Genomic DNA, 115343 nt, shown 5'->3' on the forward strand with positions numbered 1-115343 from the left:
TCCCCCGCCAGACCCACCCTGGCCAACAGCCGCTGCCCGAGCCAGCGCAGCATGCGCCCGTAGGGGGGCTGCTCCGGATTGTCCCAGCGCCCCGCCAGCGCCGCCGACCAGAGCTCGCTCACCTTCTCCACATAACGCCGGACAGTGAACAGCTGGTTAGCCCGCGTCTGCCCTGCCCGCCCCAACCGGCTGCGCAGGGCGGGATCGCCCAATCGCTGCCAATGAGCCGCCATCTGGCGCCAGTCGCCGGGGTCGGCCAGAAGGCCCGTCACCGTGTGTTCCACTACCTCGGGGATCCCCCCCACCCGATAGGCGCTGACCGGCAGCCCCAGCATACCCGCCTCGGCCAGGGTCAACCCGAACACCTCCTCGCGGGCGCCGGAAACCAGCAGATCCACCCCGCCGCGCAGGATGGCGGCGCTGTCAGGCCGCTCCCCGAGAAAGTGCACCCGCCCGGCCACTCCCAGCTCAGCGGCCAATGCAGTTAGCGCTGCCAGCTCGGGGCCGCTGCCAATCACCAGCAGCTGTGCCTCCTCCCCCTGTCGGGTCAGCTCGGCCAGGGAGCGGATCAGCAGATCCACCCCCTTGCGCTTGATCAGCGACCCTATGGTGGCCAGGATCAGCTCCCCCGGCGGCAAATCCAGCATGCCGAGCACGGGCCAGTGGCGCCCCTCGCTCAGGCGCGCGCTGTCCACCCCGTTGGCGATATGAACGAGACGGCCATGCTCGCAGCCATCCTCCCGCCAGGGGGCCAGCACCGGCTGGCTCACCCCGATCAGCACGTTGGCCTGATGCACCCGCAGGCTGAACCTGTCTCTGGGCTGATAACGGGCGTGCAGATGGCACACCAGCGGCACCTTCATCTTGCGGCACACCCCGGCCAGCCACTGGCAGGGGGCGGCGCTGTTGGCGTGCACCAGAGTGATGCCATGCTCCTCGATCAGCGCCTGCGCCCGCTGGCACAGGGCCCGATGGGCGGCCAGATCGAAGCGGGGGGCCTGCCACCCCAGCAGCAGAGAGAAGGGCTCAACCACCGCCTTCACCCCGAGCAGGGCGGCCTCCTCTGCCAACTGCTGGCTGTTGCACCAGAGCAGGGGGGCAAAGCGGCTGCGATCCAGGTGGGCCAGCAGATCCAGCAGGCAGCGCTCGCTGCCGCGGATCCAGTTCTCGCCGTAATGCACCAGCAAAATGGGGGTTGCGCTCATGACTCAGCTCCCTTGTTTGGTTTATCCCGCTCCGCCCCGGCCATGGCCATTTCCGTTTCTCTGGCCTGCCGGACATATTTGATGGCTGCCACCGCCAGCGACAGCTCCAGATAGATGGGCCAGGTAAAGCCCTGGGTCAGGAAGGATCCCGAGATGACGAACCCCACCATGCTCGCCATCACCCCCTGCATGGCAGTCACTACTGCAGGAGGCATGCCATCCAGTGAGCAGCGCCAGGTCCGGTAGAGGGTGACCACCACCATGCCGATGAAGATGAACAGCCCCACGAAGCCGGTTTCCGCCAGCACCCCGAACCAGGTGGAGTGCACCGCGTGGTTGAGGCCGTCCCAGTGGGGGCTGAAGAAGAAGTAGTTGTAGTAGAAGTTGGAGAGCCCCACCCCGATGAGCGGATGGGCCAGCGCCATGCCCCAGGCGGCCTGCCAGGCATAAAGCCGCCCCATGGCCGAGGCGTCCACCCCGCTCTCTGCCGCCCCGCCGGAGGCCCGATCGCTTATCCCGGCGGCGGCAAAGAGCACCAGCAGCGCCAGCGAGCCGCACAGGATCAACACGGTTTTCGACTGCACCCGCTGCCAGGCAAAAATGCCGCTCACCGCGCAGATCCCGAGCAGACCGCCGCGACTCTGGGTGGCGATGATGGCGGCAGCCACCAGCACGAACCCCACCGCCCCCAGGATGCGCCCTCCCAGGCCATTACCCCGGTTGAGCAGCAGACTCAGGGAGAAGCCGGCGGGAAACAGCAGCACCAGCGCCAGATCGTTGGGATCCCCCAGCACCGAACCGAGCTCGCGCCCTATGGTGACCCGGGTCCCCTCCACCAGCCCGATGCCGCTGCTCTTGTTGTAGAGCGCCACCAGGGCCACCATGCAGCCGGCCACCACGAAGGCCCGCACCGCCAGGGCGAAGTCCTCTGGCCTGCGCACCAGCCAGGCGGTGGCCAGCGTCATCAGGTAGATCTTGCTGTAGCTGCCGGTCCAGGTGGCGATCGCCTCCCCCCGGTTGCTGGCAAACAGCACCCCGATGGAGACGACGATGAAAAAAGCGGTCAACCAGCTGAGGGGCTGGCTCCAGTAGGGCTTGATGCGACCGGTCAGCAGGGTGTGCCAAACCAGGGCGCCGATCGCCGCCAGCGAGAAGAGCAGCGGGATCTTGAGGGGATAGAGCTGGGGAAACACCTCGTGCAGGCGGAAAAACGAGAAGGTGACGAACCCCAGCACCATCAGAAACGGCCAGCGCAGGGCAAACCAGATGGCGGGAATGGCCAGCCCCAGCACCGGTAGCAGCAGCGGGTGCGGCAGCCGCCACCAGAGTCCGGCCACCACCAGGGTGGCAGTCAGCCCCCAGAGGGCGTGGCTCAGGCGGCCCATTGCCCTGCCCACCACTGGCCGAGCCACATCATGGCAAGGGAGCCGGCACCGCTCGCCCACAGCGCCGAGAGGCGGTAAGGCAATGGCAGCAACCGCTGGCTCACCAGATAGAAGGCGAGCGCCCGCACCAGATAGACCAGCAGCAGGGTCCAGATCACCCCGGCCACCCCGAAACGCGGAATGGCGAGCAAAAAGCCAAGGACGCCGAGCAAACTGCATCCCAGATTGATAACCATCTGGGCCTTGCTCTCCTCCCCGCTGAAGCAGCCGACATTGAGCAGGTCAGAGACGTTGCGCACCGCCATCCCCAGCACCAGCAGCGGGATATAGGCGATGGCCCCGTGATAGCTCTCCGGGGTGAGCCAGCGAATGAGCAGGGGGGCGGTGAGCCCCACCACCCCGGCGGTGGCAAACCCCAGCACGGAGCCCAGCACGCTGTAGTGGGCGTTGAGGCGCAGGCCGTCCGGCTCCTTGAGCAGCATGAAGCGGCGCGGATACCACCAGAGGGCGAAGGGTTGCAGCAAGAGTCCCACCGCCAGCGCCAGCTTGCCCGCCACCGCATAGTAGGCCAGCAGGGCCTCGCCGACGTGTTCGGCCAGCAGCCAGCGATCCAGCCCGCTCAGGGCAAAGCCCGCCAGCCCGCTCACCACCAGCGGCATGCCGTAGCGCAGCAGGGGGCGATAGTATTGCCAGTCAAAGCGAATGCCACCATCGCGCCACTGCCAGAGGCTCAGCAGCAGCGCCAATCCGACACAGGTAAGGGTGCCGGAGGCGAGCACTCCGCTCACTCCCCAGCCAAGCCAGAGCCACCAGGCGGTCAGCAGGGACTGGATCACCGCCTTGCCGGCGGTGGCCACGAAGAAGAGGCGGGCCTGATTGCGCATCCGCAGCCAGGCCAGCGGCACCCCGATCACCCCCTCGAACGGCAAGGCGCTGAGCACCCAACGCACATCGGCAAGGCGGGTTTCGGTTGGCAGCAGCCGCTGCACCAGGGGCGCCAGCCACCAGAGCAGCACCAGGCTGGCCAGGGCGATGATCCAGACCAGGCCGAACACCCGCGCCACCACCTGCTTACGCTCGCCTTCATCTGCCGCCATCCCGGCGAAGCGATAGAGGGCGTCCACCAGCCCGAACCCCAGGATGAGGGAGCCCAGGTTGATGATGGTCAAGAGCACCTCCAGCTGGCCATACTCCCGGGGCGCCAGCAGGTGGGTCAGCACCGGCAGCATCAGCAGGGAGATCCCCTTCATCAGCAAGAGGCCGGCGGCGTAATAGATCATGGCTATCTGGTTTACTCCGAGTCTCATAGGGCCTCCCAGCCACCAGGCAACGGATCTTGGGTCATCTGTGATCAGCCAATGCAAGGGGCACGCCAGCCGGTGCAATTCCCCGTGCTGCCCTATATGCCGCGCTCTCGACCCTCACAGCAACGCACATCAGGCCCAAAATGAATCTGATTTTTGCGTTTTGCAGCCCGGCCGGCGCAATTTGCACAGCGCCTTGCCATCCAACCCCCTGGCAGGCGGCCGGCGCGAGCCAGCAGCGTGCTGAGCGTCAGTTGGCCCGATCCCTGCTAGTGCCTGACTGGTCGGCCATGACGGCAGCAGAGCCAAGGGAGAGCACACCATGAACAGCATCAGCCTGTACCGGATGAAAACCTGGGCCAAGCAGGGAGAGACGCCGCTGGCCCGCCTGCTGTGGCGCCTCGCCAAGGGGGCCCGCAGCTGGAGCTGTCCGCTCATCCCGCCCCTGCACGGCCTGCTCTATCGCCTCTATCGGCTGACAAGCCAGACTCTCGCGACCCTGGCCCGCACCCTCTGGTGGACGCCGCTGTTCCAGTCTCGCCTGCGCGCCCCCGCCCCCCGCCTCTATCTCTATGGCGGCATCCCCTTTATCAGCGGCCCCGTGTCGATCGACATCGGGACGGATTGTCGCCTCAGCGCCGCCATGACCATCAGCGGCCGCCCCTCGAGCAAGGGGCCCGCTCTCAGGATTGGCAACAACGTCGGCATCGGCTGGCAGACCACCATCGCCGTGGGCAGCAAAGTTGTGCTCGGCGATAACGTACGCATCGCCGGGCGTGCCTTCCTCGCGGGCTATCCTGGCCACCCGCTGGATGCCCAGGAGCGGGCCCGGGGACTGCCGGATCGGGACGAGCAGGTCGGCGACATCGTGCTCGAAAACGATGTCTGGCTCGGCACCGGCGCCATGGTGATGGCGGGGGTGACCATAGGAGCCGGTACCGTGGTCGCCGCCGGCAGTATCGTGACCCACAGCCTGCCTGCCGGGGTGCTGGCCGCCGGGGTGCCGGCCCGGGTGCTGCGCCCCCTCGATGCACAAGATTGCCGCGACGCGCTGGCAGAGAGTGCCGCCAGCCGCCCGAGTGAGGAGAAACAGCCATGAAACCGTCGAGCGCACAGCCCCAACTGGTGGTACTGGGGGAAGACTGGGGTCAGCACCCCTCCAGCACCCAGCACCTGATCAAGCGCCTGCTGCCGGACTATCGGGTGCTCTGGGTCAACTCCATCGGCCTGCGCCGCCCCCGCCTCAATGTGCGAGATCTCGGCCGCCTAGGGCGCAAGCTGGGGGCCGTGCTGCGCCGCCCGGACAAAGGCGAGGTGCAGTCAGCCGCCATCCAGAGCGGGCCGACGCCCCAGGTGATGCCGCCGCTGGCGCTGCCCCTGCCCGGCAGCCGACTGGCGGGGCGGATCAACGGCCACTGGCTGGCGGCCCAGATCCGCCGCCATCTGCCCGAGCTCGACAGGCCCCTGCTCTGGATCTCCTTGCCAAGCGCCGTGGATCTGGTGGGCAAGCTCGGTGAGCGGGCGGTGATCTACTACTGCGGCGACGACTTCTCGGCCCTGGCGGGGGTAGATCACGCCGCCATTGCCCGCTGCGAGGCCAGGCTGGTAGAAAAAGCGGACCTTATCCTGGCCGCCAGTCCGGCGCTGGCCAGCCGCTTTCCCCCCCACAAGACCCGGCTGCTGAGCCACGGGGTGGATCTCGGCCTCTTTATGCCACCCCAACCCAGGCCGGCGGATCTGCCGAGCGGGCGCCCCATCACCGGTTTTTACGGCAGCCTGAGCGACTGGATAGACGTTCCCCTGTTGGCGGAGACCGCTCGCGCCCTGCCCCACTGGGATCTGGTGCTGATAGGGCCCAGGCAGACTGACCTGAGCCCGCTGGCCGGACTGCCCAATGTGCACCTGCTCGGCCCCAGACCTCACCACACCCTGGCCGCCTACGCCCAACACTGGCAAGTGAGCCTGCTCCCCTTCGTCGACAATGCCCAGATCAGGGCCTGCAATCCGTTGAAGCTGCGCGAGTATCTGGCGACTGGCCGGCCCGTCGTCAGCACCGACTTTCCGGCGCTGGACGGCTATCGGGAGCTGGTACACCTGCCCCGCCCGGGCGACACCCTGGCCCAGGCCATCCAGCGCGCCGCCCTCGACGCCCCCGGGCAGGACTGGTTTCAGCGCTACGAGTGGGAGGCGCTGACCCGGCACGAGGGAAAAGCGCAGCGCCAGCAGGCGGTGGCGCAGCAGAGCTGGGATCACAGGGCCGATGAGCTGAAAAACTGGTTGGCGGGGCTGCTCTGATGATCTGGCTGGCGGCGCGTTTGCACAGAGCATGCTGGCTGCAGGTACTCGGCCTGATAACTCTCTGCCTGATAACAGGGAGCCCGGTGAGGGCGGCGAGCCGCCTTGATGGCCCCACCCCCTTGCCACTGAGCGGCGAGCAGACGCCCCAGCGGCTCCCCTTCGAACGCCTGCCCTGGCCCATCGGGGCGGATGACGAACTGGTGATCGAGGGTCACAATCCCGCGGCAGGCCCCCAGACCCTGATCCTGCGGGTCGATGACGCCGCCTCGGTCAACTACCGCAGCCGGGTCAATCTGGAGCGGATCATCCCCCCGGGTCCCTTCACCCTGCGCTTTTCGTTAAGCGACTGGCGCACCGCCCAGCCCAGGGCCCTGGCCCTCGACCAGCTCACCAAGCTCTATCTCTTTATGGCTGACGGGGCGACGCCGCTCACCCTGACACGCTGGTACTGGTCCCCCGGGCTGACCCTGCCCACCGGCACCATAGCCCTCGACCTGGGGGCGAGCGACTCGCCCCGCTTCACCGGTTTCGAGACCCTGGCACCGGGGGATCCGCGTCTGCTGGGCCACCCCAGCCCCATATTGCGCCCCTCCGGCGATGCGCTGATCCGCGACGGGCTGCGCAACCTCGACGGCGTCAGGCTGGAGGTTCCCAAGGGGCGCTACCAGCTCACCCTCTGGCTCGACGATCCGGGCGAGTGGGAGTACCTGCCCCACCCCCTCGAGCGCAGCGTGTTGATCGATGGCGAGCCGGTCTGGGCCGAGCGGTTGCAGCCGGGCGAGTGGCTGGCCCAGCGCTATCTCGCCGGCCAGCAGCAGGAGGCGCTGCCCAATCCCGACCCCTGGCAGCTGTTTGGTGCCCGCCAGGGGGGGCCGGTCAGCCTGGTGCTCGAGCACCCGGGCGGCCCGCTCACCCTCACCCTGGGGGGCAATTCGCCGGATGCGAAATTCCTCGCCGGCCTGCTGCTTGCTCCCTATCCGGCGGCGGACAAGCAGGCTGATGCCAAGGCTAACCCGCTGGCCGAAGCCACCCGGCGGGTGCTGGCCAAGCAGCGTCAGCTCTTTACGGAGAAGTGGGCCCTGGCTCCCTATTCGCTGCCAGAATCCCCCGCTCGCCTCACCCTGACCCCCATCGCGCCGGGGCAGCCGACCTTGAGTGCCAGGGCCAGCCCGGCCCCCCCCGCCACTCCCGTACTGGCCGCCCAAGGCAGCCAGCTGCTGCTGGAGTTTGTCATCGAGACGCCCGAGGATGACGCCGCCCCCCTGCTGGTGATCCAGCCGCCGGCGGCCAACGGCGTCACCCTGCCGCTGACCCCCTACCACGGCCAGTGGCATCTGGTGCGCCCCCAGGCGAGCGGCACCCTGCTGCTCCCCTCGGATCAGGAGCTGGTGGAGGGAGTGGCGGGGCTCACCCTCAAACGCCAAGTGCCGAGGCGCCTGGTGCTGCATATCCCCATTTCGCGAGATGCGCCGGCAGGGCGCTATCAGGGCAATATCCAGCTGCTCAGCCACCAGCAGCTGGTGCAGCTCCCGTTGGCCATCGAGGTGCAGCCCCTGACCCTGCCCGCCGCCAGCAAGCCGGTCGGCATCTACCTCGACACGCCCCCCTACCTTGGCTGGTTCGGCCAGGGCCCGGATCTGGCCAGCGCCCAGCTGGCCGCCAGTCGCTGCGATCTGGCGCGGCTTGCCGGGCTTGGGATAAGTGGCGTGGCCCCCGCCCTGCCCCAGGATGAGGCCGGGATGCGCACCACCCAGGAGGAGGCCATCGGCCTTGGTTTTCACATGCCGCTGCTGGCCTACGCTTCGCTTAAGCGCTGGGGCAGCGACACCAACAGCCGGCTCGATGCCTGGCAGCAGCGCCAGGCGGCCTTTCGCGCCCAGGGACTGCCCCCCCTGGCCTGGAGCCTGTTTGACGAGCCGGATCTCGGCGCCCTGCCCGCCATCCTGGCCATGGCCCGCGAGATGAAACAGCGGGATCCTGCCGTGGTGCGGGCCGGTCACTTCAACCATCCCGCCCAGGCGCCCTTGCTTGCCGAGGTGGAGATAGCCCTGGTCAACGCAGGCTTTGGCGCCGACAAGGCCGATGTGGAACGGGTCAGGGCCGCCGGGGCTGCCCCCTGGTTTTACAACCTCGGCACCCCGCGCGCCGCCGGCTTCTACCTCTGGCAGAGCGGGGCCGAGGGTTACCTGCAGTGGCACGGGCGCATGCCCACCGCCCTGCCCTACGACCCCACCGACGGGCGCGAGAGCGATTTTCTGCTGCTGGGCCCGCAGGCCTGCGAGGCCCATCGCCTCTCCTACGATCTGCTGCTGCTGCAACAGGGCATCGAGGATCTGCGCTGGCTCACCTGGCTCGAGCAGGCGGCGCGCCAACAGGTGGATGCAGCCCTGCTGCTGCAGCGGCTGCGCGAGGCGGTGCCCACCCGCTGGCAGCAGGCCGAAGCGCTCCCCACCAGCCGCTGGGCCAGCTTTCGCGGCGAGATTGAACAACTGGCCAAGCGCTTGAAAACATTGCAAACTGGAGCCAATTCATCCCCCTGACTGGCCAGCTTATGCCGCATCAGAACGTCACCAACATAAAGGCTTTTGGGCGCCAGAGTACCGGGCGTCGTCCCCGTCACATCAAGCTTGCCGCAGGCTTGCTGCTCTCCTTGCTGCCCTCTTTGCTACCCTCTTTGCTACTCACAGGCTGTGCCCGCCAGACACCCACCGAGGATCCCTTCCCCATGCTGGCGCAGTTGCGCCAGCAGCAGCTGGCCGAGCAGGCCCAGCTGTCGCTGACCTATCAGGAAGAAGCGGTGATGTTGGCGGCGGATCAGGAGCAGCAGTTGCACCAGTTTCTCGGCCAGCGGGATCCGGCGAAGATAGCCCTTATCAGCGGCCCCGGGCCGCAGACCGACATGCTGGAAAGTGCGCGCCTTGCCAGCAGCCGCCTTGGCAAACTGGCCAGCTTGCTCAGTGCCCGCGCCATCGAGCTTGAACCACGCTACGACCCCATGCTGGCCCCGAACAGCCTGCTGATCCGGGTGCTGCCGGCCAATGCGGCCAGCCCCCTCAGCGAAGCTGGCCAGGCGCAATAAGGGCAAGACAGGTCGCAGGCAGCGCGACCCGATAGAGGGGCGCCGGCGCATCGCCCCACAGCTTGTGCCAACCCTGATTGAATCGATAGGCCAGCAGTGGCGGCTCCGGGTGCCACTGCCCCCGAAACATTACCCCCTGCAGCTGGCTAGCGCCTGCAAGCCGCACCGACATGGCCTCCCGATCCGGGGCCACCGCCATCGCCTGCAAGACCCCGTCACAATCTGGGTGGCGCAGCCGGTAGCCGACATAGGTGCCCCCCAGCAAGGGGCTGGCCCCCTGCCGCTGCCAGCCGAGCTGGCGGAGCTCCTGCAGCATCTGGCGCGCGCCATCCACCGGCTGGCGGTGCTGATAGCGCCACCCCATGGCGCCGGTGGAGGCCAGTGCCAGCAGCAACAGCCAGAGATATCCCCTAATCGGTGGTGACATGGCGCCCCCTGTTAAACAGCAGAGTCATCAGCAGCAGCAGCACCAGCCACTGGTAGAGCTGGGCGAGCGTGCCGGTATGCAGCCAGCCGTACCAGCGCAGATCCAGGCTCATCAGCACCAGCCGCAGCTGGTTGCTGCCGATGTAGAGCAGCAAGACCAGCCCCAGCAGGGGCAGCTGACGGTGCAGCGCCCGCCCCGGAGCCAGCCAGCAGGAGGAGACCAGCCAGGCCAGCGCCACCAGATAGAGCTGGGAGAACGAGGAGCAGCCCTTGAGCACGATCAGGGCATGCCCCCCCACCCGCTCGATGCGATTGCCGCTTTGCACCGTCTCCCACCCCAGCAGTTGCAGCCACTGGCCCACTCCCCAGGCATCGAGCGCCAGCACGGGGCCGGAGCAGAGGGCAAAGAGTTGCTGCCCCCACAGCACAGCCAGGGTGAAGGCCACCACTATGTGCAGCGCGGCGCGCTCGTCCCAAGGCTGCTGGCGCCGCCACAGGCTCGCGGCCAGCAGCAGGCAGGCCAGCGCCTTGCAACTGGCGCTCGGGATCAATAGCAGCAGCGAGAAGAGCAGCAGAGCGGCGCGGCCAGGTTGCCAGGCTGGCGCAACCCGCGATGCAATTTGCCACCAGATGGCAATCAGCAACACCACCAGCAGGTTGAAATGGCTCGTGTTGAGCCACACCATGGCCCACTGATTGAGCAGGCCCAACAGCAACCAGTTGGGCGCCCACTGCCAGGGACGGATCTCCATCGCCTCACCCCGCACTTGTTCGTTTTCATCCTGTGCGAAGACCGCAAATTTCATGCCTGCTGCTGATACCTGCAAAGTGGCACGCTTTATTCATTCTCCCCATCGGCACTGAGGATCAGGGCCAGGCCCCAAGGAGAAGGAGTGAGTTATGAGACTAAAACCGTTGGCAGGGCTGGTGGGGATGCTGCTGGTCAGCGCCCCCGCCTACGCTTTGACCGAAGTGGATACCGAACTGCAACTGCTGATGGATGTGTCGGGCAGCGTCAGCGCGTCCGAATTCAACCTGCAGTTGCAGGGCTATGTGGACGCTTTTTACAGTCAAGCGGTGCAAGACGCCATCCTGGATACCAGCGACGGCAAGCTGGGCACCATCGCCGTGCAGATGGTGATGTGGAGCGGCTCGACCCAGCAGGCGGTGATGACCGACTGGTTCTACCTCTATGACATGACCTCCATCAACGAGTTTGCCGCCACCCTGGACGCCCTGACACGCCCCTACTCGGGGATGACGGCGCCGGGCTCGGCCATGCAATTTGGCGCCCTGCAGTTCGATACCAACGACTTCACCGCCACGCGCCAGGTGATGGATGTCTCCGGTGACGGGATCCAGAATGCCGGGCTCGACACCGCCACGGTGCGGGATCAGCTGCTCGCCTCCGGCATCGACACCATCAACGGCATCACCATAGGCCAGGACTACCCCGATGGGGTGCTGCAGGATTGGTATCTGAACAATATCGCCGGCGGCGAGGATGCTTTTGTCATCAACGCCACCACCTTCGCCGATTTTGGCAGCGCCCTGGAGCTGAAACTCGCGGCCGAGATTGAGGGGGGTATTATCCCGGAGGGTGCACTGGCGGCCCCCATCGAAGAGATCCCGCTGGCGGCCCAGCTGCTGCTTGGCATGCCCTTGCTGCTGGCCTGGCGTTATCAGCGCCGTACTCAAGGTCACAACCAGCAGAACGCCGAATGGCAACGGATGCCGGTCATCGGCTAGCAGTTACACCGTCTGTAACTTTTGTTATGAGTAGGGAGCCATAGCTCCCTGTTTTGTTAACGAACTTACTGATTTCTTTGTGCGGCCATACGCTCCCTAACCTCTGGCGGTACGTGATCTAACCACTCAATAACCCCGGTTTCTGGATTTACATGAACTAATATTATCCCTCCGGGTGAACCGCTTTTTTCAATTTCGAGAGATGCTGCCGAATGGCCATTAACATGATACTCTGCAATAAACTCCATAAACTTGACCACTATATTTTCATAGTCGATGTCTGGTGAAAACTTTGGAATCAACAGCTTGAAGTTATATCCATCCTTTCCTTCTGCCATAATGGAGTAAGCCATGGAATATGGGTTGTTTTGGCGAACTTTCCCTTTAGTTCCCATTAACACAGGTTCAAAACGGGGCTGACTAATTGTTTTTTTGGTTAGTTTTGCCAGTGACGATTTCAGTGCTTTATAATGATCGCTACCCATATCTTTGAGAAATTCTTGAAAATAGGCTTTGGCAACAAATGCAATAATTGCTGTTGGAAGAAACCACTCAACTGCAGCATAAGGCCCAGGCTCAGGCCTCTCATGTATTTTCAATTCTAATTTATCGTGCTCAACTTCCGTTTCAAAATCACCAAAAAAAGTTCGGTCTATACTATCAAGATATATTATTGACACATGAGGTTTCTGCTGCATATTTTCTCCTATACATAAACAGCTCGTTCAGCCTGAAAAAAACGTACCTTTACTTGTTATATATTTCATACCTTTGGAATCATTTTCAGAGCTCTTAGCCGCTCATCATTGGCGGCCTCTGCACCAATACATGTTTGGCTGATGAAGGTTGACACCGCTGGGCCAGCGTGAATTTTATTTATTCTTTCTTTAGCTGCATAAACATGTTTTAGCCGAGAAAAAACATCTTCCCACCATTCACGACTATATTTTTTGATCAGGCTATCTTTTATCTTGTACATTCTTTCCTTACTATTGGAACTTTCATCAGAACCTATAACACTGGCCCATATCATTCTTTTCTGTAAATCATTAGGAACCCAGCATTGCTTTTCAAGCTTCATTATAACGTCAGGGTGTAGATAGAGTTTATGTTCTCGGAGCATCCTATGAACCCATAATGGCTGTGCCTCTTTATATGCTTGAGCCACTTCTAATCTAGAAGCCCCTTGAACGTGATCTTTCCATGTTTCTAGTTGATCTATATTGCTCAATTTCGTGGATAATTTTTCCATAGGTCTCTTACATCTAATGCTGGATAATAACCTGACAATAACTCACCACCAAGCTCAACCACAACAACCGTGGTTCATAGGAAATTGAAATTATACGTATTGACACCCACTCTTGAACCATTTGTTATAACCACCCTAAAGCAACAACTCTGCAGCTTCAAGTACATGCTGCTGTGCACCTTTATCATTACTTAACAAAGCTAACTGTCCCGCTGCTAAAAGCCCATAATTATTAGCAAAGGAAATAAGATCCCTAACAAAACCATCTGTATAGTTTGGTTCAATATTTGAGCCAGATATTCGTTTGGCGATTTGTGCCGGGCCTGAATGCGTATAATTATTTAGACTTTCCCAAATGTGTTTCTTAGCATCTGACAAACCAGTGACATTACCATTTCGACTACTCTCAAGATCAATTACCAAGGAACTAAATTTTTTGTTGAACTTATCTTTTCTTAGTTTCTCGATGTCTTGTGGTAATGCACAATATTGAAACCAAAGTCCTTTCACATAACTCTCAAATAAGCATCTAAGTAAGGAACTAGCAGAACCATAAAGTTTTAATTCTATGAGTGTCAAAATAGACCTCTGGTGTTCCATACAGATTGAGAAGTAAGACGATGCAATCATCACCTTTTCGGATTTAGGCAATTTAATTTCATTTAAACCGGACTCTAGCTTAATCAAAATCTCTCTCGAATGTTGCATTCTTTACCCCCAGGTTATAACAGTAATGAGCTGAAAGGTGCTATTAATACACTATCATCACCCTCAATATGACTCCCCCCATCACTTTTCAGCACAACCAATATATAACTTTAAAATCAATATTTTATAAACCAGCACATGATTTATGAGTATATTATCAACGTTTTATGTCGGCTCCACTTGTATCACTATGTAAAACCACAGTCAATAAGCGAAATAAGAAACTGCCACCAGACCTTAGCTTTGCAATCACATCCTAATTCGACGCAAACCATAGTCGTTGGTCAAGGCGCTATCTGAGTGACATAAAAAAGGCCTCATTACGAGGCCTTATCAGAAATATTCAGGTTCAACGTGGTGGCCTGCCTTGACGGCATGGGCAAATATCAACCCGGCACCTCCACCAGTGGCGGCTGGGCATGGGCCGTCTGGCCGCTGTGAGCATGCACCGGTTCGCAATAGGGAATGCGGCTGAGCACCGGCGCCTTGATAAGCGCTGCCAGCTGATCGGTGCGGCGCAGGCTGGTGTCCGCCAGTTCAATCAGCAACGCCAGGCCGCAGCCGAGCCCGAAGCCCCCCACCATGCCGGCAATCAGAAACAGCCAGAGCGGGTAGTTGCTGGGTTTGCTCGGAGCGAAGGGTCTGTCGATCACCTTGATCCGCTCGCCGGGCTCAAAACTGCCAAGCGCCCCGGTCACCTTGGCCTTCTCGTAGCGCAGCAGCAGATCTTGGTAGAGGGAGCGCTTGACCTCAAGATCGCGCTCCAGCTCCGCCAGCTGGCTCTCCGTTTCGCCCTGGGAGGCCACCACCTTGTTCAGATCGTCTAGCTGGACCTGCAGCGCGGCGGTATTCTGCTCGGCCTCGGCCAGCTGTGCCCTGGCCTGATCCCACTCGGGCCCAACCGCCACGCCGGGTTTGTTCTTCTGCTGTTCCAGCTCCTGCTGCAACTGCTCAATCTGGTAGCGCAGGCTCTGCACCTCGCTGTGCTGATCGCTGTAACGCACCCGCAGCAGGGCCAGCTCGGTCTGCATCTGTTGCAGCTTCTCCTCCAGGCTGCGGGCCGTCGTCCCCTCCTGGCCGTGGGAGAGCTGCTCGACCCGGGTCTTGGCCTGCTGCAACTGGAGCAGGCTCTCGGCGTGGCGATCTTTCAGGCCGTAGAGCCGGGCGGCGTTGGCATTTTGCTGATCCGGCAGGGCGCTGGCATGTTCGCGCTTGAAATCCGCCAGCAGCTGTTCGGCCCCCTGCAGTTCGCTGCGCCGGCTGTCGAGCTGGCTTTGCAGAAAGCGCTCGGACGACTCGGCCGACTGGCGCCCCTTGTTCAGGAGGTTGAAGAAGAAGCGGCGCGAGACGGCCTCCAGCAGGCCGGCACTGCTCTCTGCCGAGTCTGCCTTTACCTTCAGCTCGATCACCTCGTCCCCGATGAGGCGGATGGAGACGGACGCCGAGAGCCAGTCCATGATGGCGTCGCGCTTGGCCGGCGGGGTGTTGTCATCCACCAGCTTGCGGTCCCGCGCCACCCCGTCCATCACGTAGCGGCTGCGCAGCATGGCCTCCAGCACCGCAAAGCGATCCTTGAGGCTCTCCTGGGTGATCAGATCCTTGAGGGTCGGCATCTGGTTGGAATCCTGCGGCACCATGAAGGTGGTGCGGCTCTCGTACACCTTGGGGCTCAAGAGGCCAATCCCCACCCCCACCAGCGGCATGACCAGGGCCGGCATCAGAATGAGATAACGGCGCCGCCAGGCGGCGAAGAGGATGATGTAGAGGTTGTAGTAGAACTGAACCGGCATGGCGTCACTCCCCTCAAGGCAGGTATGGCATTCCACGAATGGATGGGGAAATGCAAGGGTAATGCCAGCAAGCGGGCCAACATGGCAGACGTTGTGGTACAGGATTCGCATAGTCATCACCAAGGGGGCCCGGGAAGGGCCGACAACAGTGAGGAGAGCGCCATGCCCACCACCGCCAGGTCAGCCAGCACCGCCATCGTGCAAATCGTCCAGCACCTGCAGCCTGGGGGGCTGGAGACCATGGTGCTCAACCTCAGCCAGGCCAACGAGTGCCACCAGCCCATGCACATCGTCTCGCTGGAGGGGAGCAAGGAGGCGCTGCTCGCCGCCTGGCCCGCCCTGAGGCCGTTCGCCGGGCGGATCCACTGTCTGGACAAGCCCGCCGGCTGGTCGCTGACCACCCTCTATCGCCTGATCCGCCTGCTGCGCCAGCTGCAACCGGCGGCGGTGCACACCCACCATCTGGGCCCGCTGCTCTATGGCGGGCTGGCCGCCCGGCTGGCCCGGGTGGCGAGCCTTATCCACACCGAACACGACGCCTGGTATCTCGACGATCCCCGCCAGCGCAAACTGGCGGGGCTGGGACTGCGCACCTTCAAACCGACTCTGGTGGCAGACGCCACCCCGGTGGCGCACCAGCTGCAGGTGAGGCTCGGCGCCCTCTCGGCCAAAGTGATCCCCAATGGCATCGACGAGGGGCGCTTTGTCCCCGGCCCCAGCGAGCTGGCGCGCCAGGCGCTGGGCTTGCCCCTTGGGGTGAGGATCATCGGCTGCGCCGCACGCCTTGAGGCAGTCAAGGGGCACAGCCTGTTGCTGGAGGCCATGGCGCGCCTCTCCCCCGGGGTGCATCTTGCACTGGCCGGGGTAGGCAATTTGCAAAATGCGTTGCAGCAGCAATGCCAGCAGCTGGGGATTGCCCATCGGGTCCACTTTCTCGGTCTGGTGGAGCAGATGCCCCGCTTCTATCAGGGGCTGGATCTCTTCTGCCTGCCGTCACTGGCGGAGGGGATGCCATTGTGCGTGCTGGAGGCCCAGGCCTGCGGCGTGCCCGTGGTGATGAGCGCCGTGGGTGCCGCTGCCGAGATCGTCTGTCCGGCCAGCGGCCAGTTGCTTGAGGAGCGGGATCCCGCCCTCCTGGCGACACTTCTGGCACAGGGGTTGCTCAAGTCTCATGGCCTGCGCACCGTCACCCGTGCCTTTGTCTGCAAGCAGGGCAGCCTGAGCCAGATGGCTCAAGCCTATCAGGCGCTGTACGCCCGCTGAGGCGATGCCACCAACACGCGAAGAGACAGCAAAAAGGAGCCTCCCATGGAATGGATCATGATCGTGTTCTGGTTGTGCGCAGCCCTGGTGGTGTACCACCATGTCGGCTATCCCCTGCTGCTCAAGTACTTCGGCAAACGGGTACGCGCACAGCTTCACCAGCCGGCGCCGCGCCAGCGCGGGTTTCGGGAGGAGGCCGGCGACGTCCAGCTTCCCACCATCACCCTGGTGATGCCCATCTACAACGAGGCGGCGACCCTGGCAGCCAAGCTGCAGAATCTGGCCAGTCTCGACTACCCGGCTGACCGGCTGGCGGTGCATCTCCATTTCGATGGCTGCACCGATGACAGCTACCCCATTGCGCTGTGCCAACTGGGGGATCCGGCCCTGCAACAACTGCAGATCCAGCTGTTCGACCACCCGCGCAATCGCGGCAAGGTGGCGGTGCTCAACGAGGCGATGGCCCGTGTCGAGAGCGATCTGGTGGCCCTGACCGATGTCTCCGCCCTGCTGCCCATCGACAGCCTGCTGCTGGCCGTGGCCCACTTTCAGGATCCCGAAGTCGGCGTGGTGGGCGAAGCCTATCGCTTCTGGCAAGCGGGCTCCCAGGGTGAGGCCAGCTACTGGCACTACCAGAGCCAGATCAAGCTGTGCGAATCCGCCCTTGGCAGCATGCTGGGGGCCCATGGCGCCTTCTACGTGATGCGCCGCGACTGCCTGGCGCCGCTGCCATCAGACACCATCAACGATGACTTCATCCTGCCGATGCAGGCCATCGCCAGGGGCTACAAGGCTGTCTATGACAACCGCTGCGCCGCGCTGGAACTGGAAGTCTCCGATGCCCTGCTGGAAGCGAAGCGCCGCCAGCGCATCGGCGCGGGCAACACCCAGCAGCTGCTGCGTCTGCTGCCCCTGCTCCATCCCAAATTTGGCTGGGTGGCGTTCAACTTTGCCAGTGGCAAGGGCTTGAGGGTACTGATGCCCCTCTGCCTGACCCTGCTCTGGCTGTGCGCCATTCCGCTGGCCATCCACTCGCCCCTGTTCGTGGCGCTGCTGGCCGGTCAACTGCTGGGCTATGCCCTGGTGATGCTGATCCAGCTCACCCCTGTGCATCCCTGGCCCTCGTTGTTTCGCAAGATCCACTATCTGGTCCTCGGACACTGGTACAACGGCATCGGCACCCTGCGCTACGGCCTGCGGATGCTGGCGCGCCCCACCGCACAGGAGAGAGCAGCATGAAACACCCCATCCCCAAAGCAACCCTGGTGATCAAACGCACCATGGATCTGGTCGGCGCCAGCCTCGGCCTGCTGCTGACCCTGCCCCTGTGGCCACTCATCATGCTGGCCATACGGCTCGACAGTCCGGGCCCGGTGTTCTTTCGCCAGCTGCGCATTGGCCGCAGCCACGCCAGCCACACTGAGCTCTTCTTCATGATCAAGTTTCGCACCATGCGATCCGATGCCGAGGCGGGTACCGGGCCTGTCTGGTGCGGCAAGGCCGACAGCCGGATCACCCGCTGCGGCAACTTTTTGCGCAAGACCCGGCTCGACGAGCTGCCCCAGTTCCTCAATGTACTGAAGGGGGAGATGTCGCTCATCGGGCCGCGGCCGGAGCGCCCCGGCATCGCCAACCGGCTGGAGGATGCGGTGCCCTTCTTTATCGAGCGCACCTATGAGATTGCCCCCGGCATCACAGGGCTGGCCCAGGTCAATCAGGGCTACGACGAGTCGCTTGACGATGTACGCAGCAAGCTTGCCTTCGATCTGGCCTACTCGGTCGCCCTGCTCCACCCCTGGCGCTGGCTGCTGCAGGACGTGCACATCATCGGCAAGACGGTCGCCATCATGGTGGGCAAGAAGGGACGCTGATCTTCCCCCTCCGCCTTCTCTCGGGCCACTGCCAGGGCAGTGGCCCGATGCTTTTCACCCCTCATGCTGATCCTGCCTGCAAAGCCGGCATCCCCTTGTGGCCATTGCCGCTTATGAGCCGCCGACAATGGCTGACCAGCAGGGGGCCTTGCTGACATGTCCACCTCACCAAGCCGCCGTCTATATCAGGGCACTGCTGATATCAGCAGATAGGCAAGCTCTGTTTGCCCCAGACCAAGCAGATAGCAACGCTTCGCAAACCCCTTCTTTTCCAAGACTCTCTTCTGTGATCCTTTCGCGGCTGCCCGATACGGCCACAAACCGTCAGGCCCATCACGGACAAGACGGAGCATATCCGGCAGCCTGACTGTTCAGACTATTGCCAAATACCGGGGACGAGGGTGAGCCGCAGCAGGGATTGCACTTGAATGACAACCCCAAGGCCATAAAAAAGCGAGTGGCCTGGCCACTCGCTTGCTTGCTTGCTTGCTTGCTTGCTTGCTTGCTTGCTTGCTTGCTTGGCGGAGGATAGAGATTCAGGCGGTATAAACCGCCAGGATATCGCTCACCCTGTGGTTGACGCTGTAGCCCCGGGCGATGGTCTGGCGGGCCGCCCGGCTCATGGCCCCGCGCACCCGCTCGTCACTGCGCAGCCAGTAATTGACGATATCCGCCATGTCGTGCACCTGGCCAGGTGCCACCAGCCAGCCGTTGGACTTGTTGTCGATAAGGGAGACCAGCCCCCCTACCGCGAAAGTGCAGACCGGGATGCCGTGAGCCATGGCCTCAAGGGCCACCAGGGGCAAGCCTTCGAAGCGGGAGGTGATGCAGAGCAGATCGATCTGCTGCCACTCATCGGCCATCTTGCGAAAGCCGTGAAACGCCACCCTGTCCCCGTATTGCATGCTGAGATCCCCCATGAGTGGGCCTTCGCCATAGAGGTGAAAATCCCCCCCGGGGCAGAAGGCAGCAAGCTGACAGAACGCCTGCGGCCCCTTCTCGGGAGAGAGACGGCCGACGAAGGCGATGCGGTTGCCCGCCACCGCCGCGGGGGCGGCGGGCAGGGGCACAAAGTTGCTGATGACGGTGCTCGGCACAGGCAATCTGCGAGCGATGGGCTCGCTCACTGCAATGCACTTCGCAAAGCGCGCCGTGATCCGGTCGAGCCAGCTGTAGAACTTCAGCCACCCCTCCCCCTCGTCACCGCTATGAAAGGTCGAGACCACCGGCTTGCCGCTGCACCAGGCGGTGAGGCGCCCCAGGATCCCGGCCTTGTAGCCGTGGGTGTGCAGCAGCACGAAGCCGGGCTGGCGGGCCAGCACTTGCACAAAGTCCCGGCTGTTGCGACAGACCCGGTATGGCAATCCTTGTTGCCTTAGCAGGGCGACAAAGGGAGTCATGCCGTGATCGGCCACCAGCACTATGGTGACCTCCAGCCCCCTTGCCAGCAGATCGCTGGCGAGGTGGGTGATGTGAACCTCGATCCCGCCGACCTGGCGGGCATCGATGGCGAGCCAGACCTGATGTGTGGGCAACATGGGCAACCTCCTCTCGTGGCACCAGACCAGGTGCAGCGGGATGTTGCATAGAGCGGGCCAGACAGGCCGTGGTGACGAGCTTTCAGTCGGCGGGAAAGGCCACCAGCAACAGGGTCATGTCGTCCGGAGCGCTGTCGGCCCTGTCATCAAACCAGTTGGCGATGCGCTGGGCCAGCCGGGCAAGGTCGGGCTCGGGGGCAAGACAGATCTGCTGCAATTGCGCCTCCCACAACTGGCGCTCGGCACTATCCCGGCTCTCCAGCAGGCCATCGGTCCAGAACAGCAGGCGCTCACCCGGTTGGAGCAGATGCTCGCAGGTTTCGAATTGGGGATCCGGTCGCAGGCCGGGCAAGGGCCCGGTGACGCCGAGCTGGCGCATACCGTCCGCCCCGATCAGCCAGGGCGCCGGATGCCCCGCGCTGGCCCAGCGGATCCATCCGCCCTCCCCCAGCTCGATGCAGAGGGTGGTGAGCAGGGTCGCCCCCAGCAGAGGGTCGCTGTGGACGGCGGTGGAGAGGGTGGTCAGCAGGCTGGCAGGCGATCGCTGCTCGCTCTGGGCGGTCAGCAGGCCGCGCAGATACCCCGCGTAGGCATGGGCGAAGAACTTGGCCTCGGCGTCGTGCCCCATCACATCCCCCAGCCAGAGCACCCGATCCCTGGCCAGCAGAAAATCCCCCCCGCCCACGGCGGCGGCACGGGTCTGCAACGCCAGCTGATAGCCGTGCAACTGGTCGGCCGGCAGCAGGGGGCGCAGGGCCGAGGTCATCCGCTGATCCAGCTGATCCCCCCACTGGGCCTTGAGCTGGGCCGAGCGTTGCAGCACCCGGGAGACCGCCAGCTGCAGCGCCTGCTTGGTGATGGGCTTGACCAGAAAATCATCGATGCCGAGGGCGCCGGCCCGGCTCTGGGTCCATTGATCCTGATGGCCGGTCAGGAAGATAAAGGGCACGCCGCGCATTTTGGGATCCTTCATCAGCTGCTGGCGCAGGGCGAAGCCGTCGATCCCCTCCATCTCGATATCGGAAAGCACCAGGGCCGGCGGCTGGCGGCCGAGCGCCTGCAGGGCGGCGCAGGGGTCGGCATAGCTCTCGACCCGATAGTTGTCGTGCAGATAGCCGGTGAGCAGGGTACGCATCACCTTGTCATCGTCGATCACCGCCACCACGGGCGCCTGCCTGACACAGCCGCGGGCCCGCAGCATCACCCGGTTGCGATCCCCCTCCCGGCTGAAGTTCACCTCATCAAACAGCTGGTGCACCAGCGCCAGACCATAGCCCCCCTCCTGCGGCTCGTCCGGCAGGGGGGTCGCCGCCAGTGCAGGCTGGGGCCCGCCATCGTCATCAAGCAGCAGGCTCAGACCGGACTCGTCCTGCTGCAGGGTGAGCCAGAGGTGGCTCGCCGGCGGCGAGCCATGGCGCACAATATTGGTGGCCAGCTCGCTGAAACAGAGCAGCCAGTTGGCCTGCTCACGGGAAGGCACCTGAAACAGCGCCAACCCCTGGGCCAGGCGGGCGCGCAGGTCGCGCACCGACTGCAGGGTGGCGGGGGCAGATCGCAGCCACTCTTCCATCGCGTCTCCTTCAGATCCGGAAATTGAGCAGGGCGCTGCGCCGGCACCAGCGCTTGAGCCACTCGGTCAACCGGTTGCTCGGCAGCCGGTTGAGTTCGCGCAGGATCTCGCTGGCCAGCCCCGGATTGACTCTGTCGTTGAACACGGCTCCCAGCAGGTTGGCCTCGGCCCGGGTCAGCTTCTCCACCGCGCTTTGCACCATGGTGGTCGGCGTCACCCCGGCCAGCACCACCAGCAGAGCGCCCTCACAGGCGGCGCACACCAGATCCGCCGGGATATTGCCCCGGTTGAGGGCATTGAGGGGGGAGGTATCGAACAGCACCACATCATAGTGTTCGAGCCAGCGCACCAGTAGCTGGCGCAGGGTCTCCTTGTTGCGAAAGGCCATCAGATCCTTGCCCGGTGCCGGCAGCACCGCCAGGGCCTGACCCTGGCTCAGGGGTTCGGGCACATCGTTCGGGCCCCAGGCCTGCGCGGCGGGCCGGCCCGGGTGGTAGAGATTGAGATCCACCAGCAGGGTCTTGAGGCCGTCCGCCTCGGCGCGCCTGGCCAGCGCCTCGCAGATGGTGCTGACCCCCTCGCCCCCCTCGGCCGAGGTCACCGCCAGGGAGCGGATCCCCCGCGCCAGGGTCGAGGCGTAGAGCGACTCCAGTTCCAGGTACTGGATTGGGATGCTCATCTCACAGGGTTCCTATCAGGGCGACGACCGAGATGGTGGTGAGAATGTCCCGCATCCCGTCCATGAAGATGGCCCAGTTGCTGCTCTTGCTGTCGGGGATAAAGACGGTGTCCCCTGCCCTGAGCACCGGCAACTGGCTGAAATCGGGCTCCTTGGCAAAGCCGTCGAGATCGAAGGTGCGCGCCTGATCCCCCTGCCCGCTGGCCGCCATGTTAATCACCACGATTTTCTTGATGTAGGCCGAACTGGTCGGCCCGCCGGCTTCTGCCAGCAGATCCAGCAACGTCATGGAGGAGTTGAAGCGATAGCGCCCCGGCCGGGCGATGGCGCCCAGCACCCGTATGGTGTTCTCCTTGGGCTCGTCGAGCCAGGGGCGGTTCTTCTCCGGCAGGTAGATGGAGTCCCCCGGCAACACTTTTGGCAAGAGTGTCTCGTCGCCGGTCTCGAAGTAGAGGGCCAGATCCAGCTTGCTCACCCGCGCCGTGCTGCCGTTGCGATGGGCGATGCGCACGTTGCGCAAATCCGCCGCGGCGGTGGGGCCATCGGCGGCGGAGAGGATGTCGATAAAACCCATCTGATCGTTGAAGGCGTAGCGGCCGGGGGCACCGACCTGGCCGAAGATGTAGATGGAGCTCTCCGGCGACTGGCGTACCCACTGGGATTTGTTGTCGCTGGGATCGGTAGGCAGCTCGGGGATCATGATGGTGAAACCGGCGTGAATCTTCGGCAGGCTGCCAAGCGCCCCCCCCTGATGGAGGAACTTGTCGAGATCGAAGAGTGTGGGCGTCGCCATTCCCCCGTCCGAGGTCAGGATCTGCACCTTAGCGATATCGGCCCGTTCGCTCGGGCCGCCGGCGTGGGCGATGAGATCGAGCAGGGACATCTCGTCAGACCATTCATAGCGCCCGGGAATGCGCACCGCCCCCATCACCATCACCGCCCGCCCCGGGGCGACCTTCAGCCAGGACTTTTCGTTGATGTCGGTCTTCTCGGGGATAAAGATGGCATCCCCCGGCCTTATCTGGGGCAGCGCTTTGTGCATCCCCTCGGTGTAGGCCTGTAGATCGATGGGTTCGACGGTGCCATCGGTGCGCAGCAAGCGGATCTGGCGGCTCTCGGCATAACGGGTCGGACCGCCGGCGTTGGCCAGGATGTCGAGGAAGGAGTCCCCCTCCCGCCCCTCATAGGCGCCGGGTTTGAACACTTCCCCCATGATGTAGATGGTGCGCGCCCCCCGCTTGATCTGCTCCTCATCCTTGGGCACGAAGATGGTGGCGCCGGGAGCCAGGGTGGGCAGCAGCTTGTTGTTGCCCGAATCCAGATAGGCCTTGAGATCGAACAGCTCGGGGGCATCCCCGTTGATCACCCGGATCCGCTCCACCCCGGCAAAGCGGGTCACGCCACCGGCCCGCATCAGCAGATCCACGATGGAGTTGCCACTCTTGAAGCTGAAGGCGCCCGGGCTGTTCACCTCGCCAAACACCTTGATCGCCTTGCCGGTGTCGCCATCGCCCCCGGCCGCCAAAGTGGCCGCATCGAAATCAATCTGGACGTTGCCGATGAGGGGGGATGCGGGCACGAACACCACATCAAGGGATTGCAGCGGGGGCAGCAGGCTGGCGTCGCCGGTATCGAGATAGCGCTTGTAGTCGAAGCTGGAAACGCGGTCGCCACGGCGCACCTGCATGTTGTTGAGCTGGGCCCCCGGCACCAGGCCGCCGGCGGCATCGAGCGCCATCTGGATGTTGCCGTCGGGCGCCAGATCATAGCTGCCGGGCTTTTTCACATACCCCATGACGCTGATGAGCAGGCGTTTTTCCAGGAGCGTGACAGTCAGTTGGGAGAGGTTGTTGTAGACGGGTTTGAGGGCGGTACGGATGATGGCGTCAGCCTGTGGGAGCGTCTTGCCCCCGACCACCACGTCCCCCACCTCGGGCAGTTTGATCTCCCCCTGCTTGTTGATCTGGAAGGGCTGATCGAACGCCGCCTCCCCCGGTTGCACTATCGCCAGTCGATCCCCGGGCGCCAGCAGGGTACTGGCCAGCAGAGGGCAGGTAAACAGCAAGAAAACAAGACCAATCAATCCTTTGATAGCGCCCCGATTCATAGAGATCCTTTTTGTTCGCTACGTTTGCCCCCACTGGCGCAAGGGGAGTCCCGACCAGTCGGCGCGACAGCCCTCACGGCTTGTCTGCTCCAGCTGCAAACGTACCTGTTGTAATGATTGTGCCAGCATGGCCTGACGCCAGGCGACCTCTGACCAGAGCCGGCCATGCATATCCCGTACGATGTCAACTCGTTGAGATTGTAGTAGTTTCAGCCCGGCAGGCATACAGTCGCGCAAATGGGCTTGCTGCAGGGTGGCCAGTTGCTGATCGAGCTCCTGTTGACGCTCATCATACCCTGACCAGAGGCGACGTTCATCCTCGTTCACCGGCAAACGGGTCGGCCTGACCTCGGCCAGCCCGCCATACCCTTGTGGCGGCCACTGGGTACAACCGGCGAGCAGCAGGCAGGTCAACAACAGGCCCCACCCTTTCATGATGCGGCCGCCATCATGCCGCGGGTGCGCATATAGGCTTTCACGCTATCATGGCAGGGGATCACCTTGTCTATATGTAACATTTCCAGCAGATCATGGGGTTGACCCGGCCCACAAATCAGCGCCAGCTGATGCCCATTCATGATCAGTCGCTTGTAGAGAAAGACCAGCGCCCCGATCCCGGACGAATCGATGAAGTGGACATCGCTGATGTCGGCGAGCACATTGCCCCCGTGCAGCGACAGTTTCTCGAACAGGGGACGCAGTTCGGTGACGGCCATCGCATCGAGTTCACTCTCCAGAACGACGACCTGGGTATCGTTGATGGTGTAGGTCATGCTTTCCATGGTTACGCTCCTTGTCTCTGCCAGATATGCCGGGACGGCTCACTTTTCACGACAGTGGGGACAATGCAAGGGCCATGCCTGGACAAATCGGCCCCATAAGATTCCCTGTTATCCCTCGTTAGCCTCTCCATTTGAAGCACCTTGCACCCGATTTCGTTGCCAATTTGCAACTTGACCCGACCGGCCCATTGCAAAGTGCAATGAAAATGGGTTTGATGAGCGCCCTTTTCGCTCGCAAGGCCCGCCAATAGGGGATCTGACCGTTCGGCCCGCTTCTTGCTTTACCCTCTCTGCCGGTGCTTGCCGTTGCCCTGGTGTCAGCTTCGAACGGATTCATGGAGGAAGGTATGAGATTCACTTTGTATGTGGCACCACTTCTGGTCGCCCTTTGCGGGGCCGCGCAGGCCACCCCGACTCCCGACAGCGCCCTGCTCAAGGTGGAAGGCGCCATCACCCAACCCAACTACCAGCAGCTGGCCCTGTGGGACAGCGCCATGCTGGATCAACTGCCCGAATACGAGATCAAGACCCACACCCCCTGGTATGACGAAGAGAAGACCTTCCGCGGCCCGCGCCTGAGCGATCTGCTGGCCAAAGTCGGCGCCAGCGGCAAGCAGCTGACCATCACCGCCCTCAATGACTATTCGGTCCAGGTCCCCACCAGCGATGCCAGGCAATACGAGGTGATCCTGGCCCGCAGCATAGATGGCAAACCGCTCTCGGTGCGTGACAAGGGGCCGCTGTTTCTGATCTATCCGTTCGATCAGTACCCGGAGCTTCGCAACAAGCTCTATTACGGCCGGGCCATCTGGCAGATCAGCCAGATCAAGGTGGAGTAACCCCATGCGATCCATGGCTGCGAGCCAGCGCTCCCTGTTCGTGGTGCTCTGCGTCCTGCTGTTGGCGTTTGCCGGTATCGGTACCATCCAGTACCGGCAATTCCAGGATCTGCAGCGCAGCACCAGCCAGGGTGAAGACAACGTCATGTGGAACTATTTCCAGCTCTACAACGAGGCGCTGCGCTTTCAAAACGCGCTGCGCCATGACTCGCAAGCCAAGTTCCAGCTCAGATACGACATCCTGGTCAGCCGGATGGAGCTGGTGCTGGAGAGCAAGGATCGCAACCTGTTGCAGCAGACCCCGATTTACCAGCAGGCCAGCAAGGGGATCCGCCGTTATATCGCCCTGGCCGATCTCTGGCTCGGGCCGGGTCAGGACAAACCGCTGGATCAGGCCGCACGTCTGCAGCTGAACCAGCAACTGGAGCAGCTGATCCCGCAGCTCCATCAGCTGACCCTGGAGGTCAACGAGCAGGCGACCCTGTTCGACGTTGCCCGTCGCGATGGGGTTCGCAAGCAGATCATCACCACCACCCTGATCGCCACCCTGCAGTTTGCCTTATTGTTCGTGCTGGCCCTGCTCATCTGGCGGCAGATGAATATTTCGTTCCTGCAGCACAAGATGATGCAGCAGCTCAACGAGAAGCTGATCCGGGCCAACCGCGAGGCCGAAGCGGGCAAGCGGGCGAAAAGCAGCTTTTTGGCCAACATGAGCCACGAGATCCGCACCCCGATGAACGGCATCCTCGGCATGCTCTCCCTGCTGGCCGATCGCGAGATGGATCCCAGGGAGCGGGACTACCTGGACACGGCCCGTGAATCGGCCAACCACCTGCTGGGGCTGCTCAACGACATTCTGGATATCTCCAAGCTCGAAGAGGGACGAATTGAGCTGTTGCTCGCCCCCCACCATCTACCCCAACTGCTGGAAGACAGCCGGGCACTGATGCAGAGCAGTTGTGACGAGAAAGGGATCCGCCTCAATCTGACCCTGGCCCCGGATACACCGGAGTGGCTGATGATAGATCCCCTGCGGGTGCGCCAGATCCTGTTCAACTTGCTGAGCAATGCCATCAAGTTCACCCATCAGGGCGAGGTCACGATCAGGGTGGACAGCCAGCCGATGGACAAGGATCGCCACGCCATCCGTATCGCCATTCAGGACACCGGGATCGGCATGAGCCAGCACCAGATAGACAATCTGTTTCAACGCTTCTCCCAGGCCGATGTCTCCATCACTCGCCAATATGGCGGCTCGGGCCTGGGCCTCGAGATCTCCCGCAACCTCGCCCGCCTGATGGGAGGGGACATCTCGGTCGAGAGCCGGGAGGGATGCGGCAGTACCTTTACCTATACCTGGCCGGCCCAGGCCACTACCCCGTCCATCGTCTGCCTCCCCGCCAAACCCGTGGTGCAGGAGAGCTATCGCATCTTGCTGGTGGATGACAACGCCACTAATCGCAAGGTGATCGGCGCCATGCTCAACTCCGTCGGCCATCAGGTCACCCTGGCGGTTCAGGGGGAAGAGGCCCTGACCAAACTGGCGCAAGCCACCTTCGATCTGGTGCTGATGGATGTGCAGATGCCGGTCATGGACGGGCTGGCGGCCACCACCCATATTCGCGCCTCACGCCAGCACTGGGCCAACATTCCCATCATCGCCCTGACCGCTGACGCCATGCCCGAATCGAAGCAGTACTATTTGTCCCACGGGATGAACGGCTATATCACCAAGCCCATCAACAAAGAGACGCTGCTCGGCGAGATAAACAAATATGTGGCGCGCGACCAGCGCCAGCGCGCCATGTCCATCGGCAACCCGGCCTGAGGAAGCGCCACTGCGCCAGGTTCAGCGCCTGAATGCAGCGGCTCGATGGTTCAGTATTTGGTTCGACAATACGGGCGCCTTGCTGGGGCGCCCGTTTTCATCCTTGAGCCAGACCATGGCTCACTCCCGCCACCAAGTGCTGCCACCATGGGGAGACAGAAAGGACAGAGACTCGCCCATCATGGGGGTGGTCAGCGGGATCTGCTGCTCGGCCGCCAGCCGGGTGATGTGCTCCAGCGGCTCATCCCATGGGTGCATGGCGAGATCAAAGGTGCCGTTGTGGATGGGATAGAGCCAGGCGGCGCGAAGATCGTGAAACGCCTGTGTGGTCTGGGCCGGAAACATGTGCACATGGGCCCAGCGCTCGTTGTAGGCACCCGTCTCGAGGAAGGCCATGTCAAACGGGCCATGGCGCTGCCCTATCTCCTTGAAGCCGGCGAAATAGCCGCTGTCACCGCTGAAGAACAGTTTGAAATCGTCGCTGCGAATGACCCAGGAGGCCCACAGGGTCTGGTTGCCATCACCCAGGCCCCGGCCGGAGAAGTGCTGGGCCGGTGTGGCGATGAGTTCAATGCCATCAACTCGGGTCTGCTGCCACCAGTCCAGCTCCCTGATCTTGTGCGCAGGTACGCCCCAGGCACGGAGCCGGGCCCCGACGCCGAGCGGGGTGATGAAGTGCGCCACCCTATCCTGCAGCGCCACTATGGTGGCGTGATCAAGGTGGTCATAGTGATCGTGGGAGAGGATCACCCCTTCAAGAGGCGGCAGATCGGCCAAGGCAATGGGCGGTGCGTGCCAACGCCTGGGGCCGAGCCATGAGAGCGGTGAGGCGCGCTCGCTGAAGACGGGATCGGTCAACCAGAACTTGCCGCGCAATTTGAGCAGCAGGCTGGAGTGACCCAGCCGCCAGACGCTGAAATCTGGAGCCGCCATGACATCCGCAAGGGTCATGGCCTGCACCGGAATAGCGCGATCCGGCAGGGTGCCGGCGGGCTTGCCAAAGAGGAAGTCACGCCAGATCCCGACCTCTTCCCAGACACTGCGTGCGGGGGGCGCCACCAGATTGTGAAACCGGCCCGCCCGATACTGGGTTGACTCCTGGTGTTCGGGCAGACCCGATTGCAATACAGACGAGATAATACCGGCCATCGCGGCTCCTGTGAGTCATAACAACATAAGGGCCCCGGCGAACCGGGGCGACGCGAGCGTTGCCCAGACACGCGGCAGTGGCCGGGTGCCTTGCAGGGCTCGCTTTCAAACAGGGCGCCTCAGCGCCCCACCAGTTTTCCCAGGTGCGCCGGGTAGCGCCCCCCTTCCAGCTCGATGCCTGCCACGGCGGCGTCAATGTCGGCCAGCTCGTGGCTGCCGAGCCTGATGGCGGCGGCCCCCAGGTTCTCTTCCAGCCGGTGCAGCTTGGTGGTGCCCGGAATGGGCACGATCCAGGGCCGCTGGGCCAGCAGCCAGGCAAGCGCAATCTGCGCCGGCGTCACCCCCCTGCTGGCGGCCTGATCCCCCAGCACCTCCACCAGGCGCAGATTGGCCACGCGGGCCCCCTCGGCAAAACGCGGCACTATGCTGCGAAAATCGTTCGCCTCAAAGCGGGTATCGGCCTTGATGGCCCCCGTCAGAAAGCCTTTACCGAGCGGGCTGAACGGCACGAAACCTATCCCCAGCTCGTCGAGCAGCGGCAGGATCGCCTGCTCGGGCTCACGCCACCAGAGGGAATATTCGCTCTGCAGCGCCGCCACCGGCTGCACCTTGTGGGCACGGCGGATGGAATCGACGCCGGCCTCGGACAGACCGAAGTGGCGCACTTTCCCCTCGCGGATCAGGTCCTGTACGGTGCCGGCCACCTCTTCCATCGGCACCTCGGGATCGACGCGGTGTTGATAGAAGAGATCGATGACATCGGTGTTGAGCCGGCGCAGGGATGCCTCGGCCACGGCGCGGATATTCTCCGGCCGGCTGTCCAGCCCATCGGGTACCTTGCCATTCTTGAAGCCGAACTTGGTGGCGATCACCACCTTGTCGCGAAACGGGGCCAGCGCCTCCCCCAGCAGCAACTCGTTGTCGCCCGGGCCATAGGCTTCGGCGGTATCGAAGAAAGTGACCCCGAGCTCATGGGCGCGCCGGATCAGGGCGATCGCCTCCGCCTTGTCGGTGGCGGGGCCATAGCCAAAGCTCAAGCCCATGCAGCCCAGACCGATGGCGGATACCGTCAGCCCGCTGTTACCCAATTGACGTGTTTGCATGCTTGCTCCTTTTCTCACAATGCAGCCGGAACTGCCCTGGTAACCATGGATGCACAGCCCCTTGTCTCAACCAACCCGAAGGGGAGTCAAGCGCTAAAGGCTGGCGCGGTCGATGGACGCACTATAGAGATGGGATAAACATCGAACTAGACGGTAAATGACGGAATCAGTTACAACCAAATGATGTAAATCCATGAGCCAGACCATGATCAACGAATTGCGCTCCATCACCACCTTCGTACACACGGCCGAGCTGGGCAGCCTCAGCAAGGCGGCCGAGGCCCAGCAGATCTCTCCCCAGGCCGCCAGCAAGGCGCTCGGGCAGTTGGAAAGCTATCTGGGGGTACGCCTGTTTCATCGCACCACCCGCAGCATGTCGCTGACCGAAGAGGGACAACGATTTCTGGAGGCGGCGCAGCCCGCCCTGCTCGGCCTGCAGCAGGCCCTGACGGCGGCGCGCCAGACCCGTGAGGAGTTCGCCGGCCCGCTGCGAATAGTGGGCCCGCGCTCCGTGGTGCAGACGGTCATAGGTCCGCTGCTGGAGCAGTACTGCCGGCGCTATCCCGATGTACAGCCGGATATCCAGCTCGATGACAGGGTCGGCAACTGGGTGGAGGAGCGGGTCGATGTGGGGCTGCGCATCGGCATCTCGCCCCAGGAGGGGCTGATCGCGCGCCGCCTGTTCCCCATGCAGCTCATCATCTGCGCCGCCCCCGCGTATCTGCGCAAATATGGCGTGCCCCTCACCCTGCACGATCTTGCCCTGCATCGCTGCAGTGCCTTTCGCCACGCGGGCAACGGTCGCCTGATCCCCTGGTACGTCAAGATGGGAGACGAGCTGCAGGAGCATCCGGTGCGCCCGGCACTCTCCACCAACGACGAGATGGTGGAGCTGGGGGCCGTGCTGGCCGGCGATGTCATCGGCCAGCTGGCCGGGCCAACGGCGGCGGCGCATATCCGCGCCGGCCGCCTGGTGCCTTTGTTGCTCGAGCACATGACCCAGATGCACGGCCTGTTTCTCTACTACGGCAGTCGCGCCGCCCAGCCCGCCCGGGTACGCCATTTCATCGATCTCGCAATAGCCTGTCTTGCGGACAACCGGGAATATGTGCTCGACATGGATGAACTGGAGCAGGCCCACCGGGTCGGCACGGCCTTGCCATACGAAGAGTCGCCGACAGGGGATTGACGAGATGACCGGTGCTTCGATGGCTGCGGTGGATAACCGTGGTCCCCTTCCTCCACAACACACGGCTTTTGTGCCCTCGAGAACAGGATCTATCCCACCTCCTTAGTCCCCCTTTCAGGAGGGCTGAAATCAAACAGCTCCGTTTCCTGCCAGCTACGGGCTCTCTCCAGCTTGCTGATAGATAGAGCAGTTAATGCTTTGTTGACGGCATTCACCAAATTGCAAAAAACCGTTGAAAGCTCAAATGATAATTAATATCATTTGTTCGTTTGCAAGAGAATGAGAAAGAGGATGGATCCTGATAGCAACCGGCTCGACTTGGATCATGTACCCACGTGGTTAGCTCCGCCTTATCTGTGATTGCACCTGCTCTCCATTTTAGTTATGGAGCGCCAGTCGGCACCGGTTATGCGCAGCAATGATGACAGTCACTTTTATCCATGTGTGTTTGCCGAGCGCTCGAGATATTCATATTCCGCCGAGTAGCTGTCCGGTATTTGGCACTCATGAAGACTCTTCATATGCATTAGTGCTCACTCGAAATCAGTTTGATGTGCTTGCTTTGAATCACCTACAAATGACATGGAAGGATATTTATAAAACACGTATTTGTGAATAATCACTTTGCAAAACAGGCGGGTATCCATTGCCCATATAGAGTCTGTTATTTACCTAACGCCTGAACTTAAAAATACAACCGAATGGGTAATTTAAACGGCTCTGAGTTGGCACTGCCAAAAATTATTTTTAGATAAGCACACTGCTTATCATCATTGTAAAACTGATTTTTACGGATTTATTACTATAAAATAGGGAAGGAAATGAAAATCAATAATGAAAAATTGCGCTTGTCCACAGCCGCATTAGCGGTAGCAAGTGCACTCCTAACGACTCCTGCTCTAGCATCAGAGTCCACCTCGTTCGATGAAATGGTTGTCGTCTCAAGTCGCACGCCAAAAGCCATCAGCGATATTCCCGGTACAGTCTGGTATATCGATTCAGAGCGCATCGAACAGGAGTACCGTGGTGGTAAATCCTTAGGAGAAATTCTGGCATCATCGATTCCTTCCCTGGATATCAGCAGCGGAGCACGAACCAATTACGGCCAAAACCTGCGCGGGCGCAAGATGCTGGTGATGATTGATGGCATTTCCCTGCAATCATCCCGTCAAATCAGCCGTTATATGGACTCTATTGATCCATTCAACATTGAGCGCATTGAAGTGTTGTCAGGAGCCACCTCTATCTATGGTGCCGGCGCGTCTGGCGGGGTGATCAACATCGTCACTAAAAAAGCAACGAATGAAGAACTCGAGTTTGAATCCTATGTCGGCACCACCTCCGGATTTAACTCGGGTGAAGACCTTGACTACAAGCTCGCCCAATCTATTTCTGGAGGAAATGACAAGGTAAAAGCACGCACCTCTGTCGTTTACTCGGAATCACAAGGCTTTTTTGATGCCGATGGCGAGATCATTACGCCGGATATTTCGCAAGGTTCACTGCAGTTCAATCAGACCGTTGATTTCTTGACCACTGTGGGTATCAACCTGTCAGATACCAAACACCTCAACCTGCTGGCCCAATACTATGACAGCCAACAGGACTCCCCTTATGGCCTATATATTGAAAATGGCGACTTTATTGACGTAAGAAAAGGCTTCGACTCGGATCGCGAACATGGCACGACGCGGGTAATGCTCAGCACATCTTATATTGATGATAAGTTTTTGGGTCACCAGCTGATCACCGAAGCGTCCTATCGCAAGGAAGATCAGACCTACACCCCTTATTTCAGCTCATCGGGCCAGCAAATTAGCGACGTTTTTTCGGTAAAGGCTGCACTGGCGAAAAAATTTGACAAACTCAACCTGGTATATGGCCTTGATGCATACCAGGACAAACTGGAAAGCAATCAGGCGCTCTATGACCCTGTTCTTGCAAATAACACGGGGAGCCTTCTCAACCGCACCTACGCACAAGTCGGCCGCTATCCGGGCATTGAAGTGGGCTCGGTGGCCGGGTTTGTGCAGGCAGACTACGCCATCACTGATGACTGGATCGTGGAAGGCGGCTTTCGCTATCAATACATGACCAATAAAATCGATGATTTTGTCGGTTATCAGCAGCAGCAGAGGATCGCCGCAGGTAAAGGCTCTTCCGCAGACGCCGTGCCCGGGGGCGAGACAGACTACAGTGTTGGCTTGTTCAACCTCGGCACCATTTATCATCTGAACGATAGCTCGCAGGTATGGGCAAACTTCTCGCAAGGTTTCGATCTTGCCGATCCGGCCAAGTACTATGGTCAGGGGGAATATACCCGGGTCGGCGATCACTGGAAGCTCAACAAGAGCATCAACGTCAACGACTCCAAAATGTCCGGCATAAAGACCAATAGCGTTGAACTTGGCTATCGCCTTGATCAGGGTGGTTTCAATTTCCAGACTGCTGCTTACTACTCTCACTCGGACAAGTCAGTGGAGTACAACAAAAAGACCCTGCTTATCGAAGAGCTGGAAGACAAGAAACGCGTGTATGGCCTGGAAGGCATGGCTTCCTACTGGGTTCATGACAACATCCAGCTAGGGACAGCTGGCCACTATGTTGTCTCTGAAATCAAGGGAGATAACGGCTGGCAAGATATGACCGCCGGTGAAGCCAGTACCTCAAAAGCCAGCGCCTGGGCAGGCTGGTATGGTTCAGCCCTCTCGCTCAAGGTGCAGAGCCAAACCATGTTTGACTACGAAGACAGCGAACAGAATAAGTTGAATGGTTACACTGTGTTTGACTTGTTGGGCAGTTACCAACTTCCGATCGGGAGCCTGGGTTTTGGCGTCCAGAACCTGTTTGACCGGGACTACACCACCATCTGGGGACAACGCGCCCAGATTGTCTACTCGGCTCACTATGAACCGGCCGCCTACGACTACAAGGGTCGTGGCCGAACATACACATTGAACTATCAAGTGAAGTTCTAAACCTCACACATATAAAACCGCCCAAATGGGCGGTTTTATTCTTTTGCATCTTCACATGCCATTCAATCCGGATACTTTACCAAGTCGATGGCTTTTTTGATTGCCCAGTGCTTTCCCCTGAGCAACGCTTTCTCGTTCAACCAAGGATCGCTGAGTTCTGACTACTATCCAGGTTGAGCGAATGCCACTGACCGCTGCAATGGGCAATGGGGAGAATGACGGCTGGATAAGTACAAATTCGCACCACGACGAGCACAATGAAGCCACTGGATCAGCTTGCGGTAGTTGCCAGAGATCATGCAAAGGGAACGGTAGAGTCGCCAGGAAGCGTGCTTAACTATCCACACAAAGTGGATGACCAAGAGGTCTGAAGGGGTGCTGGGAGCTAACTTATTGAATGGCAGAAACAAGTGGTGGCCCTACCAGCCACATCCCGGCACTCGAGTCCCCCGCCTTGGCTGCTACCTTCCGGTCCTGACCAGGTCGACGGGTTATCAATGCGAGAGGACCAATAGGACCACCGGCGAGGAGAATAGGCAAACTGGCGTATCAATGCAACGGCTTTCTGCACCACGGCTGTTCGTTTGCCTTATTTTTCAACAATCTGCCGAACAGATCAGCTAAACAGCATAAATTTCGCCCCCACCAGCAGCATCAACAGGGCAAATGCCTGCTTGAGGCGCTGGGGCGAGAGGCGGTGCGCCAACCTGGCCCCCACCCGGGCAAACTGGGTGCTGGTGAGCACGATGCCGACGAGGGCCGGCAGATAGATGTAACCCAGACTCCACTCGGGCAGATCGGGGTTGCCCCAACCGGCATAGAGATAACTGAGACTGCCTGCAAAGGCGATGGGCATGCTGCAAGCCGCAGACGCTGCCACCGCGTTGCGCATCGGCACCGAGTTCCAGCTCAGATAAGGCACGGTGAGCGAGCCGCCACCGATGCCAAACAGCGCTGACATCCAGCCGATGATGGAGCCCGCGATGCCAGTGCCCACCGGCCCCGGCATTTGACGCTCCGCTTTGGGCTTTAGATTGAGCCCCATCTGTAGCGCCATAGTCCAGGCGAAGCAGCCGATGATGATGTTGAGGGTGCTGGCGCTCAGCAGATTGGCGGTCATGCCGCCAAGCCAGGCCCCCAGCAGCATGCCGACAGCGAGGCGGCGGATCATCACCCAGTCCACTGCGCCCGCTTCCTGATGCGCCCGAAGCGAACTGAAGCCGGTGAAAATCATGGTGGGCAGCGAGGTACCGAGTGCCAGGTGGGTCACGATGTCGGGCGCCACCCCCTGGGCATGAAAACTGAGTACCAGCACGGGCACTATGATGAGACCGCCGCCGATGCCGAACAGCCCCGCCAGCATGCCAGCAAACGCCCCCAGCAACAGATAACCCATAAACAGCATAACGATTCCTTACGAGACGGCGCAGCCACACACTGGCTCATGCTGCGCATAAAAAAAGAGATGGCCATCAGGCCATCTCTTCATTGTGCCGTTTAATTGAGGGGAATGGTACCGTCCATCACCTTGTAGAAGGCCAGCACGGCAAACCCGAGCAGGGCCGCCGTCATGCCCTGCTCCAGCCGGTTGAGGCTGCGCAGGGCATGGTGCTGACGGGCTTTCCAGTAGATGAAGATACCCGGGCTGTAGAGCAGCGCTACCAGCAGCAGGTACTCCACCCCGGCGGCATAGACCAGCCAGCAGCCGTATACGGTAGCGACCAGGGCCAGCAGCATGTCACGATTGCGCTGATGAGGCTGGCCCTCGTAGGTCTCGCCCTTGAGTGCCAGCTTGAGACCATAGGCACCGGAGAAGACATAAGGCACCAGGGCGGCCGACGTGGCGATGTTGACCAGCGCCAGATAGGTACTGCTCTGGAAGTAGATGATGATGAGGAAAATCTGCACCAGACAGGTGGAGCACCAGAGCGACACCTGGGGCGAGCCGTTCTTGTTCTCCTTGGCGAACCAGGCCGGGAACACGCCGGTCTTGCCCGCGATGTAGGGCACTTCGGCCGCCAGCACGGTCCAGCTCAGCAGCGCCCCCATCACGGAGATCACCAAGCCGATATTGATGAGCCAGGCACCCCAGGGACCGACGACCGCTTCCAGGATCATGGCGGTGGACGGGTTCTTGAGCTGGGCCAGTTGGGGCTGGTTCATCACCCCCAGGGAGAACAGGGTCACCATCACGTAGAGCGCCAAGGCACCAAGCAGCGCCAGCACGGTGGCGCGCCCCACATCCTTGCGATGACGGGCTCGAGCGGAAACCACCACGGCCCCCTCGATCCCGATGAAGACCCAGAGGGTGACCTTCATGGTCGACTTGACCTGTTCCATCACGGAGCCCAGCTCGGGATTACCCTGCCCCCAGATATCCAGGTTGAAGGTATCCAGATTGAAAGCCAGCAAAATGGCGACGCAGAACACGATGAGGGGCACCATCTTGGCGATGGTGGTCACGATATTGACCAGCGCGGCAACCTGGATCCCGCGCAGCACCAGAGCATGCACCGACCAGATGAGCAGCGAAGCCAGGGTGATGGCCAGCGGTGTGTTGCCGTCACCGAAGATGACGTTGTCAGGCGTATCGAAGAAGTAGCCGAGCGCACTGAATACCACGATGGCGTAGGAGACGTTGGCCAGCAGCTGGCAGAGCCAGTAGCCCCAGGCTGCGTTGAAGCCGATGAAATCACCGAAACCCGCCTTGGCGTAGCTGAAGATACCGCCATCGAGATCCGGGCGGCGCATGGAGAGGTTCTGATAGACCAGCGCAAGACAGATCATGCCGATGCCCGTGATGGTCCACCCCAGGGCGACGGCCCCGGCACTGGCGTGGGCGGCGATGTTTTGTGGCAGACTGAAAACCCCGGCGCCGACCATGGAGCCGATCACCAGCGAAATGAGGGCGCCCAGCCCTAGTTTCTTGTCCATCTCAATCCTGTTTAATTAGGCGGCGGCAGAGCGTCCCTATTCATACTGCACGCGATATGGGAGGGGCGAGAAATCCATACCCCGTGAAAAAGGCGGCAACTATATTGCATGATTATTCCGGCCGCAATCCTTCGTGCCATCAATCATGCGCCACCTTGACCGCGCGCAATTTTACAGCACTGACCATGAGTGCCTGTGAGCTGAGTCAAATTAAGCAAGACCCATTGATATTTATGATAATTTGGCAAAACAAAAGGGACTCGAACTTATCTATTCAGCGGTATGCAGTCGCCTCGGTTTCGACCTGGCTGCATAAAAAATCCCCGGCTACCAGACCGGGGATTTTTCTGCTCGCCGTTACAAACGCAGGCCGCCGTCGAGCTCAATCATCCGCCCCGACAAGTAGTCATTGGCGAGGATGAACTGCACCGTCTCGGCCAGCTGGCGCGCCTCCCCCAGCACACCAACCGGTATGGCCTGCTGCATGCGGGCCATCGCCTCCGGTTTCATCGCAGCCGTCATGTCGGTGGCAAATACCCCGGGGGCGATCCCCATCACCCGGATGCCGTGACGGGAGAGTTCCCGTGCCCAGGTCACCACCAGCGAGGCCACCCCCGCCTTGCTGGCGGCATAGTTGCTCTGGCCGATATTGCCGGCGCGGGCGATGGACGAGACGTTGATGATGACGCCCCCCTGCCCTCCTTGCGCCATCAGGGCGGCCCCCTCACGCCCGCACAGGAAGGTGCCGGTCAGGTTGACGTCGATGACACTCTGCCACTGGCTCAAGCTCATCTTCTCCTGCAGTGCTCCCTCTTTTACCTTGATCAACATGCCATCCCGCAGGATGCCGGCGCAGTTGATGAGGCCATGCAAGGCGCCGTATTGCTCCTTGATCGCGGCAAAGGTCGCCTCTACCTCGGGTTCGCTCGCCACGTTGCAGACGAACAGGCCACACTGGCCATCTCGGCTGCGCAGTTCGGCCTCGGTCACCTCCAGATCGGCGCGGTTGACGTCGATAAGCGCCAACTGGGCACCTTGCTCTGCCAGACTCAGGGCGATGGCCCGACCAAGTCCCCGTCCTGCCCCCGTGATGGCGATGACCTTCTGCTTGATGTCCATGCATGCTCCTTGTGTTGTCACTGGGTTATTCGGGTGATGGCAACGGCGCCGCTAGCTGTCTTGTTTTTTATCCAGATAAAGCTCGACGATGCTGGAAAAATCTCGCGTATCCTGCCCCTGCGTCGCATGCAGGTTGAACAGGTTGCGAGCGAGCGCTCCCATGGGCACGGCGCTATGGGCATGTTCGGCCAGGGCCATGGCCAGCCCCAGGTCCTTCACCATCAGCCGGGTCATAAAGCCCCCCTGATAGTTGCGGGAGGCCGGTGCGTTCTCCATCACCCCGGGCCAGGGGTTGTAGCGCTCCAGACTCCAGTTGTTGCCAGAACTCTTGCCCATGATGGTGGAGAGCACGCTCGGATCCAGCCCCTCCTTCACCCCGAGGGCCAGCGCTTCTGCGGTGCCCGCCATGTGGATGGCGAGCAGCATGTTGTTGCACATCTTGGCGATCTGCCCCGCCCCGAGGGCACCGGCATGGAACAGGTTCTGCCCCATGTGGGCGAGCACGAATTTGGCGGCCTCAAAATCGGCAAACTCGCCCCCCACGATAAAGGTCAGCGTTCCGGCCGCCGCCCCAGCCACGCCCCCCGATACAGGGGCATCGATAAAGCGGATGCCGCGCGCCCTGGCCGCCTCCCCAACCTGGCGGGCCGAGGCCACGTCTATGGTGGAGCAGTCGATGACCAGGGTGCCTGCCGGCAAGGCCGCCAGCAGATCCTGACCGCCCCTCTTTCCGGCATCTTCGCCAAGCCAGAGGGCCCGCACATGTTCCCCTGCGGGCAGCATGCTGATCACCACCTCACAGTCGCTCACCGCCTCCCTGGCATCTGCGGCGGCGATGCAACCGGCGGCGATCGCCCGGTTTACGCTCTCATCCACCAGATCAAACACCTGCACCCTGTGACCCGCCCGGGCCAGGTTGGCAGCCATGGGGCCTCCCATGTTGCCAAGCCCGATAAATCCTATTCTTGTCATCCTTTGCTCCTTGCGTTGTCCCTTGTCCGGCGCACCTTCCCACTCTCTTAAGGCAGCAGGGGATTGGTCCCATCTGGCCAGCGATAGAAGGCATCCAGCCATACCTCCCCCGTTTGGGCTGGCTGCCAGCGGGGAGACTTGTCCTTGTCGATAAGCAGCGCCCGCACCCCTTCCACAAAATCCCCCTTGAGCACGCAGTTGACCGAGAGGATCAACTCATCGGCAAACACCTCGGCGAGCGACTGGCGGCGGGCCTGCCAATATTGGCGCCACAGGATGGCGCGACTGATGGGGCTGCCGCTGCGACAGGTATCGCGGGCCTTCGCCAGGCTCCCCTCACCGGACTCGAGATCGAAGCGGGCATCGAACAGGCGATCCAGTACCCCTTGCAGGGAGCGCCCAGCCAGCAGGGCATCAATTCTGGCTTGATGGGGCAAAACCACTGGCTCAGGCAGTGCGGCAAGCACCTCGCGATGCAGCCCTTGCAGCAGTTGATCGATCTGCTCGCGGGGATCCCTGGCTTGGGACCAGTCGAGGGCCGCGAGCCGGGGCAGTAGCGCCTCCCGCTCACGGCTGGCGATGGCGTGATCCGCGAGCCCCAGAGCAATGGCATCCTGGCCATTGAAGCGGGCGCCGGTGAGGCCGAGCCAGAGCCCGAGGCGCCCCGGCATCCGGCTCAAGAACCAGCTGGCCCCCACATCCGGATAGAGGCCGATGGTCACCTCCGGCATGGCGAACAGGCTCTTCTCGGTCACCACCCGAAAATCGGCGCCGGCAAAGAGGCCAATGCCGCCCCCCATGCAGATGCCATCCGCCACGCAGACAAGTGGCTTGTCATAGCAGTGGATCAGGTGATCGAGCCGGTATTCCTGCTCAAAAAAATCGCGGGCATAGCCAAACAGTGCCGACTCGCTCGCCTCCTGCTTGCGGTAATAAAAAGAGCGGATATCGCCGCCGGCGCAGAAGGCCTTCTCACCTGCCCCCTGCAGTAAGACGCAGACGATGGCGGGATCCTGCTGCCACTCTACGAGAGTGCGCTGCAGGATCTGGATCATCTCAAGGCTTAACGCATTGAGCGAGGCGGGACTGTCGAGGGTCAACACACCAATCTGCCGACCATCGCTAGTGGGATAACAACTGACCTTGACCGGTTCACTCATGAGGGGCTCCATCTTGGGCATTGGATGAAACGCTGGTAGAGGCACCGTAGTGCCAACGGGGCGGCCGTTTCTCCAGGAAGGCAACGACCCCCTCACGCTGGTTGGCGTCGGCAAACAGCTCGAGAAACAGGCTGCGCTCAAGGGGCAGGGCGGCATCCCGGGGGCCGCTGCGCCCCTGATTGATGAGGGTCTTGCAGGCGCGCAGGGCGCTCGGGCTCTGACGTTCCACCAGCTGCGCCATCTGGTGGGCGGCTTCCCAGGCGTGGCCGGTTTTCACCACCTCCTCCACCAGCCCCATCTCGTAGGCCAGGGTGGCATTGACCTTTTCGCCGCACAGGATCATCCGCTTGGCCCAGCCCGGCCTCACCAGCTCGGTGAGCCTCTGAGTACCGCCGGCGCAGGGCAACAAGCCCACCGAGGCCTCTGGCAACCCCAGCAGGACCTGCTGCTCGGCGATGCGGATGTCGCAGGCCAGCGCCACCTCCAGCCCGCCTCCCATGGCATAGCCATTGATGGCGGCGATGCTGACGCCGTGGAACCGGGTCAGTGCCTCAAACGCCTGGCCAAACGCCTCGGCCACCTCACGGGCATGCTCCACATTGCCGTCGGCAAACATCTTGAGATCGGCGCCGGCGCAGAAAAACTTGTCTCCCGCCCCTCGGATCACCAGGGCCACCACATCGGGGCGGCTGTCGAGCTCCACCATCATCTGCAAGAAGGCCTGCAGGCTGGCGAGGGTCCAGGTGTTGGCGGGGGGGTGATCCAGGGTGATGTAGGCGACGTGGCCATGATATTCGAGCCTGATCCTTGTCATTGCGTTGTCCTTGTCAAAAAACCTGTCCCATGATGACAGGGTTGCATGGCACCAAACCGGGTCTGGTTCACAAAGCGATCCCGCACGCCGGGAGCATGCCCGTCACCCCAGCGCCAGACCGGCGTCCGCCAGCAGACGGCGGGCGATGATGAGCCGCATCACCTCGTTGGTCCCTTCCAGAATGCGGTGTACCCGGGTATCACGCAGGTAGCGTTCCAGCGGATACTCGCGGATATAACCATAGCCGCCAAAGAGTTGCAGAGCCTCGTCGCAGACCCGGTAGCCCACATCGGTGGCAAAGCGCTTGGCCATGGCGCACCAAGCGCTCTTGTCCGGACTGCCCCGATCCAGCTTGTCGGCGGCCTGGCGCACCATCAAGCGGGCGGCGGCCAGCTCGGTGGCCATGTCGGCCAGACGAAACTGCACGCTCTGAAATTCGCTGATCGGACGCCCGAATTGCTGGCGCTGCTGGACATAGGCCAGCGCGTCATCAAGTGCCTGCTGGGCGGTGCCCACCGAACAGGTGGCGATATTGATGCGTCCGCCATCGAGGGCCTGCATGGCGAACTTGAAGCCTTCCCCCTCTTGGCCCAGCCGGTAGCTGGCGGGGATGCGCACGCCGTTGAAGGCCACCTCACGGGTCGGCTGGCTGTTCCAGCCCATCTTCTCCTCCGCCTTGCCATAACTCACGCCCTGAGTATCCGCCGGCACCATAAAGGCGGAGATCCCCCCCGCCCCCTCGCCGCCGGTGCGCGCCATCACCACCAGTACATCCGTGCTGCCCGCCCCCGAGATAAACACCTTGTTGCCCTCAATGAGATAGCTATCCCCATCGCGCACGGCCCGGGTCTTGAGGGCCGCGGCATCGGAGCCCGCCCCCGGTTCGGTGAGACAATAAGAGCCCAGCAACTCGCCGCTGGCGAGCCTGGGTACCCACACCTCGGCGACATCGGCTGGTAGCCAGCTGCCCAGCATCCAGCTCACCATGTTGTGGATGGTGAGATAAGCCGTGGTGGAGGTGCACCCCATGGCGAGACGCTCGAAAATAAGGCTGGCATCGAGCCGTGAGAGCGCGAGACCGCCATATTGCTCCTGGGTGTAGAGGCCGCAAAAACCCAGCTCCGCCGCCTGCTTGATGGTGGGGATGGGGAATTCGTGCTGCCGATCCCAGCGGGCGGCATGGGGTTTGAGCGCCTCGTTGGCAAAGGCGGTCGCCGCCTCGACATAAGCCTGCTGATCGTCTGTCAGGGTAAAGTCCATCTGCTGTTTGCACTCCCTTTCACGTTCTTGATGGGCACGACCGGCTTGGCCCGCCACTATCCGTTCATCCATCCGGCACGCGCTCCCGACCAGAAAGGCCAGCAGGTTTGCCGTCGCCCGGATTGGATTTTACCTTAGACTAACAATTGATTTACGTTTACGCTAACGTAAACTTAAACGCAAATGGACTGACCAGTCTGGCGCTGCCACTCCCGGGGAGCCACACCAGCAGGCCAGTTTACCCACCGAAGGAGAGCAAGGATGCATGCAGTGATGGATGAGACCCTCTGCGCCCTGACCGAGCAGGTCGCGGCCTTCTGCCAGAAAGTGATCGCGCCGCGGGCCGGCGAGATCGATCAGAGCAACGCCTTTCCGCGCGATCTCTGGCCCCTGATGGGGGAGCTGGGGCTGCACGGCATCACGGTGGCAGAGGAGTATGACGGGGTGAACCTCGGCTATCTCGCCCATGTGCTGGTGATGGAGCAGGTGAGCCGCGCCAGCGCCTCGGTCGGTCTCTCCTACGGCGCTCACTCCAACCTCTGCATCAACCAGATCCACCGCCACGGCACCCCTGATCAGAAGGCGCGCTACCTGCCTGATCTGGTCAGCGGCAAGCATGTGGGGGCACTCGCCATGAGCGAGCCGGGAGCCGGTTCCGACGTGGTCAGCATGCGCCTCACGGCCGAGCGCGATGGCGATCACTTCGTGCTCAATGGCAACAAGATGTGGATCACCAACGGCCCGGATGCCGATACCTTCGTCATCTATGCCAAAACGGATGCCAGCGCCGGGCCCAAGGGCATCTCCGCCTTTATCGTCGAGGCGGGCACAAAGGGCTTCACCACTGCCCAGAAACTCGACAAGCTCGGCATGCGCGGCTCCAGCACTTGTGAGCTGGTGTTCGACAACTGCCGTATTCCGAAAGAGAGCCTGCTCGGCCCATTACACGGCGGCGTCAAAGTGCTGATGAGCGGTCTCGATTACGAGCGGGTGGTGCTGGCGGCCGGCCCCCTTGGCATCATGCAGGCCTGCATGGACGTGGTACTGCCTTATGTGCGCGAGCGCAAGCAGTTCGGCCAGGCCATCGGCGAGTTCCAGCTGGTGCAGGGAAAATTGGCCGACATGTATACCCGCCTCGCCAGCAGCCGGGCCCTGGTCTACTCGGTGGCGAGCGCCTGCGACGCCGGTCACACCAGTCGCAGGGATTGCGCCGCCGCCATCCTGTTTGCCGCTGAAAACGCCACCCAGATGGCGCTCGATGCCATCCAGCTGCTGGGGGGCAACGGCTACATCAACGAATACCCCACCGGCCGCCTGCTGCGGGATGCCAAGCTCTATGAAATTGGCGCCGGCACCTCGGAAATTCGCCGTTGGCTCATTGGTCGCGAGCTGATGGGAGACAACGCATGAACCGCCTCGCTCCAGCCACAGCCACAGCCATCGGCAGTCATTTGCAACTGGGAACAGACGCATGAGCAGACTTCACTCCCGCCTCGATACCGCAAGCCCGGAATATGCGGCCAATCGAGCTGCCATGCAGGCGCTGGTCGACGACCTCAATGCCCGTCTGGACGAGATATCCCAGGGTGGCGGCGCCACCAACAATGCCCGTCATCAGGCCCGCGGCAAGCTGCTGCCCCGCGAGCGCATCAACCAATTGCTGGACCCGGGCTCCCCCTTCCTCGAGCTCTCGGCGCTGGCTGGCTGGCAGGTCTATGACGAGCCGGTGCCCGCCGCCGGCATCATCACCGGCATCGGGCTCATCTCGGGCAGGCTCTGCATGCTGGTAGTGAACGATGCCACCGTGAAGGGGGGCACCTACTACCCGCTCACGGTGAAAAAGCACCTGAGGGCCCAGGCGATCGCCGAAAGGCTGCGCCTACCCTGCCTCTATCTGGTGGATTCCGGCGGCGCCTTTCTGCCGATGCAGGACGAGGTGTTTCCCGACCGCGATCATTTTGGTCGCATCTTCTACAACCAGGCCCGCATGTCGGCCCAGAACATCCCCCAGCTGGCGGTGGTGATGGGGCTCTGCACCGCAGGCGGCGCCTATGTACCCGCCATGGCGGACGAGTCCATCATGGTCAAGGAACAGGCCACCATCTTTCTGGCTGGCCCGCCGCTGGTCAAGGCAGCGACCGGCGAGGAGATCAGCGCAGAAGCCCTCGGCGGCGCCGAGGTGCACTGCGCCCACTCAGGCGTCGCCGATCACCTGGCCCGTGATGATGCCCATGCCTTGGCCATCGCCCGCACCCTGGTTCGCAACCTGGGGGCGAGCGATCCGGGCGAAGACCCGTTTCCGATATCAGATGTCGCTTCGCGCTCCCCGACCTTTGAAGAACCCGGCTATCCGGTTGAGGAGCTATACGGCCTGGTGGGCACCAGCCTCAAGCGTCCTTACGATGCCCGCGAGCTCATCGCCCGCCTGGTGGATGGCTCCGAGTTTGACGAGTTCAAGGCACTGTTCGGCACTACCCTGGTGACCGGCTTCGCCCGGATTGCGGGCATGAAGGTGGGGATCCTCGCCAATAACGGCGTGTTGCACAGCGATAGCGCCCAGAAAGGAGCCCACTTCATCCAGCTTTGCAACCGACGCACCATCCCGCTGCTCTTCCTGCAGAACATCACCGGGTTTATGGTAGGGAGCACAGCGGAAAAAGAGGGGATCGCCAAGCATGGTGCCAAGCTGGTTACCGCCGTCGCCTGCAGTCGGGTGCCCAAAATTACCCTGATCGTTGGCGGCAGCTTTGGCGCCGGCAACTATGGCATGTGTGGTCGCGCCTATGAGCCAGACTTTCTCTTTAGCTGGCCCAACAGTCGCATCTCGGTGATGGGGGGCGAGCAGGCCGCCGGGGTGCTGGTGCAAGTGCGCCGGGACAAGCTGGCCGCGGAAGGAAAAACCCTGGGCGAGCAGGAGGCTGCCGCCATCCGCGCCCCAGTGATCGACCAGTATGAACGACAGGGCCATCCCTATTACGCCAGCGCCCGCCTGTGGGATGACGGCATCATCGACCCCGCCCAGAGCCGCACCGTGCTGGCGCTGGCACTGGCTGCCTGCCAGGGGGCCGGGACGGGCCCGGAACAGTACGGCATCTTCCGGATGTAAGGAGTTCGACATGTCCGACCCAATCTGCAATGACCCCCTGGCCGGTTTTCGCCTGGAGCGGCACGGCCCGCTGATCGAGCTGATCCTGGCGCGTCCGGCCCGCCACAACGCCTTCGATGACGATCTCATGCTGGGTCTGCTCGATTGCCTCGACGATCTGGCCCATCGCCACGGGCAATCCCTCGCCGAGCGACCTCACGCCCTGATCCTGCGGGCGGAGGGCAAACATTTTTGCGCCGGCGCCGATCTCAACTGGATGCGCAATCTGGCCCACGCGGATTTCGAGCACAACCGAGAGGATGCCCGGGTGCTGGCGCGGCTGATGCAAACCCTGGACGAGCTCCCCTTCCCCACCATCGCCCTGGTGCAGGGCGCCGCCTACGGTGGGGCGCTCGGCCTTATCTGCGCCTGTGATCTGGTGCTGGCGAGCGACGATGCCCGCTTCTGCCTCTCCGAGGTAAGCCTGGGGCTGGTGCCTGCGGTGATCAGCCCCTACGTGGTACGCGCCATGGGGATGCGCCAAGCCCGCGCCTACATGCTGAGCGCCGAACCGTTCGATGCCATCACCGCCTGCCGGCTCAATGTGGTACATCGGCTCAGCAAACCGGAACAACTGCTGCACGACGGGCGGGCCCTGGCCCTGCGGCTGTGTCGCAACGGTCCGGAGGCGATGAAGGAGACCAAGCGACTGCTGGCCGCCATCGAACACCACGCGCCTGCGCTTCATGAAGAGAGAACCGTCGAGACCATCGCCCGGGTGCGGGTCGGTCTCGAAGCCCAGGAGGGGATGCAAGCCTTCTTCGACAAACGCCCCCCCGCCTGGCGTCCCCGTTTCAAGGATGAAACATGACTCATATCAGCCCCATCAAACGACTGCTCATCGCCAATCGCGGTGAAATCGCGGTGCGCATCATCAAGACCGCCCGCCGGATCGGCATCCATACCATCGCCCTCTACTCGGATGCGGACGCCCGCGCCATGCATGTGCGCGAAGCCGACGAAGCCTGGCATCTGGGGCCCGCCCCCGCGCGCGAAAGCTACCTCGACACCGCCAAGGTGCTGCGCATCGCCAAAGAGGCCAACGCTGATGCCATTCATCCGGGCTACGGTTTTTTGTCGGAGAATAGCGACTTTGCCCACGCCTGCGAACAGCAAAACCTGCGCTTTATCGGGCCAAGCGGCGACGCCATCCTCGCCATGGGGGACAAATCGGGCGCCAAGGCGCTGATGCAGGCGGCAGGGGTGCCCGTGTTGCCGGGCTACCACGGCGCGGACCAGTCACCCGAGGTGTTGCGCGAGCAGGCGCGACTGACCGGTTTTCCGCTCCTTATCAAGGCGGCCAGCGGCGGCGGTGGCAAGGGGATGCGTCGGGTCGAGCAGATAGAGACCTTCGACGAGTCGCTGGCGGCGGTGAAACGGGAAGCATTGGCCGCCTTCGGCGATGATACCGTGCTCGTTGAGCGCTATCTGGCCAGGGCTCGCCATGTGGAGGTGCAGGTATTTGCCGACAGCCTTGGCAATACCATCTATCTGGGGGACAGGGACTGCTCCTTGCAGCGCCGCCACCAGAAAGTCATTGAAGAGGCACCCGCCCCCGACATCTCCCCTTCCCTGCGCCGCGCCATGGGCGAAGCGGCCGTCGCTGCCGCCCGGGCCATCGATTACCGGGGCGCTGGCACCATCGAGTTTCTGCTGTGCGGGGAGGAGTTCTTCTTTATGGAGATGAACACCCGATTGCAGGTAGAGCATCCGGTGACCGAGTGCATCACCGGCCAGGATCTGGTGGCCTGGCAACTGGTGGTAGCCGAGGGAAAAGCGCTGCCGCTCACCCAGGAGGAGGTGCGCTTGCAAGGCCACGCGGTGGAAGCGCGCCTCTACGCCGAGGATGTGGCTGCCGGTTTTTTGCCCGCCAGCGGCCCCATCGAGTGGCTCAACTGGCCGAACGGGGTACGCATCGATACCGGCGTTGCCGCCGGCGATGCGGTGAGTCCCTATTACGACCCCATGATCGCCAAGCTGATCGCCCACGGCCAGAGCCGCGTCGAGGCTTTTGCCAGCCTGGCCGACGCCCTGGCGGCGCTGGAGCTGGGCCCTCTGGTGCACAATGGCTCTCTGCTGCTGCGCCTGTGTGAAGAGCCCGATGTGCTGGCGATGCGCCACCACACCCAGTGGCCCATTCCGACCGAGTCACGAGTCATTCCAGAGCTCGCCTGGCCGCTCGCAACTCTCTGGCTTGCCAGTCGCCCCACCGGCCCCTCGCCCTGGCAACAGGCCGTCGGCTTTCGTCTGGGACAGACCAAAAGCTTTGCGGCGGCGGTGCGAATTGGCGAGAAGGCCAAGGTCGTGACCCTGCATGAGCGTGCGGGCACCTTGTTCTGGCAAGAGGAACCACACGCCTATGAGCTGGGCGCCGATCATATCCGTCTTCAGCAAGGGGGGAGCTGGCAGCGCTACCCCATCCACTCGCTGACCGGGGGCGATTATGTGCTGCAGCTGGCCGGTCAACGCATTCACTTCTCGGCCGATGATCAACGCCATCAGCACCACCATGATCAGGGTGTGGACGCCGCCAGGGGCGCGATTGCCCCCATGCACGGCATCGTGGTTGCGTTGCAAGTCGAGGCTGGCCAGCACGTCAATAAGGGGCAACCCCTGCTGGTGCTGGAGGCGATGAAGATGGAGCATGTCTTGCGGGCAGATAGAGACGGGATGATCGAGGCCCTGCAGTGCAGGCAGGGGGAGCAGGTGAGCCAGGGAGCCATGCTGGTGCGATTTGCCGGGGATCAGTCAACAGACAGTCAGGAGAGCAGTCGATGACGAGGGAACATGACGTGAGGGACGACAGGGTCAGCCTGGTGGAGATGGGGCCGCGGGACGGTCTGCAGAATGAAGCCAATACCCTGTCCCTGGTGCAGCGGCTGGAACTTATCCAGCGGCTGGCCGAGAGCGGCCTGCAACGGATCGAGGTGGGGGCCTTCGTCTCCCCGAAGAAGGTACCCCAGATGGCGGATTCCGCCGCCCTGTTTGCGGCGCTGCCCCGCAAGGGCCCGACCCGCTATGGCGCCCTGGTGCCCAACCTGCAGGGATTGCAGGCGGCCCTTGCCGCCCGCGCCGACGAGATTGGCCTCTTCACTGCCTGCTCGGATGGATTTACCCGAGCCAATATCGGCATCAGCGTCGAGGAGTCGCTGGTGCGCTTCGCGCCCCTGGTGCAGGAGGCGCGCCAACTTGGCATCAAGGTGCGCGGTTATCTCTCCACCGTGATCGCCTGCCCGTTCGACGGCCCCACTCGACCAAAGCGAGTCTCGGCCATGGCCGAACGCCTGCTGGATCTCGGCTGTCACGAGATATCCCTGGGCGACACCATAGGAGTCGGCACCCCGGGCACGGTTGCCCCCATGCTGGATGCGGTACTGCACGAGATCCCGGCTGGCCGGCTCGCGGTGCATTTTCACGACACCTATGGTCAGGGGCTGGCCAACCTGCTGCCAGCGCTGGAGCGCGGCATCCGCACCATCGACTGCTCGGTAGCCGGGCTCGGCGGTTGCCCCTATGCACCGGGGGCCTCCGGCAATGTCGCCTCGGAGGAGGTGGTCTATCTGCTGCACGGCCTTGGCATGAGTACCGGGGTGGATCTCGACAAGCTGGCCGCCACCGGTCAGTGGGTGAGCGAGCGGCTCGGTCGCCCCAACGGCTCCCGGGTCGGTCAGGCCCTCCATGCCAATGCCGAGCGGTTGCGAGCACGGCTTTGCCAGCCATCCCCTCACTAACTGGAGTCCATCACCATGGCCAATGCCCTGCCCGGCAAGGAGATCACCTACAGCATCTCCGAGCTGGCCCACGAATTTGACATTACGCCGCGCACCATCCGCTACTACGAAGATGAAGGGCTGCTCACCCCGACCCGGGAGGGACAAGCCCGCATCTACCGCCACAAGGACAAGATCCGCCTGAAGCTTACCCTGCGTGGCAAGCGGCTGGGCTTTACGCTGGCGGAGATCCGCGAGCTGTTCGACATGTATGACACCGACCGCTCGAGCAAAAACCAGCTCCACTCCATGATCCAGCTGATCGATTCCAGGCGCCAGGTACTGCGCCAGCAGCTCGAAGATATCCAGATGGTGATGGCCGAGCTGGACGCGGCCGAGCAGCGCTGCGTTAATTCCCTTAACGGCTTGAAAACCAGCGCAGATTAACCGAATCTGGGATCATTTCCCCCTTTCGGGACATCCCATGACACGCTGGTGCTGGTTACTGCTGTTGCTCTGCTCTACGGCGTGGGGCCATCCCCTGATCCGGGTCGGTGGCTACCCCTACGCGCCCTTCGTGGTCAAGGAGGGAGACAACCGCTACAGCGGACTGACGCTGGATCTCATCGCACTGCTCAACAAGGCCCAGCAGGAAGTGCATTTCGTCTTCGTCCCCACCTCCGCCATCCACCGCAGCCGGGCCATGGCCCTTGGTCGCTACTCCCTCATCCTGTTTGAAGAGATCCGCTGGGGTTGGGATGCCGGCGCAGTGCGCATGACCCGGCCACTGCTGCTGGGCGGCGAGAAGTATGTCGCCCTGAGGGAACCCAACCGGGATCAATCCTTTTTCAAGGATATCGCCAGGCGCCAGCTGATCGGCGTCAGCGGTTATCACTACGGCATCGCCGATTGGAATGCCTCGCCGGAAGAGCTCAAACGCCGCTTCAACATCACCCTGGTCAAGGACAACATCAGCGCCCTGCAAGGGCTCTTCAAGGGGCGCGGTGAGGTGGTCATTCTCAATTTCTCCTACCTGAACCAGTTCCGTATCCAGTACCCGGAGCAGGCGGCGCAGCTTTTCTATTCCGACAAATGGGATCAGCACTACCTGCTCAGGGCCCTGCTGAGCCCCACGGCGATCATCACTACGGATCAACTGGAAACCTGGCTGAACAAACTCGAGAAAAATGGACAATTGACCCAACTCTGGACAAAGTACGGCGTACAGCATCAAGTGGCACCATGATTGTGCCCCGACAATTTGTTATCCTGTGCGCATCAATTGGAGACCCCCATGCCCAAGCCCCTGCGCACCCGCCTTCTACGCTACGCCCTCTATCTGTGCGCCGCCCTGTTCATCGCCCTTGGCATCCTGCTTTGGCAGGCGCCGACCCTCACCCAGCGTTACTTGCCTGACTGGCTGGCCACCCACTACGGCCTGAAGCTCACCCTGGGGGAGATTGACGTCACCCTGCGCTCCCCGTCACTCACCATAGGCCCCTCGGCCCTGCTCGATGACAAGCAGCAACCCATCGTCGCCTTCGAGCGATTGCAGGTCATACCGGCCTTCGGCGAAAGCTGGCGCCAGCGCGCCATCATCCTGAGCGATGCCACCCTCACCAAGCCAACCATCACCCTGGTGCGCCTTGCCGACAACAAAGAGGGAGTCCGCTTAAACCTGACCGATGCCCTCGCCCGGGTCCTGAGTCCCAGCGAAACGACCGCTGACAGCGGCGACACTCCGCTCGTCCTGCAGATAACCAAGCTGGCGGCGCACGAGGGACATGTCATTTACCAGGACAATCGCAAGTCCAGCGCGCCAGGCTGGGTGCCCACCCTTGCGCTTGGTGGCATTGACTTGCAGTTGCCAGGCTTCACGACGGCAACGGGGGGCTCCAACCACTTTCAGCTGGGCGCTACCCTCAACAAACAGAGCCCGCTCAAGGCGAGCGGCCAGTTCGATCTCTTGACCGGGGCCGGCAAAGGCAGCGTCAGCCTCGGCAAGCTGGCGCTGGCCCCCTTCGCCCCGCTCTGGGCTCCCTACCTCAAGGTCAATCTGGCCAAAGGGAGCGCCAGTGCCGAATTTGACTACCGCCTCGACCAGAGCAAACAGGGGCTGGGCTGGCAGCTGAGCAAGGGCAAGCTGCAGCTGGACAACTGGCAGTTGCAACACCCGAAAGGGGCCAAATTTGCCCGCTTCAAGCGGCTGGCCCTGAGCGGGATCGCGCTGGATGGCACCAGGCAGTCGTTCAAGGCCGAGCGGCTTGCCTTGAGCGCCCCGTCCCTCACCGCCAATCTCAATGCCAAACAGGAGCTGGATCTGGCCGCGTTGCTGATCCCGCAGCCTGCCGCCAAACCGGCAGGCAAAAAGGCAAGCAAGCAGGCCGAAGGTGGCAAGCCCTGGCAGTGGACGCTCAAACAGAGCAAGATCACCCAGGGCAACTTCAAGCTGACCGAATCGAGCAGCGGCAAGCCCTTGCAGCGGGAGCTCGCAAACCTTGATCTCACCTTGGGCCCGCTGGGCAGCGAGCGTGCTCAGCGCAGCCCCCTCACCCTGCAGGCAACCCTCAATAGCCAGGGCACCAAAAACCCGAGTTCGCTGGGGTTTAACGGCGCCCTGGTCCTTGACCCCTTCAGCCTCGACGGGGAGCTCAAGCAACAAGGAGTGCCCCTCAAATGGGCCCAGCCTTATCTGCAGGATCTGCTGCGCATCAGCGTGCGTGACGGCCTGCTCGCCAGTCGTACCAAGCTTGCCCTGGCCACCGATGCCAAGGGAGATCTCAGCAAGCTTGAGGTGAGCGGCGGGCTCGACATCGAGAGGCTCAACGTGCTGGATCGGGCCGACAACCAGCGCCTGCTGCAGATTGAGCGCCTGCAACTGAGCGGCCTGCACTATGACGGCATCCGCCAGCAGGTGAATATTGAGGATATCCTGCTGCGCAAGCCCTTCGCTCGCATCGAGATCAACGAGGATCGCGTCACCAACCTCCAGCAACTGTTGCTGCCACAGCCTGCCGGCGACAAGCCCGCCAGCGGCCCGGCCCCCCGCGTCACCATAGGCCAGATCCGCACCGAGCAGGGCAACCTGCGCTTTGCCGATCGCAGCCTGAGCTCGGATTTTGTGGCAGATATTGCCTCCCTCAATGGCCAGAGCCGCCATATCAGCAATATCCCGGGTCAGCGCTCGGAGCTCTCTTTCAACGGCAAGGTGGATCGCTACGCACCTGTTACCATTCGCGGGGGCACCAACCTGCTCATCGAGCACCCGGTACTGGATGTGGCCGTCACCTTCACCAATCTGGAGCTCACCACCTTCAGCCCCTACTCCACCACCTATGCCGGTTACGCCATCGACAAGGGTCAACTCTCCATGAAGCTCAACTACAAGTTGCAGGGCAGCAAGCTGGAGGGTGACAACGACATTACCATCAAGAAGCTGCAACTGGGTGAAAAGGTGAAAAGCGAGCAGGCCAAGGATCTGCCGCTGGGGCTGGCCGTCGCCCTGCTGAGCGACGCCAACGGCGTCATTCAGATGAACCTGAAAGTCAAAGGGGATCTGGATCAGCCCGACTTCAGCCTCGGCAACATCTTCTGGAACGTGCTCGGCAATACCCTGAGCAAGGCCATTACCTCCCCCTTCTCCCTGCTGGCTTCCCTGGCGGGGGGCACGAAAGATCTGGACGAGCTTCCCTTCCTGCCCGGCAGCCCCGAGCTGACCCCCACCCAGCAAGCGAAGCTGGCCAAACTGGCCCAGGCCCTCAAGGAGCGTCCCAAGCTCAGCCTGAACATTCGTGGCAGGGTCAATTTCAATGAAGAGCGTCCCATATTGCAGCGCCAGAAGCTGGAGCGGGTGCTGGCCAAGATCACCGGCAACCCGGTCGACCTCAATCTGCTGGAGCAAGACCCCGCAATGCAGGCCGCGCTGGCCGATGCCTACGAGGCGCGCTTTGACGAAGATCTGGGGGAGCTGGCCGATCGCCTCCATATGGACGAAGAGAGTGCCCCCCTGCGGGCCCAGGCGGTGATCCTGCTGCGGGATCAGCAACTGATCACCGCCAAATCCCTGCGCAATCTGGCCATGCGCCGCGCCCAGAATACCAAGGAGTTTCTGGTCGATAACCAGGGCATAGCACCGGAGCGGTTGTTCGTGCTCGACAGCCAGGTCAAGGAGGAGGACAAGGAGGCCAAGGTGGTGCTGACCCTGGATGAGTGACATTGGTATGCCAGGAACGAGTAACGAGTGCGTAAGAAAAATACAGCCAATCAACTATTTTGACACCTTTTGCTCACAAAACGGGCTATTCTGGTGAGCAATTGTGCCGGCATGCAAAAAAACACGTAATTTTTTTACTGTTTATCTTCTTTTCCCCCTTGCGATGGGCTGCCAGCCTGCCTAAAATCGCGCGTCTTTTGTTAACCCCCACCTCTATTTTTTGGAGAACGCTACGTGAGCGAAAAATTGGCCAACCCTGCCCCCCTGGGTCTGATGGGTTTCGGTATGACCACCATTCTGCTGAACATCCATAACGCAGGTTTCTTCCCCATAAGTGCCATGATCCTGGCCATGGGCCTGTGCTATGGCGGCCTGGCCCAGATCATTGCCGGCATCATGGAGTACAAGCGTGGCAACACCTTCGGTGTCACCGCTTTCATCTCCTACGGCACCTTCTGGTGGAGCCTGGTGTTCCTGATGGTGATGCCGACCATGGGTCTGGCCGAAGCCACTCCGCACGCCTACATGGGCTGGTACCTGCTGATGTGGGGTGTGTTCACCCTGTTCATGCTGATCGGCACCGTCAACTACCCGCGCGTGAAGCAGTTCGTGTTCGCCTCCCTGACCGTGCTGTTCTTCCTGCTGGCCGCCCGTGACTTCACCGGCAGCGAGCTGATCGGCACCATCGCCGGTTTCGAAGGTATCATCTGCGGCGCCAGCGCCATCTACCTGGCCATGGCCACCGTACTGAACGAACAGTATGGCCGCACCATCCTGCCCATCGGCGATCACAAGAAAGCCGCTGCCGTGCAGCTCAAAGCCGCCGCCTGATTGTGCGCAACTTGAAATGAAAAAGGCACCTTCGGGTGCCTTTTTGCTATCTGTACATTCTCGTATTTGCCTGGCTCAGACGGACGATTCCCCTTCGTGATCCCCCGCCAACAGGCGCGTGGCCGGAAAACGCGCCGCGGGATCCTGACCAAAGAGCTGTTCCAGCTGTTGATAGACGGCCGGATAGACGCTGCGCAAGCGCAGTGGATCGGTAAAGAAGCTCTCGCAGCAGACGGCGAAAAATTCGGCCGGATGCTCGGCGGCATAGGGATCGATGGCCGCCTCTTCCCCCGCCTCCAGCTGCCTATTCAATGCATCAAACGCCCCCTGAAAGGCCTGCTGCCACTGCTGATGACTCATCTTGCCCGGCAATGGCGGCGCCCCGTCGGCCTCCCCACCCAGCATGTCGATTTTGTGGGCCAGCTCGTGAATAACGAGGTTGAAGCCATCCCAGTCCCCATCCTGCTGCAGCTCGCTCCAGGCCAGTACCAGCGGCCCCTGGGGCCAGGACTCGCCAGCGTTCTCTTCTTCCACCTCACTCACCAGACCAAACTCGTCCTGCACCTCCTGGCGGCGGGTGACCGGTTCCGGGATCAGGATGATTTCGTGAAAGCCGCGATACCAGTCAAGGCCCAGATGCAGGATGGGCAGCACCGCCTGCAGCGCCAGCACCGCCTGCTGGCGCGCCGTGAGCTCAACCCCGAGCTGGGTCAGGGTCTTGCGCTTGAGTAACTGGCGCCCCAGCCTGATGAGCCTCGCCTGCTCCTCATCACGTAACCCTTGCAAGATGGGGACGGCTGCCAGCGCCTGCTCCCAGATCTCCGCATCTTCATGGTGTTGCGTCCCTGCCGGGCGACGCAACCATTTGAACAATCCCAGCACGCCTGCTCCTTCTCTTTGCGTTACAACTGCTTGACGAACCGCTTGGGTCGTTCCTGATAATTTTGCGCCAGATAGAAACGGTGGGCCCCCTCCCGTTTCAGACTGCTGGATAGCTCCAGCTGGCTGCATCCCGCCACCCGGGCCTGGGCCTCGGCGTACGCCAGCAAGCCGGCCCCAACCCCCTCTCCCCTTGCCCTCTCTTCGACAACCAGCGCCGAGATCAGGCCCCATGCTGGTGCAACATGCAGGGGTTGCAGCCGGTGCCATACCAACACACCGACCACACTGTCTGCCAGGATGGCCAACAGGACAGAAGTGGCCGAGTCCGGATGCAGCAGACGCACCACCAGCTGATCACCGTCGGCAGGATACCCCAATTGCACGAACAAGGGGGCAAGGGTTGCGCCATCAGCAGGCTGCGCCGAGCGAAATTGCAGGTTTTCAACATGATTTGTCATGGTTGGCCTTATGTTTGCTTATGTCTGACTCTCACTACACATATCAACAAGGAGAGCGTCATCTTTACTCACATAAATCACTGCCTGCCATCATCCGGCCACTGGTGTCAATTCACAAATTTGCAACAAGGCGGATTTTTTTGCTGGGCAGAAATGCGACAAATAGATATGTTACATCCCACGCAGACCGTGGTTTTTCCACCGTCTGACAGAGTGTCACTCTATCCCGTTTGCTAACTAGCTTGTTAACAAACTGGACATAATAACGACAGGGAGCGAGGCAGAGACCTCGCCAAGACAGCGCAACAAAGGAGTTGTTGTACATGAATGAAATCGTCAATGCCATCAATGGCGTAATCTGGAGCCCTGCGCTCATCTATCTGTGTCTCGGGGTCGGCCTCTACTTCTCCCTGCGCAGCCGTTTTTTGCAAGTGCGTCACATCAAAGGCATGATCCGCCTGATGTTCCAGGGCAAGGGCAACGAAGCGGGCGTCTCCTCCTTCCAGGCGCTCTCCATGACCCTGGCAGGCCGGGTCGGTACCGGTAACATCGCCGGTGTCGCCACCGCCATCACCTTCGGTGGTCCGGGTGCCCTGTTCTGGATGTGGATGGTGGCCTTCCTCGGCGCCAGCTCCGCCTTCGTGGAGTCCACCCTGGGTCAGGTCTACAAAGAGAAGCTCAACGGCGAGTATCGCGGTGGTCCGGCCTTCTACATCGATAAAGGGCTTGGCATGAGCTGGTTCGCCTGGATCTTTGCCATCGCCACCATCTTCGCCTGCGGTGTCCTGCTGCCGGGTGTACAGGCCAACTCCATCGGCTCCAGCCTGCAGACCGCCTTCGCCATCGATCCGAACGTGACGGCTGCCGCGCTGGCGCTGCTGCTCGGTTTCATCATCTTTGGCGGCGTGAAGCGGATCGCCAACTTTGCCAGTACCGTGGTGCCCTTCATGGCGCTCGGCTACATCATCGTTGCCTGCGTCATCATCGCCCTCAACATCGGCCAACTGCCCTCCATCATCCTGCTGATCTGGAAGAGCGCCTTCGGTCTGGACGCCGGCTTCGGCGCCATCCTGGGTCTGGCCATCATGTGGGGGGTAAAACGTGGCGTCTACTCCAACGAAGCCGCCCAAGGAACAGGCCCGCACGCCTCCTCCGCCGCCGCGGTGAGCCACCCGGCCAAGCAGGGCCTGGTGCAGGCGTTCTCCGTCTACATCGACACCCTGTTCGTCTGCTCCGCCACCGGCTTCATGCTGCTCATCACCGGCCTGTACAACGTACAGGGTCCGGAAGGTGCCGCCCTCTACACCGGGATCGCCGGCGTGGCCGCTGGCCCGGGTTACGTGCAGACCGCCATGGAGAGCATGATGCCGGGCTTTGGCAACTACTTTGTCGCCATCGCACTGTTCTTCTTTGCCTTTACCACCATCGTCGCCTACTACTACATCGCCGAGACCAACATCGCGTTCGTCAATCGCAAGATTAACCGTCCCTGGCTCACCTTCCTGTTGAAGATCGGCCTGATGGCGGCGACCGTCTACGGCACCGTCAAGACGGCGGATCTCGCCTGGGGTCTGGGTGATATCGGTGTGGGTCTGATGGCCTGGCTCAACATCATCGCCATCCTGCTGCTGCAAAAACCGCCTTCATCTGCCTGAAGGACTATGAAGCCCAGCTGGCACAAGGGATCGACCCGGTATTCCACCCCGAAAAACTGGGGATCAAGAATGCAGACTACTGGATCGACAACCGCGCCGAAGTCAACCTGATGCGCGAGAATACCGGCCACCCGTTCGAAGCGGACGTGGATACCGTCGCCAAGTAAGCGCAGACATGACACAACAAAATGGCAGCCCAGGCTGCCATTTTTCTTTTGTACTTTTTCCTATTTGAAAGTCGCTGCGTCACAGGGCATTGCGTCTGGGCCCGAACGGCAAGCGCCAGCGAAACAGGCTGTTGAGGGTGGCGCGCCACTGGTTGGGGCGCCCCAGGATCTGCTTTTGCAAGCGGGTCTCCTCCTTGAGCATCGCCTCGTCGCTGCGCGCCCACGCCTGACTGTAGAGCTGCTTGATCCCCGCGAGCGCATCGGGGGACTTGGTGATGAGCGTTCTGGCAAACTCTCGCGCCTCCCCCAGCGGATCCGGGCAAACCCGGCTGACCAGACCGAGGCCTTTCGCCTCCGGGGCTAGCAGCTCGCGGCCCGTCATGGCCAGCTCCATGGCGGTATCCACTCCCATCAGGTTACGCATGGTGACGCTGCCGCTCATGTCGGGGATGATGCCCCACTTGATCTCCATCACCGAGAAGCGGCAATCCGGCGTGCTGAAGCGAAAATCGGCACCGAGCGCGATCTGCAGGCCGCCACCGAAACAGACCCCTTGAGTCACCGCGATGACAGGCACAGGTAACTGATGCCAGCCATAGGCCACCCGCTGGGCCAGGTTGGTGGCTTCGTCCGCCTCGCGCCTGAGGATCTCGAGGGCCGCCACCGGCTGCTTGAGCATGGACTTCACATCAAGCCCGGCACAAAATGCCCGCCCCTCGCCATGGAGGATCACCGCCCGCAAGCCCTTGTGCCGCTGCAACTGGCCGAGCGTCTCGTCGATGGCACTGAACATGGCCCTGTCCAGCGCATTGAGTTTGTCTCCTCGCGTCAGCATCACCTCGGCGATGCCGTCCCGGATCTCGCACTTGACCCTTGGTTTATCCATTTTCCTCTGCCTCTCCTGAGTATCAACTGGTCATACCACAACGTTATCAGAGTGTTACCGGCAGGTACAGGGAGCCCACCATTTTCCTGCTCGGGAGTACGTGCGAGCGCCCAGTGCGACTAAAGTCGGCTGGCTGCCCCCCGGTCACTTTGTCAGACTGAGTCCATATCACTGGCCAGGGATCGCCATGACCACACTCTTCAACTTCACCCGCCCACCGTTTGACAATCTGGCCGCCGACGCCCGTCAGCGGCTCGAGCAGAGCCTCTCAATCTGTTACTTTCGCGCCGGCGAGACGGTACTCAGCGCAGGCGACACGCCCCCCGGCCTCTATCTCATCATCAAGGGCGCGGTGGAAGAGTCCGCCCCCCATCATCAATTTGGTGACTATGGTTGCGATGATCTGTTCGATGTGCGGGCCCAGTTTGATGGCCACTGCCGCCACACCTTCACCGCTCTGGAAGATACCCTCTGCCAGCTGATCCCCAGGCAAACCTTTCTGGCGCTGTGCGAGCAAGATCCCGCCTTTGCCGGCTACTTCACCGCCAACCTGGCAGAGCGTCAGCGCCAGCAGGAGCAGCGTGAACAACTGGGCCAGAAGAACCTGGCGGAGTTTATCCTGACCCGGATCGCCCCCGAACACCTGCAGCCGCCCCTTGTCGTCGACAATCGCCTATCGCTGCTGGCGGCCACCGAAGCCATGGTGGCCAAGGGCACCGACTGCCTCATCTATCCCGCCCGGGACGGCAGCCTGAGCCTTGCCACCCGCAAGACCCTGTTACATGCCCTGACGCTCAAAGGGCTGCCCCTGACGGCGCCACTCTCCCTGCTGACACCAGCCCCTCTGATCGGCCTGCCGCAGGAGAGTTATCTGTTCGATGCGCTGCTGCTGATGACCCGTCATCGCATCAAGCGGCTGGTGATCTGGCATCAAGGAGAGGTCGCCGGGATCCTGCAGCTCACGCAAGTACTGGGGCTCTTCTCCACCCACTCCCATGTACTGACCCTGCGCATCGCCCGTGCCGATACACTCCCTGCGCTGGAGGCGGTGGCCCGCGAGCAGCTGCAACTGACCCGTTCCCTGTTTGCTCAGGGCATTCACACCGCCTTTTTGATGAGGCTCATCGCCACCGTCAACGAGCAGCTGATCGCCAAGGCGTTCGCCCTGGTGATCCCGCCCGAAGTGCAGGAGAAGGTGTGCCTGCTGATGCTGGGCTCGGAGGGGCGCGGCGAGCAGATCCTCAAGACCGATCAGGACAATGCCCTGATCCTGCCTACCGATCTGCACTGGCCCGGCCAAGAAGCAGATCTGGCCGCCTTCAGCGCCCTGCTGGAGCGCCTCGGCTATCCTCTCTGCCCCGGCCAGGTGATGGTCAACAACCCGGAGTGGGTCAAAACGGGGGAGCAGTGGCAAAGCGCCATCACCCGCGCCTGCACCATGGCCAGTGAGGCAGAGCTGCTCTGGCTTGCCACCCTGGCCGATGCCCATCCCATTGCCGGGGATCGCACTCTGCTCTCCCCCATTGCCCGCACCTTGCGGGAGCAACTGGGAGACAGGCGGGATCTGTTGGCGGAGATGGTGAGGCCGGCGGTGGCCTTTCATGCTCCCCTCACCCTGTTTGGCAGGCTGGAACGTTCGGCCGAGGGGTTGGATCTCAAGCGGGGCGGACTCTTCCCGCTGGTGCACGGGATCCGCATGCTGGCGCTGGAGGCCGGCATACTGGAAACCGCCACCCTGGCTCGCATCGATGCCCTGGTGGCGGCCGAGCGCATCAGCGCCGAGTATGGCAGCAATCTGGCGGAGGCATTCCGGCTGTTTATCCGCCTGCGCTTGCGCAACCAGCTCAAAAATGGCGACAGCCGGGTACAGGTCAATGAGCTCAGCCACAGCGAGCGGGATCTGCTGCGCCATGCCCTGCATCAGGTGAAAAAATTCCAGCAGTGGCTCACCTTGCACTTTCGTCTGAGGCAATGAGCATGCTGGACTGCCTGCGACGCTACTGGTATGGCCGCCCCTTTCGAAATGGGGAGTTTGCCCCGCTCTTTGCCGCGCCGCCGCAAGATGAGCGGGTTGCCCTCGATTTCGAGACCACCAGCCTGGATCCCGCCCGCGCCGAGATCGTTGCCATTGGAGCAGTACGGCTCCAGGGTAACCGGCTGCTGACCGGCGAGGCGCTCGCCATCAAGGTGCTTCCCCCCGCCAGCCTGACCGCCCAGTCCGTGACCATCCACGGCTTGCGCCACCAGGATCTGCAGCAGGGCATGCCGCTGGAAGCCGCGCTGCGCCAGCTGCTGGCCTTTATCGGGCCACGCGAACTGGTGGGTTATCACATCGCCTATGATCTGCGCATCCTCAACCTGGCCTGCCAGAAACAATGGGGCTTGACCCTGCCCCAACGGGGCATAGAGGTGAGCCGTCTCTATCACGACAGCCTATATCGGCATTACCCGGATGCAGTCATCGATCTGCACCTAGCCGCCATCTGCCACCATCTGGCTCTGCCTACCCTGCCCGCCCACGATGCCCTTGCCGACGCCATCACGGCGGCGCTCATCTACCTGCGCCTCACCCGGGGCGGGCCACTGGCTTATCCCAAAGTCTAATTGTCCACAAATAACATTTAATTCACATTTTGATTACATGGGCAGCCAAGCTGCTCGTCAGGGCAACCCCCTTTATCCACCGCTGACACTCATGTCATGGAGAACTGCAATGGAACAGCAAAGCTATCTGAGGATCCAGCAAGATCCCAACTTCCAGGAGCTGGTCGCCAAACGCCAGCGTTTTGCCTGGGCCCTCTCGGCCTTGATGCTGGGGCTCTACCTGGCGTTTATCCTGCTCATCGCCTTTGACCCTGCCTGGCTCGGCACCCCGCTGAGCGAAGGCTCCAATATTACCCGCGGCATCCCGGTCGGGGTGGGGCTGATCCTCGCCTCCTTCCTGCTGACCGGCATCTATGTGTTCCGTGCCAACGGCGAGTTTGACGAGCTGAACCAGAAGATCCTCAAGGGAGTGCAATCATGAAAGGCAAGTCTTTGCTGCTGTTGGCCTCTCTGGCCTCTTCCCCCCTGCTGGCAGCCGATGCGCTGACTGGCGACGTCCAGCGCCAGCCCCTCAACATCCCGGCCATCGTGATGTTTGTGGCGTTCGTGGCGGCGACCCTGTTCATTACCTACTGGGCCTCCAAGCGCAACCGCTCGGCCTCCGACTACTATGCGGCAGGCGGGCGTATCACCGGCTTCCAGAACGGTCTGGCCATCGCCGGTGACTATATGTCCGCCGCCTCCTTCCTCGGCATCTCCGCCCTGGTTTATACCTCGGGCTATGACGGCCTCATTTACTCCATCGGCTTCCTGGTGGGCTGGCCCATCATCCTGTTCCTGATCGCGGAGCGGCTGCGCAACCTTGGCAAGTACACCTTTGCCGATGTGGCCTCCTACCGCCTCAAGCAGACCGAGGTGCGTACCCTCTCCGCCTGCGGCTCTCTGGTGGTGGTCTCCCTCTACCTGATCGCCCAGATGGTGGGTGCCGGCAAGCTCATCGAACTGTTGTTCGGCCTGCAATACCACATCGCCGTGGTGCTGGTCGGCATCCTGATGGTGCTCTACGTGCTGTTTGGCGGCATGCTGGCCACCACCTGGGTACAGATCATCAAGGCAGTGATGCTGCTCTCCGGTGCCAGCTTCATGGCGCTGATGGTGATGAAGTCGGTCAACTTCGATTTCGGCACCCTGTTCTCCGAGGCGGTCAAGGTGCACGCCAATGGCGCCGCCATCATGAGCCCGGGTGGTCTGGTCTCCGACCCCGTCTCCGCCATCTCGCTCGGATTGGCATTGATGTTCGGTACCGCCGGTTTGCCCCATATCCTGATGCGTTTCTTCACCGTGAGCGACGCCAAGGAAGCGCGTAAATCCGTGTTCTACGCCACCGGCTTCATCGGCTACTTCTACATCCTGACCTTCATCATCGGCTTTGGTGCCATCCTGCTGGTCAGCACCAACCCGGCCTTCAAGGACGCCACCGGCGCCCTGCTCGGCGGCACCAACATGGCCGCAGTCCACCTGGCCGACGCCGTGGGTGGCAGCCTGTTCCTGGGCTTTATCTCCGCCGTCGCCTTTGCCACCATCCTGGCGGTTGTGGCAGGCCTGACTCTGGCGGGTGCCTCTGCGGTCTCCCATGACCTCTATGCCAGCGTGCTGAAGAAGGGCAAGGCCAACGAAGCCGACGAGTTGCGCGTCTCCAAGATGACTACCCTGGTGCTGGGCGTGGTCGCCATCGGTCTTGGCATCCTGTTCGAGAAGCAGAACATCGCCTTCATGGTGGGTCTGGCCTTCTCCATCGCGGCGAGTTGCAACTTCCCGGTGCTGTTCCTCTCCATGTTCTGGTCCCGTCTGACCACCCGTGGCGCCGTCTACGGTGGCTGGCTGGGTCTGGCGAGCGCAGTCACCCTGATGGTGTTGGGCCCGACCGTGTGGGTGAAGGTGTTGGGTCATGCCCAGGCCATCTTCCCCTACGAGTACCCGGCGCTCTTCTCCATGGGGCTGGCATTTGTCGGGATCTGGTTCTTCTCTATCACCGACAAGTCCCAGGCTGCCGCCGACGAACACGCCAAGTTCCTGCCGCAGTTCGTCCGCTCCCAGACCGGGCTCGGCGCCTCCGGTGCGACCTCCCACTAACAGTTAAGGTCTTGAGACAAGCCGGCCCAGTGCCGGCTTTTTCTTTCCCTCTTGTCATTGCCGTTCATAAACTCGTTTTCCCAACCCTCACTGACGCCTAGTCGGCAACCCAGGCTGGATTTTGCGTGCAAATATTATCAACCGTCATGCCGCTCATGACCTGATAGGCCGCATGGATCAGCGAATACTCAGGTTTCGCCGCATCGAGAGGCGCCTCCCAAAACATGACACCACCCAGTTTCGTTGATAATGCAAGCTCGGTTTTCTTAATAATAAGGGGGAGTCCATTATAATAATTGGTTTTGGTTTCTGCTGGCTCGGCCACATCAGGTATAAATTTAAAGCTATTTCTGCACGCATTCACGACGCTGTAGCCCTGCGGAGAGACAAGCTCGCCAAATTCATTCTGGTTCCAGCTCGACGTATCTTCATTTTCCTGGTCCGGATGTTGTAAAGTGATGTAGCTCCAATCTTGCCAGTTGTTTCGGCTATAGACGGGCAACCCCAACATCACTTTCTGCGGTGGTACTTCTCTTTTGTTCACCCAGTAATCAATACTGTCTATCGCATGTTGAAAAGTACTGTGGTTTTCAAATTCCATGTCGTATGCCATGAGATTGATACTATCAAAATCTCTTAACGTTGAATCCAGATATGCGTCGGCATTCCCGCTATCTGTCATCTTATCTCTGGTACCAATGACTGCTGACGACAAATACTTACTCCGTCTATGTAATTCATTGGCAAGTTCTCTGACAAATAAAGCGTATTCGTCTGCAAATTGAACCCTAGGGTATTCCCAGTCAATATCAATACCATCAACACCATACTCTTTAACCAGTGCCATTATGGCAGAGATAAATAATGTTCGTTTTTCAAAATTGCGCGCTATCTCTTCAAATACCAGATCGAAACCGTCATCATCTCCTCTCCAACCGCCTATCGCGATATATATCCTGGCATTCGGATTGGATTCCTCTCTATAGGAAACCAGCTTATCCAGATCTTGTTTCTGGGCTGGCGTCAATGACTCCAATTCACCCGTAGCGGCATCTCGTGGATTGACAAAGGCGACCACATAATCAGTTATCTCTTTTCCTCTGGCCTGTACATTCTGCATAAATGTCTTTTCATAACGACCAATTGACAGGTACACAATATTACGCGGTGTTGTTATCACATCAGGCCCGGCAACAGCCTCAGGTAATACTACCGAGCCTGGTTTCTCATCGACATATCTAGAGTCTGTCTTGCAACCAGAAAACATCGTTATAATGACCATGATAAATAGAAATATTTTTGACATACCACTCTTCTCTCTCTATCGCGAGCTTTCATCATTCGTCAACATTAGCCATCGCCAGTTAAAACGCCATAATAGCAGGACGTATCACATCCGTTTCCCATGCAGAGGCAGATGAATATATCAACTGGCTATTAGCCGTATAGCTCATATACCCCCCAAAAAATTCACTTGACTTGATTTCGAGCAACCATATGTTCGAGATAAGAATAGTCAAAGAGAGAACGCACAATCCTGTGACTCGAATAGCATTATTTGATTTTGCAATACGCTGAAAAAAACATGATTTGAGACGCGACAACTTTTGACTATTTTCAAATGAGTATTACCCCCCCCCTGAAGCAGGATGCATTTGCTTCTCGGTAGGGTATCTGCGTTAAACATGCGTACGCGGGCGTTGTCATTAATAATCCGGCCATGAGGGGAAGTCCCTGGCGACACAATATGTGTGGCCATCTGCATCTGTCCAAGACCGACAGCGGCGTTATGCTGACATCATGTCGCCTCGCCCCTCTCCAGACCGATCAAGATCACAGTTCCTGCTAAAACTTTCGAGGGATTTGTGCCATAATGCGCGCCATTTGACAGACCAACCGGGACACCTACCTTGTTAAGCAGCAATAACATCACCATGCAGTTCGGCGCCAAGCCGCTGTTTGAGAACATCAACGTCAAGTTTGGCGGCGGCAACCGCTATGGCCTTATCGGCGCCAACGGCTGTGGCAAGTCCACCTTTATGAAGATCCTCGGCGGCGATCTGGAGCCCAGCGGCGGTAATGTGAGCCTGGACGTCAACGAGCGTATCGGTAAGCTGCGTCAGGATCAGTTCGCTTACGAAGAGATGCGCGTACTGGACGTGGTCATGATGGGCCACACCGAGCTGTGGGCCGCCATCGCCGAGCGCGATGCCATCTACGCCAACCTAGAAGCCACCGACGAAGATTACATGAAGGCTGCCGAGCTGGAAGGGCTGGTCGCCGAATATGACGGCTACACCGCCGAAGCCCGCGCCGGCGAGCTGTTGCTGGGTGTCGGCATTCCGCTGGAGCAGCACAACGGCCCCATGAGCGCCGTGGCGCCGGGCTGGAAGCTGCGGGTGCTGCTGGCCCAGGCCCTCTTCTCCAACCCTGATATCCTGCTGCTGGACGAACCGACCAACAACCTGGACATCAACACCATTCGCTGGCTGGAGCAGGTACTGAACGAGCGCGAGAGCACCATGATCATCATCTCTCACGACCGTCACTTCCTGAACTCCGTCTGCACCCACATGGCGGATCTGGACTACGGCGAGCTGCGGGTCTACCCGGGCAACTATGACGACTACATGCTGGCCGCCACCCAGGCGCGCGAGCGTCTGCTGGCCGACAACGCCAAGAAGAAGGCCCAGATCGCCGATCTGCAGTCCTTCGTTTCCCGTTTCAGCGCCAACGCCTCCAAGTCCCGTCAGGCCACCTCCCGTCTCAAGCAGATCGACAAGATCAAGATTGAGGACGTCAAGGTCTCCAGCCGCCAGAACCCCTTTATCCGCTTCGAGCAGGACAAAAAGCTCTATCGCAATATTCTGGAAGTGGAAGGCGTCTCCAAAGGTTATGGCGAGGGACCCCTGTTCAAGGGCCTCAACATGATGCTGGAAGTGGGCGAGAAGGTCGCCATCCTGGGTACCAACGGTATCGGTAAATCCACCCTGATCAAAACCCTGGTAGGCGATTTGGCACCGGACAGCGGCACCGTCAAATGGTCTGAAAACGCCCAGATCGGTTACTACGCCCAGGATCACGCCGAAGACTTCGACACCGATCTCAACGTGTTCGACTGGATGGCCCAGTGGAAACAGGAGAATGAAGACGAGCAAGCGGTGCGCTCCGTGCTCGGTCGTCTGCTGTTCTCCCAGGACGACATCAAGAAGCCGGTCAAGGTACTCTCCGGTGGTGAGCAGGGCCGCATGCTGTTCGGCAAGCTGATGATGCAGCGCCCCAACATCCTGATCATGGATGAGCCGACCAACCACCTGGACATGGAATCCATCGAATCGCTGAACATGGCGCTGGAGCTCTATCAAGGGACTCTCATCTTCGTCTCCCACGACCGTGAGTTCGTATCCTCCCTGGCGACTCGCATCCTGGAGCTGACCGAGAACGGCATCCGCGACTTCGGCGGTACCTATGAGGATTACCTGCGCACTCAGGGCGTACAATAATCCCCTCCTCTGCTCGGCAGATAAAAGTCAAAACCGGCACTCGATGCCGGTTTTTTTTTATGCTGGCCTGTAGGCCGATTGCATCAATTGGCGAATGGCAGATAACAAAACGGCTCCATCAAGGAGCCGTTTGCAATATGGGGAGTATCTTGTCGATTACTCGACGGTCGCTTCCACGCTGGTGAAGTACTCGATCTTGGCTGATTTGCGCAGCTCTTCGATCAGGGACTTGTAATCGGCCTGTGCCCGACCCTGACCCAGCTGGCCTTGCAGCAGACTGACCATCTGGGACGGCGCCGCCGGGACATTCACCTTGTCCAGTGCGACGACCACGCGATCGCCGTTGGTCTCGGTAACCAGCTCCACGCTCGGCTTGCCATCTTTCGGATGGGGCAGCATGAACACCTGGGCAACCAGGTTCTGATCCAGCTGGCGATCGAAGCGGGCAATCCCCTTGTGGGTCTCGACCTTCAGATCCAGCGCCGCCAGATCAGCCTTGATGTCGTCGCCGGCTTTCAGTTTCTCCAGCAGGCTCTGTGCCTTGCCGCGAGCCACTTCGCTCGCCTTGTCGTGCTTGATGGCAGCAATCACCTGATCTTTCACCTCGGCCAGCGGCTTGGCCGCTTTCGGCTGGTAACCGGTGATGTGCAGCACCAGCGCCTTGCCATCGGAAAGCTCGATCACGTCGGAGTTGGTGTTGTCATCGCGCAGCTGTTCAGAGAAGGCCACGGAGAGCACCTTGGGATCGTTCAACGGAGCCGGGGCATTGGCCTGGCTGAAGTAGTCGGAAGACACCACCTTCATGCCCATGGCGTCGGCGGTCAGATCCAGCGAGTCCGGGTTCTCGAAGCTGCTGTCAGCCATCTTCTGCTGCTCGGCGAAGAACTGCTCCTTGGCCTTGTCGGTTTGCAGACGGGCGATGGTCTCTTCTTTCACATCGGCAAACGGCTTGGTCTGGGCCGGTTCAACCGCCAGCAGCTTGATGATGTGGAAACCGAACGGGCTCTTCACCACGCCAGAGAGATCGCCTGCCTTGGTCAGCGCAAAAGCAGCCTGTTCAAACGCCGGATCCATCACCCCTTTCTCGAACCAATCCAGTTCACCGCCCTTCTTGGCGGAGAAGGTGTCGGAGGAGTTGGCCTTGGCCAGCTCGGCAAAGTCTGCTCCACTCTTGGCCTTGGCCAGGAGCTCGTCGGCCTGCTTCTCGGCCGCCTTCTCATCCTTGCCAAACGGGATCAGGATGTGGGCAACCTGGCGACGCTCGGGACGCTGAAAAAGATCCTGGTGCTGATCGTAGTAATCCTGGGCATCCTGCTCGGACACGTTGATGTTTTTACCGAGGTTGGCAGCATCTAGCAGCAGATAGTCCACCTTGACCTGCTCGTCGTTCATGAAACGGGCGCTATTGGTCTTGTAGAACTGTTCCAGCTCGTTGTCGGAGACCTGGACATCGCCCATGTAGTTAGCAGCAGCCAAGCGTACCAGACGCAGATCACGGGTCTGGTTGTAGAGCTTGTCGATCTGCTCGGCTTCCCCCTTGAGGGTAAATTCGGTCCCGACCAGGGCCCCCATCAACTGTTGGCGAACCATGTCCTGGCGCAGGGACTCGCTGAACATCTCCGGGGTCATGCCAGCGCGGCGGATGAGCTGCAGGTAGCGGTCGTTGTTGAACTTGCCATCTTCGGCAAACTCGGGCATGGCGACGATCGCCTGCTTGATTTGCTCGTCACTGACCCGCAGACCCAGTTCATGGGCCTTGCTGTCCAGCAGCGCCTGATCGATCAGTCGGTCCAGCACGCCGCGGCGGAACTGTTTCATGTACTCGGGGTTGGCGGCCAGCTGGCTGAAGGCTTCTCCCATCTGGGATTCCATGCGGGCGCGCTCGTTGCGGTAGGCATTTTCCAGTGCGGCAGCACTGATATCCGTGCCATTGACGGTAGCGGGGGCGGTACGGGCCGGGCCGTTCAGGTAGCTGCCTACACCAGCCAAGGCAAAGGAGAGAATGATCAGGCCCAAGATAACCTTGGCTACCTTGCCCTGCGCCCCTTCGCGTAGTTTATCCAACATCATGTTTGTACTTATGCTCCCGAACTCGATGGGCGTAAATAATAAAAAGGCGCACCGATTGCGATGCGCCTTGGTCAATCAGTATGAGAGAAGACTCTCTAACTTGTCTGGTCTGCGACCAAGGACGGTAGCCGACGTATATCAGCGTCCGGCTTAGTTAACAGCGTCTTTCAGTGCCTTACCGGCTTTGAAGGCAGGAACTTTACCAGCAGCGATTTCGATGGTCGCGCCAGTTTGCGGGTTACGGCCGGAACGGGCAGCACGCTCGCGAACAGCAAAAGTACCGAAGCCAACCAGGGCAACCTGGTCACCCTCTTTCAGGGCTTCACCAACAGCATCAATGAAGGCATCCAACGCACGGCCAGCAGCAGCTTTGGAGATATCGGCACCGTCTGCAATCTTGTCAATCAGTTGAGATTTATTCACTCTTATTTTCCCCTATTATCGAACACCGCTGCGGCGCTGATTTCCCTGGCCACAACAAGTGGAGGTTTTATAGCAAGCCTCCTGACCAGTTGCAAGTGACAATCTGGCGCAAACCCGCGCCACATAACGCATTGCGACTCATCACGAGTACCCGATCGGTGGTCAAGGCTACTTCCGTTGCCGGACGCATGCAAGCCTTAACCACCGCCTGAATGCGCCAAATTTGCGGCGCATCAACATTTACAGGGTAGAAACCCGTTCAAACCCTTGCGGATTGTCCTGCAATGCCAGTTCCAACACCTCGTCAATCCAGCGAACCGGATAAATTTCAAGGTCTTGTTTGACGTTTGCCGGGATCTCCTCGAGGTCCCGTTCGTTCTCTTTGGGGATCAGCACGCGCTTGATGCCACCACGATGGGCCGCCAGCAGCTTCTCCTTGAGACCACCGATAGGCAGTACCTCACCCCGCAGGGTGATCTCCCCAGTCATGGCCACATCAGCACGAACCGGATTGCCGGTCAAGCTGGAGACCAGGGCGGTACACATGGCGATACCTGCGCTCGGGCCATCTTTCGGGGTCGCCCCTTCCGGCACGTGCACGTGAATGTCGCGCTTCTCGTAGAAGTCTGCATTGATGCGAAGCTTCTCGGCGCGAGCCCGCACCACCGTCATGGCCGCCTGGATGGACTCCTGCATCACGTCCCCAAGAGATCCCGTGTAGGTGAGCTTGCCCTTGCCCGGCATATTGGTGGTTTCAATGGTGAGCAGATCGCCCCCCACTTCAGTCCACGCCAAGCCACAGACTTGACCAATCTGGTTCTGATCGGTCGCCTTGCCGTAGTCAAAGCGCTGAACCCCGAGGAACTCCTTGAGGTTCTCCTGGTTGACCAGAACATGTTTGATGCTCTTGTCCAGCAGGATGCGTTTGACCGCCTTGCGACAGATCTTGGAGATTTCGCGCTCCAGGCTACGTACCCCCGCCTCGCGGGTGTAATAACGAATAACGCCAATCAGGGCGGAATCCTCGATGGTGATCTCGGACTCTTTCAGGCCGTTGCGCTGGATCTGCTTGGCCACCAGGTGCTGCTTGGCGATGTTGAGCTTCTCGTCTTCGGTGTAACCGGACAGACGGATCACCTCCATCCGGTCCAACAGCGGACCCGGGATGTTCATGGAGTTGGAGGTGGCCACGAACATCACGTCCGACAGGTCATAATCCACTTCCAGATAGTGATCGTTGAAGCTGTTGTTCTGCTCCGGATCCAGCACTTCCAGCAGCGCAGAGGCGGGATCGCCGCGCATGTCCGAGCTCATCTTGTCGATCTCGTCGAGCAGGAACAGCGGGTTCTTCACGCCAACTTTTGCCATTTTCTGGATGAGCTTGCCGGGCATGGAGCCGATGTAGGTACGACGGTGACCGCGGATCTCCGCCTCGTCACGCACGCCCCCTAAGGCCATACGTACGTATTTGCGACCGGTCGCCTTGGCGATGGACTGCCCCAGGGAGGTCTTGCCGACACCGGGAGGGCCAACCAGACAGAGGATCGGGCCCTTGAGCTTGTTCACCCGCGCCTGTACCGCCAGATACTCGAGGATCCGATCCTTGACCTTCTCAAGGCCATAGTGATCGGCGTCCAGCACCTCTTGCGCCTTGCCAAGATCTTTTTTGACCTTGGAGCGCGCCTTCCAGGGCACCTGCACCATCCAGTCGACGTAGCTACGCACGACGGTGGCTTCCGCCGACATGGGTGACATCATCTTCAGCTTGGCAAGCTCGGCCTGAGCCTTCTCGCGGGCGTCGGCGGGCATGCCGGCCTCTTCAATCTTGCGATTGAGGGCTTCGAATTCATCCGGGCTGTCTTCCAGCTCACCCAGCTCTTTCTGGATGGCCTTCATCTGCTCGTTGAGATAGTACTCTCGCTGGCTCTTCTCCATCTGCTTCTTGACGCGGGTACGGATGCGTTTCTCGACCTGCAAGAGGTCAATCTCCGACTCCATCATCGCCATCAGGAATTCGATTCGCTCGGAGACGGAGACGATTTCCAGCACCTTCTGCTTGTCTTCGAGTTTGAGCGGCATGTGGGCGGCCATGGTATCGGCCAGGCGCGCCGCATCGTCGATCGCCGAAATCGAGGTGAGCACCTCGGGCGGGATCTTCTTGTTGAGCTTGATGTAACCTTCAAACTGACCGATGGCCGAGCGAACCAGGACTTCCTGATCCTTGTCGTCAATGGCTTTTGAGGGAATGTACTGGGCCTCGCAGACAAAGAAATCCTTGTCGTCGATCATCCGCTCCAGGCGAGCACGCTGGCCCCCCTCTACCAGCACCTTGACGGTGCCGTCGGGCAGCTTGAGCATCTGCAGAATATTGGCCACTGTCCCGACAGAGAAGATCTCCTCCACCGTCGGCTCATCGGTTGACGCATCCTTCTGGGCCACCAGCAGGACTTTCTTGTCCTGCTCCATGGCCGCTTCCAGACAGCGAATGGATTTTTCCCGCCCCACAAAGAGTGGAATGACCATGTGGGGGTAAACCACCACGTCACGAAGAGGCAGGACGGGAATCTCGATGCGTTCTGAACGCTCTAGGTTCATATATGTCCTCTCGGCTTGTTATACCGTTGGCAAAGCGCTTGGCTGAGTATATGGGGGCGCTTAGACGAGATTCAATCGCCGAAACCGTAAAAAGCATGAAAGGGGCAAAAAGCCCCTTTCATTTGATTAAAAATCAGACAGTTATTCTGATGCGGCTGCCTGGGTCTCGGGATTTTCGTAAATCATCAGGGGCGCAGAATCCCCCTTGATCACGGTCTCGTCGATGACCACCTTGCTGACCCCTTCCAGAGAAGGCAGGTCATACATGGTATCGAGCAGCACGGCTTCCACGATGGAACGCAGACCACGGGCACCGGTTTTGCGCTCCATCGCCTTGCGGGCAATGGCGTGGAGTGCATCTTCACGGAACTCGAGTTCGACCCCTTCCAGATCGAACAGGGCTGCGTACTGCTTGGTCAGCGCGTTCTTCGGCTCTTGCAGAATCTGGATGAGGGCAGCCTCGTCCAGCTCGGTCAGGGTCGCGACCACCGGCAGACGACCGATGAACTCGGGGATCAGACCATATTTGATCAGATCTTCCGGTTCCACCTTGGCAAAGGTCTCGCTCAGGGTAGCCTTGGCATCCTTGGATTTGACCTCGGCACCAAAACCGATCCCGGTTCCCTTGACGGAGCGCTGCTCGATCACCTTGTCCAGACCGGCAAAGGCACCGCCGCAGATGAAGAGGATCTTGGAGGTATCGACCTGCAAGAACTCCTGCTGCGGATGCTTGCGACCACCCTGGGGCGGCACGGAAGCGATGGTCCCTTCGATCAGCTTGAGCAGGGCCTGCTGTACCCCTTCCCCGGACACGTCGCGGGTAATGGAGGGGTTGTCTGACTTGCGGGAGATCTTGTCGATCTCGTCGATGTAGACGATACCACGCTGGGCTTTTTCCACATCGTAGTCGCACTTTTGCAGCAGCTTCTGGATGATGTTCTCCACGTCCTCACCCACGTAACCGGCTTCGGTCAAGGTGGTGGCATCGGCCATGGTGAAGGGGACATCCAGCAGACGAGCCAGGGTTTCGGCCAGCAGGGTCTTGCCGCTGCCGGTCGGGCCGATCAGCAGGATGTTGGACTTGCCAAGCTCCACACCACTGTTCTCGCCGCTGTTGCGCAGACGCTTGTAGTGGTTGTAGACGGCAACGGCCAACACCTTCTTGGCGTACTCCTGCCCGATCACATAGTCATCGAGATGAGCACGGATCTGATGAGGGGTCGGCAGCTCGTTACCATCGCGCTTGGGAGAGATCTCGCGGATCTCCTCGCGGATGATGTCGTTGCACAGCTCGACACACTCATCACATATATAGACGGAAGGGCCAGCGATCAGCTTGCGCACTTCATGCTGGCTTTTGCCGCAAAAAGAGCAGTAGAGCAGCTTATCACCCTCACCCTTGCGTTTCTCTGTCATTCAGCAACCTCGTTTTATCAATAGAGGACGGCCTGTTGAGTTTACAACATACCGGAATTCCCTGCTCAGCCGCGCTGGCTCAGGACACCGTCAACCAGACCGTAGGCCACCGCCTGCTCGGCAGACATGAAGTTGTCACGATCGGTGTCACGTTCGATGGTAGCCATGTCCTGACCGGTATGGAAGGCCAGTCGTTCGTTCAGGGTATTCTTGATCTTCAGGATCTCCTGGGCATGGATCTGAATGTCAGACGCCTGGCCCTGGAAGCCGCCGAGCGGTTGGTGGATCATCACGCGGGCGTTGGGCAGACAGAAGCGTTTGCCCTTGGCACCACCGGCCAGCAGGAAGGCCCCCATGGAGCAGGCCTGGCCCATGCAGACGGTGCTGACGTCCGGTTTGATGAACTGCATGGTGTCATAGATGGACATGCCGGCAGTCACCGAGCCACCCGGAGAGTTGATGTAGATGTAGATATCCTTGTCCGGATTTTCGGACTCAAGGAACAACAACTGCGCCACCACCAGATTGGCCATCTGATCTTCGACCTGACCGGTCAGGAAGATCACCCGCTCTTTCAACAGACGGGAGTAAATATCGTAGGAACGTTCACCCTTGGCGGTCTGTTCGACCACGATGGGCACCAGCGCATTGCTGGGAGAATCGGTCACATCGTTATAGTTCTTGTACATAAGGCATTGTCCCTAAAATAAAATGGCCCGAGTGGAGATCACACGAGCCATTATACTTAACAGTCTTGACCTTAAGTCAAATGTTCTTAGGCAGCGGCACCAGACTTGTTGATCACTTCGTCAAAGGCAACTTCTTTCTCGGTCACTTGCGCTTTGGACAGGATCAGGTCGATGGCTTGATCTTCGATAGCCAGGTTACGAACGCCGTTCAGCATCTGCTCGTTCTTCTGGTAGTACTCGATCACTTCCTTCGGATCTTCGTAGGCGGTCGCCATGGATTCGATGATGCTGTTGACGCGTGCGTCATCAGCCTTGATCTCGTTGGTGCGGATCACGTCACCCAGCAGCAGACCTACGCGTACACGACGCTCGGCCTGAGCCTGGAACAGCTCAGCCGGCAGTTCCGGCGCGTTGCCGCCCTGGAAACCACCGAAACGCTGCAGAGCTTGTTGACGCAGGGTGTCGATTTCCTGGGCAACGGCAGCTTTCGGCAGATCGATTTGGTTGGCTTCAACCAGACCGTTCAGTACCTGCTCTTTCACGCTGTTTTTCAGAGCCTGAGCCAGTTCGCGCTCCATGTTCTTGCGCACTTCGGCTTTCAGCTCTTCAACGTTGCCGCTTTCGATGCCAAAACGCTTCACGAACTCTTCGGTCAGCTCGGGCAGGATCTGCTCTTCAACCTTGTGCAGCTTGGACGCGAACTTGGCGGCCTTGCCTTTCAGGTTTTCGGCGTGGTAATCAGCCGGGAAGGTCACGTCGATGGTGAACTCGTCGCCCGCTTTCTTGCCCATGATGGCGTCTTCGAAGCCAGGGATCATACGACCGGCGCCCAGTACCAGGTTGAAGCCTTCGGCCTTGCCGCCGTCGAACTCTTCACCGTCGATAGAGCCCACGAAGTCCATGGTGACACGCATGCCGTTGGCGGCAGCGGCATCAACGTCGGACCAGGTAGCGTGCTGCTTGCGCAGGGTATCGATCATGTTGGCCAGATCTTCATCCTTCACGGAGGCAACCGGCTTCTCTACCTTGATGGACTCGAGGCCTGCAACTTCAAACTCCGGGTACACTTCGAAAGTGGCGGTGAACTCGAAATCCTGACCTTCTTTGATCTCTTTCGGATCCATGGTCGGGGCACCGGCCGGGCTCAGTTTGTTCTCGATGATGGCCTTGATGAAGTTGCTCTGCATCATTTCATCGGCAACGCGGGCGTTGGCCATGGCGCCGAACATCTTCTTGATGATGGCAACCGGAGCCTTGCCAGGACGGAAACCGTCGATGCGACGGGTTTTGGCCAGGCCATTCAATTCTTTGCGCACGGCGGCGTCAACGGTAGCGGCCGGTACGGTGATGGTAAGACGGCGTTCCAGACCCTGGGTTGTCTCTACAGAAACTTGCATTCTTCTACCTCGTTCAACTCAGCACTGTGTGCTGACCCTTTATTGCCCCTGGGCAAAGCCCGGAGTCTTCCTGTTTATAAAGACAACGATATGTCTTTGTGATGAGAAAATATGACGCGGCATTATAGCGGCGCACTTTGGTCGAGTCGAGCCACACATCCCCCGGATTGGGCTGAGTGCAAGCACAATTCGTGCAAAACTGCCCTTTATATGGGGAGACGCTGGCCCGACTTCAACCGGCAAGGCGCAATAATTTTGCGTTTGCTCACCTTTTTTCATTCGAATGCCGATTTGTTGCTCATTTTCCAAGAAATAGAAGACCGCCAACCGATGATTGTCACGGTCACGACCCGGATTGTCCGGTCAAATAAGGGTGAAACCAATCAATGATTGCGTCCCCTGCCCTCCCTCGCTATGGTGGCTGCCAAATCGATGTATCTGGAGTTACCACATGGCCTTTTTCCGCTTCTTGTTCAATCTGCTCTGGTTTGTACTGGGGGGCATCTTTATGGGACTGGCCTGGTGGCTGGCCGGATTGCTCTGTTTCGTGTCCCTCATCGGTATCCCCTGGGGACGCGCCTGTTTCGTCATCGGCACCTTCACCTTCTTCCCGTTTGGCAAGCAGGCGGTCAACCGCAAGACCATGACGGGACTAAGTGACATCGGTACCGGGACCATGGGCCTGATTGGCAACATCCTCTGGTTCGTGCTGATCGGTGTCTGGTTGGCCATCGGCCACATCGCCTCGGCGCTGGCCTGTTTCGTCACCATCATCGGCATCCCGTTCGGGATCCAGCACCTCAAGCTGGCCCTGATCAGCCTGGCCCCCATCGGCCAGATGATAGTGACCAACCAGGAGGCCGAATCGGGCCGTTATATCCGCTGAAGCTGGTAAAAAGCGGGAGCAGGCGATGCCTGCCAGCGAAAAAAAGGGCAGACTAGGGTCTGCCCTTTTTCATTGTCCGTTGCCGAGGCTCATCATGTTACCCAGCCATTTTTTCGCCAATCTCGCCCGCATGAAGCTCATCTACCGCTGGCCATTGATGCGCAATATCCAGTCCGAAAACATCGCCGAGCACAGCCTGCAGGTGGCCATGGTGGCCCACGCCCTGGGGCTCATCAAAAACCGCCTGTTTGGCGGCCAAGTGGATGCGGATCGCGCCGCCGTGATGGCGCTCTATCACGATAGCAGCGAGGTGTTGACCGGTGATCTGCCCACCCCGGTCAAATATTTCAATCCCGAGATCGCCCGCGAATACAAGAAGATAGAACTGGCCGCCGAACAGCGCCTGCTCGCCATGCTGCCCCCGGAACTGGTGGAGGATTTTCGCCCCCTGCTGGACTCGGGTGCCCAGGACGGCGAACTGGCCAGACTGGTGAAAGATGCCGATACCCTCTGCGCCTATACCAAGTGTCTGGAGGAGATCAACGCTGGCAACCGGGAGTTCGAGCCGGCCAGAAAACGCCTCGAGGCCATGCTGGAGGCGCGGATGAGCGAGGAGATGCGCTACTTTATCGACACCTTCGTGGCCAGCTTTTCCCTGCCGCTCGATGAGCTGAACGCCCACTGAGCATCAAACACCCCGATAGACAAAGGGCCCGCCGGTTTGCACCAGCGGGCCCTTCTCTTTTCACTTTCGCTTACACAGGCTGGGGATCAGTGGCCCAGCTCGCGGGACGGCACCAGTCCGCTCGCCCGCCAGGCGGGATAGAGGGTCGCTACCAGGCTCATCAGGATGGCGGCACTGGTCACGATCACCAGATCCTGCATATGCAGCTCGGTGGGCAGGAAGTCGATGAAGTAGATGTCGGGGTTGAGGAAACGATGACCGATCACGCTCTCGATGACCCTCATGATCTGGGTCAGCTTGCTGGAGAGCAGGCCGCCAAGCAGTGCCCCCAGCAAGGCCCCCGCCACCCCATTGACCATGCCCTGAATCACGAAGGTGAGCCGGATCTGACCGGGACTTGCCCCCATGGTCTTCAGGATGGCGATTTCGCTGCGCTTCTCGTTCACCGCCATCACCAGGGTGGAGACGATATTGAAGCAGGCCACTGCCACTACCATCAGCATCACCACATACATGACGGTGCGCACCATCTGGATGTCCTGATAGAGGTAACCCTGGCTGTTCATCCAGCTGCGAATGTAGACGTGGTAGGGGAACTGCTGGGCTGCAGCCACCGTGATGGACTGCGCCTTGAGCACGTCGCTCACCCGCAGGCTGAACCCCTCCACACCGCTCCCCATGCCGGTGATGGCCTGGGCATCTGCCAGATGCATGAAACCGAGCAGGCCATCGAGCTGGCCGCCGATTTCGAGCAGTCCCACCACCGTCAGGGCTTCCCTTCTGGGATTCTTGATGCCCGCATCATCCCCGCCCTGGGGCAACAGCAGGGCAACCGAGTCACCAATGTTAACTCCCAGCTTGTCGGCGATGGTCTTGCCGAGAATGACCCCTCGCTCGCCGGGCTGCAGATCGCGAAGGCCTCGTCCCGTCATGTATTTGCCCGCATCCGACAAATTGGCCTCAAGCTCCGGCAGCACGGCGCGCAGTTGCACCCCTTTAAGGGCTGTGCCGTGCTCCAACAGGCCGTTAAGGCGGATCACCGGTGCCGCAGCCTCGACGCCTGGCTGAGCCAGCAGGTAATCGCGCAGACGGGGCCAGTCCGGCAGCGGCCGTTCGACGGCATCCAGCTCCCCTTGCGGCACCACGGAAAGCACCCGGTTCTTGAGCTCGCGCTCGAAACCGTTCATGGCGGAAAGCCCCAGGATCAGCGCCATTACCCCTAGGGCGATACCGATGAGAGACGAGGCCGAAATAAAGGCGATAAACCCGTTGCGACGACGGGAGCGACTGTAGCGCAGGCCCAGAAAGAGGGGCAGCGGTTTGAACATCAGGCAACCTCCGCCATCACGCCGCTCACCAGGGTCACCCGGCGATGGAGTTTGGCCGCCAGGCTCAAATCGTGGGTCACCACCACAAACGCGGTGCCAAGCTCGCGGTTGAGTTCGCAGAGCAACTCATAAACGGCGGTGGCACTGGCGTGATCCAGGTTGCCGGTGGGCTCGTCCGCCAACACCAGGCTCGGCTCGTTGACCAGGGCGCGGGCGATGGCCACCCGCTGGCGCTCGCCGCCGGAGAGCTCGGAGGGGCGATGGTGCAGGCGGTGGGAGAGCCCCACCCGACCCAGCATGCGGGTCGCTTTTTCGGTGGCCACCGCCACCGATTCGCCGGCGATGAGCAGTGGCATGGCGGCATTTTCCAGCGCGCTGAATTCGGAGAGCAGGTGGTGGAACTGATAGACGAACCCCAACTCGCGGTTGCGAAATCTCGCCTGGGTACGGCTGTCCCAGCGGTGGATATCCTCCCCCTTGAACAACACGGCACCGCTGGAGGGATTGTCGAGCGCGCCCATCAGATGCAGCAAGGTGGTCTTGCCCGACCCCGAGCTGCCCACCACCGCCAGCATCTCGCCGGGGGCAACACAGAGATCAATCCCCTTGAGAACCTGGGTCTCCAGCTCGCCCTCTTTATAGACATGGTTGAGGGCCTGGCAACGCAGCAGAGGCTCACAGGACAGGGCTTCATTCATAAACGGGGCTCCACTTACACCAGTGACCACACCGGCAATAACAACAGAAGATGAATCATTCATAACGCAGCGCCTCGGCCGGCTTCACTCTGGCCGCACGGGCTGCAGGATAGAGGGTGGCGCTGAAACTGAGCAGTACAGCCCCAAGCAAAATGGTGATGACCTGGGCAGGCTCCACGATCACCGGCAGGCCACTGCCGCCCGCCGCCATATAGAGGTTGAGCCCGAGGGCATTGAGCAGCGGGTTGAGTCCTAGGGTCAGGGCCAATCCAGCCAGCGCGCCGAACAGGGCGCCGATCACCCCGCTGGAGGCGCCAAGCACCATGAAGATCTTGACTATCCCTGCCTCACTCATGCCCATGGTGCGCAAAATGGCTACCTCCCCTTCCTTGTCGGTGACCACCATCACCAGGGCGGAGAGGATGTTGAAGGTGGCGACCGCGATGATCAGCACCAGCATCAGCCCCATCATCCGTTTTTCCATAGCGACTGCCTGGAACAGCTCGCCTCGCTCACGGCGCCAATCCTGCCACTGCAGACCGTCGGGCAGCGGGGTCTTGATCACCTGATCGGCGGCGAAAGGATCATCGAGCCAAAGGCGAATGCCACCGACCGTTTCTGTCGGCAGCCGCAGCAGGCGCTGGGCATCCCCCAGCGCGATCAGAGCGATCTGGTTGTCCACGTCGGCCCCGACCCCGAAGATCCCGGAGACGGTGAAGAGGCGTTGGGCCGGGACACGACCGAACGGGGTGAAGCGGGTTCCCTCGGTCAGGATCAGGCGAACCTGGTCCCCTATGGAGACGTTGAGGCGACGAGCCACCCCCTGCCCCAGCACGATCCGGTATTGACCGGCCTGCAGGGTATCGAGGCGCCCCCCCAGCATCTGGCTGTGGAGGATATCCCCCTTGGGCCAGCGGGCGGGATCGATCCCCTGCACGCTCACCCCGGTCAACTGGCCGGGGCTTTGCAGCATCCCCTCGCTGTCGAGCATGGGGGCCGTGGCCACCACATGGGGCAGCTTGGCGAGATCCGGTAGGCCCTGGGGCGCTGCATCGATGCGGCCGGCCTGATTGGTCACCACCACGTGAGGGATCACCCCGAGGATGCGCCCCTTGAGCTGGCCTTCGAAACCGTTCATCACCGAAATAACCACCATCAGAGCCGCGACTCCGATGGCGATGCCAAAGGTGGAAAACAGGGAGATAAATGAGACGAAGCGGTTGCTGCGCTTCGAGCCTGCATAACGCAGGCCGATGGCCAGCGAAAGGGGCTGAAAAAGTCCGGTCTTCAAGGATATGTACGTTGCCAACAAAATAAGATACCGGATAATAAAGGGAAACCGTCTATGACAACAAGGGATAGCCTCCATGCAGGAACAGTTCTTCAGCGTCACTCATGCCACGCCGGTCAATGTGATCCCCATGCCGGCCGACTTTCAGCTGCCTTCACTGGAGGAGCTGGACGCTGAGCTGCCGGAGCCCTTTCGGATCGCCTCGGCCATTACCTCCATCGATCTGGTGACCACCCGCTTGCTGCGCAACCAGAATGATTCGATGCACGACCTCCTCGAGATCGTCAATCAGCAATCCCGCAAGATCGACATGATCATGAGCTATGTGCTCTCCTTGCAGGATCATCCCGAGCAGCGCTTCCACACCTTGCGTTTCGGTGCCGGTCAGCTTACCTATCTGCATCCCTATCACGGCCATGGCGATGTCCCTCAGCCGCACCAGATAGTGCGCCTCAAGATCTTCTTGCGCGACGAGGCGGCCGCCATCTACTGCTATGGCCAGGTCAAGCAGGTCGAGGGTGGCGAGCACGGCAACCATGTGGTGCTCGACTATGTGCGGATCCGTGAAGATGACCGTGAACTGCTGGTACGCGCCAGCCTGCATGTGCAATCAAAACAACTCAAGCTGCGCGCCCAGGAGCGTCAGCGTTAACCACAACGAACGTCAGCGCTAACAACCGCCAACGTTAAAAGAATCGAATGATGCCAATGACTCTCCCCGCCTTGCCCGCCAAAGCGGGCCAAAAAATCACGCTTGGCCAGCTGGTCGGCAGCAGCCTCTCGCTGTTCGCCGCCCGCCTCACGGGGGCGGCAGACCGTCCCGTCCTGCTGGTCACCGCCGATACCCCGAGTGCCCTGCGCCTCGAACAGGAACTGCAATACCTGCTGGCAGATGAGGGATGTCCCGTGCTGCTGTTTCCCGACTGGGAAACCCTGCCCTACGACACCTTCTCTCCCCATCAGGACATCATCTCCCAGCGCCTCGAGACCCTCTACAAGCTGCCGCAGATGAGCAAGGGGGTGCTGATCGTGCCCATCTCGACCCTGATGCTGCGCTGCGCCCCTCGCGCCTATCTCGACAAGTACAGCCTGATGGTGAAAAGCGGCCAGCGCCTCAACCTGCAGCAACTGCGCGGACGTCTTGCCGAGGCGGGCTACGTGGCGGTGGATCAGGTGCTGGAACACGGCGAGTTTGCCGCCCGCGGCTCCTTGCTCGATCTCTTCCCCATGGGCAGCAACACCCCCTATCGCATCGACTTTTTCGATGACGAAGTGGACTCCATCCGCCCGTTTGATCCCGAGACCCAGCGCTCCAGCGAGCCGGTCAAATCGGTCAGCCTGTTGCCGGCCCGGGAGTTCCCCACCGACGAGAGCGCCATCGAGCTCTTTCGCGGCCACTATCGCGAACAGTTCGAGATCTCCCGCGCCGAGGGCTCCGTCTATCAGGAGGTGAGCAAAGGACGCTGGCCCGCCGGCATCGAATACTATCTGCCGCTCTTTTTCCAGGAAACCGCCAGCCTGTTCGATTACCTGCCACAGAGCACCTTGCTGCTCACCGTGGGGGATATTTACCCCGCCGCCCAGCGCTTCTGGAACGACATCGGCCAGCGTTATGAGGAGCGGCGCTGGGACAACACCCGGCCCCTGTTGCCCCCCCAGCAGATCTATCTGCCGGTGGAGCAGCTGTTCGCCGAGCTGGGGCAATATGGCGCGGTGCGGCTGCAGGAGGCCGCCACCGGCGGCGAAGCCGGCCAGCGGGATCTGCCCATCGCCCCCCTGCCCGACCTGCAACTCGATCACAGCAAGGAGCAGCCCCTGCTGGCGCTCAGCCAGTTCCTGCAAGGGTTTGCCGGGCGCACCCTGTTTGCGGTGGAGTCCGAGGGACGGCGTGAGGTGCTGGGGGACTTGCTGGCCCGCATCGCGCTGCAGCCCAAGGAGTTCGACTCGCTCGATGCCTTCATCACCAGCAAGGCCCGCCACGGCCTGCTGGTGGCACCGCTCGAGCGCGGCTTCTTGCTGCGAGAGCCGGGGCAAGAGGAGCTGGCCCTTATCACCGAGAGCGAGCTGCTGGGCGGCAAGATCCGCAGCAAACGGCAACGGGAAAAGAGCAAGAACTTAAGCTCCGATGCGGTGATCCGAAACCTGGGTGAGCTGACCCAGGGCCAACCGGTGGTGCATCTTGATCACGGTGTCGGCCGCTATCTGGGGCTGGAAACCATCGATGCCGGCGGTCTGCCCACCGAGTTTTTGACCCTGGAATACGCCGGCGGCGACAAGCTGTTCGTGCCGGTCACCAGCCTGCACCTTATCAGCCGTTATACCGGATCGGATAACCCACCCAGCCATAAATTGGGTGGCGAGGCCTGGAGCAAGGCGCGGCGCAAGGCAGCCGAAAAAGTACGTGACGTCGCCGCCGAACTACTCGACGTCTATGCCCATCGCGCCGCGCGCGCCGGTTTTGCCTTCAAGCACGACAAGGAGGCCTACCGCCAGTTTGCCGCCGGCTTCCCGTTCGAGGAGACCGACGATCAGCTCAATGCCATCAATGCGGTGCTTGGCGACATGTGCCAGGCCAAGAGCATGGACCGACTGGTGTGCGGCGATGTGGGCTTTGGCAAGACCGAGGTGGCGATGCGGGCCGCCTTTGTCGCCGTGCACGGTGGCAAGCAGGTGGCGGTGCTGGTGCCCACCACCCTCCTGGCCCAGCAGCACTACGACAACTTCCGCGATCGCTTCGCCAACTGGCCGGTGCGGGTCGAGGTGCTGAGCCGCTTTCGCTCCGCCAAGGAGCAAAACGCCGTCATGAAGGAGCTGGCCGAGGGCAAGGTGGACATCATCATCGGCACTCACAAGCTCTTGGGCTCCGATCTCACCTTCAAGGATCTGGGGCTGCTTATCGTCGACGAGGAGCACAGATTCGGGGTACGCCAGAAGGAGAAGATCAAGGCGCTGCGCGCGGACGTGGATATCCTGACCCTCACCGCCACCCCCATTCCGCGCACCCTCAACATGGCCATGTCCGGCATGCGGGATCTCTCCATCATCGCCACCCCGCCCGCCAAGCGCCTCGCCATCAAGACCTTCGTGCGCCAGCACGAGCCGACGGTGGTGCGCGAAGCGGTACTGCGGGAACTCAAACGCGGCGGTCAGGTCTACTACCTGCACAACGACGTGGAGAGCATCGAGAAGTGCGCGGCGGATCTTGCCGAGCTGGTGCCGGAGGCGCGCATCGGCATCGCCCACGGCCAGATGCGCGAGCGCGAGCTCGAGCGGATCATGTCGGATTTCTACCACCAGCGCTTCAACCTGCTGGTGTGTACCACCATTATCGAGACCGGCATCGACGTACCGAGCGCCAACACCATCATCATGGACAGAGCCGACCATCTGGGGCTTGCCCAGTTGCACCAGCTGCGCGGCCGGGTCGGGCGTTCCCACCACCAGGCTTATGCCTATCTGCTCACCCCTCATCCCAAGCTGATGACCAAGGATGCGGCCAAGCGGCTCGAAGCCATCGCGTCTCTTGAAGATCTCGGCGCCGGCTTTGCCCTGGCCACCCACGATCTGGAGATCCGCGGCGCAGGCGAGCTCTTGGGGGACGATCAGAGCGGCCAGATCGAATCGGTGGGCTTTACCCTCTATATGGAGATACTGGAGCAGGCGGTCGAGGCACTGAAAAATGGCAAGGAGCCGTCGCTCGAACAGCTGATGAGCCAGCACACCGAGGTGGAGCTGCGCCTGCCCGCGCTTTTACCGGACGATTACATCCCGGACGTCAACATGCGCCTCTCCATGTACAAGCGCATCGCCAGCGCGGCGGACGAACAGGAACTGCGAGAGTTGAAGGTAGAGCTCATCGACCGCTTCGGCCTGTTGCCGGAGGCGACCAAAACCCTGATGGAGCTGGCGGCCTTCCGCCAGCGCGCCACCGCCCTTGGCATTCGCCGGGTGGAGATGAGCGAGCGCGGTGGTTATCTCGACTTCACCCAGGACACTAAGGTCAACCCGACCTATCTGGTGAAGCTTCTCTCCGAGCAACCACGCATCTACAAAATGGATGGGCCGACCCGGCTGCGCTTCCAGGTGCCGACCCAAGATCGCGCCATGCGGCTCAAACTGGTGGATGGCTTGCTAGCGGATCTCGCCAGCCACAGCCAGTAACCTGGCCACTCGGCCAATAAAAACGGGAGCCCTTGCGGCTCCCGTTTTTATTATTTGCAGTTGGCTGCGCTTTGCCTCGCATCAGCCCTGATTGACCGGATCCTCGTGGGCGGAAAACTCCCGCATGAAGGCCTCGGCCCGCTCAACCATCTTGGTGGATCCGACGAAATAAGGGGTGCGCTGGTGCAGCTCGGTAGGCTTGATGTCCATGATCCGGCCAAAACCGTCGGAGGCCTTGCCACCGGCCTGCTCCACCAGAAACGCCATGGGGTTGCACTCATAGAGCAGGCGCAGCTTGCCGTTCGGAGAGTTGGTGCCGGACGGATAGATGTAGATGCCGCCCTTGAGCAGGTTGCGATGAAAATCGGAAACCAGGGAACCGATATAGCGGGAGGTGTAGGGTCTGTGGGTCGCCTCGTCCCGTTCCTGGCAATATTTGAGGTACTTCTTCACCCCGTCCGGGAACTTGATGTAGTTGCCCTCGTTGATGGAGTAGATCTTGCCTTCCTGCGGAATGCGAATGTTCTCGTGGGAGAGGCAGAAGCAACCGATGGATGGGTCATAGGTAAAGCCGTTGACGCCAAAACCGGTGGTGTAGACCAGCATGGTGGAGGAGCCGTAGACTACGTAACCGGCAGCGACTTGACGGTTGCCCGGCTGCAGGAAATCTTCCAGGGTCACCGGGCCGCCTTGCGGGCTGACACGACGGTAGATGGAGAAGATGGTCCCGACCGAGACGTTGACATCGATGTTGGAAGAGCCGTCGAGCGGGTCGATCAGCACCACATATTTGGAGTTCCTGGAGAGCGGCGAATCGAAGGCGACGAAGTCCTCTTCTTCTTCCGACGCCATGCCGCACACCTCGCCACGGGCTTCGAGGGCCGCCTTGAAGCGCTCGTTGGCATACACGTCCAGCTTCTGCTGCACCTCGCCCTGCACGTTCTCGGAACCCACGGAGCCGATGATATCCGCCAGCCCCGCCTTGTTGATCTCCCGGTTCACCACCTTGGCCGCCAGGCGGATGGAGCTGAGCAATGACGTCAGCTCGCCGGTTGCGGTTGGGTAATCCGCCTGCTTTTTGACGATGAACTCGCCCATGGTGATCATGTTTCGCATTGTTGGTCCTTTAAGGTCGTTCCCGTTGGCGTTGAAAACGTTTGCAAAGATCGAAAAAAAAGAAGCCGATCCTCGGCCGTGTTGTTTTGTAACCTAATGTAACGTCTGTTTTTTGTTTTTGCAGCGAATTAAGCGGGCTATTAAAACGCCAGCACTTGACAGAAAGTGGTGTCGCGAGTGCGAAAAAGCCAGGTCAACTAACCAATTTCGGCCTCTTAATTCGTGATAGAAAACCGTCAGTGTGCGCGCCACAGGCGCGATAAAGCAGGGCTCTTTTGACTCACTCCCATCATGGCGCCTCGTATCGGCCTGCCTCTTGAGATCCCGTCTTCAATCCCGCACACTGGCTGCGCTTTGGAAGCAAAAAAACATAAGGATATTCAATGAAAAGGACTCTCATTGCCGGCATGGTTGCCGGTTTGTTCACCCTGGCTGCCCAGCCTGTGCTGGCTGCGCACGTCCCGGCCGGCACCAAACTGCTGCCCGATGCCCAGCAGATCTACGTGACCAATATCGGCACCGAACCCACCACCATCGACCCCCAACTAGTGGAAGAGAGTGCGGGCAGTGCCATCGTCAACGATCTGTTCGAGGGGCTCTACACCCTGGATGGCGACGGTAAACCCCAGCCTGCGGGTGCACTAGGCTACGAGCTCGACAGCACGGGGACTGTCTACACCTTCAAGCTAAGGCCCGAGGCCAAGTGGTCAAACGGTGAGACCGTCACTGCGGCCGACTATGTCTATGGCTGGCAACGGGCGGCGGATCCCAAGACCGCCTCCAACTACGCCTGGTTTATCGAGCTGACCGGTGTCACCAACGCCAGCGAGGTGATCCAGGGCAAGAAGACGCCAGACGCCCTGGGGATCAAGGCCCTCGATCCCCATACCCTGCAAATTACCCTGAAAAATCCGGTCCCCTTCTTCCTGAAGACCCTCTCCCACTACACCACCTTCCCGGCCCCCAGGGCCACCATCGACAAATATGGCAAGGAGTGGGTCAAACCGGGCAATATCGTCTCCAATGGCGCCTTCGTGCTCAAGGAGTGGACCCCCAACGAGCGCCTGACCGCCGAGCGCAATCCTTACTACTGGGACAACCAGCACACCGTCCTGAACAAGGTGATCTATCTGGAGATCGTCTCGGAGACCGCCGCTTACAACCGCTATCGCACCGGCGAGCTGCACTACACCACCTACCCGCTGGAGCAGTACAAGCACATCAAGAGCCAAAGCCCAGAGGAGCTGGTCAACGTCCCGATCCTCGCGACCTATTACTATGTGTTCAATACCCAGCGCAAACCGTTTGATAACCCCAAAGTACGCAAGGCGCTGTCCCTTGCCATCGATCGGGAGACTATCACCGACAAGATCCTGGGTCAGGGCCAGCTGCCGGCTTTTAGCCTGACGCCCCCCATCGTCGATGGCTTCGAGCTGAAAAAACCGGCCAGCGAGCTGATGAGCAAGGAAGAGCGGATCAAGCAGGCCAAGACACTGCTGACCGAAGCGGGTTATGGACCGGACAAACCGCTGGAGGTGGATATCCTCTACAACACCAACGAGGGCCACAAAAAGATTGCCCTGGCCATCTCCTCCATGTGGAAACACAACCTGGGGGTCACGGCCAAGCTCAATAACATGGAGTGGAAGACCATGGTGTCGGTGCTCAATGAGGGGGATTTCGGGGTCAGCCGCTATTCGTGGAACGGGGATTACAACGATGCCTCAACCTTCCTCGACATCATGACGTCCAGCAGCAGTGCCAACAGCGGCAAGTGGGTCAACAAGGAGTATGACGCCCTGCTGGCCAAGGCGCACGACTCCCAGGATGGCGCCGAGCGTAACCGTCTCTATCAGCAGGCAGAAGCCCTGATCGAGGCAGAGGCCCCCTTGGCGCCCGTCTACTTCTACGTCAAATCCCGGCTGCTCAAGCCGTTCGTCAAGGGCTACCCCTACCAGAACCCGCAAGATATCGTCTACAGCAAGGATATCTACCTGGTAGCCCAGTAATCTCTCTTCTGACAAAAACGCCTGCAGCTGTGCAGGCGTTTCGCTTTTCGTCTGTGTTTGCCCTGGCGCTCAATCTTCCTGACAGGCCGCCATGGCCAGCGGAGCACGTCGCCTCAGCATCACGGGTTTGAGCAAGAGCTGCGCCAGCAAGACACCGAGCAGGGTGAGACCACCGCCGATCAGGTGATAACTGGTCAGGCGCTCCCCCAGCAGAGTGATGGCAAGCCCCGCTGTCATCACGGGCAACAAGTTCATGAAGATGGCGGTACGGCTGGCCCCCAGCAGGGAGATCCCCTGCATCCAGAGCCAGGGCGAGAGTGCCGAAGTGGGGATACCGGCGTAGAGAATGAGCCACAGGGCTTGACTGTCCGGCCACTGGCCATCCACCAGCAGATAGAAAGGCGTCAGGAGCGCCACGCTGCAGAGCACCTGGCCGTAAAGCATGGACCAGTTGTCGAGTCCCAGATCCCACTTCTTCAGCAGCACGCTGTAAAGGGCATAAGTGCCCGCCGAGAGCAACATATAGAGGGAACCGATATGGATGCCCTGGGTAAACAGCCGGGCAGGATCCCCGTGTCCCAGCAGGATCGCCAGGCCCAGGAGGGAGAGCACTCCCCCCAGCACCGCGCCCCAGGTTGGACGCTCGCGCAGCAGCCAGATGCTAAGCAATACGGTGAGCAAGGGGGTCAGTCCCATCATCAGGCCGATCTCGGTGGCCCCCAGGGTCTGCGCCGCGTAGTAGCCGAAGGTCTGGTTGAGCACCATGCCAAGCAGCGCCAGCGTCGCCAGTTGCAGCCAACCAGCGCGCAGGCGGTCCCGTACACGCCACACCCGACGCGCCAGAAAAGGCGTCAAAATGCAGGCGGCCACCACCCAGCGGGACCAGGCAAGTGCAGCCGGCGAGAGCACGCCAACCGCCAGTTTGCTGACAATGCCATTGCCAGCCCAGATGGCAATGCAGGAGAACGGAAACACAAAGGCAAGGGGCATCACAATATCCAGAAATGGCGGGATGGAGATGATAAGTCGGGTGTGGAGTATAGGGTGCGACAGGGGATAAGCAAGGCCCGAAAACGAACATGCCCGCAGGAGTGCGGGCATGGGATCACAGAAACCTATTCAGAAGCGGGTCACGCCGCATCCATGTGAAGTCTGGAGATGAGCTCGTTGACTTCAGTCACCGTCTGGCGATGGGGAATGTCAGCCTGGCTCGGCATCAACAACAACCCCGACTGGAAATCAAACCGCCCCCGACCATGGATGTAAATCCGACCTTTAAAGAAGGTTTTGACGTGCTTTGCCACCATCAGTGGCAGGTACTTCTTGAACACTCTCATCGTTTGCAACCTCTTGCAGTTGTATCCGTATGACAGCAGCTTCTGCGAAATAATTCCGTTAACTAACTATAAAAATCCGGAAAAATCGCTTCTCTCTTCCCTAAAAATTCATTCGTTAATTATTTGTTAACTTTTAGCGTATTGTATGCGGCCCTTCGAGCCAGAGCAAGTTTCCTTTGCCCTCGCGCCATTCGATACAGGCAATGCCCGAGGTGGCAAACATGGGCGCCCCCGCAGCCGGACAAAGACTCTGCACCAGATACCCCACCAGCGGCAGGTGGCTGACCAGCAAGATCTGCTCATGCTGTTCGGCCAGCGCGGTCAGGTAGCTGGCGACGAAAGCGGGATCCCCGTAGGGAGTGATATCGCCACTCTCTTCCACCTCCTTGGCGTCTGGTAATTCACTGCATATGGTCTGCCAAGTTTGACGAGCACGCAGGTAGTTGCTGTGGATCACCCGATCGAACGGACCGGCCAGCTGAGGCGACAACCAACGAGCCATCTGAAGTGACTCTTCGATCCCCTGCTCGGTCAATGGACGCTGTTCATCTGTTTTCGCATTCATGCCAGCCTGGCCATGACGCATGATATAGATCTTCATTACTACCTCGCCCAACGGGCCTGTTTTAATAGCCGGAGGATCTTACCCCGCCGTGCCGGGGGAAACAATTGCGCGACCTCTCAGAAAAGGGTTTGCCTGACGGGATAGCGAGGTCGATAATCATGTTTAAATTCAAATAAATCCTACAAGAGTCGACCCCAATGAGCCCATATGCCAGTCCCAACGACCACCGGCAATACCACTATCTGGAGCTGGAAAACCGGCTCAGGGTCTTGTTGATTTGCGATCCCGAAACCGACAAATCGGCGGCATCGCTGGCGGTCAACACCGGTCATTTTGACGATCCGGTGGACCGGCAGGGGATGGCTCACTTTCTCGAACACATGCTGTTCCTTGGCACCTGCACCTACCCAAGACCCGGTGAGTACCAGCAGTTCATGAGCCGTCACGGCGGCAGCAACAACGCCTGGACCGGCACCGAATTCACCAACTTCTTCTTCGAGATCGACAACGGTTTCTTTGAAGCCGGGCTGGATCGCTTCTCCCAGTTTTTCATCTGCCCCACCTTCGATCCCGAATGGGTGGACAAGGAGCGCAACGCGGTCGACTCCGAATACCGGCTCAAGCTGCAAGACGATATCAGGCGCAGCTACCAGGTTCACAAGGAGACAGTCAACCAAGCGCACCCCTTCTCCAAATTCTCGGTGGGCAATCTGGATACCCTGGCGGATCTGCCCGGCCGGGATCTGCGATCCGACCTTATCCAGTTCTACGAAAGCCATTACAGTGCAGATCGCATGGCTCTGGTCATGATGTCGCCCGAATCCATCGAGACCCAACTGGCCTGGTGCCGTCGCTATTTCGCTCCCATTTTGAATCGCAATCTGGGAACACCGACCCTGGAGGCCCCCCTCTACCGGCTCGACGATCTGGGGATCCGCATCCGCATCAAGCCGGTCAAGGAGACGCGCAAACTGGCGCTCACCTTCCCCTTGCCCAATGTGGACGAGTTCTACGACAAAAAGCCCCTCACCTTCCTGAGCCACCTCATCGGTTATGAGGGGAATGGCAGCCTGCTCTCCCTGCTCAAGGGCAAGGGCTGGGTCAATCAGCTCTCCGCCGGCGGTGGCATCAGTGGCGCCAACTTCAAGGATTTCGGGGTCAACTTCGGCCTGACGCCTCTCGGGCTGGCCCATGTGGACGAGATAGTCGCCGCCCTGTTTGGCTACCTCAAGCTGATCGCACGGGAGGGGCTGGAGGCCTGGCGCTACGACGAGAAGCGCACAGTGCTCGAATCGGCGTTTCGCTTTCAGGAGCGAGGCCGGGCGCTCGATACCGTCTCCGGGCTGGTGTTGAACCTGTTCAGTTATGCCCCGGAGGATCTGCTCTACGGCGATTACATGATGCGCGAGTATGACGAGGGGCTGATCCGCCGTCTGCTGGCCAAGCTCACCCCCCACAATCTGCGCATCACCATCACGGCGCCGGAGCAGTCCACCGATCGGCTGGCCCGCTGGTACCAGACCCCTTACAGCGTCGCCACCATTACGGAATCAGAAAAAGTGCACTGGCAGCAGAGCGAGCCGGATCCGGCCCTGGCCCTGCCCAAACCGAACCCCTTTATCACAGAGCGGCTCGATCCCCGCACGCCCGAACTTGCCGCTGACATGCCGGCCTGCCTCATCGATCGGCCGGGTTTTCGCCTCTGGCACCTGCATGAGCACCAGTTCAGTGTGCCCAAGGGCAACATCTATATCTCCATCGACAGCGAACATGCAGTGAAAAACCCGCGCAACATCGCCATGGCGCGCCTCGCGGTAGAGCTGCTCACGGATCACCTCAATGCCCTCACCTACCCCGCAGAGCTGGCGGGGCTCGGTTATCAGATTTATGCCCATCAGGGGGGCTTTACCATCAACCTGAGCGGCTTTGCCGACAAGCAGCCCCTGTTGCTCGATATGATCCTCGGCAACCGCACCCTGGGGTACCCGGATCCGCGCCGCTTTGCCGAGATAAAAGAGCAGCTCATCCGCAACTGGGAGAACCAGTCCAAGGCGCGCCCCATCTCCCAGCTGTTCAACCAGCTCACCAGCTTGCTGCAGCCCAACAACCCGCCGTTCGAGCAGCTACTGCGCCATCTGCGCACGGTGGAGCTCACCGAGATGCCGGATTTCGTGGCCCGGCTGTTTGGCGAAGTCCATGTGGAGACCTTGGTACACGGTGACTGGACTGCGGCCGAAGCCTTGGCGCTGGCAGCGCTGCTGGAACGCCACCTGGCGCCCCACAGCCAGCCCGGCAGCGAGACCCGCCGCCCGCTTATCTCCATCCAGGACAGGGGCACCCTCATTCGCGAGCAGGGGTGTGAACACGAAGACTCGGCGCTGCTGGTTTACTACCAGTCCCGCACCACCCGGGCGCAGGATCTCGCCTGCTTTACCCTGGCCAACCACATCATGTCCTCCACCTTCTTCCACGAGCTGCGCACCCGCCAGCAGCTGGGCTACGTGGTGGGCGCCGGCAACCTGCCCCTCAACCGTCATCCCGGCCTCATCTTCTATATCCAGTCGCCGGTGGCGGGGCCGCAGATCCTGCTCGATGCGGTGGAGGAGTTTATCGATCTCTTCCCGCTCGCCATGCTCGAACTCACCGAGCAGCAGTGGCAGGACAGCAAGGCGGGGCTGCAGGCCCAACTCAGCGAGCGGGATGCCAATCTGCGCAGCCGCGGCCAGCGGCTCTGGGTCAGCATCGGCAACAAGGATCTCGGCTTTGATCAGCGGGAGCGGGTCTGTCAGGAGGTGGGAAGGTTAAGCCGCGCCGATCTGGTGCGTTTTATCACCCAGTTGCGCTCTCGTACCTCGGATCGGCTGATCCTCTGCAGCTATGGCCAGGGGCACGAGCATGATGAGCGCATCACGGGCCAGTTTATCGACGACCCCAAGGCATTTCGCCTCAATGCCGCCACCTTCGAGGCCTGAGCAGGCCTGAGCAGGCCTCCTCCCCCACCTACAGATAAAATATCGCGGGCAATAAAAAGCCGACCCATCAGGGTCGGCTGGAAAAACCATAACAATTGCGACCAAAGCCGCCAAAAGTGAACATGAGCGTGAAAATCAGACACTGAGTTGATGGTCGGCAAGCGGGATCAACCTCGGCTCGCCTTGCAATGCCAACAGTGATTGAGAAACAGCCTCATATTAGGCACTCCCCCTCATGCTCACGTTGATCTACGTCAAAGGAGGTATCAAAGAGTCCAACTCAGTCTCCCTTGTTGGCGCACATCCCCTCTTTATTACCCTCAATCGCGACGGATCAACCGGTAAGCCACCTCATCGAAATAAGAGAGCTGGCCACTGAGCACCCGCGGGTGATCCGGCTCGGCAGCCCGCCCCAGCACCTCTACCCTGAAGTCCCGCTCAAAGAGGGAGCGCACTTCCAACTCCCCCACCGAGAAGGGTGGCTGCACCTGCTGCTCGGGCTGATACTCCAGGGTCACCAGCAGGATCTGGCCCCCTGCCTCCACCAGTCGGCTCATCAGGGCCGCATATTGGCGGCGCATGGCCGTCGGCAGGGCGATCAGCGCCGCCCTATCATAGACCAGCCGATAACGGCGACCGAGCTCCGGAGCGGCGAAAAAATCCCCCTGATAGATGCGCAGGTTATCGTGCTGATGGCACTGATAGGGCCCCACCTCACTCACCGTTTCGGCGAGCCCGTTTTCGCTGAAAAACTGGCTGATGGCGAGCTCCGAGAGCTCGAAACCATCGACCGGGTGCCCCTGCCCCTTGAGCCAGAGCATGTCGCGGGACTTGCCGCACAAAGGAACCAGCACGGGCTCATCCAGTTGCTGGGCCGACCACCAGGATTGCAGCCAGCGGTTGAAATCTGCCTGATGAAAGCCAATCCGGTTCTCTTCCCAACGTTGATGCCAAAACGCAGCTTCCATCGTCATTACCCTTGTTACTTAAAGATGCTTCAATATCACAACTTAACCGGCGCGGTGCAAGCCCGGGCACGGTTGCCCGCCCCCTTTTTGCCTGATAACCGGCCGCCAAACAAAAAGAGGCAACAAGGCCTCTTTTTCAACGTTTTCATGATGTTTGGCGGCGCCGGAATACAAACCCGGGAGAAGATGACAAACACAGCGCTTGGGGCGATATTCCCGTCGGCGCAGCGCTTATTCTCTCGCCTTTTCCCGTTAGAGCTCGACCTCATCCAGCACGGTGCAGATGTGGGCAAAATCCGGCCTGGTCTCGGGCAGCTCTGCCAAACAGGCAGCCTTGAGGCGATGCAGGGAGGCGAGCCCCGCCTCATCGGCTTCACAATGTGCGAGCAGCTCTTCAAGCAGGCAGCCAAAGGCCCGCACCTCGAGCCGCTCCAGCCCGAAGGCCCGCGTCTGATCGGCACGCTCATAAAAAGAGGCCGCGCCAAAATCGGAGAGCAACACCCGCACCTCCTCACATGGCCCTGTGGCATAAAGCATATTGTGGCCATAGAGGTCCCCGTGCATGATGCCGGCGCCGTGCAGATGGCGCGCCACCGAAGCGATCCCCCGTGCCAGTGCCATCATCCCGGGCAAGGTAAAGCGCAAGTCGGCGGCATAGATATCGCGAGTACAGGATTCCAGGCTCGGCGGCCCCGCCAGATTGGCAAACGCGGGATCTATCAGCCCCATTACCAGCGCCGGAATGCCGGAGGGGTGATCCGCCACCCGCCCCACCACCTCGACCAGGTTGGGATGATTGCCTGCCGCCAGGGATGCCGTCATCTCACAGCGCGGCAAACCATCGCTGGTCACGGCCCCCTTGAAGAGCTTGACCGCCACCGCCTGACGCTCGCTCCGGTTCCAGCTCGCACTATGGATGACGCCGGAGGCGCCCTGCCCCAATGGCTCACCCAGCGCCAGCTCATGCCAGCGGATATCTGCCACCTGCGCACTCGCCGCCATGCGCGACTCCAGCGCATCGCTAAAGGGGTTGCCGGAATAGGCGAGCCAGGTGAGGCGCGGTAGCGACAGCAGCCATTCGGGAAACGCCTCTAGCCGATTGGCTGCGATACGCAGCAGCTCCAGACGGCGGCAATTGGCGAGGGTCTCGGGCAGCTCGCGCAGGCGATTGCCCGCCAGCATCAGCTTTTGCAGGCCGTCACATTGGCCCAGCTCATCGGGCAGGCTTTCAATTGCGTTATCAGTCAGGATCAACCAGCGCAAACCCGCGGGCAGCGACTTGGCCGACACGCGTGCAATCCGGTTGGCCTTGAAGCCCACCATAGTGAGCGCCGGGCAGCGCCCAAGCACCTCGGGCAACTCGGTAAAGCGGTTCTCTGAGCAGAAAATGATGCGCAGCTTGCTGAACCCGGCCAGCTCGTTCGGAAGTGTACTTAGCTGGTTGCCGGTCAGATCCAGCACCTCCAGCGTCTCTTTGATAGCCAGGATCTCGGGCGGGAACTCCGTCAGGTTTTCGGCGAGTTTGAGGTGGCGGGCGCCGCAGAGTTCACCTGCGCGCAGCTGTTCCAGGGTATGCATGACATCGTCTCTATCGGGGTGGCCGACTCGCGGCCAACGGCGCTGCCGGTGGTTGGCCCAGCAGTCAAACCGGCAGTCAAAAAAAGAGGGGGCATTATAGAGAATGACGGCCGAAGATCCCCTGTTTTGTTGCCGCAAGGGCCGCTATCTGCGCGCAGCAAAGCGGCATGGGGGCAAAGAGAGCAAGATCCGGGGCGTGTCTACGAGGGCCGGTTGCCATAGTGGGTTCAAACCCGAGTGGGTCGAGCCCGTTGAGGGCCCAACCCACTGCCAACCCTGTGCGCCTGCACAACACACCTGCGAGGGAACTGCCATGTCATTACTGTCCAACAAGGTCGCCATCATCACCGGCGCCAGCTCCGGCATCGGCCGCGCCAGCGCCATTCTGTTTGCCCGGGAAGGGGCCAGCGTCGTCGTCGGCGCCCGCCGCCAACCCGAGCTGGATCTACTGGTGGAGGAGATCCGCCATGAGGGGGGCCAGGCGGTGAGCCTGGCGGGAGACGTGAAAAGCGAATCTTACGCCCGCGCCCTGGTGGATCTCGCGCTGACCCGTTTTGGCGGTCTCGATATCGCATTCAACAACGCCGGCAGCACGGGGACACCGGGCAGCGTGCCGGCGCTTGGACTGGCGCAGTGGCAGGAAACCCTGGATACCAACCTCACCAGCGCCTTTGTGGGGGCCAAGTACCAGATCCCCGCCATGCAGGCGCGCGGGGGCGGCTCGCTGATCTTTACCTCCACCTTCGTCGGCCATACCCTGGGGCTGCCCGGCATGGCGGCCTATGCCGCAAGCAAGGCGGGCCTCATCGGCCTGACCCAGGTGCTGGCTGCCGAATATGGGGCACAAGGGGTGCGGGTCAACGCCCTGCTGCCGGGGGGCACCGACACCCCCATGGGACGGGCCTTTACCGATACCCCGGAGAGCCTTGCCTTTGTGCAGAATATGCATGCCCTCAAACGGCTGGCCCAACCGGAGGAGATCGCCCGCTCGGCCCTCTATCTCGCGTCAGATGCCTCCAGCTTTACCACCGGCATTGCCCTGCTGGCCGATGGTGGGGTATCTATTTGTCGCACATGACCTTGTCGCACCCAAGATACTGCGGCTGCAAACCTATCGTGAGAGCGCCTTATGTCTGATTACGCCCGCATCGCCGATGCCATCCGTTTTATCGCAAGCCAGGTGGCGCGCCAGCCCACTCTGGACGAGATAGCGGCGCACGTGCACTTAAGCCCCTTTCACTTCCAGCGGCTGTTCAGCCGCTGGGCCGGGGTGACGCCCAAACGCTATCTGCAGGTGCTGACCCTGGAGCGGGCCAAGGCACTATTGCAGGAGTCACGCCCGCTGCTGGAGGTAGCCGATACCCTGGGCCTGAGCAGCGGCTCGCGGCTCTACGATCACTTCGTGCAGCTCGAAGCGGTGACGCCGGGCGAGTACAAGCAGCGCGGGGCCGGGCTGGTTATCGATCACGGGGTGCACGACACCCCCTTCGGCCAGGCGTTCGTCGCCCTGACCCCGCGAGGGGTGTGCAACTTCTCGTTTCTCGATGACCAGGCCCCACAAGCGCCGCTGAGTGCCCTCGCCCAGAGCTGGCCAGAGGCAGAACTTAGGGAGGCGCCATCGCGTACCCGGGGGGTCATCCACACAATGTTTGACAGCAGCAAGGCGCCGGATCGCCCCATCTCCTTGCACGTGAGCGGCACCAACTTTCAGATCAGCGTCTGGCGGGCGCTGCTGCAGATCCCGCCCGCCAAGGTAGTGAGCTACGCCCAGGTGGCAAGTGCCGTCGGCAATCCCAAGGCCGCCCGCGCCGTGGGGTTGGCGGTGGGCGCCAACCCCGTCGCCTTGATGATCCCCTGCCACAGAGTCATCCAGCAAAACGGCAAGCTCGGCGGCTATCACTGGGGTGAGACCCGCAAACAGGCCATACACGCCTGGGAAGCAGCGAGGTATGAGTGAACCTGGCCTTTTCTGCTCGCCCTGATGGGAGGAAAAACAGGAGTGTTGGTGGTGAGTCAGCAGACTATCAAACCATGCCGGACGAGCAGGCAGTGATATAAAGCGGGGGCATTAGAAGAGTCGGGGCGCAGATCGCCCCTTTTGTTGCTTTGGCGAGACTCAGCGCTCAGCCGCCTCACCCCAGCAGATTGACGAAAAGACGTAGGGTTCAATAAGCGCAGCGCATTGCACCGTTTTCAGAGCGACTTTTTGGAAAACTAGAAGGAACAAAAGTAGAGGTGCTATTTCATTGCACCCTACGACACTCTAAATAGCAGAGGAATACCCCAGCCAGATTAACATTTCTCTGGTGAAGTAAGAGTTTCAATACGATCTTGATTTGATAGACAAACGTCAACTCCGTACTCAGTTAACTTGTAGCTAAAATACTCATTACCATTGAAATCAGAGCTATTTAATTTTTCGATCATGCCTAAACGGGTGAGTTTTATTATAGCTAAGTTGATTTTAGCCGAACTTAAATCATATTTAATGAAACGGTTATACAAATCCCAACTAACGCAACCATCAACATCTGAGTTTACAGACTCAAGCAACACTGACAATGCGATCATATCTGTGTCGGTGAGTGTTGCTAATTGAGCATTTACATCAATACGTGGTTTTTCCTGAACAGAATCGAGTTCAAGCAAACCTTGTAGTTTGAAAGCTCGTTTTATTTGTGTAGCGGAGTAATTGAGAGATGACGCTAAGTCTTCATCACTTCTGTTTGCATCAAAATCAGTTGGAGTAATACCTAGAAGATCACTTGGGAAATGCAAGTCAACGCCACGTGGCTTTACAATAAAACACCGGTTCTTTCCAATTGCACCAATAAACAAACCAAGTTCAAAAACTACGTTATCCCTTACAACATACTTTTCTCTAGATCTAATAATTGTCAGATCATCAGGAGAGAAAATGAAAATAGAGAAATCCACAGACTTAGCTTTTGAAATCAAGTCATCAAGAGCGTTACTCGAAATATTAAATGTACCATTCCGCCATATTGTAACTTCTGCATCAAATTCTAAGTTTTCAGCAATTGCATCTGCTATAGGTAGGCTTTCAACAGATGAACCGATAAATACTCTTGGCTTTCTCATAGTCTCTCCAATTTTTTTTAAAAATTCGCAAAGCCGTGAACGAAGTGAATAATATATTAAGTGTCATTTATTGAAATATGTCTCTAATACATTACCTGATGCCTCATCAACTCTGCAGTTGAATCCAGCAAAATTCCCCACCCATAATGGAGATTCACTTGTAATGTAGGTGTAGGCATCAACCGCACCTTGACCAATATCTGATGCCCGCCAAATAAAACTCCCCGCACGAGCATAGCAAAATAGGTTTCTAGCCGGGCTATTTCTCTCAAAGGCCATCCAGTCATATATGACCAAAACGTGTTCGTGAATCAGTGATGCGCTGAGGACTGGATATTCGCCTTTAAAGCGAACACCATCACCTTCAATCCAGTTTTCATGCACTGTAAGCTGCATGTGACCTCTAATGGCGATTAGATGGGAGCGGTACAGGTCAGTTTACTGAGCTTGCCATATAACTCTGCGGCTGCTCTAGCTTGACGAAAAAAGGCTGTTACCGAGCCAGTATGCTAGCGAGCAAGGAAGATAATAAAAAGTGTGAGATGGTAGTTTCCTGAGCAAGATCAACAAATTAAATAAGAAGTACCAATGCTGGCCACATATCAACGGTGCCGGATCCTAGATAAAGAAAAGACGCCCTAAAGCGTCTTTCTTATTTTCAGGGTTTAGAGCAAACAGGTTGGAGGCCATTCCCCTCCCCGCCTTGCCCGCAACCCAATCAGATCGGGGTAATGGAGGTGATATGGGCATCTCCGTCCAGTGATTTGAAAATCTGCACCACGGCTTCGCCATGGATCGGTTTGGTAAGCGGCACAGTACTCTTGCACTTGAAGCGGTAGTTGGTGCCAGCCACCACCTGGGTGGAGACTTCAAAGGGTACGTACTGCACCCCGACAAATCCTTTCAGCGCCTGGTCAAATACCACCTGATCCTCGGCGGTCAGCTTGTGATATGCGGTCCATCCACCCACCAACACTGCTTGTTCTGACATATCAAACTCTCCGTGCTCTATGGTCCCGACTCGTTTGGCTGTTCGGGCTGCGCCCCGTTGATTCAAGTGGTTTCCGGTCTCCACCGGGGCAGCAGCCGGTTGGCACGCTGATTCCCCTTTGCCGAATCGCGGCCCTGTTGAGGCCCGCATTGTCTGATAAGGCTTGCTAGCGCTTTATCACTTAGAGGCCGGTCGCAATGGGCATGAAAGAGCCTAGTGCCGATGCCAGAAATCGCCTCCTGTTAGATGTGACAGGAGCGAGCCCGGCCAAAGCTGCTAGCGGCAGAAAATTGCAGCGCAAACGATTAAAAAAAGAAAAGACGCCGCAAGGGCGTCTTTTTTTCATTTTTATGCTTGAAGGGCGCAAGGGCGTTAGCAGCTTATTCCCATTCGATGGTTGCAGGCGGCTTGCCGGAGACGTCGTACACCACGCGGGAGATACCGTTGATCTCGTTAATGATGCGATTCGACACGTGGCCGAGGAAGTCATACGGCAGATGGGCCCAGTGGGCGGTCATAAAGTCGATGGTTTCGACGGCGCGCAGCGCAATGACCCAGTCATATTTGCGACCATCGCCCATCACGCCGACGGAGCGCACCGGCAGGAAGACGGCGAATGCCTGGCTGACCTGGTTGTAGAGATCGGCCTTGCGCAGCTCTTCAATAAAGATGGCATCAGCCTTGCGCAGCAGATCGCAGTACTCTTTCTTCACTTCGCCAAGCACGCGCACACCCAGACCCGGGCCCGGGAACGGGTGACGGTAGAGCATGTCGTAGGGCAGACCCAGCTCGAGGCCAACGCGGCGCACTTCGTCTTTGAACAGTTCGCGCAGCGGCTCGACCAGACCCATCTTCATCTCTTCCGGCAGGCCGCCGACGTTGTGGTGGGACTTGATGACGTGGGCCTTGCCGGTCTTGCTGGCGGCAGATTCGATCACATCCGGGTAGATGGTGCCTTGCGCCAGCCACTTGGCGTTTTTCAGCTTCTTGGCTTCATCGTCAAACACCTCGACGAAGACACGGCCGATGATCTTGCGCTTGGCTTCCGGCTCGTCTTCACCGGCCAGGGCGGAGAGGAAGCGCTCTTCGGCATCCACCTTGATGATGTTCAGACCAAAGTGATCGCCAAACATCTCCATCACCTGCTCGCCTTCGTTCAGGCGCAGCAGGCCGTTGTCAACGAAGACGCAGGTCAGGCGATCGCCGATGGCGCGGTGGACCAGCATGGCCACCACGGAGGAGTCGACACCGCCGGAGAGGCCCAGGATCACCTCGTCGTCACCTACCTGCTCGCGGATGCGGGCAACGGCGTCGTCGATGATGGTGGCCGGGGTCCACAGGCACTCGCAGCCGCAGATGTCTTTGACGAAGTGCTCCAGCATGCGGGCACCCTGACGGGTGTGGGTCACTTCCGGGTGGAACTGGACGCCGTAGAAACGCTTGGCCTCGTTGGCCATGGCGGCGTGGGGGCAGGTCGCGGTCTGGGCGATGGTAACGAAATCCGCCGGGATCTCGCTGACCTTGTCGCCGTGGCTCATCCAGACATCCAGCAGGGCGTTGCCGTTGTCGGCAATGGCATCTTCAATGTTGCGCAGCAGGGCGCTGGTCTTGCCGGCGTTGCCCAGCACTTCCACCTTGGCATAACCGAATTCACGCAGGTTGGAGGATTGCACCTTGCCACCCAGTTGCTCGGCCATGGTCTGCATGCCGTAGCAGATACCGAATACCGGCACGCCGGCATTGAACACGTACTCGGGGGCGCGCGGGCTGCCCGCTTCGGTCACGGACTCGGGACCGCCGGAGAGGATGATGCCGTTCGGATTGAATTCGCGGATCTGCTCTTCGGTCACATCCCAGGCCCACAGTTCGCAGTAGACACCGATCTCGCGCACGCGGCGGGCGATCAGCTGGGTGTACTGGGAACCGAAATCCAGGATAAGGATACGGTGAGCGTGAATATTTTTAGTCATTTTATTCCTGCATCATGCTGGTGTGGGGATAAAAAACGGTGACAAAACGGGGCCGCAGCCCCGTCTTTTATCAGCCCATCCGGTAGTTGGGGGCTTCTTTGGTAATGGTCACGTCGTGGACGTGGGACTCTTTCATTCCGGCGCCGGAGATGCGCACGAATTCGGCCTTGGTGCGCATATCGTCGATGGTGGCGCTGCCGGTCAGGCCCATGGAGGAGCGCAGACCGCCCATCTGCTGGTGAATGATCTCTTTGAGGCGGCCCTTGTAAGGTACGCGCCCTTCGATCCCTTCCGGCACCAGCTTGTCGGCAGCGTTGTCGGTCTGGAAGTAACGATCGCTGGAGCCCTTGGACATGGCGCCCAAAGAGCCCATGCCACGGTAGGATTTGAAAGAGCGGCCCTGATAGAGCTCGATCTCGCCCGGCGCCTCTTCGGTACCGGCGAACATGGAGCCCACCATGACGCAGCTGGCGCCGGCGGCGATGGCCTTGGCGATGTCGCCGGAGAAGCGGATGCCGCCATCGGCAATCACCGGAACGCCAGTGCCTTCCAGCGCGTCAACGGCGTCGGAGATGGCAGTGATCTGGGGCACACCCACACCGGTCACGATACGGGTAGTACAGATGGAGCCCGGGCCGATACCGACCTTGACGGCGTTGACGCCGGCGGCGACAAGCGCCTTGGCGCCAGCGGCGGTCGCTACGTTGCCACCGATGATTTGCAGATCAGGATAGGCTTCACGGGTCGCCTTGATGCGCTCAAGCACACCCTGGGAGTGACCGTGGGAGGAGTCGATCAGCAGCACGTCGACACCGGCTTCCACCAGAGCGGCGACGCGCTCTTCGTTGCCGGCACCGGCGCCGACGGCGGCACCGACCCGCAGGCGACCCTTGTCGTCTTTACAGGCGTTGGGCTTGCGCTCGGCTTTCTGGAAGTCTTTGACGGTGATCATGCCCTTGAGTTTGAAATCAGCGTTGACCACCAGCACCTTCTCGATACGATGCTTTTGCATCAGGGCAACCACCTCTTCGCGAGGGGCTCCTTCACGCACGGTCACCAGGCGCTCTTTCTGGGTCATGATCTGTTCGACGGTCAGGGAGAGATCGGTGACAAAACGCACGTCACGACCTGTGATGATACCCACCAGCTGGTTGCCGTCAGTCACCACGGGGTAACCGGCGAAACCGTTCTTGTGGCTCAGCTCCTTGATCTGGGCGATGGTCATGTCGGGGCGCACGGTCACGGGGTCGGAGACCACACCGCTCTCGTATTTCTTGACCTTGCGCACTTCGGCAGCCTGCTGCTCGATGGACATGTTCTTGTGGATAAAGCCGATACCGCCTTCCTGGGCCAGTGCGATAGCCAAACGGGCTTCGGTCACTGTGTCCATGGCAGCGGAGATCATGGGAATGTTCAAGCTGATGGAAGAGGTCAGCTTGGTACGCAGATCGGCAGTATTGGGAAGAACTTCGGAGTGGGCGGGAACCAACAATACATCGTCGAAGGTTAACGCTTCTTTGGCAATCCTGAGCATGGCAATATCTCACCGTTAGGGAAGTGGGGGTGTAAAATATTGCCGACGAAGTTTACTCACGGATTGGTCACTGGTAAAGAAGTTTTTTGAATTTTTTATGGCGTAGCCCTCTTTTGGTACGCCAAGAGGCCAAAAAACCAAGATTATCACTCTGGAAATGACCATTCTGGGACAAAAGAGCGATCAGTTTGCTGTTTTATGCAAATTGCCATTGTTGCCCCTCCCCTCCTTCCCAACCTCAATGACACAACATCACTTCATTCAACGAGATGGCTCTCGTCAGGCAGTAAATAGGCGACGACGCTATATGATAATAAACATAATAATGATGGGTTTGATGGCCTTTAAGCCTCGTTGGACCAACATAAACATGCGGTAAAAAGTGTTACGTTACGGCGGTTCCACTCTCTCTTCGCCCGGCATCACATTCACAGGAAAAATTCGCTGCCGGGCGATGATCCAACGTGATACAACTAGGTCTGTGATGACAGCTGTGCCATCTCGTTTTGGCTCGATTACCAGGAAGGTTATGTATGTCGCGATTCACGTCTGTCTGGATATGCCTTGGACTCTTGCTCACCCCGGTCCTGCTCGTATTGCTACTCAATCCCCTGTTGACCTCCTTCGTCTCCTATCATCTGCTGAAGACCAAGAGCCAGGAGCTATTGGAATACCAGCTGGAGCGCAACAAGAACCTGGAGCAGAACATTCTGGCCCAGCTTTCCCACTTCAAGTTCGACTGCGGACCAGAAGATGTCGCCCTGCTGCGCAATCCCGATTATTACAGTCGCCATATCCGCCTCGCCGGCCTGCATCCGAGCCAGGGAGGTGGCTGTTCGACCCTGGGGTTTGATTTGCCCGTGCTGACCGACGTCCAGGAGAGTGATCAGGCTGCAACGCTTCATTTTGCAACGACACAACATTCTGCCAACAGTGAACCCGAGGTGCTGATCTATTCCAGGCAGGCCGGCAATCTGGCTTATTGGGTACTGAACAACAGCTGGGCCAATGAATTATTGGCAATCCCCTGCGAAGATTGCTTCTATGTGGAATTTCGCCGCGATAATGACACGATAATGGAACAGCTGTTATTGCCTCGCGGTAATAAAGCCATCACCCAGCAGCCCAATCCGCTCTCGCTGACCGATTACGACGAATACAACAAAGTCAAACAGACTATCTGGGGGGGCAACGAACTTCGTTATTATGCCAGCCAGCAGGTTTACTATTATGGCCTGATATTTTCGTTGCTCTTTGGCCTTCTGCTGGTAGGTGGCTACTGGACCCTGAGAAATTATCGAAACTCTCTCGATGGATTGCTGAAAATGGGGCTGACCAGAGGGGAATTTATTCCTTTCTATCAACCCATTGTCGATAGCCGGAATAATGGAGTTGTGGGTTATGAGGCATTATTGCGCTGGCGCCGGGGCGATACCTTTATTTCCCCCGGGATGTTTATCGAATATTCGGAAAACCAGGGGCTGATCCTGCCGATGACGACCCAGATGGTGCGCCAGATCGTGGAGGATCTCAAAAAGCTGCCCGACTCCCACTGGGTCAGCGTCAATCTGGTTGCCGCCCATGTCGAGCAGCAGACCCATCTGCAGGACATGCTCACCCAATTGAGCTGGCCCGATCCCGACCGCCTGACCTTCGAGCTCACCGAACGTCTGCCCATTTCGGACGTCAAGCATGCGGCTCGTGAAATGGCCAATCTGGGGCTGCGGGGTTATCACTTCAAGATCGATGATTTCGGCACCGGTTATGGCGGCTTTGCCTATTTGCAGCAACTGGGGATCCGCAGCATCAAGATAGACAAGATGTTTATCGATACCATCGGCACCTCGGATCTCAAGCGCAATGTGCTCGACGCCATCATCGCCTTTGGCCATCAATCCAAAATGGAGATGATCGCCGAGGGGGTCGAGAATCAGGCGCAACTGGACTATCTCACCGAGCATGGAGTCTATCTGATCCAGGGTTATGTGTTTGCCAAGCCCATGTCGCTGGATGAGGTGCTGAAATGGCGCGTACCAGACTATCAGGGTGAAACAGTAGAGGCGATATAAGGGCCACCAGACCCGGCGGCGTGGCCAGCCTCTGCTGACACGCCGCACCTGCTCTTCTCCCTCCCCCACAGGGGTAAACCCTGATCCCACCTTCCGCAGCGCCGCGTTTACCAATATGGTTCGTGATGCCCCTTGCTCAACAAGTGGCAAACAGGCTACCAATCCCCTTCGATTTGCACGGCACCAGGCCCCTCTTGCTCCTCCCGGTGGCCATTTCAGGTTAAGATAGCCACCATTGTTTTCCCTCTGGCCCGGCCTGAGACAATCACAGGATCCCCCTTGAACCGATTTAGCCCATCCAGTGCGGCCAATGGCCGCGAGCAACAGGTCTTTACCGTTACCCGCCTCAACAGCGCCGTGCGCATGATCCTGGAGCAGGATCTGGGGCTGGTGTGGCTGACCGGGGAGCTCTCCAACCTGGCGATGCCAAGCTCGGGCCACTGGTATTTTTCGTTGAAGGATCTCAGCGCACAGGTGCGCTGCGCCATGTTCAAGGGCAACAACCGCCGGGTGGCGTTTCGTCCGCAAGACGGCATGCAGGTGCTGGTGCAGGCGCGGGTCTCCCTCTATGAGCCGCGCGGCGACTACCAGCTCATCATCGAATCGATGCAACCCGCCGGGGACGGCGTGCTGGCCCTGCGCTTTGAGGAGCTCAAACGCCGCCTTGGCGCCGAGGGGCTGTTTGACGAGGGCCGCAAACGGCCGCTCCCCCGCGAGCCGCGCGCCGTGGGGCTGGTCACCTCCGCCACCGGCGCCGCCCTGCACGACATGCTGACGGTCTTGAAGCGCCGCGCGCCGGATCTGCCTGTCTTTATCTACCCGACCCAGGTTCAGGGGAGCGCCGCCACCAGCCAGATCGTCTCTGCGATTGCCCTGGCCAATCGCCGCGCCGAGGTGGATGTGCTGATCGTCGGTCGCGGCGGCGGCTCCCTTGAAGATCTCTGGTGCTTCAACGAAGAAGCCGTCGCCCGGGCGATCGCCCGCTCCGCCATTCCCGTTATCAGCGCTGTGGGTCATGAGGTGGATGTGACCATCAGCGACTTTGCAGCCGACCTGCGCGCCCCCACTCCGTCGGCCGCCGCCGAACTGGTGGCGCCCGACCAAAGTGCCCGCGCCCAGCGCCTCGTTCATCTCAGGCAACGGCTGGTGCAGGCCATGAACCGCCATCAGACTGCGGCCCGCCACGGTTTTGTGTTGCTGCAAAAGCGGCTCGACCATCAGGATCCCAAGCGGCGGCTGGAGCTGCAATCCCAACGCCTCGACGAGCTCTCCGCCCGTTTGCAACAACTGCTGCGCCAGCGCCTGCATCAGGGGGAGCGGCGCCTCGCCAGCCTCGAGCTGCGCCTGCAGGGCAAGAGTCCGGAGCGGCTGCTGGCCGCCGGCAAACGCCGCCACCTGTTGGCCGAGGAGCGCCTCCATGCGCTGATCGCCAAGCGCCAGGATCTGGCGAGCCATCGCCTCGCCATGCTCACTGCCCGTCTCGACGGGGTGAGCCCGCTCGCCACCCTGGGGCGCGGCTACTCCATCACACGCACCCCACGCGGCGAGGTGATTAGCAACGCCGCCCAGGTGAGCGCAGGGGATAGCCTGGTCACCACCCTGGCACAAGGCAGCCTGCAGGTGCGGGTCGAGAAGATAGAGGGATAATCCCTGCCACTGACGAGATTTATGCGCGAAGCTTGCGCCGTCAGTTATCAGATAAAAAAATCCCCGCCGGTTGGCGGGGATTTTTATTTTGGTAAAGCGTGGCGTTTACCTTAGCTGGCCTTGCGCAGGATCTGCTCAAGGTAGTGGGCAAAGTTGTGACCGTGATGCTCCAGCAGTTTCGGGAACATGGAGATGGAGGTCATGCCCGGGAAGGTGTTGATCTCGTTGAGCAGGATCTCCCCCTCTTCGGTCAGGAAGAAGTCGACGCGAGAGAGGTGGGTCAGGTTGAGCTGACGGAATGCCTTGAGGGCGTACTCGTGGATGGCGTCAGCCTGCGCCTGGGTCAACCCTTCGGCACGCAGGGCCGTTTCGGTGTGGCTCGCGTTGCTGTACTTCTCTTCATAGGTGTAGAACTTGTCCTGCGGCACGCAGATCTCGCCAGGATAGGTGGCCACCAACTCGTCACCGTACTGGTACACCGCCACTTCCAGCTCCCGCGGCTTGACCGCTTTTTCGATCAATACCTGCTCGGAGTAACCGAAGGCGTCCTTGATGCCCTGCACCAGGTCGGCCTCGTTGCTGGCGGAGTAGCACCCCACGGAAGAGCCTTGGGAAGCGGCCTTGATAAAGACCTTGCCCCACTTGGCCAGGGCTGCCTTGGCCTCGGCCAGGCTCGCCTCGTTCTGTTCGGTCAGGAACAGATAGGGGGTATTGGGGATACCGAGAGCGGAGAGCCACAGCTTGGTGCTGATCTTGTTGAAGCAGATCTTGCTCGCCTCGGCATCGCAACCCAGATAAGGGAGGCCAGCCAGCTCCAGGAAGGATTGCAGATCACCGGTCTCGCCCGGGTAGCCGTGAATGCAGGGCACCACGTAGTCCACCGGACGGGCCACGCTGTCAAACGAGAGCAGCTTGTCCAGCCCCAGCTTGCACTCGCGACCATCGGCGCTGAGCCAGCGGTCGGCAAACATCTCGACCCGGGTCACTTCGACACCGGGCAACAGGCCGAGTTGTTTTTCGAGGAAATTGGCGCTGCGCAGAGAGACTTCGTGCTCTGAGCCACCGCCGCCGCACAGCAGCAAGACATGCATGTTCTTCATTAGATGTGATCCCTTGGGAAAAGCGGCTTCGCCATCACCATTTAAAATCCAGTCGCATTAAAAAACGGACGAAGCCAGATACGAACATAAGTGCGCGCCAGTGTAGCAAGGGAGACAAAGCCTTGTCAGCTGATGGGGCCACCACGGCCTCCTTTCTGGCCGCAAAAAAGCGACCATGTGTCAAAAATGGGGAAAAAGAGCTCAGCGCGGCGGGTCGACCCGGCCCACGCCGTTGCCATTGACCCGAAACCAGCCGGCGATGCTGAAGCGCTCGCGATTGGCGGGCAACACCTCGTGGGGGAACTCTTCGGATAAAAACAGCACCAGCCGCCCCCCCTTGGGCGAGACATCCATCAGCAACTGCTCGTCGTTGTCATACATTCGCAGCATCCCGCCCGCCTCTGGCTGCCAGTCGTTGTTGAGATAGAAGACGGAGGTGAGCCGCCGGTTGGAGCGGCCGGCAAAGGCGTCGCGATGGGTGGCATAGAAATCGCCGCTGCGATAGCGGGCAAAGTGGGCCTCGTAATCGAATAGCCCCAGCATCAGCATGCGATTGGCAGCCAGACGCAAGGACTCCATCCGGGCGAGGTAATCGGCCACGGGCGCGCCAAGGGAAGACTCCAGCCAGTGGATCTGATCCCGGCGAATGTCCCGGTTGCCCTGATGCAGCGCCTCGCGCCCTATGCCCGCCGGTTGCCACTCGTCTGGCAGACAGGCCTTGAGGGCATCCACCTCGGCGGCGGTTAAAAAATCATCCACTATCACCCACCCCCGGGTGTAAATGGCATCCATGACGGCTTGATAGTCCAAGATTGACTCGCAACAAGTGGAAAAGAGAGCGCTTTTTAGCGACTTCCCGGCTGGCGCACAAACCGGTTTGCTTATCTTGAGAAGTCCCATCATCAATACGTGTTCTGCCGGATTTCGCGCGCCTTTTTCGCGCCGGTTGTGATCCCGCCCCGCATCGACTCAAGGCCAGTGCCAAAAATGTGATGACGGCCGCATGCCTCGGCGCCGCCCGGTGCAGCCACTTGCCCCAGACAGAGCCGCCCGATACCGTAATCCCCATTCCGGTTTGCAATCCACACAAGGAAGACGTCATGCCCCTGCCCGACCTTACTCTGCAACGCCTCGACGGCAGCCCCTACCCGCTGGCACAGCTGGCGGGCAAGGTGATCCTGGTGGTCAATGTCGCCAGTCGCTGCGGCTTTACCCCCCAGTACACCGGGCTCGAGGCCCTCTATCTGGATCTGGGCCCGGCCGGGCTGGAGATCCTGGGCTTTCCCTGCAACCAGTTTGGCCAGCAGGAGCCAGGGGATGCCGAGGAGATCGCCCGCTTCTGTTCCCTCGACTATCCGGTCACCTTCCCCATCATGGCCAAGTGCGAGGTCAACGGCGAGCAGGCCCACCCCTTCTACCAGTGGTTAAAGAAAGAAAAGCCGGGCTTGCTCGGGCTGGAAAACATCAAGTGGAACTTCACCAAGTTTCTGATCGACCGGGATGGAAACGTGGTGGACCGATTCGCCCCCACCACCAAGCCGGAGAGCCTGACCGAGCAAATCCGCGCTCTGCTCTGACGCCTACCTGCCTGCTTGGCATGACGGCCGGTGCGACAGCTACTGCGCAGCGGCTGCACTTCTGCTATATTGCGCCCCCGTTATCGTTTCTATCTTGTGGCGGGTGCCAAGGCACCGGCCATCCGTTGAGCCAGGTGCTCACCAGAGGAGTTTCTCTCGAACATGTCATTCAATGAACTGGGTCTGTCTCCGCACATCCTGCGGGCCGTCAAGGAGCTGGGTTACGAACAGCCAACCCCCATCCAGCAGCAAGCCATTCCGGCCATTCTGGCCGGTCAGGATGTGCTCGGCGGCGCCCAGACAGGCACAGGCAAAACGGCCGGCTTCACCCTGCCCATGCTCCAGCGTCTGCTGGCCAATCATGGTCGCGGTCGCCGTCAGGTACGCGCCCTGGTGCTGACCCCGACTCGCGAGCTCGCCGCCCAGGTGGGCGAGAGCATCATCAAATATGCCCATCACCTGCCGTTTCGTACTCTGATCGCCTACGGCGGCGTCAGCATCAAACCCAATCTGGACGCCATCAAGCTTGGCATCGATATCCTGGTGGCGACCCCGGGCCGTTTGCTGGATCTGCTGACCCAGGGCGCTCTGACCCTGAACGAGCTGGAAGTGCTGGTGCTGGATGAGGCGGATCGCATGCTCGATATGGGCTTTATCCACGACATCCGCCGCATCATGAAGGCACTGCCCGCCGAGCGGCAGACCCTGCTCTTCTCCGCCACCTTCTCGGATGAGATCAAGGCGCTGGCAGACGATCTGCTGAACGACCCGACCCTGATCGAGGTCGACCCCAGCAACACCGCCGCCGAGCAGGTGACCCAGCGCATTATCCAGGTCGACCGGGAACGGCGCCGCGAGCTGCTCTCCCACATGATCGGTCGTGGCAACTGGCAGCGGGTGCTGGTGTTCGTGCGCACCAAGCAGATCGCCGATCGCCTGGCCCACCAGATGCAAAAAGATGGCCTGGATACGGTCGCCATCCACGGCGACAAGAGCCAGGGGGCCCGTAACCGGGCACTGGCCGATTTTCGTGAAGGCAAGGTGCGGGTGCTGGTCGCCACCGACATCGCCGCCCGTGGCCTCGACATCGATCAACTGCCCCATGTGATCAACTTTGAACTGCCCCAGATGGCGGAGGACTACATCCACCGCATCGGTCGCACCGGCCGTGCCGGTCGCGGCGGCGAGGCCATCTCTCTGGTGAGCCAGGACGAGCTGGGCCAGCTCAAGGCCATCGAATCCCTGATTGGCCAGTCCCTGCCGGTAGAAATCCTCGACGGGTATGAGCCGAGCGGCAAGCCGAGCCGCCAGACTCTGCCCGGCAGCAAGCCGGTACAAAACCCGCCGCGTGCCCGTAGCGGCGCCAATGCCAAGGGTGGCAAGGGCAAACCCGCCGCTGGCAAAGCCAAGGGCGATGGCAGCAAGAAGCCGGCTCAGTCTCCTCAAAACAAGTCTCGCAAGCGGGAAGTGGTGGGCGAGGACGTCGGGTTCACCCCCATGCGCCGCCTGCCCAAGGCCCAGCGGGACAGCTATCAGGAGAGCGACGACGAGTAATTCGTCCCGCGTTGCCATGCTGCTGAGTCAAACAAAGGGAGCCAGTTAGGCTCCCTTTGTGCTTTCTAGCGATCGGGTAAAGGCCCCTACACCAGCGAATGGCGCACGCCGCCGGGATGCTTGCCCGGGTGCTTGCCAGGATGAAATGCAGGCTGGCCGCCATCGAGCGGGCGATGCTGCAAAAACTCGAACAGCCCCGCCTGCAAATTGACGTTCCAGAAGCGCCCGGCCAGGGTCAGCGCCAGCCGCTCGTCCGTCAAGCTGGCCAGCCCGTTTCGCTGCCACCCCTCAAACAACGGCTGCAGATGTGCACGCAGCGGCGCAGGCAGGCTCGCCAGGGCCAGCCAACCGCGATCGAGGGCTCCTCGCAACAGTCCGTCTATCCGGGCGTCGGGGTTGCGGCTCATCACCATGCCTGGGGCCCGCTCACCCTTGGCCAGTGCGTCGTGCCAACCGTCAAGATCGCGGCCATTCATCACCCCGTGACCATGAATGCTGCCCCCCGCACCCGCGCCAAAGGGGAGGATTTCGGCCCCGCGCTTGGCCATCTGGTTGTAGCGGCTCTGCTCTGCGTTACTGCGTCGCCAGTGGCTGCAGGAGAGGCGCTCCCACCCCTGTTGCTCCAGCTGGCTGGCACCATAGGCGTACATGGCGGCTCGCTGCTGACCATCGGCCGACCAGCCCAGCTTGCCTTTCGCCTCGGCCCGCTCGAGATTGGTGCCTGTCATGGCGATGAGCTGGTAGAGATCCACCCCGTGCACCCCGCTTGCCATCACGTCGCTGATGTCCTGGCGCCATACCTCGTCATCCTGCCCGGGCAGACCGAAGATAAGGTCGGCCACGATCACGGCCGCATCGTCCCGGGTCAGCTCGCCGAGTCGGCGCAGCAGGGTCTCCCTGTCATCAAAACGGGCCGCCTGCTGGCGCACGCCGGTATCAAAACTCTGTACGCCAAACGAGAAACGGTTGAAGCCCCCTGCCAGGGCGGTCTGCCACTTGGCCTCGTCAAACCCGTTGAGACGCCCCTCCAGGGTCACCTCCACATCCGGGGTCAACGGAAAGCGCCCAATGGCATTGGTCAGCCTGGCCAGATCCTCGACCGCCATATCGGTGGGGGTGCCCCCGCCCACATAGACGGCAGAGAAAGGTTTACTTTGGCCCAACGGGGTCTCGGCAGCCGCGATCAGGCTGGCACACAGGGCCGCCATGTAACGGCTCATGCGCGCCGGATTGGCGCCATTTTCAAAGAAATTGCAGAAGCTGCAGCGCTTGCGGCAAAAGGGGATGTGGATGTAAAGGGCTCGCTCGTCGGCTTCACTCTCTTGCTGCCACCAGGCTTGCCAGGCGGCTTCGTCGAGGGACACGGGGCGCACACCGCCCCGGCTGGCATGGGCCGAGGTTTTGCCACTGAAGGCAAATTTAAGGGGATCGGGAGTCGCCATGCCGATCATGGTCGGCGTCAGATCGCTTGTCATCGTTGCAGGATTACCATCTGAAATAACGTAAATGATAACCACTATCAATTAACTTCAAGTTTGTGCTGGATCAACTCAGGGTCAGAGAGCCCTGATTTGCTACCTGTCATTAACTGCTAATGTCGATCTAATTAACAGATAAGTTACTCAAGATGAGGTAGGGTGTGCCGATAGAAAGTCATCTCCCCCTCTCGACCATGATTCATCGGGGAAAGATGCCAATCATTGACGATCGCTTACCTGTGCATGGACTCTGCCAACGATGCAAAACCTGTCTCTCAACTGGAAAATGTTCCTCCCCCTCACCCTGGTCATCGGCTGCACATTTGCCCTCAGTTTTGAACTCTCCGCCTGGTTGCAGCGGGATCTCGCCATCCGGCTGGCGGGCGAAAAGGTGGAGAGCGCCGCCAACACCTACATGGATCAGCTCAACGTCCTGATGATGACGGGAGGCATGGCCAATCGGCAAATAGTGCAGACCAAGCTCAAGAGCGAACAGGGCATCGTCGAGGCCAGGGTTATTCGCGCCCCCGCCGTGAGCGATCTGTTCGGGGCGGGTCATCCGGATCAGAAAATCGCGGATGCGCTGGATGAACGCGCCATCAAACAGGGCGAGGTCATCTTCGAGCAACAGGGCAACCAGCTCACCCTGATAAAACCCTTCAAGGCCTACAAGGAGTATCGCGGTACCCAGTGCACCACCTGCCACCAGGTGGCGGAGGGAACCGTCATGGGGGCGGTGCGGATCAGTTACGATCTCAGTCATACCTTCAGTGAAATCCATCGCAACAACCTGATCCTGAGCGGCAGCCTGGCCGCCGTGTTCAGCCTCGGCTTCGGCCTGCTCTGGTGGGTGCTGCAGCGCTACATCAAGCGCCCGGTTCGTCATCTACAGCTCAATATGACCCGCATGGCCAAGGAGCGAGATCTCTCCCTCCCCCTCATCAATCGCAGCCAGGATGAGCTGGGCCAGATGACCCGTGCCGTCCGCGACATGGTGCAGGGGTTTCGCCACAGCCTGCAATCCGTCGAGAGTGCCACCCATCAGCTCTATCAGGAGTCAAACCAGATAAGTGAGGTCGCGACCCGCACCGAAGGAGCGGCACGTCAGCAGGAGAGCATGACCACCCAGGTGGCCGCCGCCGTGAGTGAGCTGGCCGCCAGCTCCCACGAGGTACGAGAACATGCCCGCAAGAGCGCCGAGCTCTCCGCCCTCACCAATCAGGATGCCGCCGAGACCAGCCGCCTCGCCCAGCGCTCCATCACCGATATGGACGAGATGTCGGAGGAGATAGAGCGGGTCGACAAAGTGATCCAGCAGCTCGACAACCGCTGCCTCGCCGTCGACGGCGTGCTGGAGGTGATCAAGGGCATAGCCGATCAGACCAATCTGCTGGCCCTCAACGCCGCCATTGAGGCGGCCCGTGCCGGCGAGCAGGGACGCGGCTTTGCGGTGGTGGCGGACGAGGTGCGGGCCCTCTCCAACCGCAGCCGCGCCGCTAGCGAGGAGATCTCCCAGATGATCGCCGCCCTGCAAAAAGAGGCGCAGAGCGCCGTTGTGGTGATCGGGGATGCAAAAGCCAAGGCCGACGAGAGCATTCACAAGACCGAGGCCACCCTGGCGGCCATGCAAAACATCATTGGACGCATCGCCAGTATCAATGATCTCAATGCCCAGATGGCGCAATCCGCCGAAGAGCAGGACAGGGTCTGCAGCGAGGTCGATCGCTCGGTGAGCGACATTCGCAACAGCGCCAACGATACCCTGGGCCAGGCCCATGCCGCCAACCTGGCCAGCCGCCAGCTGGTCGAGCAGTGCAAGACGCTGGAGCAGTTACTCAAGACCTACCGCTGGTAGCCCGATGGCAGGCAGCAAAAAGCGCGACCCGGGTCGCGCTTTTTTATTGCCTTGGTGCTTGTCAGGATAGAGCCGGCAAGCGTCAGAGGTACAGATCAACCTGCATTTCGGGTGGCTACCGCATCGGCCAAGTTGCGCAGCAGGCTCTCGGTGTCGGCCCAGCCGATACAGGCGTCCGTGATGCTCTGGCCGAAGGTGAGCTCGCACCCGTCCACCAGATCCTGGCGCCCTTCCACCAAATGGCTCTCCACCATGACGCCAAACACCGCCTTACTGCCGGCACGCAGCTGACCGGCCACGTCCTCGGCCACCAGCATCTGGTTCTTGAACTGCTTGCTGCTGTTGGCGTGGCTGAAATCGATCATCACCTTCTGCGGCAGACCGGCCTTCTCCAGCCCCTTCACCACCTCGCTGACGTGGGCGGCGCTGTAGTTTGGCTCGCGGCCACCGCGCAGAATGATGTGGCAATCCGGGTTACCCGCGGTCGCCACAATGGCGGAGTGGCCGTACTTGGTCACCGACAGGAAGTGGTGCGGCGCGCTGGCGGCGCCGATGGCGTCGATAGCCACCTTGATGGTGCCGTCGGTACCGTTCTTGAAGCCCACCGGGCAGGAGAGGCCGGAGGCCAGCTCGCGGTGCACCTGAGATTCGGTGGTGCGCGCCCCGATGGCGCCCCAGCTCATCAGATCCGCCACGTATTGCGGGGTGATCATATCGAGGAATTCGGAGGCGGTCGGCAGCCCCATGTCGTTGAGATCCAGCAGCAGCTTGCGCCCCAGGCGCAGGCCGTCGTTGATCTGGCAGCTGTTGTCGAGGTAGGGGTCGTTGATCAGCCCCTTCCAGCCCACAGTGGTGCGCGGCTTCTCGAAATAGACCCGCATCACGATCTCGAGCTGATCTTTGAGCTCGTCACGCAGCGCCTTGAGGCGCTTGCCGTATTCCAGCGCCGCGACCGGATCGTGGATGGAGCAGGGACCGATCACCACCAGCAGGCGATCATCGTCACCGGTCAGAATGCGGTGAATGGCCTGGCGGGATTCAAACACCGTATTTGATGCGGTCTCGGTGGCCGGAAACTTCTCAAGCACCGCAACCGGGGGCAATAACTCTTTGATTTCACTGATACGAACGTCGTCGGTTTGATGCTGCATGACAAGGCTTCCTGCTAGATGACTGCGATAATGAAACTTCAATCTAGCCCTCGACAGAGGCGGTGTAAATAGAAAATTACATTAACAGCAAAACTATTTCACCAAGCAATCTTGCAAGTTACTGAAATGATGCTAAAGCGAATATCACAGACAACAAGGCCCGCGCAATGGCGGGCCTCACGGGTACAAATCAATCAGTGACGATGACTGATGCTGGCCAGCTTGTCGAAGTAATCCGGGAAGGTCTTCGAGGTGCACTTGGGATCATTGATGGTCACCGGCGTATCCGACAACGCCACCAGGGAGAAGCACATGGCAATGCGATGATCGTTATAGGTATCGATCGCCGCATGGTTGAGTTGGGCCGCCGGGGTCACCGTGATGAAGTCGTGCCCCTCCTCCACATCGACACCCAGCTTGCGCAGCTCGGTCGCCATGGCGTGCAGACGGTCGGTTTCCTTCACCCGCCAGTTGTAGATGTTGCGAATGGAGGTGGGCCCCTCGGCAAACAGCGCCGCCACGGCGATGGTCATGGCCGCATCCGGGATGTGGTTCATGTCCATGTCGATGCCCTGCAGCTCGCCCTGCTCGGCCTCGATGAAGTCATCACCCCAGGTGATACGGGCGCCCATCTTCTCCAGCACGTCGGCAAA

General features: G+C 60.4%; 92 protein-coding genes, 1 other RNA gene and 1 pseudogene (1 of these 94 running past the window's edge). 40 read left to right on the top strand and 54 right to left on the bottom strand.

Going from position 1 to position 115343, the window contains the following annotated elements; translation table 11 throughout:
- From BN1123_RS19430 to BN1123_RS19440, 3 genes are all read right to left on the bottom strand, one after another.
- A partial coding sequence (locus BN1123_RS19430) for a glycosyltransferase family 4 protein (protein ID WP_052449286.1) occupies positions 1–1205 on the bottom strand: 1205 nt, incomplete at its 3' end.
- Positions 1202–2590 carry an O-antigen ligase family protein gene (locus BN1123_RS19435; protein ID WP_042029104.1) on the bottom strand — a complete coding sequence of 463 codons (1389 nt, stop codon included), beginning with the start codon at positions 2588–2590 and terminating at the stop codon, positions 1202–1204. The genes BN1123_RS19435 and BN1123_RS19430, both read right to left, overlap by 4 nt.
- Complete coding sequence (locus tag BN1123_RS19440; protein ID WP_042029105.1) at positions 2578–3897, bottom strand: lipopolysaccharide biosynthesis protein; 1320 nt, start codon at positions 3895–3897, stop codon at positions 2578–2580. Before BN1123_RS19440 ends, BN1123_RS19435 begins: the two co-directional genes overlap by 13 nt.
- A 319-nt stretch (positions 3898–4216) precedes the next feature.
- Here BN1123_RS19440 and BN1123_RS19445 point away from each other — a divergent pair, with 319 nt between their 5' ends.
- Genes BN1123_RS19445 through BN1123_RS19460 form a run of 4 tightly spaced genes read left to right on the top strand, consistent with a single transcriptional unit; the run spans position 4217 to position 9271 of the window.
- Entirely contained in the window at positions 4217–4993 is a 777-nt protein-coding gene (locus BN1123_RS19445; protein ID WP_042029106.1) for an acyltransferase, read from the top strand.
- The gene (locus tag BN1123_RS19450; protein ID WP_042029107.1) at positions 4990–6189 is read left to right on the top strand and encodes a glycosyltransferase; all 1200 of its coding nucleotides are present in this window, start codon (positions 4990–4992) and stop codon (positions 6187–6189) included. The genes BN1123_RS19445 and BN1123_RS19450 overlap by 4 nt, the downstream gene beginning before the upstream one ends.
- On the top strand, positions 6189–8732 hold the full coding sequence (locus tag BN1123_RS19455; protein WP_326938644.1) for a hypothetical protein: 2544 nt from the start codon (positions 6189–6191) through the stop codon (positions 8730–8732). Before BN1123_RS19450 ends, BN1123_RS19455 begins: the two co-directional genes overlap by 1 nt.
- 11 nt (positions 8733–8743) lie before the next feature.
- Entirely contained in the window at positions 8744–9271 is a 528-nt protein-coding gene (locus BN1123_RS19460) for a hypothetical protein (RefSeq protein WP_224212385.1), read from the top strand.
- On the opposite strand, the gene BN1123_RS19465 is transcribed toward BN1123_RS19460, so the two are convergent.
- Positions 9246–9698, bottom strand: a complete 453-nt coding sequence (locus tag BN1123_RS19465; RefSeq protein ID WP_042029108.1) for a hypothetical protein — start codon at positions 9696–9698, stop codon at positions 9246–9248. The genes BN1123_RS19460 and BN1123_RS19465 overlap by 26 nt on opposite strands.
- Entirely contained in the window at positions 9682–10503 is an 822-nt protein-coding gene (locus tag BN1123_RS19470) for a hypothetical protein (RefSeq protein WP_042029109.1), read from the bottom strand. The genes BN1123_RS19465 and BN1123_RS19470 overlap by 17 nt, the downstream gene beginning before the upstream one ends.
- Positions 10504–10597: 94 nt before the next feature.
- Here BN1123_RS19470 and BN1123_RS19475 point away from each other — a divergent pair, with 94 nt between their 5' ends.
- Positions 10598–11446 carry a DUF1194 domain-containing protein gene (locus BN1123_RS19475; RefSeq protein WP_005301401.1) on the top strand — a complete coding sequence of 283 codons (849 nt, stop codon included), beginning with the start codon at positions 10598–10600 and terminating at the stop codon, positions 11444–11446.
- A gap of 65 nt (positions 11447–11511) precedes the next feature.
- On the opposite strand, the gene BN1123_RS19480 is transcribed toward BN1123_RS19475, so the two are convergent.
- The 4 genes from BN1123_RS19480 to BN1123_RS19485 form a co-directional block, all read right to left on the bottom strand.
- Complete coding sequence (locus BN1123_RS19480) at positions 11512–12144, bottom strand: hypothetical protein (RefSeq protein WP_042029110.1); 633 nt, start codon at positions 12142–12144, stop codon at positions 11512–11514.
- 65 nt (positions 12145–12209) lie between these two features.
- Positions 12210–12698: a hypothetical protein gene (locus BN1123_RS21110; RefSeq protein WP_082037583.1), complete on the bottom strand. Its 489-nt coding sequence runs from the start codon at positions 12696–12698 to the stop codon at positions 12210–12212.
- 135 nt (positions 12699–12833) lie between these two features.
- A complete protein-coding gene (locus tag BN1123_RS21570; protein ID WP_156130757.1) occupies positions 12834–13406 on the bottom strand; it encodes a DUF6988 family protein in 573 nt (190 codons plus the stop codon).
- 386 nt (positions 13407–13792) lie between these two features.
- Positions 13793–15196: a GumC family protein gene (locus BN1123_RS19485; protein ID WP_042029111.1), complete on the bottom strand. Its 1404-nt coding sequence runs from the start codon at positions 15194–15196 to the stop codon at positions 13793–13795.
- A gap of 162 nt (positions 15197–15358) precedes the next feature.
- Here BN1123_RS19485 and BN1123_RS19490 point away from each other — a divergent pair, with 162 nt between their 5' ends.
- From BN1123_RS19490 to BN1123_RS19500, 3 genes are read left to right on the top strand one after another with little or no spacing between them, the layout of a single operon-like run.
- Positions 15359–16459, top strand: a complete 1101-nt coding sequence (locus BN1123_RS19490; protein WP_042029112.1) for a glycosyltransferase — start codon at positions 15359–15361, stop codon at positions 16457–16459.
- Positions 16460–16504: 45 nt separating this feature from the next.
- Positions 16505–17698 (top strand): glycosyltransferase family 2 protein, encoded by a 1194-nt coding sequence (locus BN1123_RS19495; RefSeq protein ID WP_042029113.1) that lies wholly within the window; start codon positions 16505–16507, stop codon positions 17696–17698.
- Positions 17695–18330 carry a sugar transferase gene (locus tag BN1123_RS19500; protein WP_026457958.1) on the top strand — a complete coding sequence of 212 codons (636 nt, stop codon included), beginning with the start codon at positions 17695–17697 and terminating at the stop codon, positions 18328–18330. The genes BN1123_RS19495 and BN1123_RS19500 overlap by 4 nt, the downstream gene beginning before the upstream one ends.
- Positions 18331–18866: 536 nt before the next feature.
- Here the strand turns inward: BN1123_RS19500 and BN1123_RS19505 are convergent.
- From BN1123_RS19505 to BN1123_RS19530, 6 genes are all read right to left on the bottom strand, one after another.
- Positions 18867–19868 (bottom strand): glycosyltransferase family 4 protein, encoded by a 1002-nt coding sequence (locus BN1123_RS19505; protein ID WP_042029115.1) that lies wholly within the window; start codon positions 19866–19868, stop codon positions 18867–18869.
- 82 nt (positions 19869–19950) lie between these two features.
- Positions 19951–21438, bottom strand: a complete 1488-nt coding sequence (locus BN1123_RS19510; protein ID WP_042029116.1) for a SpoIIE family protein phosphatase — start codon at positions 21436–21438, stop codon at positions 19951–19953.
- A gap of 10 nt (positions 21439–21448) precedes the next feature.
- Positions 21449–22117, bottom strand: coding sequence for a CpsD/CapB family tyrosine-protein kinase (locus tag BN1123_RS19515; RefSeq protein ID WP_042029117.1), 669 nt, complete (start codon positions 22115–22117; stop codon positions 21449–21451).
- Position 22118: 1 nt separating this feature from the next.
- Positions 22119–24224 carry an SLBB domain-containing protein gene (locus BN1123_RS19520; protein WP_042029118.1) on the bottom strand — a complete coding sequence of 702 codons (2106 nt, stop codon included), beginning with the start codon at positions 24222–24224 and terminating at the stop codon, positions 22119–22121.
- An 18-nt stretch (positions 24225–24242) separates the two neighbouring features.
- Positions 24243–24659 carry a hypothetical protein gene (locus BN1123_RS19525; RefSeq protein ID WP_042029119.1) on the bottom strand — a complete coding sequence of 139 codons (417 nt, stop codon included), beginning with the start codon at positions 24657–24659 and terminating at the stop codon, positions 24243–24245.
- The gene (locus BN1123_RS19530) at positions 24656–25006 is read right to left on the bottom strand and encodes an STAS domain-containing protein (protein ID WP_042029120.1); all 351 of its coding nucleotides are present in this window, start codon (positions 25004–25006) and stop codon (positions 24656–24658) included. Before BN1123_RS19530 ends, BN1123_RS19525 begins: the two co-directional genes overlap by 4 nt.
- A 347-nt stretch (positions 25007–25353) precedes the next feature.
- On the opposite strand from BN1123_RS19530, the gene BN1123_RS19535 reads away from it, so the two are divergent.
- The gene (locus BN1123_RS19535) at positions 25354–25845 is read left to right on the top strand and encodes a putative pterin-binding protein (protein ID WP_042029121.1); all 492 of its coding nucleotides are present in this window, start codon (positions 25354–25356) and stop codon (positions 25843–25845) included.
- Between the two features lie 4 nt (positions 25846–25849).
- Positions 25850–27673, top strand: a complete 1824-nt coding sequence (locus BN1123_RS19540; RefSeq protein ID WP_042029122.1) for an ATP-binding protein — start codon at positions 25850–25852, stop codon at positions 27671–27673.
- A 120-nt stretch (positions 27674–27793) separates the two neighbouring features.
- Here BN1123_RS19540 and BN1123_RS19545 read toward each other — a convergent pair whose 3' ends face one another.
- Both BN1123_RS19545 and BN1123_RS19550 read right to left on the bottom strand, forming a co-directional pair.
- Positions 27794–28822 (bottom strand): MBL fold metallo-hydrolase, encoded by a 1029-nt coding sequence (locus tag BN1123_RS19545; protein WP_042029124.1) that lies wholly within the window; start codon positions 28820–28822, stop codon positions 27794–27796.
- 119 nt (positions 28823–28941) lie between these two features.
- Complete coding sequence (locus BN1123_RS19550; RefSeq protein WP_042029125.1) at positions 28942–29925, bottom strand: aldo/keto reductase; 984 nt, start codon at positions 29923–29925, stop codon at positions 28942–28944.
- A gap of 193 nt (positions 29926–30118) precedes the next feature.
- Here BN1123_RS19550 and BN1123_RS19555 point away from each other — a divergent pair, with 193 nt between their 5' ends.
- On the top strand, positions 30119–31114 hold the full coding sequence (locus BN1123_RS19555) for a LysR family transcriptional regulator (protein ID WP_026456843.1): 996 nt from the start codon (positions 30119–30121) through the stop codon (positions 31112–31114).
- Between the two features lie 821 nt (positions 31115–31935).
- Positions 31936–34092, top strand: coding sequence for a TonB-dependent receptor (locus tag BN1123_RS19560; protein WP_042029127.1), 2157 nt, complete (start codon positions 31936–31938; stop codon positions 34090–34092).
- Between the two features lie 417 nt (positions 34093–34509).
- Here the strand turns inward: BN1123_RS19560 and ffs are convergent.
- The 8 genes from ffs to BN1123_RS19595 all read right to left on the bottom strand — a co-directional run bounded on the left by ffs (position 34510) and on the right by BN1123_RS19595 (position 42351).
- An RNA gene (ffs, locus tag BN1123_RS21115) (signal recognition particle sRNA small type) lies at positions 34510–34606 on the bottom strand.
- A 102-nt stretch (positions 34607–34708) separates the two neighbouring features.
- Entirely contained in the window at positions 34709–35497 is a 789-nt protein-coding gene (locus tag BN1123_RS19565; RefSeq protein ID WP_042029128.1) for a sulfite exporter TauE/SafE family protein, read from the bottom strand.
- 92 nt (positions 35498–35589) lie between these two features.
- Positions 35590–37026 (bottom strand): arginine-ornithine antiporter, encoded by a 1437-nt coding sequence (gene arcD, locus BN1123_RS19570; RefSeq protein WP_042029129.1) that lies wholly within the window; start codon positions 37024–37026, stop codon positions 35590–35592.
- Positions 37027–37383: 357 nt separating this feature from the next.
- Positions 37384–38145 (bottom strand): SDR family oxidoreductase, encoded by a 762-nt coding sequence (locus tag BN1123_RS19575; protein ID WP_042029130.1) that lies wholly within the window; start codon positions 38143–38145, stop codon positions 37384–37386.
- Between the two features lie 51 nt (positions 38146–38196).
- On the bottom strand, positions 38197–39117 hold the full coding sequence (gene mmsB / locus BN1123_RS19580) for a 3-hydroxyisobutyrate dehydrogenase (RefSeq protein ID WP_042029132.1): 921 nt from the start codon (positions 39115–39117) through the stop codon (positions 38197–38199).
- Positions 39118–39164: 47 nt separating this feature from the next.
- Positions 39165–40277, bottom strand: coding sequence for an enoyl-CoA hydratase/isomerase family protein (locus BN1123_RS19585; RefSeq protein WP_042029134.1), 1113 nt, complete (start codon positions 40275–40277; stop codon positions 39165–39167).
- Positions 40270–41091 carry an enoyl-CoA hydratase gene (locus BN1123_RS19590; protein WP_042029135.1) on the bottom strand — a complete coding sequence of 274 codons (822 nt, stop codon included), beginning with the start codon at positions 41089–41091 and terminating at the stop codon, positions 40270–40272. Before BN1123_RS19590 ends, BN1123_RS19585 begins: the two co-directional genes overlap by 8 nt.
- Positions 41092–41193: 102 nt before the next feature.
- On the bottom strand, positions 41194–42351 hold the full coding sequence (locus BN1123_RS19595) for an acyl-CoA dehydrogenase family protein (protein ID WP_042029276.1): 1158 nt from the start codon (positions 42349–42351) through the stop codon (positions 41194–41196).
- Positions 42352–42612: 261 nt separating this feature from the next.
- Here BN1123_RS19595 and BN1123_RS19600 point away from each other — a divergent pair, with 261 nt between their 5' ends.
- The 9 genes from BN1123_RS19600 to BN1123_RS19640 all read left to right on the top strand — a co-directional run bounded on the left by BN1123_RS19600 (position 42613) and on the right by BN1123_RS19640 (position 54250).
- Entirely contained in the window at positions 42613–43761 is a 1149-nt protein-coding gene (locus BN1123_RS19600; protein ID WP_042029137.1) for an isovaleryl-CoA dehydrogenase, read from the top strand.
- 61 nt (positions 43762–43822) lie between these two features.
- Complete coding sequence (locus tag BN1123_RS19605) at positions 43823–45457, top strand: carboxyl transferase domain-containing protein (protein WP_042029138.1); 1635 nt, start codon at positions 43823–43825, stop codon at positions 45455–45457.
- A 10-nt stretch (positions 45458–45467) separates the two neighbouring features.
- Positions 45468–46307, top strand: coding sequence for an enoyl-CoA hydratase-related protein (locus BN1123_RS19610; protein ID WP_042029139.1), 840 nt, complete (start codon positions 45468–45470; stop codon positions 46305–46307).
- Positions 46304–48274, top strand: a complete 1971-nt coding sequence (locus BN1123_RS19615) for an acetyl/propionyl/methylcrotonyl-CoA carboxylase subunit alpha (RefSeq protein WP_042029140.1) — start codon at positions 46304–46306, stop codon at positions 48272–48274. The genes BN1123_RS19610 and BN1123_RS19615 overlap by 4 nt, the downstream gene beginning before the upstream one ends.
- Entirely contained in the window at positions 48271–49227 is a 957-nt protein-coding gene (locus BN1123_RS19620) for a hydroxymethylglutaryl-CoA lyase (RefSeq protein ID WP_042029142.1), read from the top strand. Before BN1123_RS19615 ends, BN1123_RS19620 begins: the two co-directional genes overlap by 4 nt.
- Positions 49228–49242: 15 nt before the next feature.
- Positions 49243–49653, top strand: a complete 411-nt coding sequence (locus tag BN1123_RS19625; protein WP_042029143.1) for a MerR family transcriptional regulator — start codon at positions 49243–49245, stop codon at positions 49651–49653.
- Positions 49654–49690: 37 nt separating this feature from the next.
- The gene (locus BN1123_RS19630) at positions 49691–50452 is read left to right on the top strand and encodes a substrate-binding periplasmic protein (protein WP_042029144.1); all 762 of its coding nucleotides are present in this window, start codon (positions 49691–49693) and stop codon (positions 50450–50452) included.
- A gap of 48 nt (positions 50453–50500) precedes the next feature.
- Entirely contained in the window at positions 50501–53419 is a 2919-nt protein-coding gene (locus tag BN1123_RS19635) for a DUF748 domain-containing protein (protein WP_042029146.1), read from the top strand.
- Positions 53420–53653: 234 nt separating this feature from the next.
- Positions 53654–54250: an acetate uptake transporter gene (locus BN1123_RS19640; RefSeq protein ID WP_026457598.1), complete on the top strand. Its 597-nt coding sequence runs from the start codon at positions 53654–53656 to the stop codon at positions 54248–54250.
- Positions 54251–54325: 75 nt separating this feature from the next.
- Here the strand turns inward: BN1123_RS19640 and BN1123_RS19645 are convergent, their stop codons facing one another.
- Positions 54326–55132 (bottom strand): M90 family metallopeptidase, encoded by an 807-nt coding sequence (locus tag BN1123_RS19645; RefSeq protein WP_042029147.1) that lies wholly within the window; start codon positions 55130–55132, stop codon positions 54326–54328.
- A 20-nt stretch (positions 55133–55152) separates the two neighbouring features.
- The gene (locus BN1123_RS19650; RefSeq protein WP_042029148.1) at positions 55153–55590 is read right to left on the bottom strand and encodes a GNAT family N-acetyltransferase; all 438 of its coding nucleotides are present in this window, start codon (positions 55588–55590) and stop codon (positions 55153–55155) included.
- A 323-nt stretch (positions 55591–55913) separates the two neighbouring features.
- On the opposite strand from BN1123_RS19650, the pseudogene BN1123_RS19655 reads away from it, so the two are divergent.
- A pseudogene (locus BN1123_RS19655) lies at positions 55914–57412 on the top strand (alanine/glycine:cation symporter family protein).
- Positions 57413–57491: 79 nt separating this feature from the next.
- On the opposite strand, the gene BN1123_RS19660 reads toward BN1123_RS19655, so the two are convergent.
- Positions 57492–58298: a crotonase/enoyl-CoA hydratase family protein gene (locus BN1123_RS19660; RefSeq protein ID WP_042029149.1), complete on the bottom strand. Its 807-nt coding sequence runs from the start codon at positions 58296–58298 to the stop codon at positions 57492–57494.
- Between the two features lie 187 nt (positions 58299–58485).
- On the opposite strand from BN1123_RS19660, the gene BN1123_RS19665 reads away from it, so the two are divergent.
- The 4 genes from BN1123_RS19665 to BN1123_RS19680 all read left to right on the top strand — a co-directional run bounded on the left by BN1123_RS19665 (position 58486) and on the right by BN1123_RS19680 (position 62975).
- Positions 58486–60273 (top strand): putative nucleotidyltransferase substrate binding domain-containing protein, encoded by a 1788-nt coding sequence (locus tag BN1123_RS19665; RefSeq protein WP_042029151.1) that lies wholly within the window; start codon positions 58486–58488, stop codon positions 60271–60273.
- A gap of 2 nt (positions 60274–60275) precedes the next feature.
- Positions 60276–60902, top strand: coding sequence for a 3'-5' exonuclease (locus tag BN1123_RS19670; protein WP_042029153.1), 627 nt, complete (start codon positions 60276–60278; stop codon positions 60900–60902).
- A 109-nt stretch (positions 60903–61011) separates the two neighbouring features.
- Positions 61012–61323 carry a DUF485 domain-containing protein gene (locus BN1123_RS19675; protein WP_026458310.1) on the top strand — a complete coding sequence of 104 codons (312 nt, stop codon included), beginning with the start codon at positions 61012–61014 and terminating at the stop codon, positions 61321–61323.
- A complete protein-coding gene (locus BN1123_RS19680) occupies positions 61320–62975 on the top strand; it encodes a cation acetate symporter (protein WP_042029154.1) in 1656 nt (551 codons plus the stop codon). Before BN1123_RS19675 ends, BN1123_RS19680 begins: the two co-directional genes overlap by 4 nt.
- Before the next feature lie 97 nt (positions 62976–63072).
- Here BN1123_RS19680 and BN1123_RS19685 read toward each other — a convergent pair whose 3' ends face one another.
- Positions 63073–64281 carry a glycoside hydrolase family 18 protein gene (locus BN1123_RS19685; RefSeq protein WP_042029156.1) on the bottom strand — a complete coding sequence of 403 codons (1209 nt, stop codon included), beginning with the start codon at positions 64279–64281 and terminating at the stop codon, positions 63073–63075.
- 604 nt (positions 64282–64885) lie between these two features.
- Between BN1123_RS19685 and BN1123_RS19690 the strand changes: the two genes are divergently transcribed.
- Positions 64886–66478, top strand: a complete 1593-nt coding sequence (locus BN1123_RS19690; protein WP_042029158.1) for an ABC-F family ATPase — start codon at positions 64886–64888, stop codon at positions 66476–66478.
- A 156-nt stretch (positions 66479–66634) separates the two neighbouring features.
- Here BN1123_RS19690 and ppiD read toward each other — a convergent pair whose 3' ends face one another.
- The 6 genes from ppiD to tig form a co-directional block, all read right to left on the bottom strand.
- A complete protein-coding gene (ppiD, locus tag BN1123_RS19695) occupies positions 66635–68548 on the bottom strand; it encodes a peptidylprolyl isomerase (protein ID WP_042029159.1) in 1914 nt (637 codons plus the stop codon).
- A gap of 150 nt (positions 68549–68698) precedes the next feature.
- The gene (hupB, locus tag BN1123_RS19700) at positions 68699–68971 is read right to left on the bottom strand and encodes a nucleoid-associated protein HU-beta (RefSeq protein WP_005315375.1); all 273 of its coding nucleotides are present in this window, start codon (positions 68969–68971) and stop codon (positions 68699–68701) included.
- A gap of 240 nt (positions 68972–69211) precedes the next feature.
- Positions 69212–71566 carry an endopeptidase La gene (gene lon / locus BN1123_RS19705; RefSeq protein WP_042029160.1) on the bottom strand — a complete coding sequence of 785 codons (2355 nt, stop codon included), beginning with the start codon at positions 71564–71566 and terminating at the stop codon, positions 69212–69214.
- Between the two features lie 141 nt (positions 71567–71707).
- Positions 71708–72982, bottom strand: coding sequence for an ATP-dependent protease ATP-binding subunit ClpX (gene clpX, locus BN1123_RS19710; RefSeq protein ID WP_026457097.1), 1275 nt, complete (start codon positions 72980–72982; stop codon positions 71708–71710).
- A gap of 65 nt (positions 72983–73047) precedes the next feature.
- Positions 73048–73671 (bottom strand): ATP-dependent Clp endopeptidase proteolytic subunit ClpP, encoded by a 624-nt coding sequence (gene clpP, locus BN1123_RS19715; protein ID WP_042029161.1) that lies wholly within the window; start codon positions 73669–73671, stop codon positions 73048–73050.
- A gap of 86 nt (positions 73672–73757) precedes the next feature.
- Positions 73758–75068 (bottom strand): trigger factor, encoded by a 1311-nt coding sequence (gene tig / locus BN1123_RS19720; RefSeq protein ID WP_042029162.1) that lies wholly within the window; start codon positions 75066–75068, stop codon positions 73758–73760.
- 451 nt (positions 75069–75519) lie between these two features.
- Here tig and BN1123_RS19725 point away from each other — a divergent pair, with 451 nt between their 5' ends.
- Positions 75520–75954: a YccF domain-containing protein gene (locus BN1123_RS19725; protein WP_026457099.1), complete on the top strand. Its 435-nt coding sequence runs from the start codon at positions 75520–75522 to the stop codon at positions 75952–75954.
- A gap of 94 nt (positions 75955–76048) precedes the next feature.
- Positions 76049–76639: a 5'-deoxynucleotidase gene (gene yfbR, locus BN1123_RS19730; RefSeq protein WP_026457100.1), complete on the top strand. Its 591-nt coding sequence runs from the start codon at positions 76049–76051 to the stop codon at positions 76637–76639.
- Between the two features lie 86 nt (positions 76640–76725).
- Here yfbR and lolE read toward each other — a convergent pair whose 3' ends face one another.
- From lolE to BN1123_RS19745, 3 genes are read right to left on the bottom strand one after another with little or no spacing between them, the layout of a single operon-like run.
- Complete coding sequence (lolE, locus tag BN1123_RS19735; RefSeq protein WP_042029163.1) at positions 76726–77967, bottom strand: lipoprotein-releasing ABC transporter permease subunit LolE; 1242 nt, start codon at positions 77965–77967, stop codon at positions 76726–76728.
- Positions 77967–78665: a lipoprotein-releasing ABC transporter ATP-binding protein LolD gene (lolD, locus tag BN1123_RS19740; RefSeq protein WP_042029164.1), complete on the bottom strand. Its 699-nt coding sequence runs from the start codon at positions 78663–78665 to the stop codon at positions 77967–77969. The genes lolE and lolD overlap by 1 nt, the downstream gene beginning before the upstream one ends.
- Positions 78666–78720: 55 nt before the next feature.
- On the bottom strand, positions 78721–79956 hold the full coding sequence (locus BN1123_RS19745) for a lipoprotein-releasing ABC transporter permease subunit (RefSeq protein ID WP_042029165.1): 1236 nt from the start codon (positions 79954–79956) through the stop codon (positions 78721–78723).
- Between the two features lie 76 nt (positions 79957–80032).
- Here BN1123_RS19745 and BN1123_RS19750 point away from each other — a divergent pair, with 76 nt between their 5' ends.
- Positions 80033–80608 (top strand): PilZ domain-containing protein, encoded by a 576-nt coding sequence (locus tag BN1123_RS19750; RefSeq protein WP_026458638.1) that lies wholly within the window; start codon positions 80033–80035, stop codon positions 80606–80608.
- A 47-nt stretch (positions 80609–80655) separates the two neighbouring features.
- Positions 80656–84117, top strand: a complete 3462-nt coding sequence (gene mfd / locus BN1123_RS19755; protein ID WP_042029166.1) for a transcription-repair coupling factor — start codon at positions 80656–80658, stop codon at positions 84115–84117.
- Positions 84118–84198: 81 nt separating this feature from the next.
- Here the strand turns inward: mfd and fbp are convergent, their stop codons facing one another.
- Entirely contained in the window at positions 84199–85233 is a 1035-nt protein-coding gene (gene fbp / locus BN1123_RS19760; protein ID WP_042029167.1) for a class 1 fructose-bisphosphatase, read from the bottom strand.
- Between the two features lie 383 nt (positions 85234–85616).
- Here fbp and BN1123_RS19765 point away from each other — a divergent pair, with 383 nt between their 5' ends.
- On the top strand, positions 85617–87242 hold the full coding sequence (locus BN1123_RS19765) for a peptide ABC transporter substrate-binding protein (protein WP_042029168.1): 1626 nt from the start codon (positions 85617–85619) through the stop codon (positions 87240–87242).
- Between the two features lie 69 nt (positions 87243–87311).
- Here BN1123_RS19765 and BN1123_RS19770 read toward each other — a convergent pair whose 3' ends face one another.
- The 3 genes from BN1123_RS19770 to sixA form a co-directional block, all read right to left on the bottom strand.
- Positions 87312–88232 (bottom strand): DMT family transporter, encoded by a 921-nt coding sequence (locus tag BN1123_RS19770; RefSeq protein ID WP_042029169.1) that lies wholly within the window; start codon positions 88230–88232, stop codon positions 87312–87314.
- Positions 88233–88372: 140 nt separating this feature from the next.
- On the bottom strand, positions 88373–88579 hold the full coding sequence (locus BN1123_RS19775) for a DUF1107 domain-containing protein (RefSeq protein ID WP_026457339.1): 207 nt from the start codon (positions 88577–88579) through the stop codon (positions 88373–88375).
- Positions 88580–88712: 133 nt separating this feature from the next.
- Positions 88713–89180, bottom strand: coding sequence for a phosphohistidine phosphatase SixA (gene sixA / locus BN1123_RS19780; protein ID WP_042029170.1), 468 nt, complete (start codon positions 89178–89180; stop codon positions 88713–88715).
- Positions 89181–89341: 161 nt separating this feature from the next.
- Here sixA and BN1123_RS19785 point away from each other — a divergent pair, with 161 nt between their 5' ends.
- Positions 89342–92116, top strand: coding sequence for an insulinase family protein (locus BN1123_RS19785; RefSeq protein WP_042029171.1), 2775 nt, complete (start codon positions 89342–89344; stop codon positions 92114–92116).
- 320 nt (positions 92117–92436) lie between these two features.
- Here BN1123_RS19785 and BN1123_RS19790 read toward each other — a convergent pair whose 3' ends face one another.
- A complete protein-coding gene (locus BN1123_RS19790) occupies positions 92437–93084 on the bottom strand; it encodes a thiopurine S-methyltransferase (RefSeq protein WP_042029173.1) in 648 nt (215 codons plus the stop codon).
- Between the two features lie 252 nt (positions 93085–93336).
- Positions 93337–94662, bottom strand: coding sequence for a leucine-rich repeat-containing protein kinase family protein (locus BN1123_RS19795; RefSeq protein WP_042029174.1), 1326 nt, complete (start codon positions 94660–94662; stop codon positions 93337–93339).
- A 313-nt stretch (positions 94663–94975) separates the two neighbouring features.
- On the opposite strand from BN1123_RS19795, the gene BN1123_RS19800 reads away from it, so the two are divergent.
- Together BN1123_RS19800 and BN1123_RS19805 are read left to right on the top strand one after the other, a co-directional pair.
- Positions 94976–95740: an SDR family oxidoreductase gene (locus tag BN1123_RS19800; protein WP_042029176.1), complete on the top strand. Its 765-nt coding sequence runs from the start codon at positions 94976–94978 to the stop codon at positions 95738–95740.
- A 51-nt stretch (positions 95741–95791) separates the two neighbouring features.
- A complete protein-coding gene (locus tag BN1123_RS19805) occupies positions 95792–96619 on the top strand; it encodes a bifunctional transcriptional activator/DNA repair enzyme AdaA (protein ID WP_042029177.1) in 828 nt (275 codons plus the stop codon).
- A 335-nt stretch (positions 96620–96954) separates the two neighbouring features.
- On the opposite strand, the gene BN1123_RS21125 is transcribed toward BN1123_RS19805, so the two are convergent.
- From BN1123_RS21125 to guaB, 5 genes are all read right to left on the bottom strand, one after another.
- The gene (locus BN1123_RS21125) at positions 96955–97764 is read right to left on the bottom strand and encodes a TIR domain-containing protein (RefSeq protein ID WP_082037584.1); all 810 of its coding nucleotides are present in this window, start codon (positions 97762–97764) and stop codon (positions 96955–96957) included.
- A gap of 63 nt (positions 97765–97827) precedes the next feature.
- The gene (locus BN1123_RS21575; RefSeq protein ID WP_139348866.1) at positions 97828–98160 is read right to left on the bottom strand and encodes a DUF7957 family protein; all 333 of its coding nucleotides are present in this window, start codon (positions 98158–98160) and stop codon (positions 97828–97830) included.
- A 322-nt stretch (positions 98161–98482) separates the two neighbouring features.
- On the bottom strand, positions 98483–98755 hold the full coding sequence (locus tag BN1123_RS19810) for a hypothetical protein (RefSeq protein ID WP_042029179.1): 273 nt from the start codon (positions 98753–98755) through the stop codon (positions 98483–98485).
- Positions 98756–99135: 380 nt separating this feature from the next.
- A complete protein-coding gene (gene guaA / locus BN1123_RS19815; protein WP_042029181.1) occupies positions 99136–100725 on the bottom strand; it encodes a glutamine-hydrolyzing GMP synthase in 1590 nt (529 codons plus the stop codon).
- A gap of 70 nt (positions 100726–100795) precedes the next feature.
- A complete protein-coding gene (gene guaB, locus BN1123_RS19820) occupies positions 100796–102259 on the bottom strand; it encodes an IMP dehydrogenase (RefSeq protein ID WP_026456761.1) in 1464 nt (487 codons plus the stop codon).
- Between the two features lie 533 nt (positions 102260–102792).
- On the opposite strand from guaB, the gene BN1123_RS19825 reads away from it, so the two are divergent.
- Together BN1123_RS19825 and xseA are read left to right on the top strand one after the other, a co-directional pair.
- A complete protein-coding gene (locus BN1123_RS19825; protein ID WP_042029182.1) occupies positions 102793–104328 on the top strand; it encodes an EAL domain-containing protein in 1536 nt (511 codons plus the stop codon).
- A 279-nt stretch (positions 104329–104607) separates the two neighbouring features.
- On the top strand, positions 104608–105975 hold the full coding sequence (gene xseA / locus BN1123_RS19830) for an exodeoxyribonuclease VII large subunit (RefSeq protein WP_042029183.1): 1368 nt from the start codon (positions 104608–104610) through the stop codon (positions 105973–105975).
- Between the two features lie 110 nt (positions 105976–106085).
- Here the strand turns inward: xseA and BN1123_RS19835 are convergent, their stop codons facing one another.
- Both BN1123_RS19835 and BN1123_RS19840 read right to left on the bottom strand, forming a co-directional pair.
- Complete coding sequence (locus tag BN1123_RS19835) at positions 106086–107075, bottom strand: D-alanine--D-alanine ligase (protein ID WP_042029184.1); 990 nt, start codon at positions 107073–107075, stop codon at positions 106086–106088.
- Positions 107076–107276: 201 nt separating this feature from the next.
- A complete protein-coding gene (locus BN1123_RS19840; protein ID WP_042029185.1) occupies positions 107277–107885 on the bottom strand; it encodes a 2OG-Fe(II) oxygenase in 609 nt (202 codons plus the stop codon).
- 290 nt (positions 107886–108175) lie between these two features.
- Between BN1123_RS19840 and BN1123_RS19845 the strand changes: the two genes are divergently transcribed.
- Both BN1123_RS19845 and BN1123_RS19850 read left to right on the top strand, forming a co-directional pair.
- Positions 108176–108652, top strand: coding sequence for a glutathione peroxidase (locus BN1123_RS19845; RefSeq protein WP_042029187.1), 477 nt, complete (start codon positions 108176–108178; stop codon positions 108650–108652).
- Between the two features lie 162 nt (positions 108653–108814).
- Entirely contained in the window at positions 108815–110206 is a 1392-nt protein-coding gene (locus BN1123_RS19850; protein ID WP_042029188.1) for a DEAD/DEAH box helicase, read from the top strand.
- 86 nt (positions 110207–110292) lie between these two features.
- Here BN1123_RS19850 and hutW read toward each other — a convergent pair whose 3' ends face one another.
- Positions 110293–111681 (bottom strand): heme anaerobic degradation radical SAM methyltransferase ChuW/HutW, encoded by a 1389-nt coding sequence (gene hutW, locus BN1123_RS19855; protein WP_042029189.1) that lies wholly within the window; start codon positions 111679–111681, stop codon positions 110293–110295.
- Positions 111682–111943: 262 nt separating this feature from the next.
- On the opposite strand from hutW, the gene BN1123_RS19860 reads away from it, so the two are divergent.
- Positions 111944–113539, top strand: a complete 1596-nt coding sequence (locus BN1123_RS19860; RefSeq protein ID WP_042029190.1) for a methyl-accepting chemotaxis protein — start codon at positions 111944–111946, stop codon at positions 113537–113539.
- 95 nt (positions 113540–113634) lie between these two features.
- Here BN1123_RS19860 and aroG read toward each other — a convergent pair whose 3' ends face one another.
- Positions 113635–114690, bottom strand: a complete 1056-nt coding sequence (gene aroG, locus BN1123_RS19865) for a 3-deoxy-7-phosphoheptulonate synthase AroG (protein ID WP_042029191.1) — start codon at positions 114688–114690, stop codon at positions 113635–113637.
- Positions 114691–114884: 194 nt separating this feature from the next.
- Positions 114885–115343: the final stretch of a 3-phosphoshikimate 1-carboxyvinyltransferase gene (aroA, locus tag BN1123_RS19870; RefSeq protein ID WP_042029192.1), read on the bottom strand. 825 nt of this gene lie beyond the right edge of the window; 459 of the gene's 1284 nt are visible here — the last part of the coding sequence; its start codon lies beyond the right edge, outside the window; the stop codon is at positions 114885–114887.

Origin of the sequence: Aeromonas enteropelogenes (genome assembly GCF_000819845.1) — a bacterium.
Taxonomy (GTDB): domain Bacteria; phylum Pseudomonadota; class Gammaproteobacteria; order Enterobacterales; family Aeromonadaceae; genus Aeromonas; species Aeromonas enteropelogenes.

Excerpts from the sequence above, each read along its gene's own strand:
- BN1123_RS19435 (WP_042029104.1), bottom strand. The coding sequence starts at position 2,590 with ATGGGCCGCCTGAGCCACGCCCTCTGGGGGCTGACTGCCACCCTGGTG.
- BN1123_RS19440 (WP_042029105.1), bottom strand. The coding sequence starts at position 3,897 with ATGAGACTCGGAGTAAACCAGATAGCCATGATCTATTACGCCGCCGGC.
- BN1123_RS19445 (WP_042029106.1), top strand. The coding sequence starts at position 4,217 with ATGAACAGCATCAGCCTGTACCGGATGAAAACCTGGGCCAAGCAGGGA.
- BN1123_RS19450 (WP_042029107.1), top strand. The coding sequence starts at position 4,990 with ATGAAACCGTCGAGCGCACAGCCCCAACTGGTGGTACTGGGGGAAGAC.
- BN1123_RS19455 (WP_326938644.1), top strand. The coding sequence starts at position 6,189 with ATGATCTGGCTGGCGGCGCGTTTGCACAGAGCATGCTGGCTGCAGGTA.
- BN1123_RS19460 (WP_224212385.1), top strand. The coding sequence starts at position 8,744 with ATGCCGCATCAGAACGTCACCAACATAAAGGCTTTTGGGCGCCAGAGT.
- BN1123_RS19465 (WP_042029108.1), bottom strand. The coding sequence starts at position 9,698 with ATGTCACCACCGATTAGGGGATATCTCTGGCTGTTGCTGCTGGCACTG.
- BN1123_RS19470 (WP_042029109.1), bottom strand. The coding sequence starts at position 10,503 with ATGAAATTTGCGGTCTTCGCACAGGATGAAAACGAACAAGTGCGGGGT.
- BN1123_RS19475 (WP_005301401.1), top strand. The coding sequence starts at position 10,598 with ATGAGACTAAAACCGTTGGCAGGGCTGGTGGGGATGCTGCTGGTCAGC.
- BN1123_RS19480 (WP_042029110.1), bottom strand. The coding sequence starts at position 12,144 with ATGCAGCAGAAACCTCATGTGTCAATAATATATCTTGATAGTATAGAC.
- BN1123_RS21110 (WP_082037583.1), bottom strand. The coding sequence starts at position 12,698 with ATGGAAAAATTATCCACGAAATTGAGCAATATAGATCAACTAGAAACA.
- BN1123_RS21570 (WP_156130757.1), bottom strand. The coding sequence starts at position 13,406 with ATGCAACATTCGAGAGAGATTTTGATTAAGCTAGAGTCCGGTTTAAAT.
- BN1123_RS19485 (WP_042029111.1), bottom strand. The coding sequence starts at position 15,196 with ATGCCGGTTCAGTTCTACTACAACCTCTACATCATCCTCTTCGCCGCC.
- BN1123_RS19490 (WP_042029112.1), top strand. The coding sequence starts at position 15,359 with ATGCCCACCACCGCCAGGTCAGCCAGCACCGCCATCGTGCAAATCGTC.
- BN1123_RS19495 (WP_042029113.1), top strand. The coding sequence starts at position 16,505 with ATGGAATGGATCATGATCGTGTTCTGGTTGTGCGCAGCCCTGGTGGTG.
- BN1123_RS19500 (WP_026457958.1), top strand. The coding sequence starts at position 17,695 with ATGAAACACCCCATCCCCAAAGCAACCCTGGTGATCAAACGCACCATG.
- BN1123_RS19505 (WP_042029115.1), bottom strand. The coding sequence starts at position 19,868 with ATGTTGCCCACACATCAGGTCTGGCTCGCCATCGATGCCCGCCAGGTC.
- BN1123_RS19510 (WP_042029116.1), bottom strand. The coding sequence starts at position 21,438 with ATGGAAGAGTGGCTGCGATCTGCCCCCGCCACCCTGCAGTCGGTGCGC.
- BN1123_RS19515 (WP_042029117.1), bottom strand. The coding sequence starts at position 22,117 with ATGAGCATCCCAATCCAGTACCTGGAACTGGAGTCGCTCTACGCCTCG.
- BN1123_RS19520 (WP_042029118.1), bottom strand. The coding sequence starts at position 24,224 with ATGAATCGGGGCGCTATCAAAGGATTGATTGGTCTTGTTTTCTTGCTG.
- BN1123_RS19525 (WP_042029119.1), bottom strand. The coding sequence starts at position 24,659 with ATGAAAGGGTGGGGCCTGTTGTTGACCTGCCTGCTGCTCGCCGGTTGT.
- BN1123_RS19530 (WP_042029120.1), bottom strand. The coding sequence starts at position 25,006 with ATGGAAAGCATGACCTACACCATCAACGATACCCAGGTCGTCGTTCTG.
- BN1123_RS19535 (WP_042029121.1), top strand. The coding sequence starts at position 25,354 with ATGAGATTCACTTTGTATGTGGCACCACTTCTGGTCGCCCTTTGCGGG.
- BN1123_RS19540 (WP_042029122.1), top strand. The coding sequence starts at position 25,850 with ATGCGATCCATGGCTGCGAGCCAGCGCTCCCTGTTCGTGGTGCTCTGC.
- BN1123_RS19545 (WP_042029124.1), bottom strand. The coding sequence starts at position 28,822 with ATGGCCGGTATTATCTCGTCTGTATTGCAATCGGGTCTGCCCGAACAC.
- BN1123_RS19550 (WP_042029125.1), bottom strand. The coding sequence starts at position 29,925 with ATGCAAACACGTCAATTGGGTAACAGCGGGCTGACGGTATCCGCCATC.
- BN1123_RS19555 (WP_026456843.1), top strand. The coding sequence starts at position 30,119 with ATGAGCCAGACCATGATCAACGAATTGCGCTCCATCACCACCTTCGTA.
- BN1123_RS19560 (WP_042029127.1), top strand. The coding sequence starts at position 31,936 with ATGAAAATCAATAATGAAAAATTGCGCTTGTCCACAGCCGCATTAGCG.
- BN1123_RS19565 (WP_042029128.1), bottom strand. The coding sequence starts at position 35,497 with ATGCTGTTTATGGGTTATCTGTTGCTGGGGGCGTTTGCTGGCATGCTG.
- arcD (WP_042029129.1), bottom strand. The coding sequence starts at position 37,026 with ATGGACAAGAAACTAGGGCTGGGCGCCCTCATTTCGCTGGTGATCGGC.
- BN1123_RS19575 (WP_042029130.1), bottom strand. The coding sequence starts at position 38,145 with ATGGACATCAAGCAGAAGGTCATCGCCATCACGGGGGCAGGACGGGGA.
- mmsB (WP_042029132.1), bottom strand. The coding sequence starts at position 39,117 with ATGACAAGAATAGGATTTATCGGGCTTGGCAACATGGGAGGCCCCATG.
- BN1123_RS19585 (WP_042029134.1), bottom strand. The coding sequence starts at position 40,277 with ATGAGTGAACCGGTCAAGGTCAGTTGTTATCCCACTAGCGATGGTCGG.
- BN1123_RS19590 (WP_042029135.1), bottom strand. The coding sequence starts at position 41,091 with ATGACAAGGATCAGGCTCGAATATCATGGCCACGTCGCCTACATCACC.
- BN1123_RS19595 (WP_042029276.1), bottom strand. The coding sequence starts at position 42,351 with ATGGACTTTACCCTGACAGACGATCAGCAGGCTTATGTCGAGGCGGCG.
- BN1123_RS19600 (WP_042029137.1), top strand. The coding sequence starts at position 42,613 with ATGCATGCAGTGATGGATGAGACCCTCTGCGCCCTGACCGAGCAGGTC.
- BN1123_RS19605 (WP_042029138.1), top strand. The coding sequence starts at position 43,823 with ATGAGCAGACTTCACTCCCGCCTCGATACCGCAAGCCCGGAATATGCG.
- BN1123_RS19610 (WP_042029139.1), top strand. The coding sequence starts at position 45,468 with ATGTCCGACCCAATCTGCAATGACCCCCTGGCCGGTTTTCGCCTGGAG.
- BN1123_RS19615 (WP_042029140.1), top strand. The coding sequence starts at position 46,304 with ATGACTCATATCAGCCCCATCAAACGACTGCTCATCGCCAATCGCGGT.
- BN1123_RS19620 (WP_042029142.1), top strand. The coding sequence starts at position 48,271 with ATGACGAGGGAACATGACGTGAGGGACGACAGGGTCAGCCTGGTGGAG.
- BN1123_RS19625 (WP_042029143.1), top strand. The coding sequence starts at position 49,243 with ATGGCCAATGCCCTGCCCGGCAAGGAGATCACCTACAGCATCTCCGAG.
- BN1123_RS19630 (WP_042029144.1), top strand. The coding sequence starts at position 49,691 with ATGACACGCTGGTGCTGGTTACTGCTGTTGCTCTGCTCTACGGCGTGG.
- BN1123_RS19635 (WP_042029146.1), top strand. The coding sequence starts at position 50,501 with ATGCCCAAGCCCCTGCGCACCCGCCTTCTACGCTACGCCCTCTATCTG.
- BN1123_RS19650 (WP_042029148.1), bottom strand. The coding sequence starts at position 55,590 with ATGACAAATCATGTTGAAAACCTGCAATTTCGCTCGGCGCAGCCTGCT.
- BN1123_RS19660 (WP_042029149.1), bottom strand. The coding sequence starts at position 58,298 with ATGGATAAACCAAGGGTCAAGTGCGAGATCCGGGACGGCATCGCCGAG.
- BN1123_RS19665 (WP_042029151.1), top strand. The coding sequence starts at position 58,486 with ATGACCACACTCTTCAACTTCACCCGCCCACCGTTTGACAATCTGGCC.
- BN1123_RS19670 (WP_042029153.1), top strand. The coding sequence starts at position 60,276 with ATGCTGGACTGCCTGCGACGCTACTGGTATGGCCGCCCCTTTCGAAAT.
- BN1123_RS19675 (WP_026458310.1), top strand. The coding sequence starts at position 61,012 with ATGGAACAGCAAAGCTATCTGAGGATCCAGCAAGATCCCAACTTCCAG.
- BN1123_RS19680 (WP_042029154.1), top strand. The coding sequence starts at position 61,320 with ATGAAAGGCAAGTCTTTGCTGCTGTTGGCCTCTCTGGCCTCTTCCCCC.
- BN1123_RS19685 (WP_042029156.1), bottom strand. The coding sequence starts at position 64,281 with ATGTCAAAAATATTTCTATTTATCATGGTCATTATAACGATGTTTTCT.
- ppiD (WP_042029159.1), bottom strand. The coding sequence starts at position 68,548 with ATGATGTTGGATAAACTACGCGAAGGGGCGCAGGGCAAGGTAGCCAAG.
- lon (WP_042029160.1), bottom strand. The coding sequence starts at position 71,566 with ATGAACCTAGAGCGTTCAGAACGCATCGAGATTCCCGTCCTGCCTCTT.
- clpX (WP_026457097.1), bottom strand. The coding sequence starts at position 72,982 with ATGACAGAGAAACGCAAGGGTGAGGGTGATAAGCTGCTCTACTGCTCT.
- clpP (WP_042029161.1), bottom strand. The coding sequence starts at position 73,671 with ATGTACAAGAACTATAACGATGTGACCGATTCTCCCAGCAATGCGCTG.
- tig (WP_042029162.1), bottom strand. The coding sequence starts at position 75,068 with ATGCAAGTTTCTGTAGAGACAACCCAGGGTCTGGAACGCCGTCTTACC.
- BN1123_RS19725 (WP_026457099.1), top strand. The coding sequence starts at position 75,520 with ATGGCCTTTTTCCGCTTCTTGTTCAATCTGCTCTGGTTTGTACTGGGG.
- yfbR (WP_026457100.1), top strand. The coding sequence starts at position 76,049 with ATGTTACCCAGCCATTTTTTCGCCAATCTCGCCCGCATGAAGCTCATC.
- lolE (WP_042029163.1), bottom strand. The coding sequence starts at position 77,967 with ATGTTCAAACCGCTGCCCCTCTTTCTGGGCCTGCGCTACAGTCGCTCC.
- lolD (WP_042029164.1), bottom strand. The coding sequence starts at position 78,665 with ATGAATGAAGCCCTGTCCTGTGAGCCTCTGCTGCGTTGCCAGGCCCTC.
- BN1123_RS19750 (WP_026458638.1), top strand. The coding sequence starts at position 80,033 with ATGCAGGAACAGTTCTTCAGCGTCACTCATGCCACGCCGGTCAATGTG.
- mfd (WP_042029166.1), top strand. The coding sequence starts at position 80,656 with ATGATGCCAATGACTCTCCCCGCCTTGCCCGCCAAAGCGGGCCAAAAA.
- fbp (WP_042029167.1), bottom strand. The coding sequence starts at position 85,233 with ATGCGAAACATGATCACCATGGGCGAGTTCATCGTCAAAAAGCAGGCG.
- BN1123_RS19765 (WP_042029168.1), top strand. The coding sequence starts at position 85,617 with ATGAAAAGGACTCTCATTGCCGGCATGGTTGCCGGTTTGTTCACCCTG.
- BN1123_RS19770 (WP_042029169.1), bottom strand. The coding sequence starts at position 88,232 with ATGCCCCTTGCCTTTGTGTTTCCGTTCTCCTGCATTGCCATCTGGGCT.
- BN1123_RS19775 (WP_026457339.1), bottom strand. The coding sequence starts at position 88,579 with ATGAGAGTGTTCAAGAAGTACCTGCCACTGATGGTGGCAAAGCACGTC.
- sixA (WP_042029170.1), bottom strand. The coding sequence starts at position 89,180 with ATGAAGATCTATATCATGCGTCATGGCCAGGCTGGCATGAATGCGAAA.
- BN1123_RS19785 (WP_042029171.1), top strand. The coding sequence starts at position 89,342 with ATGAGCCCATATGCCAGTCCCAACGACCACCGGCAATACCACTATCTG.
- BN1123_RS19790 (WP_042029173.1), bottom strand. The coding sequence starts at position 93,084 with ATGGAAGCTGCGTTTTGGCATCAACGTTGGGAAGAGAACCGGATTGGC.
- BN1123_RS19795 (WP_042029174.1), bottom strand. The coding sequence starts at position 94,662 with ATGCATACCCTGGAACAGCTGCGCGCAGGTGAACTCTGCGGCGCCCGC.
- BN1123_RS19800 (WP_042029176.1), top strand. The coding sequence starts at position 94,976 with ATGTCATTACTGTCCAACAAGGTCGCCATCATCACCGGCGCCAGCTCC.
- BN1123_RS19805 (WP_042029177.1), top strand. The coding sequence starts at position 95,792 with ATGTCTGATTACGCCCGCATCGCCGATGCCATCCGTTTTATCGCAAGC.
- BN1123_RS21125 (WP_082037584.1), bottom strand. The coding sequence starts at position 97,764 with ATGAGAAAGCCAAGAGTATTTATCGGTTCATCTGTTGAAAGCCTACCT.
- BN1123_RS21575 (WP_139348866.1), bottom strand. The coding sequence starts at position 98,160 with ATGCAGCTTACAGTGCATGAAAACTGGATTGAAGGTGATGGTGTTCGC.
- BN1123_RS19810 (WP_042029179.1), bottom strand. The coding sequence starts at position 98,755 with ATGTCAGAACAAGCAGTGTTGGTGGGTGGATGGACCGCATATCACAAG.
- guaA (WP_042029181.1), bottom strand. The coding sequence starts at position 100,725 with ATGACTAAAAATATTCACGCTCACCGTATCCTTATCCTGGATTTCGGT.
- guaB (WP_026456761.1), bottom strand. The coding sequence starts at position 102,259 with ATGCTCAGGATTGCCAAAGAAGCGTTAACCTTCGACGATGTATTGTTG.
- BN1123_RS19825 (WP_042029182.1), top strand. The coding sequence starts at position 102,793 with ATGTCGCGATTCACGTCTGTCTGGATATGCCTTGGACTCTTGCTCACC.
- BN1123_RS19835 (WP_042029184.1), bottom strand. The coding sequence starts at position 107,075 with ATGAAGAACATGCATGTCTTGCTGCTGTGCGGCGGCGGTGGCTCAGAG.
- BN1123_RS19845 (WP_042029187.1), top strand. The coding sequence starts at position 108,176 with ATGCCCCTGCCCGACCTTACTCTGCAACGCCTCGACGGCAGCCCCTAC.
- BN1123_RS19850 (WP_042029188.1), top strand. The coding sequence starts at position 108,815 with ATGTCATTCAATGAACTGGGTCTGTCTCCGCACATCCTGCGGGCCGTC.
- hutW (WP_042029189.1), bottom strand. The coding sequence starts at position 111,681 with ATGACAAGCGATCTGACGCCGACCATGATCGGCATGGCGACTCCCGAT.
- BN1123_RS19860 (WP_042029190.1), top strand. The coding sequence starts at position 111,944 with ATGCAAAACCTGTCTCTCAACTGGAAAATGTTCCTCCCCCTCACCCTG.
- aroG (WP_042029191.1), bottom strand. The coding sequence starts at position 114,690 with ATGCAGCATCAAACCGACGACGTTCGTATCAGTGAAATCAAAGAGTTA.